This window comes from Hyphomicrobium methylovorum (assembly GCF_013626205.1).
Lineage (GTDB): Bacteria > Pseudomonadota > Alphaproteobacteria > Rhizobiales > Hyphomicrobiaceae > Hyphomicrobium_B > Hyphomicrobium_B methylovorum.
The window spans coordinates 1,252,027-1,365,823 of the sequence record NZ_QHJE01000001.1 but is presented as its reverse complement, the minus strand read 5'-3'; the positions used below and the strand labels follow the sequence as shown (position 1 = coordinate 1,365,823).

General features: G+C 57.9%; 110 protein-coding genes, 1 tRNA gene, 1 pseudogene and 1 riboswitch (2 of these 113 running past the window's edge). Of the genes and pseudogenes, 53 read left to right on the top strand and 59 right to left on the bottom strand.

The features are described 5' to 3' along the window. Positions 1–669, bottom strand: the 5' portion of a protein-coding gene (locus DLM45_RS06680; protein WP_181336395.1) for a sensor domain-containing protein. Its footprint begins 1,446 nt before the window's first position; the window shows 669 of its 2,115 coding nt (coding positions 1–669); it begins with the start codon at positions 667–669; the stop codon falls past the left edge of the window. 352 nt (positions 670–1,021) lie between these two features. Between DLM45_RS06680 and DLM45_RS06675 the strand changes: the two genes are divergently transcribed. Continuing rightward, positions 1,022–1,333, top strand: coding sequence for a PilZ domain-containing protein (locus tag DLM45_RS06675; protein WP_343062250.1), 312 nt, complete (start codon positions 1,022–1,024; stop codon positions 1,331–1,333). A 77-nt stretch (positions 1,334–1,410) separates the two neighbouring features. Here DLM45_RS06675 and DLM45_RS06670 read toward each other — a convergent pair whose 3' ends face one another. From DLM45_RS06670 to DLM45_RS06635, 8 genes are all read right to left on the bottom strand, one after another. Continuing rightward, entirely contained in the window at positions 1,411–1,968 is a 558-nt protein-coding gene (locus tag DLM45_RS06670) for a hypothetical protein (RefSeq protein ID WP_181336393.1), read from the bottom strand. Further along, positions 1,952–2,410, bottom strand: coding sequence for a flagellar basal body-associated protein FliL (locus DLM45_RS06665; protein WP_181338213.1), 459 nt, complete (start codon positions 2,408–2,410; stop codon positions 1,952–1,954). The genes DLM45_RS06670 and DLM45_RS06665 overlap by 17 nt, the downstream gene beginning before the upstream one ends. A 5-nt stretch (positions 2,411–2,415) precedes the next feature. Beyond that, on the bottom strand, positions 2,416–2,907 hold the full coding sequence (locus DLM45_RS06660; RefSeq protein WP_181336392.1) for a hypothetical protein: 492 nt from the start codon (positions 2,905–2,907) through the stop codon (positions 2,416–2,418). A gap of 1 nt (position 2,908) precedes the next feature. Beyond that, entirely contained in the window at positions 2,909–3,280 is a 372-nt protein-coding gene (locus tag DLM45_RS06655) for a rod-binding protein (RefSeq protein ID WP_246317193.1), read from the bottom strand. A 32-nt stretch (positions 3,281–3,312) separates the two neighbouring features. Further along, a complete protein-coding gene (locus DLM45_RS06650; protein WP_181336391.1) occupies positions 3,313–3,729 on the bottom strand; it encodes a hypothetical protein in 417 nt (138 codons plus the stop codon). Next, complete coding sequence (locus tag DLM45_RS06645) at positions 3,722–4,486, bottom strand: flagellar biosynthetic protein FliR (protein ID WP_181336390.1); 765 nt, start codon at positions 4,484–4,486, stop codon at positions 3,722–3,724. The genes DLM45_RS06650 and DLM45_RS06645 overlap by 8 nt, the downstream gene beginning before the upstream one ends. Next, a complete protein-coding gene (gene flhA, locus DLM45_RS06640) occupies positions 4,483–6,576 on the bottom strand; it encodes a flagellar biosynthesis protein FlhA (RefSeq protein WP_181336389.1) in 2,094 nt (697 codons plus the stop codon). Before flhA ends, DLM45_RS06645 begins: the two co-directional genes overlap by 4 nt. A 231-nt stretch (positions 6,577–6,807) precedes the next feature. After that, positions 6,808–8,133, bottom strand: a complete 1,326-nt coding sequence (locus DLM45_RS06635) for a UDP-glucose dehydrogenase family protein (protein WP_181336388.1) — start codon at positions 8,131–8,133, stop codon at positions 6,808–6,810. Between the two features lie 496 nt (positions 8,134–8,629). Here DLM45_RS06635 and DLM45_RS06630 point away from each other — a divergent pair, with 496 nt between their 5' ends. The 3 genes from DLM45_RS06630 (at position 8,630) to DLM45_RS06620 (ending at position 10,286) form a co-directional block, all read left to right on the top strand. After that, positions 8,630–8,857 carry a hypothetical protein gene (locus DLM45_RS06630; RefSeq protein WP_181336387.1) on the top strand — a complete coding sequence of 76 codons (228 nt, stop codon included), beginning with the start codon at positions 8,630–8,632 and terminating at the stop codon, positions 8,855–8,857. A 321-nt stretch (positions 8,858–9,178) separates the two neighbouring features. Further along, complete coding sequence (locus tag DLM45_RS06625; RefSeq protein ID WP_181336386.1) at positions 9,179–9,439, top strand: hypothetical protein; 261 nt, start codon at positions 9,179–9,181, stop codon at positions 9,437–9,439. A 319-nt stretch (positions 9,440–9,758) separates the two neighbouring features. Beyond that, positions 9,759–10,286, top strand: coding sequence for a Dps family protein (locus DLM45_RS06620; RefSeq protein WP_181336385.1), 528 nt, complete (start codon positions 9,759–9,761; stop codon positions 10,284–10,286). Between the two features lie 76 nt (positions 10,287–10,362). On the opposite strand, the gene DLM45_RS06615 is transcribed toward DLM45_RS06620, so the two are convergent. The 5 genes from DLM45_RS06615 to cobF all read right to left on the bottom strand — a co-directional run bounded on the left by DLM45_RS06615 (position 10,363) and on the right by cobF (position 14,169). Then, the gene (locus DLM45_RS06615; RefSeq protein WP_181336384.1) at positions 10,363–11,025 is read right to left on the bottom strand and encodes a flavin reductase family protein; all 663 of its coding nucleotides are present in this window, start codon (positions 11,023–11,025) and stop codon (positions 10,363–10,365) included. An 8-nt stretch (positions 11,026–11,033) separates the two neighbouring features. Next, positions 11,034–11,678, bottom strand: a complete 645-nt coding sequence (locus DLM45_RS06610) for an alpha/beta hydrolase (RefSeq protein ID WP_181336383.1) — start codon at positions 11,676–11,678, stop codon at positions 11,034–11,036. Then, positions 11,675–12,613, bottom strand: coding sequence for a ring-cleaving dioxygenase (locus DLM45_RS06605; protein WP_181336382.1), 939 nt, complete (start codon positions 12,611–12,613; stop codon positions 11,675–11,677). Before DLM45_RS06605 ends, DLM45_RS06610 begins: the two co-directional genes overlap by 4 nt. Positions 12,614–12,686: 73 nt before the next feature. Continuing rightward, positions 12,687–13,286, bottom strand: a complete 600-nt coding sequence (wrbA, locus tag DLM45_RS06600) for an NAD(P)H:quinone oxidoreductase (RefSeq protein ID WP_181336381.1) — start codon at positions 13,284–13,286, stop codon at positions 12,687–12,689. Positions 13,287–13,398: 112 nt separating this feature from the next. Beyond that, on the bottom strand, positions 13,399–14,169 hold the full coding sequence (cobF, locus tag DLM45_RS06595) for a precorrin-6A synthase (deacetylating) (protein WP_181336380.1): 771 nt from the start codon (positions 14,167–14,169) through the stop codon (positions 13,399–13,401). A 135-nt stretch (positions 14,170–14,304) separates the two neighbouring features. On the opposite strand from cobF, the gene DLM45_RS06590 reads away from it, so the two are divergent. The 4 genes from DLM45_RS06590 (at position 14,305) to DLM45_RS06575 (ending at position 17,630) form a co-directional block, all read left to right on the top strand. After that, positions 14,305–15,738: a DUF6513 domain-containing protein gene (locus DLM45_RS06590; RefSeq protein ID WP_181336379.1), complete on the top strand. Its 1,434-nt coding sequence runs from the start codon at positions 14,305–14,307 to the stop codon at positions 15,736–15,738. A 174-nt stretch (positions 15,739–15,912) separates the two neighbouring features. Further along, a complete protein-coding gene (locus DLM45_RS06585) occupies positions 15,913–16,212 on the top strand; it encodes a hypothetical protein (protein WP_181336378.1) in 300 nt (99 codons plus the stop codon). A 173-nt stretch (positions 16,213–16,385) separates the two neighbouring features. Continuing rightward, a complete protein-coding gene (locus tag DLM45_RS06580) occupies positions 16,386–16,703 on the top strand; it encodes a hypothetical protein (RefSeq protein WP_181336377.1) in 318 nt (105 codons plus the stop codon). Positions 16,704–16,781: 78 nt separating this feature from the next. Then, the gene (locus tag DLM45_RS06575; protein ID WP_181336376.1) at positions 16,782–17,630 is read left to right on the top strand and encodes a lytic murein transglycosylase; all 849 of its coding nucleotides are present in this window, start codon (positions 16,782–16,784) and stop codon (positions 17,628–17,630) included. 25 nt (positions 17,631–17,655) lie between these two features. Here the strand turns inward: DLM45_RS06575 and DLM45_RS06570 are convergent, their stop codons facing one another. From DLM45_RS06570 to DLM45_RS06555, 4 genes are read right to left on the bottom strand one after another with little or no spacing between them, the layout of a single operon-like run. Beyond that, the gene (locus DLM45_RS06570; protein WP_181336375.1) at positions 17,656–17,880 is read right to left on the bottom strand and encodes a hypothetical protein; all 225 of its coding nucleotides are present in this window, start codon (positions 17,878–17,880) and stop codon (positions 17,656–17,658) included. A gap of 52 nt (positions 17,881–17,932) precedes the next feature. Next, positions 17,933–18,148, bottom strand: coding sequence for a hypothetical protein (locus DLM45_RS06565; RefSeq protein WP_181336374.1), 216 nt, complete (start codon positions 18,146–18,148; stop codon positions 17,933–17,935). A gap of 27 nt (positions 18,149–18,175) precedes the next feature. Then, positions 18,176–18,640, bottom strand: a complete 465-nt coding sequence (locus tag DLM45_RS06560; protein WP_181336373.1) for a hypothetical protein — start codon at positions 18,638–18,640, stop codon at positions 18,176–18,178. Between the two features lie 35 nt (positions 18,641–18,675). Continuing rightward, entirely contained in the window at positions 18,676–18,921 is a 246-nt protein-coding gene (locus DLM45_RS06555; protein ID WP_181336372.1) for a hypothetical protein, read from the bottom strand. Between the two features lie 212 nt (positions 18,922–19,133). Between DLM45_RS06555 and DLM45_RS06550 the strand changes: the two genes are divergently transcribed. Beyond that, positions 19,134–20,987, top strand: coding sequence for an AI-2E family transporter (locus DLM45_RS06550; protein WP_181336371.1), 1,854 nt, complete (start codon positions 19,134–19,136; stop codon positions 20,985–20,987). Positions 20,988–21,147: 160 nt separating this feature from the next. Beyond that, a complete protein-coding gene (locus tag DLM45_RS06545; RefSeq protein ID WP_181336370.1) occupies positions 21,148–21,435 on the top strand; it encodes a hypothetical protein in 288 nt (95 codons plus the stop codon). Positions 21,436–21,507: 72 nt separating this feature from the next. Here DLM45_RS06545 and DLM45_RS06540 read toward each other — a convergent pair whose 3' ends face one another. From DLM45_RS06540 to DLM45_RS06525, 4 genes are all read right to left on the bottom strand, one after another. After that, positions 21,508–23,838, bottom strand: coding sequence for a TonB-dependent receptor (locus DLM45_RS06540; RefSeq protein WP_181336369.1), 2,331 nt, complete (start codon positions 23,836–23,838; stop codon positions 21,508–21,510). Positions 23,839–23,948: 110 nt separating this feature from the next. Then, positions 23,949–24,147: riboswitch (cobalamin riboswitch) on the bottom strand. A gap of 111 nt (positions 24,148–24,258) precedes the next feature. Continuing rightward, on the bottom strand, positions 24,259–24,654 hold the full coding sequence (locus tag DLM45_RS06535; RefSeq protein WP_181336368.1) for an ankyrin repeat domain-containing protein: 396 nt from the start codon (positions 24,652–24,654) through the stop codon (positions 24,259–24,261). A gap of 120 nt (positions 24,655–24,774) precedes the next feature. Beyond that, a complete protein-coding gene (locus DLM45_RS06530; protein ID WP_246317192.1) occupies positions 24,775–26,121 on the bottom strand; it encodes a sensor histidine kinase in 1,347 nt (448 codons plus the stop codon). A 32-nt stretch (positions 26,122–26,153) separates the two neighbouring features. Then, positions 26,154–26,807, bottom strand: coding sequence for a response regulator transcription factor (locus DLM45_RS06525; RefSeq protein WP_181338211.1), 654 nt, complete (start codon positions 26,805–26,807; stop codon positions 26,154–26,156). A gap of 144 nt (positions 26,808–26,951) precedes the next feature. Between DLM45_RS06525 and DLM45_RS06520 the strand changes: the two genes are divergently transcribed. The 8 genes from DLM45_RS06520 to DLM45_RS06485 all read left to right on the top strand — a co-directional run bounded on the left by DLM45_RS06520 (position 26,952) and on the right by DLM45_RS06485 (position 36,813). After that, positions 26,952–28,004: an efflux RND transporter periplasmic adaptor subunit gene (locus DLM45_RS06520; RefSeq protein WP_181336366.1), complete on the top strand. Its 1,053-nt coding sequence runs from the start codon at positions 26,952–26,954 to the stop codon at positions 28,002–28,004. Positions 28,005–28,006: 2 nt separating this feature from the next. After that, positions 28,007–31,126 (top strand): efflux RND transporter permease subunit, encoded by a 3,120-nt coding sequence (locus DLM45_RS06515; RefSeq protein ID WP_181336365.1) that lies wholly within the window; start codon positions 28,007–28,009, stop codon positions 31,124–31,126. Next, on the top strand, positions 31,102–31,461 hold the full coding sequence (locus DLM45_RS06510; protein ID WP_181336364.1) for a DUF3240 family protein: 360 nt from the start codon (positions 31,102–31,104) through the stop codon (positions 31,459–31,461). The genes DLM45_RS06515 and DLM45_RS06510 overlap by 25 nt, the downstream gene beginning before the upstream one ends. Before the next feature lie 482 nt (positions 31,462–31,943). After that, positions 31,944–34,082 carry a DUF6311 domain-containing protein gene (locus DLM45_RS06505; protein ID WP_181336363.1) on the top strand — a complete coding sequence of 713 codons (2,139 nt, stop codon included), beginning with the start codon at positions 31,944–31,946 and terminating at the stop codon, positions 34,080–34,082. A 110-nt stretch (positions 34,083–34,192) separates the two neighbouring features. Next, positions 34,193–35,149, top strand: coding sequence for a glycosyltransferase family 2 protein (locus tag DLM45_RS06500; RefSeq protein WP_181336362.1), 957 nt, complete (start codon positions 34,193–34,195; stop codon positions 35,147–35,149). Then, a complete protein-coding gene (locus DLM45_RS06495) occupies positions 35,149–35,874 on the top strand; it encodes a class I SAM-dependent methyltransferase (RefSeq protein ID WP_181336361.1) in 726 nt (241 codons plus the stop codon). The genes DLM45_RS06500 and DLM45_RS06495 overlap by 1 nt, the downstream gene beginning before the upstream one ends. Continuing rightward, a complete protein-coding gene (locus DLM45_RS06490) occupies positions 35,871–36,251 on the top strand; it encodes a GtrA family protein (RefSeq protein WP_181336360.1) in 381 nt (126 codons plus the stop codon). The genes DLM45_RS06495 and DLM45_RS06490 overlap by 4 nt, the downstream gene beginning before the upstream one ends. A 409-nt stretch (positions 36,252–36,660) precedes the next feature. Continuing rightward, on the top strand, positions 36,661–36,813 hold the full coding sequence (locus DLM45_RS06485) for a hypothetical protein (RefSeq protein ID WP_181336359.1): 153 nt from the start codon (positions 36,661–36,663) through the stop codon (positions 36,811–36,813). 201 nt (positions 36,814–37,014) lie between these two features. Here the strand turns inward: DLM45_RS06485 and DLM45_RS06480 are convergent, their stop codons facing one another. The 6 genes from DLM45_RS06480 to DLM45_RS06455 form a co-directional block, all read right to left on the bottom strand. After that, positions 37,015–37,956 (bottom strand): HlyD family secretion protein, encoded by a 942-nt coding sequence (locus DLM45_RS06480; protein WP_181336358.1) that lies wholly within the window; start codon positions 37,954–37,956, stop codon positions 37,015–37,017. Then, positions 37,953–38,189, bottom strand: a complete 237-nt coding sequence (locus DLM45_RS06475; protein WP_181336357.1) for a DUF3302 domain-containing protein — start codon at positions 38,187–38,189, stop codon at positions 37,953–37,955. Before DLM45_RS06475 ends, DLM45_RS06480 begins: the two co-directional genes overlap by 4 nt. Before the next feature lie 29 nt (positions 38,190–38,218). Further along, positions 38,219–39,337 (bottom strand): DUF1254 domain-containing protein, encoded by a 1,119-nt coding sequence (locus DLM45_RS06470; RefSeq protein ID WP_181336356.1) that lies wholly within the window; start codon positions 39,335–39,337, stop codon positions 38,219–38,221. 90 nt (positions 39,338–39,427) lie between these two features. After that, complete coding sequence (locus DLM45_RS06465) at positions 39,428–41,230, bottom strand: arylsulfatase (RefSeq protein WP_181336354.1); 1,803 nt, start codon at positions 41,228–41,230, stop codon at positions 39,428–39,430. Between the two features lie 66 nt (positions 41,231–41,296). Beyond that, complete coding sequence (locus tag DLM45_RS06460; protein ID WP_181336352.1) at positions 41,297–42,379, bottom strand: DUF3300 domain-containing protein; 1,083 nt, start codon at positions 42,377–42,379, stop codon at positions 41,297–41,299. Between the two features lie 19 nt (positions 42,380–42,398). Continuing rightward, a complete protein-coding gene (locus DLM45_RS06455; protein WP_246317563.1) occupies positions 42,399–43,316 on the bottom strand; it encodes a formylglycine-generating enzyme family protein in 918 nt (305 codons plus the stop codon). 579 nt (positions 43,317–43,895) lie between these two features. Between DLM45_RS06455 and DLM45_RS06450 the strand changes: the two genes are divergently transcribed. Further along, a complete protein-coding gene (locus tag DLM45_RS06450) occupies positions 43,896–44,828 on the top strand; it encodes a SphA family protein (RefSeq protein WP_181336350.1) in 933 nt (310 codons plus the stop codon). Between the two features lie 77 nt (positions 44,829–44,905). Here DLM45_RS06450 and DLM45_RS16610 read toward each other — a convergent pair whose 3' ends face one another. Further along, positions 44,906–45,289 (bottom strand): heavy metal-binding domain-containing protein, encoded by a 384-nt coding sequence (locus tag DLM45_RS16610; protein WP_181336349.1) that lies wholly within the window; start codon positions 45,287–45,289, stop codon positions 44,906–44,908. Between the two features lie 650 nt (positions 45,290–45,939). On the opposite strand from DLM45_RS16610, the gene DLM45_RS06440 reads away from it, so the two are divergent. The 7 genes from DLM45_RS06440 (at position 45,940) to DLM45_RS06410 (ending at position 55,361) form a co-directional block, all read left to right on the top strand. Beyond that, positions 45,940–47,262, top strand: coding sequence for a tyrosine-type recombinase/integrase (locus DLM45_RS06440; RefSeq protein ID WP_181336348.1), 1,323 nt, complete (start codon positions 45,940–45,942; stop codon positions 47,260–47,262). A 1,289-nt stretch (positions 47,263–48,551) separates the two neighbouring features. Next, positions 48,552–48,905 (top strand): hypothetical protein, encoded by a 354-nt coding sequence (locus DLM45_RS06435; protein WP_181336347.1) that lies wholly within the window; start codon positions 48,552–48,554, stop codon positions 48,903–48,905. A gap of 400 nt (positions 48,906–49,305) precedes the next feature. Then, entirely contained in the window at positions 49,306–51,741 is a 2,436-nt protein-coding gene (locus DLM45_RS06430) for a VapE domain-containing protein (protein WP_181336346.1), read from the top strand. A gap of 850 nt (positions 51,742–52,591) precedes the next feature. Continuing rightward, positions 52,592–52,942 carry a hypothetical protein gene (locus DLM45_RS06425; protein WP_181336345.1) on the top strand — a complete coding sequence of 117 codons (351 nt, stop codon included), beginning with the start codon at positions 52,592–52,594 and terminating at the stop codon, positions 52,940–52,942. Between the two features lie 335 nt (positions 52,943–53,277). Then, positions 53,278–53,817: a hypothetical protein gene (locus DLM45_RS06420; protein ID WP_181336344.1), complete on the top strand. Its 540-nt coding sequence runs from the start codon at positions 53,278–53,280 to the stop codon at positions 53,815–53,817. Between the two features lie 53 nt (positions 53,818–53,870). Then, a complete protein-coding gene (locus DLM45_RS06415) occupies positions 53,871–54,416 on the top strand; it encodes a hypothetical protein (RefSeq protein WP_181336343.1) in 546 nt (181 codons plus the stop codon). Positions 54,417–54,566: 150 nt separating this feature from the next. Next, complete coding sequence (locus DLM45_RS06410) at positions 54,567–55,361, top strand: hypothetical protein (protein WP_181336342.1); 795 nt, start codon at positions 54,567–54,569, stop codon at positions 55,359–55,361. Between the two features lie 489 nt (positions 55,362–55,850). On the opposite strand, the gene DLM45_RS06405 is transcribed toward DLM45_RS06410, so the two are convergent. Further along, on the bottom strand, positions 55,851–56,387 hold the full coding sequence (locus DLM45_RS06405) for a hypothetical protein (protein WP_181336341.1): 537 nt from the start codon (positions 56,385–56,387) through the stop codon (positions 55,851–55,853). A gap of 157 nt (positions 56,388–56,544) precedes the next feature. Between DLM45_RS06405 and DLM45_RS06400 the strand changes: the two genes are divergently transcribed. From DLM45_RS06400 to DLM45_RS06375, 6 genes are all read left to right on the top strand, one after another. Further along, positions 56,545–60,486, top strand: a complete 3,942-nt coding sequence (locus DLM45_RS06400) for a hypothetical protein (protein WP_181336340.1) — start codon at positions 56,545–56,547, stop codon at positions 60,484–60,486. Positions 60,487–60,560: 74 nt separating this feature from the next. After that, on the top strand, positions 60,561–60,707 hold the full coding sequence (locus tag DLM45_RS06395; RefSeq protein ID WP_181336339.1) for a hypothetical protein: 147 nt from the start codon (positions 60,561–60,563) through the stop codon (positions 60,705–60,707). Between the two features lie 422 nt (positions 60,708–61,129). Beyond that, on the top strand, positions 61,130–61,432 hold the full coding sequence (locus tag DLM45_RS16605; RefSeq protein WP_181336338.1) for an ATP-binding protein: 303 nt from the start codon (positions 61,130–61,132) through the stop codon (positions 61,430–61,432). 187 nt (positions 61,433–61,619) lie between these two features. After that, positions 61,620–61,799 carry a hypothetical protein gene (locus DLM45_RS06385; protein ID WP_181336337.1) on the top strand — a complete coding sequence of 60 codons (180 nt, stop codon included), beginning with the start codon at positions 61,620–61,622 and terminating at the stop codon, positions 61,797–61,799. Positions 61,800–62,203: 404 nt separating this feature from the next. After that, positions 62,204–63,037, top strand: a complete 834-nt coding sequence (locus DLM45_RS06380; RefSeq protein ID WP_181336336.1) for a cysteine hydrolase family protein — start codon at positions 62,204–62,206, stop codon at positions 63,035–63,037. Positions 63,038–63,134: 97 nt separating this feature from the next. Further along, positions 63,135–63,968, top strand: coding sequence for a DsbA family protein (locus DLM45_RS06375; RefSeq protein ID WP_181336335.1), 834 nt, complete (start codon positions 63,135–63,137; stop codon positions 63,966–63,968). Positions 63,969–64,029: 61 nt separating this feature from the next. Here the strand turns inward: DLM45_RS06375 and DLM45_RS06370 are convergent, their stop codons facing one another. The 7 genes and pseudogenes from DLM45_RS06370 to DLM45_RS06335 form a co-directional block, all read right to left on the bottom strand. Continuing rightward, positions 64,030–64,422, bottom strand: coding sequence for a pentapeptide repeat-containing protein (locus tag DLM45_RS06370; protein ID WP_181336334.1), 393 nt, complete (start codon positions 64,420–64,422; stop codon positions 64,030–64,032). A gap of 71 nt (positions 64,423–64,493) precedes the next feature. Next, positions 64,494–64,718, bottom strand: coding sequence for a hypothetical protein (locus DLM45_RS06365; RefSeq protein ID WP_181336333.1), 225 nt, complete (start codon positions 64,716–64,718; stop codon positions 64,494–64,496). Between the two features lie 84 nt (positions 64,719–64,802). Continuing rightward, positions 64,803–64,892: a pyrroloquinoline quinone precursor peptide PqqA gene (pqqA, locus tag DLM45_RS06360; RefSeq protein WP_181336332.1), complete on the bottom strand. Its 90-nt coding sequence runs from the start codon at positions 64,890–64,892 to the stop codon at positions 64,803–64,805. 787 nt (positions 64,893–65,679) lie between these two features. Next, positions 65,680–65,913 carry a hypothetical protein gene (locus DLM45_RS06350; protein ID WP_181336331.1) on the bottom strand — a complete coding sequence of 78 codons (234 nt, stop codon included), beginning with the start codon at positions 65,911–65,913 and terminating at the stop codon, positions 65,680–65,682. Between the two features lie 8 nt (positions 65,914–65,921). After that, positions 65,922–67,213: pseudogene (locus DLM45_RS06345) on the bottom strand (DUF892 family protein). 428 nt (positions 67,214–67,641) lie between these two features. Continuing rightward, on the bottom strand, positions 67,642–68,127 hold the full coding sequence (locus tag DLM45_RS16385; RefSeq protein WP_210269807.1) for a helix-turn-helix transcriptional regulator: 486 nt from the start codon (positions 68,125–68,127) through the stop codon (positions 67,642–67,644). 181 nt (positions 68,128–68,308) lie between these two features. Beyond that, positions 68,309–68,385: transfer RNA gene (locus DLM45_RS06335), tRNA-Met, on the bottom strand. A gap of 276 nt (positions 68,386–68,661) precedes the next feature. Between DLM45_RS06335 and pabB the strand changes: the two genes are divergently transcribed. Then, positions 68,662–70,566 carry an aminodeoxychorismate synthase component I gene (gene pabB, locus DLM45_RS06330; RefSeq protein ID WP_181336330.1) on the top strand — a complete coding sequence of 635 codons (1,905 nt, stop codon included), beginning with the start codon at positions 68,662–68,664 and terminating at the stop codon, positions 70,564–70,566. On the opposite strand, the gene DLM45_RS06325 is transcribed toward pabB, so the two are convergent. From DLM45_RS06325 to DLM45_RS06315, 3 genes are all read right to left on the bottom strand, one after another. After that, positions 70,537–70,779 (bottom strand): hypothetical protein, encoded by a 243-nt coding sequence (locus tag DLM45_RS06325; RefSeq protein ID WP_181336329.1) that lies wholly within the window; start codon positions 70,777–70,779, stop codon positions 70,537–70,539. The two genes, pabB and DLM45_RS06325, sit on opposite strands and share 30 nt — an antisense overlap. A 132-nt stretch (positions 70,780–70,911) precedes the next feature. Further along, positions 70,912–71,088: a hypothetical protein gene (locus tag DLM45_RS06320; protein WP_246317191.1), complete on the bottom strand. Its 177-nt coding sequence runs from the start codon at positions 71,086–71,088 to the stop codon at positions 70,912–70,914. Between the two features lie 160 nt (positions 71,089–71,248). After that, the gene (locus tag DLM45_RS06315) at positions 71,249–73,060 is read right to left on the bottom strand and encodes a hypothetical protein (protein WP_181336327.1); all 1,812 of its coding nucleotides are present in this window, start codon (positions 73,058–73,060) and stop codon (positions 71,249–71,251) included. A 509-nt stretch (positions 73,061–73,569) separates the two neighbouring features. Here DLM45_RS06315 and DLM45_RS06310 point away from each other — a divergent pair. After that, a complete protein-coding gene (locus tag DLM45_RS06310; protein WP_181336326.1) occupies positions 73,570–74,457 on the top strand; it encodes an alpha/beta hydrolase in 888 nt (295 codons plus the stop codon). Here DLM45_RS06310 and DLM45_RS06305 read toward each other — a convergent pair. After that, on the bottom strand, positions 74,426–75,127 hold the full coding sequence (locus DLM45_RS06305; RefSeq protein WP_181336325.1) for a DUF2147 domain-containing protein: 702 nt from the start codon (positions 75,125–75,127) through the stop codon (positions 74,426–74,428). The two genes, DLM45_RS06310 and DLM45_RS06305, sit on opposite strands and share 32 nt — an antisense overlap. Positions 75,128–75,389: 262 nt before the next feature. Here DLM45_RS06305 and DLM45_RS06300 point away from each other — a divergent pair, with 262 nt between their 5' ends. From DLM45_RS06300 to DLM45_RS06290, 3 genes are read left to right on the top strand one after another with little or no spacing between them, the layout of a single operon-like run. After that, positions 75,390–76,520, top strand: coding sequence for an ABC transporter permease (locus DLM45_RS06300; RefSeq protein ID WP_181336324.1), 1,131 nt, complete (start codon positions 75,390–75,392; stop codon positions 76,518–76,520). Beyond that, the gene (locus DLM45_RS06295; RefSeq protein WP_181336323.1) at positions 76,517–77,269 is read left to right on the top strand and encodes an ABC transporter ATP-binding protein; all 753 of its coding nucleotides are present in this window, start codon (positions 76,517–76,519) and stop codon (positions 77,267–77,269) included. The genes DLM45_RS06300 and DLM45_RS06295 overlap by 4 nt, the downstream gene beginning before the upstream one ends. Next, on the top strand, positions 77,262–78,371 hold the full coding sequence (locus DLM45_RS06290; protein WP_181336322.1) for an HlyD family secretion protein: 1,110 nt from the start codon (positions 77,262–77,264) through the stop codon (positions 78,369–78,371). Before DLM45_RS06295 ends, DLM45_RS06290 begins: the two co-directional genes overlap by 8 nt. A gap of 111 nt (positions 78,372–78,482) precedes the next feature. Here the strand turns inward: DLM45_RS06290 and DLM45_RS06285 are convergent, their stop codons facing one another. The 6 genes from DLM45_RS06285 to bcsS form a co-directional block, all read right to left on the bottom strand. Next, complete coding sequence (locus DLM45_RS06285; RefSeq protein ID WP_181336321.1) at positions 78,483–79,601, bottom strand: tellurite resistance TerB family protein; 1,119 nt, start codon at positions 79,599–79,601, stop codon at positions 78,483–78,485. 92 nt (positions 79,602–79,693) lie between these two features. Continuing rightward, positions 79,694–82,834 (bottom strand): efflux RND transporter permease subunit, encoded by a 3,141-nt coding sequence (locus DLM45_RS06280; protein WP_181336320.1) that lies wholly within the window; start codon positions 82,832–82,834, stop codon positions 79,694–79,696. Next, positions 82,834–84,048 carry an efflux RND transporter periplasmic adaptor subunit gene (locus tag DLM45_RS06275; protein ID WP_181336319.1) on the bottom strand — a complete coding sequence of 405 codons (1,215 nt, stop codon included), beginning with the start codon at positions 84,046–84,048 and terminating at the stop codon, positions 82,834–82,836. The genes DLM45_RS06280 and DLM45_RS06275 overlap by 1 nt, the downstream gene beginning before the upstream one ends. Then, positions 84,045–84,686 carry a TetR/AcrR family transcriptional regulator gene (locus tag DLM45_RS06270; protein WP_181336318.1) on the bottom strand — a complete coding sequence of 214 codons (642 nt, stop codon included), beginning with the start codon at positions 84,684–84,686 and terminating at the stop codon, positions 84,045–84,047. The genes DLM45_RS06275 and DLM45_RS06270 overlap by 4 nt, the downstream gene beginning before the upstream one ends. 434 nt (positions 84,687–85,120) lie before the next feature. Next, positions 85,121–85,420, bottom strand: a complete 300-nt coding sequence (locus tag DLM45_RS06265; protein ID WP_246317189.1) for a hypothetical protein — start codon at positions 85,418–85,420, stop codon at positions 85,121–85,123. 73 nt (positions 85,421–85,493) lie between these two features. Then, positions 85,494–86,276, bottom strand: coding sequence for a cellulose biosynthesis protein BcsS (bcsS, locus tag DLM45_RS06260; protein WP_425485230.1), 783 nt, complete (start codon positions 86,274–86,276; stop codon positions 85,494–85,496). Positions 86,277–86,770: 494 nt separating this feature from the next. Here bcsS and DLM45_RS06255 point away from each other — a divergent pair, with 494 nt between their 5' ends. Beyond that, the gene (locus DLM45_RS06255; RefSeq protein WP_246317185.1) at positions 86,771–87,079 is read left to right on the top strand and encodes a hypothetical protein; all 309 of its coding nucleotides are present in this window, start codon (positions 86,771–86,773) and stop codon (positions 87,077–87,079) included. A gap of 77 nt (positions 87,080–87,156) precedes the next feature. Here DLM45_RS06255 and DLM45_RS06250 read toward each other — a convergent pair whose 3' ends face one another. Next, entirely contained in the window at positions 87,157–87,696 is a 540-nt protein-coding gene (locus DLM45_RS06250) for an invasion associated locus B family protein (protein WP_181336315.1), read from the bottom strand. A 449-nt stretch (positions 87,697–88,145) separates the two neighbouring features. Here DLM45_RS06250 and coxB point away from each other — a divergent pair, with 449 nt between their 5' ends. From coxB to DLM45_RS06190, 12 genes are all read left to right on the top strand, one after another. After that, positions 88,146–89,126: a cytochrome c oxidase subunit II gene (coxB, locus tag DLM45_RS06245; RefSeq protein ID WP_181336314.1), complete on the top strand. Its 981-nt coding sequence runs from the start codon at positions 88,146–88,148 to the stop codon at positions 89,124–89,126. Positions 89,127–89,213: 87 nt separating this feature from the next. Continuing rightward, entirely contained in the window at positions 89,214–90,839 is a 1,626-nt protein-coding gene (gene ctaD, locus DLM45_RS06240; RefSeq protein WP_181336313.1) for a cytochrome c oxidase subunit I, read from the top strand. A gap of 87 nt (positions 90,840–90,926) precedes the next feature. Continuing rightward, positions 90,927–91,850, top strand: coding sequence for a heme o synthase (locus DLM45_RS06235; protein WP_181336312.1), 924 nt, complete (start codon positions 90,927–90,929; stop codon positions 91,848–91,850). Positions 91,851–91,864: 14 nt separating this feature from the next. Further along, entirely contained in the window at positions 91,865–92,023 is a 159-nt protein-coding gene (locus DLM45_RS06230; protein WP_181336311.1) for a protein CoxF, read from the top strand. 14 nt (positions 92,024–92,037) lie between these two features. After that, complete coding sequence (locus DLM45_RS06225; RefSeq protein WP_181336310.1) at positions 92,038–92,646, top strand: cytochrome c oxidase assembly protein; 609 nt, start codon at positions 92,038–92,040, stop codon at positions 92,644–92,646. A 147-nt stretch (positions 92,647–92,793) separates the two neighbouring features. Further along, on the top strand, positions 92,794–93,729 hold the full coding sequence (locus tag DLM45_RS06220) for a cytochrome c oxidase subunit 3 (RefSeq protein ID WP_181336309.1): 936 nt from the start codon (positions 92,794–92,796) through the stop codon (positions 93,727–93,729). A gap of 140 nt (positions 93,730–93,869) precedes the next feature. Further along, entirely contained in the window at positions 93,870–94,244 is a 375-nt protein-coding gene (locus tag DLM45_RS06215; RefSeq protein ID WP_343062248.1) for a DUF983 domain-containing protein, read from the top strand. Positions 94,245–94,246: 2 nt separating this feature from the next. Next, on the top strand, positions 94,247–95,032 hold the full coding sequence (locus DLM45_RS06210; RefSeq protein ID WP_181336308.1) for an SURF1 family protein: 786 nt from the start codon (positions 94,247–94,249) through the stop codon (positions 95,030–95,032). A 170-nt stretch (positions 95,033–95,202) separates the two neighbouring features. Beyond that, the gene (gene thrC, locus DLM45_RS06205) at positions 95,203–96,600 is read left to right on the top strand and encodes a threonine synthase (RefSeq protein ID WP_181336307.1); all 1,398 of its coding nucleotides are present in this window, start codon (positions 95,203–95,205) and stop codon (positions 96,598–96,600) included. Beyond that, the gene (locus tag DLM45_RS06200; protein WP_181336306.1) at positions 96,600–97,901 is read left to right on the top strand and encodes a M16 family metallopeptidase; all 1,302 of its coding nucleotides are present in this window, start codon (positions 96,600–96,602) and stop codon (positions 97,899–97,901) included. Before thrC ends, DLM45_RS06200 begins: the two co-directional genes overlap by 1 nt. 7 nt (positions 97,902–97,908) lie before the next feature. Beyond that, positions 97,909–98,517, top strand: coding sequence for a GNAT family N-acetyltransferase (locus tag DLM45_RS06195; protein WP_181338207.1), 609 nt, complete (start codon positions 97,909–97,911; stop codon positions 98,515–98,517). Further along, entirely contained in the window at positions 98,514–102,278 is a 3,765-nt protein-coding gene (locus tag DLM45_RS06190) for a sensor domain-containing phosphodiesterase (protein WP_181336305.1), read from the top strand. Before DLM45_RS06195 ends, DLM45_RS06190 begins: the two co-directional genes overlap by 4 nt. A 55-nt stretch (positions 102,279–102,333) precedes the next feature. Here the strand turns inward: DLM45_RS06190 and DLM45_RS06185 are convergent, their stop codons facing one another. Beyond that, positions 102,334–102,951, bottom strand: a complete 618-nt coding sequence (locus DLM45_RS06185) for a YqgE/AlgH family protein (RefSeq protein WP_181336304.1) — start codon at positions 102,949–102,951, stop codon at positions 102,334–102,336. Between the two features lie 174 nt (positions 102,952–103,125). Between DLM45_RS06185 and DLM45_RS06180 the strand changes: the two genes are divergently transcribed. Both DLM45_RS06180 and DLM45_RS06175 read left to right on the top strand, forming a co-directional pair. Then, the gene (locus DLM45_RS06180) at positions 103,126–103,971 is read left to right on the top strand and encodes a protein-disulfide reductase DsbD domain-containing protein (RefSeq protein WP_343062247.1); all 846 of its coding nucleotides are present in this window, start codon (positions 103,126–103,128) and stop codon (positions 103,969–103,971) included. Positions 103,972–103,981: 10 nt separating this feature from the next. Continuing rightward, positions 103,982–104,479, top strand: a complete 498-nt coding sequence (locus DLM45_RS06175; protein ID WP_181336303.1) for a peroxiredoxin — start codon at positions 103,982–103,984, stop codon at positions 104,477–104,479. Here the strand turns inward: DLM45_RS06175 and rnhA are convergent. From rnhA to ispH, 3 genes are read right to left on the bottom strand one after another with little or no spacing between them, the layout of a single operon-like run. Next, complete coding sequence (gene rnhA, locus DLM45_RS06170; RefSeq protein ID WP_181336302.1) at positions 104,471–104,956, bottom strand: ribonuclease HI; 486 nt, start codon at positions 104,954–104,956, stop codon at positions 104,471–104,473. The two genes, DLM45_RS06175 and rnhA, sit on opposite strands and share 9 nt — an antisense overlap. A gap of 8 nt (positions 104,957–104,964) precedes the next feature. After that, entirely contained in the window at positions 104,965–105,924 is a 960-nt protein-coding gene (locus tag DLM45_RS06165; RefSeq protein WP_181336301.1) for a homoserine kinase, read from the bottom strand. A 22-nt stretch (positions 105,925–105,946) separates the two neighbouring features. Further along, positions 105,947–106,894: a 4-hydroxy-3-methylbut-2-enyl diphosphate reductase gene (ispH, locus tag DLM45_RS06160; protein ID WP_210269910.1), complete on the bottom strand. Its 948-nt coding sequence runs from the start codon at positions 106,892–106,894 to the stop codon at positions 105,947–105,949. 318 nt (positions 106,895–107,212) lie between these two features. Here ispH and DLM45_RS06155 point away from each other — a divergent pair, with 318 nt between their 5' ends. Continuing rightward, positions 107,213–107,785, top strand: a complete 573-nt coding sequence (locus tag DLM45_RS06155; RefSeq protein WP_246317183.1) for a hypothetical protein — start codon at positions 107,213–107,215, stop codon at positions 107,783–107,785. Between the two features lie 122 nt (positions 107,786–107,907). Here DLM45_RS06155 and DLM45_RS06150 read toward each other — a convergent pair whose 3' ends face one another. The 7 genes from DLM45_RS06150 to smc form a co-directional block, all read right to left on the bottom strand. Beyond that, positions 107,908–108,399, bottom strand: coding sequence for a F0F1 ATP synthase subunit B family protein (locus DLM45_RS06150; RefSeq protein ID WP_181336299.1), 492 nt, complete (start codon positions 108,397–108,399; stop codon positions 107,908–107,910). Positions 108,400–108,408: 9 nt separating this feature from the next. Next, on the bottom strand, positions 108,409–108,963 hold the full coding sequence (locus DLM45_RS06145) for a F0F1 ATP synthase subunit B family protein (RefSeq protein WP_181336298.1): 555 nt from the start codon (positions 108,961–108,963) through the stop codon (positions 108,409–108,411). Positions 108,964–108,995: 32 nt separating this feature from the next. Further along, positions 108,996–109,220, bottom strand: coding sequence for a F0F1 ATP synthase subunit C (locus DLM45_RS06140; RefSeq protein ID WP_013216842.1), 225 nt, complete (start codon positions 109,218–109,220; stop codon positions 108,996–108,998). 60 nt (positions 109,221–109,280) lie between these two features. Continuing rightward, positions 109,281–109,997: a F0F1 ATP synthase subunit A gene (locus tag DLM45_RS06135; RefSeq protein ID WP_181338204.1), complete on the bottom strand. Its 717-nt coding sequence runs from the start codon at positions 109,995–109,997 to the stop codon at positions 109,281–109,283. A 60-nt stretch (positions 109,998–110,057) separates the two neighbouring features. Beyond that, positions 110,058–110,456 (bottom strand): AtpZ/AtpI family protein, encoded by a 399-nt coding sequence (locus DLM45_RS06130; protein ID WP_181336297.1) that lies wholly within the window; start codon positions 110,454–110,456, stop codon positions 110,058–110,060. A gap of 191 nt (positions 110,457–110,647) precedes the next feature. Continuing rightward, positions 110,648–110,956, bottom strand: a complete 309-nt coding sequence (locus DLM45_RS06125; RefSeq protein WP_181336296.1) for a hypothetical protein — start codon at positions 110,954–110,956, stop codon at positions 110,648–110,650. Between the two features lie 72 nt (positions 110,957–111,028). Beyond that, on the bottom strand, positions 111,029–113,797 hold the 3' portion of the coding sequence (gene smc, locus DLM45_RS06120; protein WP_181336295.1) for a chromosome segregation protein SMC. It continues 693 nt past the right edge of the window; the window shows 2,769 of its 3,462 coding nt (coding positions 694–3,462); its start codon lies beyond the right edge, outside the window — the gene reads right to left on this strand; it ends in the stop codon at positions 111,029–111,031.

Below are 113,797 nucleotides of genomic sequence, written 5' to 3'. Positions count from 1 at the left end.
GTTCCCGGGGCCATACTCTCCACGCTCTGCATTGAAGCGGTAAAGCTGTTCGAGTGTCGTATTGCCTTCAAATAACTCGTCAGGGTATTCGAGGAGCCGACGCTGCTTCTTGTTGCAAAGAATGATGCGGTTATTCTTGTCGAACGCCGTAAGCCCGCCGGGAAAGGTTTCGACCACGGCCTGGAGCAGTTCTGTCCGCTCTTGCAACTCGACATGCCGTCCGACAGCCGTCGTGATATCGATTTGGATGGATAGATAACCCTTGAGGGCGCCTTTCGGGCCGCGCATCGTCGAGATGATTGTGTCGACCCAATAGAACGAGCCATCTTTCGCCCGGTTCATCACCGGGGAACGCCAGACATCCCGCTCTGCCAACACCATGAAGGCGTCGGCCCAGAACTCGCTTGTATGTTGCGGCGACTTGAGGATCGCGTGCGTTTGTCCGATCAACTCGTCACGGTCGTACTTGCTCTGGCGTACGAATTCGTCGTTGACGTGCAGGATACGGCCGCTCGCGTCGGTGATGGAGACCATCCCGAGGTGCTCGACAGCGGCGGCAAAAGCAGCGGCACCCCATGAGGTGCTGAGATAGGGCGGCTTGGATGCCTTCTGCCGTGGCCGCTTGACTGGTTTGGAGCTCTTGGCGAGCCCTTCGACGTTATATGCCATGTGGTTATTTCCGAACGAATCCCGCTCGCTATACCGGCCTGCCTGCTAAGGCAGTCAAAGCAAGATCCGAACTATAGAATTCCAACCTGAACACGGAATGCCGATAGGCCCGGCTACAACGGATTGGCATCATGCCCCAAAGCCACACCGTGGCCGTTGGTCCGTCGATTTCGTCACTTTGGCTAAAATGTATTAATGTTGAATTAGCCAATTTGGACGCCCAAACGCTAAAGGGGAGAATCGGCGCCTTTTAAATTATGACCAAATTGAGTGACAGGCGTGCGTTTGCCGATGGAATCACGTTAGAAAAATATATTCGAATCGGCGCGCGGGAATAGCAGCGCGCTGCGGAATGGCGCGGGGGCGTGACTTGGGTATCGAAAAAGGGCCAGATCGGCGTCAGTTTGGGCGGCGAATGGTCTTCAAAGCGGCCGTCGTAGCCAATTCTGGCGGCGTACGAATTCCTGGGCACATTATAGATATTTCTGACGCAGGCGCGCGGATCAAAGTGGCCGACCCGACGGCGGTGGAAATCGAATTCTTTCTCGAAATTCCAGAAGACGACATTGTCGTGAAATGCCGGGTCATGCGAGTCGACGAAACGAGCGTCGGCGTCCAATATATCAGGCCGCCGCGCCGATTGTCCTGGATTAAGAAAAGATAAATTTATCGGAATCGCAGGCCGATATGGCGATATCCGAATAAATCCAGCGTCGCACATGAATTGAACCCAGCTGAGTGCTAAGTCCCCACAAATTCTCGCGCCGCTTCGATGGAAACAAACCGCCGTCGGCCGACGAGCGTGTCGATTTCGACCGAGCCATCGTCGTAGGAAAGATACTCGCGTCCTGAAAGTGTTCCGCCGACCATGGGCTGGCGCGGCAGAACGGGCGGTGCAGGCGGTTGCTCGAAAGCGGCCGACTGCTGCAGAACGCGTTGTGTGGGCGGCACCGTCCCAGAGAGAATACGCACCGAAAAGTGGCGCCGTTCGACAAGCGGCAGCAGCTTCATCGCAACAGCCGCGATGATGATGCTTTGCGCGACCGTCAGAGCCATCAATCGATGAATCCAGACGGCGGGCGTGTCTGAGAGAAGCGCAGAGTAGCCGGTCGCGAAAATGACGGCCGATATGACGCCGAGCCCCGCAAAAACCGAAAAGGCCGCAACGCTTCCGTTAGATGATGCCGCGGGCGGCGCGCTTTCGCGCGAAGCTTCCTCCGAACGAAACTTGCGTGCGGCCGCCGCTGCTGTCTGGCGCAGAACGGCGTCGAATGCGAAAGGATTATTGACCGCTTCCATGGTTTCTCATCATGTCTTGTTTGGAAAGATAGCTCCAGCTGTCGACCAGTACGTCCTTGACGACCTCGCGACCCAGCCGCTGATTAACCCCCGAAACGACGCGCGCCGAGAAATCTCGCAGCGCGAGTTTCTGACCCAGCTTTATGTCTTTCGGTGTCGTCTCGTAGATGTAGCGAAAGGCTTCGTCGGCAACGAATGCCTCAGGCTGAATTGAACTCGCTTTCACGAGAGTGGAGTCGGCCGTGAATTGCAGCCGCGTCACCACGTATCCCAGCACCTGTCCATCTTCGAGAACGGGCACGCTGACCATCGGCGTTTTCATCGCTTGCAGCTTCACCGGCTCTCCGCTTTTTTCGGCGTTGCCCGTGTGCGTCTTCAAGGCCATCGCCCCGTAAACGCCGCCGAGCGTCGAGAGACAGGCGACGAAACTGAGCAGAATCATCCGAATCACGGGCTATTCCGGTACGGATTGATGCTGCGCGTATATGTGCCGTCAGACTCTGCATTCTGAATGGCGTCCGAAAGCATCGCCGAGATTTCCTTGACGGCATCGAGATGCAGACGAATTTTTCTGAGATTGACCGCGAGCTTTTCGCGAAAGACGGTCAAACGAAGCTGCAGATCGCCGTTGATGTCGGCTGGCTGCAAACGGCGCAGGGCCTGATTAAGATCGAGAAGGCCTTGGCTCTTGCGATCGTTCGACGCTTTGAAATCGAACTTGAAAGATTTGTCCAACGCTTCAGTTTCTTCGTCGAGATAACCTTCGATGCGATGGATGATGGATGTAACGAGCGCGCGCGCGCCGTCCGGATCCGCGACGGCGCTACGGGGTACTGGCGTCGAACGCAGCCCGTTAACGGGCACGCCACCGCGCAGCGGCACACCACGCGCGAGAACTCCCGGATCGGCTTTGCTGCTTTGGAATGCGGCGGCGCTCATTCTATTTGTCCTTGGATGGATTGTTTTCGGCCTGGATGACCATTTTCCCGAGTCCGATCGTGCCGCTCTTCGCCAGCGTCGTCGCCAGGCTATCGGCGAGCATCGATCGCCACACCGTTCCGGACGTACCTTCGCCAAAAAGCGATTCGGAATCCTTCGGCAGACACTCTTCGAGCATCTGGCGCAGGTACATGGCCTCAAATTTCTCGCCAGCGTCTTTGGCGCGGGCGTCTCCGGCGTGTTCGGTCCGGGAAAGATCAGCCGCGCGGATGTTTTTAACCGCCTGCTCGGTTGCAACCGATGCACGCGGACCCATCGATACCTGGGCTTTCCAGGCGGACAGATTGGGCAAAGGTTGCAGTGTTCCAGGCATAGGAGGTGTTCGCTCGCGCTAGACGTCTCCTATCAGCTTGACCCCGCAGACTTACCCCGGCCTTGCGCGGCGTTGCCCTGCTGAAATTCGAGTAGCGATTCGAGGTCGGCCTGCTCCGATTTGCGGTCTTCTTCGGCTCGGGCATCGCGAAAAAGCTGGTCGGCGCTTCGGCCCCGAGCTGCGGCCTCGGCATATCGCTTTAACGCGACCTCATGCTCAAGGCTGACTCGCTTCAATTGGCGCTCGATCCGCACCACCCGGCTGGAAAGGAGCGCGGTGAACAGCGCGTTGACGGGAGAGGGATTTTCCAGGCTTCGGAAAAGATCGTCGCGTGCTTCGCGCAACCCATTCATCTCTCGAGTCAGAGCTCCGACGCGCGCGCGCTCCACCGTTTCGAGGTCATGAAAGACATCGGCAAGACGTTTGAGCTTCTTCGCTGTTCTAGCCATTTCGCGCCAAATTATTAATCGCCTGCTGCACGAGCGAGGAGAAAATTTCCAGCATCGACTTGTCGATCTGAAGAAGAATGACGAGACCGCCGAACACAACGAACGGCGTCGATACGAAGAACGACGGAATTTGCGGGATCATCTTATTCAAGAACCCGAACGCGAGGTTCACCATCAGAGAATAGATGACGAGAGCTGCGCTAAGCTGGAGTGTCAGCCGGAACGCTGAGCCGAATGTCGTAACAATCATCGTCAGATCGGGCGGCAGCGCGAAACCCGATCCCACCTGCAAAACCTGAAACGAACTTTGCAGCATCGCGATGATGTTGAGATGCTGATCGGTGATGAAAAACAGCGTTACAGCAGGCAGCGTGATGAATGCAGAAAAGGGCGTCGAGGGATCGTTTCCTTCGACAGCGTGCGAGAATGCCGAGCCGTAACCTGCGAGGTTCGCCATCGCGATTGCCGCGAATTCGAGCGCCATATAGAAGATGCGAACCATGAAGCCGAGAAACGCTCCAGCAAGCGTTTCCGACACGATGACGCCCAGAAGCCCGCTGGCGGGACCGCCGGTGATCGGGAACACCTGATCGTAAACGAGCGGCGTGAGCGCAAGACCGACGGCGATCGCCACGAACAAGCGAACCTGCATTGGGATGCGTTCGCTTGAGATTCCGGGCAGAACCATGAAGCAAGCACCGACGCGGCAGAAGACGATCAGCGGCACCAGAATGGTCTGCTGAGTCAGTTCGCTCATGAAACCGAGCCGAGCGATTGAATCTGAACGCCGCGGCTGATTTCGAGATGCGAAAGAACGGACAGCGTTCCGTAAAGTCGTTCGGTAACCGTGTGGACGTAGGGCCGAGTATCCGCCGCAGTTACGAGAACGAATTGATGCCCGGCATCCATCAACGGCTGAATGACACGGCTGAGATCACCGCTGAACTGCTCGATCAGTCTCGGGTCGATATCGAATTCGATGACATCACCCTTAGCGTCACGCCGCAGCGCTTGATGGAACTCTGTTTCCCAGCGGTTGCCGAGGCGGACCACCTTGAGATAATTGCCCTCGCTGAGATCGCCGCAAATCTGCGCTGCAAGACGCATGCGAACATGCTCGGTGATCTGCTCGGCCTTACGGGTGAACGGAGCAATCTCGGCCACGGCTTCGAGAATGAGATGCAAGTTGCGGATCGAGATGCGCTCCCCGAGCAGCATTTTGAGGACGCTCTGAAGCCCCGAATGAGAAATCTGCGCCGGGCAAATTTCGTCCAGCAGCTTGCGATACTCAGGGTCGAGCCGGTCAAGCAGCGAACGCAAGTCGCGATAAGATAGAAGCTGGGCGAGACTGTTGCGAATGACTTCCGCTATGTGCGTGAGCAGAACCGACGTATTCTCGACGGGTACGAAGCCATCGCGCTTCAATGCGTTCGTGAAGATGTCCGGCACCCAGATGGCCTTCATGCCAAACGCCGGCTCACGCGTCTCGTCGCCTGGCGTGTCTGGCTTCGGACCGTCGCCAACAACGACCAGAACGTCGCCAAGGCGAAGTTCCGCGCTCGCGACGACAGTTCCATGAACCTTGATCTGGTAGCTCTTCGGCGGAACGGAGAGGTCTTCCGTCAGCTTCATTTCCGGAACGACGAAGCCGTACTGCTTCGCAAACTTACGCCGCATCTTCGCAACCCGCTGCGGAAGATCGCCGGACTGACGCATGAGCACGGAGGAAATCTGCTTGCCAAAGCAAATTTCGATTTCCGTTGTGCGAAGCTGATCGCGGATGGATTGCTTTGACTGTTCTTCGGGCGACTGAACCTGGCTCGCGGATTTCGCGTCGGCGTCCGCTTCGGCCAGCGCAGCCCGCTGCCGTGTAATCCCAACTCCGACGAATCCAAGAAGTCCGCCAATCGCTGCGAACGGCAGAAACGGGAGGCCGGGCGCGAGCGCGAGAATGCCCATAACGCCGCCTGAGAGAACAAGCGCGCGGGGATAATTGCCAAACTGGCTAACGATCACGCCTTCCGTGGAGCCGCGCGTACCGCCCTTCGAAACGAGAAGACCAGCGGCCAGCGCCACGATCAGCGCTGGCATCTGCGTCACGAGGCCGTCACCGATCGAGAGCTTCACGAAGGTATCGGTAGCTCGGTCGAACGGCAGATCGTGGCGCGTCACGCCAATGATGATGCCGCCGAATATGTTCACGGCTGTAATGATCAGGCCCGCAATGGCGTCGCCGCGTACGAACTTGGACGCGCCGTCCATCGCGCCGAAGAACTGGCTTTCTTCTTCCAGTTCCTTGCGCCGCCGGATCGCTTCCTTTTCGTCGATCGCGCCAGACGAAAGGTCGGCGTCGACTGCCATCTGCTTGCCGGGCAGCGAGTCGAGCGTGAAGCGTGCGCCGACTTCAGCGATACGCGTCGCGCCCTTGGTGATGACGACGAAGTTGACCGTGATGAGAATGATGAAGACGATAACGCCGATGACGAAATCGCCACCCATAACGAACTGCGCAAAGCCTTCGATGACGTGACCAGCGGCTGACGGCCCCTCAGCGCCGTGCGAGAGAATGAGACGCGTCGTAGCAACATTGAGGGCGAGGCGCAGCAGCGTCGCGATCAGGAGGATCGTTGGAAACGCGGAAAATTCCAGAGGCCGCCGGATCCAAAGTGCAACCATCAGGATCAGAATCGACAGCGCAATCGAAAGCGCCAACCCGGCGTCGATCAGGAAGGACGGCAGCGGCAGGAAAAGGATCGCCAGAATTGCGACGACGCCGATCGCGAGACCCGCATCCCGCTGCCCGAAGACGATGTTGAGACCGCTATCGGCTGTTTTCGTGGCTGCCATAAAAAGTCGATTCCCCCGCGCGCGATCGCGAGAGCCTGCAGTCTGAACCTTGCGCGAGGTCGTCGTGAGGGATGAAAAAGCAGCCAGGAGAAGCGTTTGCTAGCGAGGCTGGCCTAGGCAACTCAAAGGAAACGCGCCGACTAGCATAGGCAAGCAAACCGAAGCGCGGCATCTACGCTTCGGTGCATGGGCAAGTTGCGATCGAAACCCGAGTGCGGCTCGCTGATAGCTCTAGGTGCGGTCGGAAACTCGCCTGCCGCGCCCAATGCCGGAATAGGCGAAACCAGCGCGCTCGACCGATGAAACGTCGAGAGCGTTCCGAAGATCGACGATCGTGGAGCCGGACATGCGCGCTTTGAGACCATCGAGATTGACGGCGCGGAACTCGTTCCACTCGGTGATGATGACCAGCACGTCCGCGCCTTCGGCAGCTTCCAGCGCGTCCGCACACCATACAACTCCAGGCAGCAGCGGCTCGGCCTGGTGACGGCCTTGCGGATCCGCCACGCGAATTTGCGCGCCACGCTCCTGAAGCATCGGAATGATGACAAGGCTTGGCGCATCGCGCATGTCGTCGGTGTTCGGTTTGAACGTGACGCCGAGCACGGCAACTGTTTTGTTTCTCACTGAGCCGCCCGCCGCGGCTTCGACACGCAGCGCCATCGCGAGCTTTCGCTCATGATTGACGCGATCGACTTGCTCGATGATCGAAACCGGAGCCTTGGCTTCGCGCGCTGTCCGGATCAGAGCCGATACGTCTTTCGGGAAGCAAGAACCGCCGTAGCCGGGGCCGGGATGCAGAAACTTGTCTCCGATGCGGCGATCTTTGCCGATGGCCGAGGCAACCTCCTGCACGTCCGCGCCAACGGCTTCGCAAATATCGGCAATTTCGTTGATGAAGCTGATCTTGAGAGCGAGAAAGGCGTTCGCCGCATACTTCGCAAGCTCTGCCGATTCACGATCGACAAACATGACAGGCGACCCGCGCAATGCCAGCGGCTTGTAAAGGCGTTCCATCACCTCGCGTCCGCGCGCATCGTCAGTGCCGACGAGAACGCGATCGGGATGCATGAAATCCTGGATCGCCGAACCTTCGCGCAAAAATTCCGGATTCGAGCAAACAGCGACTTCCGCATCTGGCCGCACAGCCTTCAGCCGGCGCTCGATCTCGCGGCTGGTGCCAACGGGAACCGTAGATTTCGTCGTGACGACAGTGAAGCCCTGGAGAAACGGCGCAGCTTCTTCGACCGCATTGAAGACGTATGAAAGATCGGCGTAACCGTCGCCGCGCCGCATCGGTGTGCCGACGGCAAGAAACACGACGTCGGCATTTGCGACGGCGGGCCCGAGGTCGTCGGTGAACACCAAACGTCCGGATTTCGTATTGCGCTCCATCAACGCTTCGAGGCCGGGCTCATAAATCGGCGATCGGCCCGCCTTCAGGTCTTCCAGACGCTTCTGATCCTTGTCGACGCACACCACTTCCCAACCGAAGTCGGAAAAGCACGCCGCCGAAACGAGGCCCACATAGCCCGCTCCGATCATGCAAATTTTCATTCAATCCCCCGAAGCGCCTTTTTCACATACGCGCGGGTGGTCTAGCACGCTCGCCAAGTTCTACAACCACTAGAGGTAGTACCGCGCCGGAAAGGCTCGATTTTCGGCACCTCAAGACGGACTGGTCCCCACGGCAAATTTCAAGGCCGGGCTCAGTTCAACTCAATGTGCAAAGGAAAGCAGATCTTCTCATTTGACCCAAGCTGCAGAGCGGCCTTTACTGATCGGCGTCGGCAAATCGTCGACCGCGGTGATTTCAAAAGCGACTTGCGCCGCGTCATCAAACGCTAAGCCCCACGGCCGTTCGTGGGCTCCGCACAAAGGAGAACGCTCATGAAAAATGCGACGATGGACCAGTTATTGATCTTGGCCAAGATGCCGTGCGGGATGCGCGCCTCTTGTTGCTGCAGCTGCTGAGCTGCCGGTCCGCGGCTTAGGCCGCACATCAAAATCGTTTTTTCTGAAAGGATGCCGGCCTCCGCCGGCAAGAGACCTCATGTCTAAATCATACGTTATCGAAGTCGGCGACGATCAGGCCGGAGTCATCATCCGTGAGGACGGTGAGAGCCACTACAGCTTCCACAGCGCACTCGATGTCTATAACGCTCTGGAGGGCCGCAAATTTGCGAACGCGCTCCTCGCCGAGCGAGCAGCAATCGCGCATTCCGTCAGCCGCAAGCGCCGCCGCGTATTTGCAAACGAACGCGGAGGTGTCGCGCTATGAGCCTGGATTACAGCTACTTTAAAAGCCTGAGGCGTCAGCCAGAGCGATTGAAGCCGCAAGGAAAGAGCGTCTCCGATTCCGACCATAAGACGCAGAAGTCCAGATCACGGGTCGAGTTCCCGTACCACGACGGGATTCCCGTTTTGGCGGCGGTCGGTCCCGCGGCTGAATTCTAATGCGCGTCACTTAGGCTACTTAACCGCACTGCATGTTCGCTTCCCAAGCGATAACCTTAGACCGGCACACGTGTGCCGGTCTTTTTTTGCGGCATCGCGAGCCGCGAACGCGCTATTCGACAGACGTTGAATGGGGGAGGGGAACATGGGCGATCATCTATGGCCGGCGCTATATCCGGGCCTGATAATTGGCGCAGTCATTGGGCTGATGCTGCGTGGGACGGGGAATGTGATAACCGCAATCCTGGGCGGACTTGCGGGCGCGTGGCTTTCGACATGGGTCGTGGCCACTGCGGGTCTGGATGACGGCTTGCCGTCGTTGATCGCCTTGGTGCTGCTTTCGGCGCTGGGCGCGTTCGGTGTCGCGGGAGCTTACCGCTATGTATCGGGTTCAGGGCGCAGCTAAGAGGACGTTGAAAGCAGCTGTCTTGAACAACCAATCGCCTGACATCATGCCCCTCCATTGCAGTAGTCCGGTTTTGTGACAATCGTATTTTGGTATTAACGCTGGGGCCTTCTTGCTCCGTAGACAACCGGCAATGAGAGGCGTTTATTGGCTGCTCGCCGGTCGCCGTACGGGCGGGACGCGCTGTTCCGCATGGTCTGAAACACGCGCCATATACGGTTCCTGGGGGAACGGCTCCCCTCTCCAAAACGTTCGCCCTGGAGAAACCTCTTGCTTCATCCCAAGGCGCTTCTTCGCTTAGCAAGGAAAGCCAAATCCCATGTCAACGGATACTGCCAAATCTCGCCGCAAGGCTCCCCTCAAGACGCCCTCACATTTCTCCGACAACGCCATCAAGGATTTATCAGGCGCGCTGACAGCGCTGCTCGCCGATACCTTTGCGCTCTACGTCAAGACGAAAAATTTCCATTGGCACGTCTCGGGTCCGCATTTCCGCGACTATCATCTTATGCTGGATGACCAGGGCACCCAGATCTTCGCCATGACCGACCCGATCGCAGAGCGCGTTCGTAAGATCGGCGGCACGACGCTTCGGTCGATCGGGCAGATCAGCAAAGAGCAGCGGATTCTTGATAACGATGCTGAATTCGTTTCGCCCGGCGATATGCTGTCGGAACTGCGTGACGACAATCTGCAGTTGGTCGCCTCAATGCGCGAAGCACACGATCTCTGCGACGAGCATGAGGATGTCGCGACGGCGAGCCTTCTGGAAAACTGGATCGACGAAACGGAACGCCGCGTCTGGTTCTTGTTTGAAGCAACGCGCAGCTCTCCGGCTGGCGCGTAACCGGCCGAACTAAGAAAGCTAATGCCAGCGGACAGGCGCCGTGCCTGAGGCGCGGATCATCTGTCCACTGGCACAGCTAACGCTTTTGCTCCGGCAGCGTGCTTGCGTTTGCGCGCGTTGCAAACGGCGCTGGACGCTCCACCTGAAACGCTGAGCTTGCATTGGGCGCGCAGTACCATCCACCACCGTGCATACGGCCAACCAGGCCAAGCCGAAGCGTATCGACGTAGAACTTCTCCGCATCCAAAATAAATGCGTCGTCCACGTGGGCGGCAACGATTTCGCCAAGCACGACGAGTTGGTTTTTGGCGACTTCAAGCGGTGTATGCAGGCGGCATTCGAAAGCAACGGGGCTCACGGCGATCCGTCGAGGCCGCACCTTGGTGGACGCCACTGTTTCAAGTCCCGCCAAAGCAAGTTCATCAATGTCCGGCGGCGCGTCGATCGACGTCAAATTCATCGCTTCGATCGCTGCAGACGGCACGAGATTGACGACAAATTCACCAGTGTCGAGAATGTTGCGCGCGCTATCTTTCATGCTTCCGTCGCTATCGGCCTGCAGTCCGAGAGCTAAAAGCGGGGGCGCCTTACTCATCGCATTGAAGAAGCTGAACGGCGCAGTGTTACCCACGCCGTTCTTGGAAAGCGTTGTTACCCAGGCGATCGGCCGTGGCACAATTGTAGAGGTCAAAATCTTGTAACGATCGTCGGGTGCGAGCTGCTCGAAGTCGAGTTCCATGCAGAGACCTACAGTGTTTGTTCAGCTCCGATGCCGAACAGAATTTTTTGGACGTGATTGATTTCGTCCTGCGCGATGGTGTGCCCCATGCCCGGATAGATCCGCTTGGTAACCGCACCGCCGAGAGACGCCATAATGGACGCCGACTCTTCGACACGCGCCAGCGGAATATGCGCATCGATATCGCTGCACCCTAGGAATACAGGCGTATTCTCTAGCGATCCAGGATACGTGCGTGGCGTTCCGTCCGGCCCGATCAACCCGCCGCTTAACCCGACGACACCGCCATAGCGTTGCGCATTGCGTGCCGCGTATTCAAGGGCAAGACATGCCCCTTGCGAGAAGCCGAGCAACACAATGCGGTCAGACGGTATGCCATCGCGAATGACCCCAGCTACGGCGCTCGAAATCGTATTGAGTGCTTGGCCAAGGTCAGGCTCGTTATCTTCAAGCGGCGCGAGGAACGAGTAGGGATACCAGCTCCCATGCGGCGCTTGAGGCGCGAGATATGCAACGTCTGTCGTGCCGAAAGCATCGGCAAGACCCAACATGCCGCCGGCACTCGCGCCGCGACCATGGATCATGATGACGGCCGCGCGGGCGGCACCAATAGGTGCGCCCGCGCGGCTCAGTTGCGACGGTTCTCGCGTCATGCTGCAACTCCAGTGAGAGGCTGGAGACGAGCTTCGATCTCGTCACGCCTCTTCTCGAGGAATGCTGGCAGTTTCAGCTCAGTCCCAAGCTCGGACTGAGCCTCATCGATTGCGAAGCCTGGTGCATCCGTCGCGATCTCGAAGATGATGCCGCCAGGCTCCCGGAAGTACATTGACCGGAAGTAGTTGCGGTCAATCTGTTCCGTCACCTGGATATGAAGCTCATCGACGAGCTTGCGCCGCATGTCAGCCTGCGCTTGATCGTCTGCCGCACGGAATGCGACGTGGTGAACGGAACCACGTCCCATGTGAGCGGGCAGAAAGCCTTTCGCTTCACGGATTTCGACGACGCTTCCGGCAACCGATCCGTCAGCGATAAACCGGGAAACCGGTCCTTCGCTTTCAGCCTCGCGAAAGCCGAGGGCTTTCGTGAGTACGGCTGCAGTCGGCGCTTTCTCATCGAGCAGCAGGCGAATGCCATGGAAGCCGCGAACGGCATGCTCCACGGGCACGTCGCCCCCTGCCCAAGCGGTTTCGGCTTCGGCACCGGGCACCCCGACAAACGCAAGGCTCAGGCCATCCGGATCAGTGAATGCCAAAACAGACTGACCAAAGCGCTTTTCGATCGCTTCATGCGGTACGCCCTTCTCGACAAGCCGATGCGCCCAGTATCCGATGGCGCTTTCAGGAACGCGCAGCATCGTCTGCTGTGCCTGCCCAACGCCGTTCCGTCCGCTGGGCGCATGGCCCCACGGAAAGAACGTCAAGACAGTTCCCGGAGACCCGGTCTCATCGGCAAAATAGAGGTGATAGGTACCCGGATCGTCGAAGTTCACCGTCTTCTTGACAAGCCGCATTCCAAGGACGCGCGTATAGAAATCGTGATTGCGAGCCGCGTCACCCGCAATTGCGGTGATGTGATGGATGCCGGACATGACAATTCCTTTCTCCCGTTTCCGGGCGTCTCAGTGAACGTGGCCGCCGGCGAAGGCGGCATTCAAGCAGCGGTTATGCTGCGAGTTTCGCTGCGATCTGAGCCACGTGCTTGCCTTGGAAGCGCGCACCTGCGAGCTCATTCGCGGATGGCTGCCGCGACCCGTCTCCGTCGGCGATGGTTGAAGCGCCGTAGGGCGAACCCCCGGTGACTTCCTTGACACCCATCTGCCCTTGAAACGAGTAAGGCAGACCGACGATGACCATGCCGTGATGCAGAAGAACGGTATGGGTGGAGAGGATCGTGCTTTCCTGTCCGCCGTGCTGCGTGGCCGTCGATGTGAACACGCTTCCGACTTTGCCGATCAGCTTGCCGCTGAACCAAAGCCCACCGGTCTGATCGAGAAAGTTCTTCATCTGCGCTGGCATGTTTCCAAAGCGCGTCGGAACGCCGATGATGATCGCGTCGTAGTTCGGAAGCTCATCGACCGTTGCAATCGGCGCCGCCTGATCGAGCTTGAAATGGCTCGCTCTCGCTGCCTCTTCGGGTACCAACTCCGGCACCCTCTTGATCTGCACATCAGCGCCAGCCTCGCGGGCACCTTCAGCCACGCTTTGAGCCATCTGCTCGATGTGCCCGTAGCTGGAATAGTAAAGAACGAGAACTTTGCTCATAGCTGCCTCCGTAAGCCGTCTGTGGCCCGTAAGATGGTTTGTAGACAGCTAAGTCGCAATGCCAGATAGATACGCAGTCTGGTTCCAATTTAGATACAAATAGAATGATACGTCAGCGCTCACTCTTCTGAACGCGCTTGAGGACGTACGTATCCATGATCCAGCCTTTCCGAGCGCGCGCTTGTTCGCGCACACGCGCGATCTCTTCGGCTTGGTCGGAAAGCTTGCCCGCTATCAGAATTTCGTCGGACGTGCCGAGGTAAGCGCCCCAGTGAATTTCAAGATCGTCTCCGCCAATGGCTTGAAGCCCGGAGCCGTCATCAAGCATCACGACGGCGGTGTCGGCGCCCTCCGGAAATCCGTCCTTGATCCGTCTGCCGGTGGTAATCTGGATCGGTCCGCCGATCGTATTCAGCGCGATTTTGTGCTGCGCCGCCAGCGCCTGCACGCTCGTAATGCCGGGGATCACCTCATACGCGAAGGCGACGCGGCCTGAGCGCAGAACGTCTTCAATGACGCGGATAGTACTATCGTAGAGCGACGGATCGCCCCAAACCAGAAACGCGCCAACCTGCCCGTCTGCAAGCTCTTCGGCGATCATGCGGCCGACGATTGTCGCTTTGTCGTCATGCCAGGCACGCACCCCGGCGGCATAGTCCGCCGCCTTCGCATCGCGCACGGGGCTGGCGGCCTCGACGAAGCGGTACGTACGTCCCTCAATGAAGCGCTCGCAGATGGATTTCCGGAAATTGGCCAGATCGCTTTTGACCTCACCCTTGTCCAGGAAAAAGAAAACATCGACGGTATTCAGGGCCTTTACGGCCTGTATCGTCAGATGGTCGGGGTGCCCGGCGCCGATACCGATCAGCAGCACTTTCTTCATGCGTTAATCGTCTCCAAGTCGCACCCACAGAAGCGGCGCAAATCGGCTACGTTGTCGGTCGTCCAGCCCGCCGTGGCAATGCGTTACGTTCAAACCCGGCGGTAGGGTTACACTTGTGTGGAAGGAAGTCGGCCAATGGCCAAGCGCGTCGTACTGGTAACGGGATCGTTGGCTGAGCCGCGCGTCAAGCGGATCGCCGATGAATTGAACAGTCCCGATATTGAGCCGGTCGTCGCGAGCGTCGGCGTCAAAGTCGCTGCGTTGATGACGACGGAAATCGTCGAACGCCGCCTGAAGCTGCCGGAAGGCGCAGATCGTGTCGTGATGCCCGGACGGTTCCGTGGCGACCTCGATCGGCTCTCCGATTTCTTCGGCACCCGTTTCGAGCGAGGCCCCGATGAAATCGCCGATCTGCCGGAATACTTCGGTCATTCGAAAGCGCAGGTCGACCTCAGCCAGCATGACGTGACGATCTTCGCTGAGATCATCGACGCAACGCTTATGACGCCCGAGCAAATCGTAGAGCGCTCGCGCAAGATGCGCGCCGACGGCGCAGACGTCATCGATCTCGGATGTTTGCCGGATAGCCCGTTTCCGCATCTTGAAGATACCATTCGCGCGCTTCAGGCCGACGGCGTGAAGGTCAGCGTCGATTCCTTCAACTCGGAGGAACTGTCGCGCGCAACTCGCGCCGGAGCCGACTATCTGCTCAGTCTCTCTGAGAAAAACATTTCGATTGCCGACGAAGGCCCAGCGGTGCCGATCCTCGTCTCTGCGGGCGCCGCCGATATGGCGTCGCTCGATCGCGCCATCGACATCATGATCGCGAAGGGAAAGCCCTACTACGCTGATCCTATTCTAGATCCGATCCACTATGGATTCGCTGCCTCGATCGCGCGCTATTACGATCTGCGGCAGCGCCGTCCGGACGTGCCAATCCTGATGGGCATTGGCAACGTAACCGAACTGACGGACGCCGATACGACGGGCATCAATGCTCTTCTGATGGGGCTGTGTTCCGAACTTCACATCACAGCCGTGCTTGCCGTGCAGGTCAGCCCTCACTGTCGGACGGCGATCAAGGAATTCGACCGCGCCCGCCGCGAATACTTCGCCGCCAAAAAGGCGAATGCGCTTCCGCAGGGATTTGGTATGGGCCTGATGGCGCTTCGCGATCGTCGGGGTTTCTCCTCGACGCCCGACGAGATCAAGAACCTCGCCGCGCAAATCCGCGATCCGAATTATCGCATCGAAGTCGCGGAAGACGGCGTGCACATCTACAATCGCAACGGGCATCATGTGTCCGATGATCCCTTCGAACTGTTCCCGCATCTCGATACGCGCGCCGACCTAGGGCATGCGTTCTATCTTGGCGTTGAAACGGCGCGCGCTGAGATCGCCTACCGTCTCGGCAAACGCTACACGCAGGACGAACCTTTGCCCTTCGGTGTCGTAGCCGAAACGAAGGGCTCCGCTGACGATGCACACCTGCTGAACTTCAAAGAGTCGGGTTCGACCCTTAAAAACAAGAAAGCGCCGAAGACCGGCGGCAACGACGAAACGGACTGAATTCCCTGTTCGCCGCCTTTAGGCGCGAACTGGAACGCCCGTTGTCACGCTTTTAAGCAATTCTTTACGCCAGCACGCAAAAGCGCGCCGTTCTGTCTCGCGTTGAAAACGTTCAGCAACCATTCAGCGCTAGAGATGTTTTTTGGGTGGCACCGACTTTATGGGAGTATTGCCATGAAAATGCTGATGTGCGCTCTGGCGGTTTCCGCTGTCGCCGGTCTCGCGCCGCAATCGGCCGCCGCCGCCGACCTTGGCTATTACTATGGCGATGAGGAGCGGTTCGTCGAACGGCGCGCCCCAGTTGTCGTCGAGCGTCGCTACGAGGCCTACGATTACGATTATTACGACGAGCCGGTAGAGACGTACTATCGCCGCTCTTACCGTTCGTATCCGTATTACGCGGCCGCATATCCTTACCGTTGGTACGGCGGCAGGCATCACCACCATCATCATCGTCATTACCGCGGCTGGTAAGCTGAACGCCCAGTTCGCGCGAGCAATCGAAATTCATTAAACCTTTGGGCGCCCCATGCGGCGCCCAAAGCATTTTTTAAGCCTCTTTTCTCTCTCTTAAGGCATCGAACATCGATCACGTTAAGCTTCCGCTGCGAGTTTTTAAGTATGGTAAGGCGCCTAGGGAGAGTACGATGATCCGTGTGCATCACATTGCGGCAGGCGCCGCTGCTGCTTTGACGGCGTTCGCGCTATCGACGCCCGCCGACGCAACGCATCGTCGGTGCGGTTATGACCGCTATGGCTACCACGCGCCGGATTTTCGCGGCTGCTATGATCGCTGGGCTTACCGCCGCGATTTCTACCCCGCGCCATACCCAGTCCGGCGGAGACCTGCCGCCGTATATGAAAGAGTTCGCGTTTACGAACGCGTCGTGGTTCCGAGCGTTCGCTGTTTCTACGACACCGGCTACGATATGCGGGTGCGTCGTATCTGCGTCGATAACTATTGAATCGGGTCGAATGACGCAGCGCATGCCGCGCGCCGTGCCCTTATACTCCGCTAAAGTTCTCAAAAACGGCAGGATGCGATGCGATACGATCTCGGCGCGCGACGTGGCGCGAAACGGAAGTTTGCAGCTTTCGCTCTGGCTCTTTCGGTGTTTGCGCTGCCGACGGCAGGCGTAGCCGCGCAGTGCGGCAATGGTCCTGCAGGCTTTAACGCTTGGCTTGAGCAATTCAAATCTCGCGCCGCTGCGCAGGGCATTAAGCCCGGCGTCATCGCGTCATCGCTCGCTGGTGTTACGTATGATCCCAGGATTATCCGCCTCGACCGGGGGCAGCATTCGTTCAAGCTGAGCTTCGAGCAGTTTTACGCGCGGCGCGTCAGCAACGCCATGATCGCGCGCGGACGCGCTCTGATGCAAAAGCATCGCGCAACGATCAACCGGATTGAGCAGCGATATGGCGTGCCGGGCGCAGTTGTGATCGCGATCTGGGGCCTTGAGACCCACTACGGCGCCGACACGAGCGGGCGCTACTCGATCATCCGTTCGCTTGCAACGCTCGCATACGATTGCCGCCGGTCGGAATTCTTCACGGGCCAGCTTATGGATGCGCTGCGCATCGTTGCGCGTGGAGATCTATCACCGAGCGAGCTTCGCGGTGGCTGGGCTGGCGAGATCGGCCAGACGCAATTCCTGCCCACGCCTTACATGCGCTACGCCGTAGACTTCGACGGAAACGGCCATCGCGATCTCATTCACAGCGTGCCGGACATGTTGGCCTCAACGGCTAACTATCTTGCGGCGCACGGTTGGAAGAGAGGCGGCTCATGGGAGCCCGGTTCGGCGAACTACGCAGCCATAGCCGCTTGGAACAAGGCCACCGTCTATCAACGCACAATATCGGTGATGGCTTCTAAGATCGACGGCCGCTAATAGTTTGTACTGGTCGCGCGAGCCGCTAGCGCCTGCGTTTGATGACCTTGCCGGGGTGCGTGTCGTTCGCGGGAATGCGTCGTGTGCTTTCCTTCAGAGCGTCTTCCACCGAGACCGGCTGACCCTGGCTCTTTAGGAAATCGCGCAATGCTTGATTGAGCAATTTATCGAGGCGTCGGCCGCTGGTCTCTGATAATTCGTGAAGCGCCGAAAGAAGTTTCCGATCGATTGCAATGCGCTTTCGCTCCATCGTGCCGCCTGGCGTCCGCGTAAAGCGGGTTTAAAACCCATTGATTCTCGTCTTAACGCGATGGGTTCTTGGTCCCCGCTTGCTTGGCCTGTTTTGCAAGGCGATCGACAAGATCTTTGTCGATCTTCGGTGGCTGCCGGTTGACGGGGCGAACCGCCGGATCGTCCGTAACGTTCGAGGCAAGCGCATCACTGCCGGGAAAAGTCTCTTTTAGAGACTCGTTGAGTTCCGAGTCTTGTTCCGGCCTCGTCTTCTTTCTGCCGCTCATGATTTCCTCCTGCTGGAAAGCGTACGCTCACGCCGATGCAGTCTTGTCAGAATTGTCCTTCGGTGAGGTAAGCACGAGATATCCAACCGCGAGACCCGCAACCAAAACGATGGGCAGCAGCGGCCGCAGCGATCGCAAGAGCGGCAGAACAATCGGCAAGACCGTGAGCGCCGTCGGCAAATCGAACGGTAGTGCGTTCGTCACCGGAAAAACGTTCTTCTCAAGCGTCTTCTCGACGACGGCTATATCCCGGTTCGCGCGCTTTTCGGCCGCGAGAATCGAGAAATGGATGATCAAAGCGGCGATTGCCAGCAAGCCCGCAAGACTGAAACTGGCGACGATGGTATCGTATCGCTCGCTCAAAAATACCCAAAGCCCTGCCAGGGCGAAGCCGCCTGCACCAAGAATGCAGGCAGCAAACGCCAACCGGCCGAGATAGGAATCGACCGTACTATCTAAAGACCGCTTCGCAGTTCCAAGAATTGAGATCACGCGCTTATCCGCCCTTCAAAGCGACCTAGATGACTTCACGACTTCCAGAGGGCGCCGACGACCAGCCCGACCAAGCCCGCCATGACGAGGGTGGTGTAGGGCTGATTTTTCAACGATTTATCGAGGGCCGTATTGAAGTTGCCGCCAACAGCGCCAACATGGCGCCGCGCTTCACGTGCCGCATCGTGAACGGTATCAGCCGTACTATCGATCGCGGCTTTGGCTTGGCCGGTCAGATCTTTGACGGTGTTATGGGTATCTTGCTGCGACGTTGTCGCCATGGGTCTCTCCGCGGTTCTGAATGAACACTGACTCCCAAACGCCGACGTCTGAATTTTAGTTTCGGCGTTCGCGGGGCCCCAACAAAAAATTACTGACCGGCAGCTGAGGAGTTCCGGCGCCGGCGTCCAAGCGTCGCTATTTACAGCTGCCGCACTGGAACAAGTTTCCCATCGTGCGTGTTCGATGCTCGGGGCAAAACCGGGTGTGAACGATGCCGTTAATCTCAAATTCCCTGCGTACCTTGTCGGCAGCGCTCATAACAGCGGCGCTCGTGATCACGCTGCTCGTGGTCGGACGCGACATCCTGATGCCTTTGGCTCTGTCGGTCATAGCGTGCTTCATCCTCGTGCCGATGGTGCGCTGGCTTACTCAAGTCAAATTTCCTGAGTGGCTTGCGGTAACGACCGTCGTCGGCCTTGTGAGCGCAGTTCTTCTAGGAGCGTCAATTGCGCTAAGTTCGCAATTGCTATCCCTTGCCGCCGAGCTTCCGGCCTATCGCACCAACGTAGTCGAGAAAGTCCGCAGCGTTTCGGCAAGCTCCGCGCCGAGCGGTATCGTCTCCCGCGCGATCGATGCGGTGTCGACCTATCGAACGATGATTTCGCGGGAACTCCATATTGGCGAGGATCCAGCCGCAGCTCCGGGAGCACAGACGTCCCCTCCAGCGACGGATGAGGCAGCGAAGCGCACCATTATCGTCACCTCGGACGAAAGTTCTGGGTGGCGCGGCCTAAGCATACTTGCTGAGCCACTCGCACAGACAGCACTGACATTTTTGTTCACGCTGTTTCTGCTGCTCCAATATCGAGATTTGCGCGATCGCGTCGTTCGCGTCCTCGGCACCGAGAACATGAGCGAGACGACCGCCGCTATGTCGGACGCTGGCGAACGTCTGTCAGACTTGTTCATTGGTCAGCTCATCCTCAATGCGGGATTTGGTTTTGTCGTTGGATGCGCGCTTCTCCTTATCGGCGTGCCGAATGCGGCGCTCTGGGGCGTCGTCGCGTTCGTCATGCGCTTCGTTCCTTTCATCGGCATCTTCATAGCCGCGATCCCGCCAATTCTTCTCGCTGCAGCCGTCGATCCTGGTTGGACGAAGGCGATCATGACTCTTGTGCTCTTTCTCGTCGGTGAGCCGATCATGGGCCAAGTCCTTGAGCCGCTGGTGCTTGGGAAGCGCGCAGGGCTATCTCCGTTCGCCATGGTGCTATCGGCAAGTTTCTGGACGTCGGTGTGGGGTCCTATCGGTCTCGTTTTGGCCGCCCCATTGACCTTGCTGATCGTCGTACTTGGCAAGTACGTCCCGGAGCTTTCCTTTGTATCCGTGTTGCTCGGAAATGAGCCGCCTCTATCGAAGCCGTATGATTTCTATCATCGGCTTCTTTCCGGTGACGCAATGGCCGCGTCGAAACAGATTGAGGAGGAAGAGGAAGGGCGCCCCGTTGCCCACGCCATTGATGAGATCATCTTTCCGGCACTTCTCCTCGCAGAGAACGACCGTCGGCGAGGCCGCTTGGACACGGAAGATCTCGATGAATTGGAAGCGACCATTGACAAGATCGTAAAGGCGAGATGCCCCGAACGCGCCGAAATCGAGTCCCCGCAAGTCATCATCGTTCCGGCGCGAGGATCAGTTGACATACTAGCCACGCGGTTTGCGGAATGCGTGGCGAACGAGGAATTGCCGGACAGCACGCTCGGCTTGACGCACGCATCTGGGCTGACGGCGCTTTCGGAGGTCGACGCATCTTACCACCCAGAAGTTGTCGCGATAAATACCGTTGGGGGAATCAGCGAACGAACCATCGCGATTCTCACAAAACGCGCCCGCGCGATTTTTCCGAATGCGCGCATCGTCGTGCTCGATTTCACCAAGTCGCTTGGCAGTAGCTACTCGTCGGCTCGGCAGCACAACTCGGAGCCTGTGTTTAATTTGATGGCGGATTTTCTGCGCTCGGTGCGAACAAACGCGCTGAAAGCAAATGCTGTTGAAGCGCGCGCCGATTCATCGGCAGAAGTGACCGCTTCTAATATCGTCCAGGCGCCTGCTCGTGCGCATTCATAGAAGTCTATTGCCTGTGTTGCGCGCGAGCGAAGCGTGCAGGTTGCATTCAATAAATCGTGCGGCCGCCGCGCGGCGAAGGAACGTCATCCCGACTTTCTTGGGAACCGTAAGCTCCCCGCAGCCGTACCCTTCACAGCAGAAACTTTGTTAGGAGAGGAAAATGTACAAACTTCAAAGGGCAATATTGGCTGGCGGCGGCGCGCTCGCGATTGCGTTGGGCGGCTCGTACGCCTTCGCGGCAGACAACGCCGGAACCACACCACCTGCATCGACATCAACTGACGTCAATACAGAACCGAACAGCAACGGCAAAACGTCGGATCGGACGCCGGGCAACCCCGCACCCGACCGTACGCCGAACGCTGGTACGGCTGGTGCAACAGGAACCGATGCAGGCCAGACGCATGAAGGAACGTCGGACCGCACACCGGAGCATAAAACGAAGTAGCAGTGCACTTTTCTACAAATTCCCGCGCGCATCGCGCGCGGGAATAACTGTGTGGCGGAGTAGAAGCCGAGGTTAAAACTTAACGGTTACAGCGCCCGAGAATGTGCGAGGCTGCCCCAGATATCCCTGCAATCCGCCAAGGCCGCCGGAAGCGGGATCGTCATACTTCAGATATTCCGCGTAGACCTTATCGAACACGTTCTGCACGCGGAAATCGATCGTCGTCATGTCGGTTGGCTTCCACTGCAACCCGGCATTGACGATCGTATAGGCCGGGCGCTCCACCGTGTTATCGAAGTTCTCATAAGACGATCCGATGTACTGCACGCCGCCGCTTGCCTTCCAGCCCTGCGCAAAGGCCCATGACAGCCAGATGTTCGCAGTCTGCTCTGGAATAAGGATCGGCGTTTTGCCGCTGTAGTCTGTGACGGCAAATGTCGAAAAATCGATGTACTGAAAATCGTCATACTGCGCTTTCAGCCATGCGGCGTTTGCATCGATGCGCCATCCGTATCCAAGCTCGAGCCCGCCCGATGCTTCGACACCGTAGGATGACTGCTGTCCAATTTGCTGGAATTGGTACGAAGCGTCGAGAACGATGAGGTCGTTCTTCTCGATGCGATAACCGGCGAGAGTCCACTCGCCACGCCCGTTCCAGAACGATTGCTTCATGCCGACTTCGACTTGGTTGCCCGTCGTCAAACCGAATTTCGCGAAATTCTTTGCAAGATCGAGCAGCGGCACGTTGATCGGATCTGTACCAACCGTGTACTGGCCAAAAAATGCGAAGTTCCGTATCGGCTCATACACGGCGCCAACGCGCCAACCAAGAGCTCCGAACGTCTTTTCGAAGCTCTGGCCAAGGCTTACATCCTCGCGCTCGATCGTCGGTGCATCGAAGCGCACGCCCCCGACGATTGTAAGATTGTCGAGAAGATGAATGCGGTTCTCGGCGAACACGCCGTACTCAGTCAGCTCGGATTTGTATTTCGGGTCCAACCGATCAGGATTCGGGAAAAATCCGCGGTCGAAGTTGTAAGGATTGAGCGAGTTCGCCTCGGACGGAATGTAGTTCGAGTATCCAAAGCGCGTCCGCGTAATATCGAAGCCGACGACGGACTCGTTCGCAAATCCTAGGATCCGGCTGCGAACCGTCGCGTCGTTGCGCGTGCCGATCTGATCTTGCTGTTGAACGATATGAATATAGCCGCTCCGGTCGACGTCGCCGGTGACCGGATTGAGGAAGTAATCCTCCGCGTTGCGCCACTCGCGATTGCTGGACGAAATGTAAGAGATGTTACGGAACGACAACGCGGAGCTTGGCGTGTATTCCGTCTTCAACTGTGTGAAGTTGTCTTTGAACCGAATTCGGCTGTCGTAGACGTTATAATTCTTCTCGCGCAGACTTTTGTCGATTTCGCCGTCACGGAAGGGCGTTCCAAAATAACGCATCGGCTTTTGATCGCCGTAGTCGGTCGACAGCGTGAACACGAGATCTGGCGCAGCCTGAAGCCTCAATGCGCCGGAAATTCCAAAATTCTCCGAGTGCCCAAGATCCACCCAGCCTTCCGAAGCGTCTCCCGTGACATCGAAGCGATAGGAGAGCGCTTCATTCAACGGACCAGCGCTATCGAACGAAAGGCGTCGCCCCAGGTTCGAGTCGACGTAAACCTGCGCTTCGTTTTCGTAATGCGTCGTGATCGGCTTCTTGGGAACGACGTTGATCACGCCGCCAATCGCGCCTTGGCCATAGAGAACCGAAGCCGGACCGTGCAAAACCTCGATACGGTCGACGGACCACATGTTGAACGGGAAGGTGACGTTGCCGCGGCCTGGCGATATGCGCGTCCCATCGTAAAGCCGCACGACTGAGCCATTGCCTTGATAGCCGCGGCTGGCGAACGCTTGGCCGTAAACCGGATTGGCAACGCTGCTGAAGCCCGGCGCATTATGCGTAACGGCGTCCGTCACGGTATCTTGGCCGCGGTCGCGCGCGACTTCGCCGGAAATGACACTGACGCTGGCAGGTGTTTCGAGCGGCGTGAGATTGAGGCGGCTACCCGCTGTGGTCGGCACGCTGAGATTGAGGCCAGGCTTGGTCGGCGTATTGACGCCGGTTTGGGCAGGATCAACCACAGGCTCCGCTGGCTGCGTGTTGGTTGACGCCTGGGCCGGAGCCTTTTGCTTGACCGTTGAAGGCTTTTTGGCCTTCGCCATCTTCTTCGGAGACTGTGTGCCGAGCACGGTGACAGGCGGCAGATCACTCGAATTTGGCGCCGCTTGCTGCGCGTTGACGAGGCACGGCGCAAAGACCGAAGCGAGGACGGAAAGGCTTGCACCCGCCGAGAGGCGACGCAGATGCGTCTGGCCATTGGACCGGAGTCCGGAGATTGAATTGAGCATAGGACCTGCGTGACGACGAATGTGGCACGTCACAGCAAGCGAAGGCGTCTCGAGCGCATAGCAAGCTCAAGCCGTCAACGATCAGAACACCCCGTCTGATCCGTGCTCGCGTGTGACCACGACCGTCGGCAGGTCTCCTGGCTCGCGGGTCTTAGCGTCTTGACCTGCCTTCCCGGAACGCAGCTCCAGTGGCGCGAGTGGTCAAGAGCTTGCCGCTTACAGTTGCGGGGGCAGCCGCGGAATTTGGCACAAGGCCATCACCGCATTCCCTATTGATTCCTTGCGGAAACCGACAAGATAGGGTGTCGCCGGATGACACGGCGAGTCAATGCGCGTGCGGTCGAATGGCCGGGGCATGTGCTCAAAGCGTCACAAGCGAGGAAGCTGCGCACGGGATTATCAGTGCGCAGCTGTTTGCACTTAGCCGAGTGACTCGAGGTATTCGTAGACAGCGCGAGCAGGCTCGCCACCCATCTTTGCATGCGTCAGCAACGGAATGCCGTGCGCGCCGGGGGCCTTCGCGGCTTGCGGGTAAGCTTCCAGCGCCGTCTTGACAATATCCAGCCTGCCGAGCATGGCGGCTGCAAAGATATCAAGGCGCGCGCCGTGTTCGATCAGAAGCAGCGCCATGTCTCGGCCGCCGGTGTGAGCGGCTGCACCAAGCCCGGATTCGAAATCTCCGCCGCCCCAATCCCAGCTCGCGTTGACGAGCTTGGGCTCGATCGCAAGCAGCTCTCGCACGCGATCGATATCGCTATGCGCCTTCCGGACGAATTCGCTCACAAGCTCGGGCGCCAATGCGGCAGGCCTCTCCATAGTCCATTCCCTTCAATGATCAGGCGTGCAATTTGAGAGATGTTAGCGACTGCGTCGTTACAACTCTACAGTCTCCGCAGCGCCGTTTGGCCACGGCCGATTGCTACGAGCGGATGCATACTATTTTTTGACAAGGAAAGCGCCGCGATCAGGAACGGGCAATTGGATCGTGACTTTGAGGCCGCCCAGGTCTGATCGGCCAAGCTCAACATCGCCGCCGTACAGCTGAGCGAGATCGCGCACAATCGCCAATCCAAGACCCGAGCCCTGATTGTCGCTTTCCCATTGCGTTCCGATATTGAAAACGATCTTCCACGCTTCAGGCGGCAGGCCTGGGCCATCATCCTCGACGACAAATTTTAGCTGGCGCGAATAATCGCCATCAATCCCGAGGCGAACGACGCTTCGAGCGTGCCTCAAAGCGTTGTCGACGATGTTCGCCAGCAACTCGTTCAAGTCTTCGCGTTCGGCCGCAACCATGACGCGATCCGGAATGTCGTTGCGGATGACGACGCCGCGATCGACATAAAGGCGAGAGAGCGCGGCCGTGACCGCCGTTGCGACGTCGGACAAGGACGACAGGGTACCAGGTCGTGCGCGTGTCGCAGCAATGCGCGCTCGCGCGATCTGATAATCGATATGGCTTTGCATGCGTCGGCATTGGTCGCGGATAACGGAAGCGGTTTCGGTTTCGCCGCGCCGATTGAGCTGCTCCGCCTCATCGACCAGGATTGCCAGAGGCGTCTTCAGACCGTGTGCAATATTTCCCGCTTGCGCGCGCGCCCGTCCGATCTGCTCGCTGGATGACTGCAGCAGACCATTGAGGTCGTCGATCAGCGGCTGAACCTCTTCCGGAAACTTGCCCTTCATCGACGCCGCCGAGCCCGAGCGCACCGCCGCCAGCCCTTCGCGAAGTTGAGAGAACGGGGTCATGGCGTAAAACAACAGCAGCACCGCAGCTGAAATCATGGAAGCGGCAAACCCACCAAGCGACCACAGCAATACATTGTTGAACTGCTGCAGTTCTTGCCGAAGGTGCGCTTCGTCGGTGCCGATAATGAAGTGGACGGGAGACGCGGGTGTGTCCAGCATCCGTGCGCGCTCGGCGATGTGCAGTTTCCCGGTCGGTCCATCGATCATCAGCGTATGCGTTTCGCCGTCAGCGCGCGGTAGCTCCGAAATCGAAAGCGTATCACCTTTAAGCGATCCGGAACGTGCAATGACGCCGCGATTATCCTGGACTTGCCAATAGAAGCCCGAATGCGGTGGTTGATAGCGCGGATCGCTGAGCGGCCGTACGAGCTTGAGTGTGCCGTCAGGTCCGGTTTCCAGCAGCACCTCAAGCTCGTCCAGATGTTCGAGCAGCTCATCGTTGAGCTGCCGTCCAAGGAAGTCTTGAAAGACGAGCGAAAGCGCGATGCCTGCTGAGGCGACACCAAGCACTGCCCAGATCGTGGCTACGAGCATGAGTCGGGAGCGAAGGCTGCGCATTGGAGGGTTCAATCCATACGGTAGCCAAGGCCGCGGACGGTCGTAATGACATCGCGCCCCAGCTTACGCCGCAGCCTGCTGATATAGACCTCGATGGTGTTCGACTCGGTGCTCTGGTCGAGCGAGTAAAGCCGATCGACGAGCTCCTGTTGTGAGATGACGCGTCCCACGCGATGCATGAAGTACGACAGCATCCGCATTTCGAGTGCCGTCAGCTCAATCACACGGCCATCCGCCGTTGCTTTCCCGGCGACAGTATCGAGGGTGATGTCGCGGTTCTGGAGAACAGGATTTCCGCTCCCGGACTTCCGGCGGATCAATGCGCGCAGGCGCGCTACGACCTCTGGCGTGTGGAACGGCTTCGAGAGGTAGTCATCGGCACCGGAGTTAAGGCCTTCGACCTTTTCCGTCCACGTGCCGTGCGCGGTGAGAATGAGCACCGGCAAGTCGCAGCCGCCGCTACGCCAGCGCCGCAGAACGTCTAGGCCCGCGAGAGTAGGGAGGCCGAGGTCGAGCACAGCGGCGTCGAAAGCGCCATCGACGCCCAACGCCCACCCATCCTCTCCATCCTTGGCGTGTTCGACGACGAAGCCTGCATCGCGCAAACCGGCCGATAAGCGCGCCGCGAGTCCATCGTCGTCTTCGACCAGCAGAATACGAATAGGAACGCTCCCGCAGCGCTTTATGGGCCCGAGCTCACGCCAATTTCCGTGCACATGCAGGCTCTTGGAGTGGCGATTTGGCCCAATTCAGGTTGATTTCAGGTAACCGTGTAAAACGCGGCTGGCAACGAGGATGTCGGTCGCATGGTTTCCGGTAGGCTGATCGCGTGGATAGCTGCATTCGCAGGCCCTGGATGCTGGGGGGCGCTTGCGGCCGAAGTAACGATTTCGCAGAGCCAGCTTGAGCATCTGGAAATTCGGCTCGAAGAGGTGCGCGCCGCGAGCGACGAGGCCGTCGCTCTTCTGCCCGGCACGGTCATTCCGCCGACGAACAGTCGCATCGCCGTTCCGTCTCCATTTGCCGGGACTGTGATCTCCGTCGATGTTCTGCCGGGCGAAACGGTGAAAAAAGGCCGCGAGCTGATGACCATCGCCAGCCGCGAGTTTGTTGAATCGCTGTCACAGCTTCGGCAGGCAGAAGCCAATCTTGCCGCGGCGGCCGCTGTCGCCAGCCGCTACCGGACGCTAGCCGACAAGAACATCGCCGCTCCGACACGCGCGACGGAAACGGAAGCGCAGCGCGATGGACTTAAAGCCGTCGTCGAGCAGCATCGGCGGCTCGTGTCACTCGGCAATATTCGAATGAACGAAGACGGTACGTACACGCTCGTGGCGCAGCAGGACGGCCGCGTGGTGGAAGCGAGCGTAACGGCGGGCTCTCACGTCGAAGCGATGGCCGCCGCTGCCGTTATTGATACAACCGACGAACTCTGGGTGGAGGCGCAGTTGCCGGCCGCGTTGTTGGGTAAGGTGCGGGCCGGAGATAGCATCCATTTGAATGACGATGTCATTGGTAAGGTGCTTTCTGTAGTTCACAGCATCGATCCAAAGACGCGCTCTGCGCGCCTTATCGGTCAGATTCCGGCCTCCAGCGGATTTGCCGTCGGGCAGATGGTGACGCTCAGCGTTCACCGCGCTGCGCCAAGCGCGAGTTTCGATGTTCCCTCCCAGGCCGTTGTCTACCTGGCGGGAAAGCCGAAAGTATTTCTGCGCACGAATAATGGTTTTACAGCCGTGCCCGTTACGTTGCGCGGCAAGACACTGCACGGCGCAACCATTGAGGGCGAGATCGTCGCCGGTCAGAAGGTAGCGGTCTCCGGCCTCGCCCAGCTTGAGAATATGATGGGCGCGGAATAGCGATGCTGAGCAAGCTCGTTGAGGTGTCGCTCGTACAACGCGCATTCGTGTTGTTGTGCACGCTGCTACTTGCTGCGCTGGGCACGCACGCGTTCCTGAATATCCCAGTCGATGCCTTTCCTGACATTTCACCCGTTCAGGTGAAGATCATCATGAAGGCGCCGGGAATGACGCCGGAAGAGGTTGAAACCCGCGTCTTGACCCCGATCGAGCTCGAAGTGCTCGGCATTCCGCGGCAAACGAATCTCCGTTCGGCGGCGAAGTATGCAATTGCCGATATCACGATCGATTTCGAAGATGGCACCGACATCTATTGGGCCCGCCAGCAGGTCGCCGAGCGACTGTCGAACGCGGCTGGCGAGCTGCCGCCGACGATATCGGGCGGTCTCGCGCCGATATCGACGCCGCTTTCCGACGTGTTCATGTTCACAATCGAAGGCGGAGATCTGACGCTTACGCAGCGCCGCGATCTGCTCGACTGGACCATTCGTCCCGCACTCCGCACGATACCCGGCATCGCTGACGTTAACGCGCTGGGCGGCTATGTGCGCACTTTTGAAGTGGTGCCCGACAGTGCGGCGATGGCCAGCACCGGTGTCAGCATCGCTGAGATCAAACAAGCGATCGAACATACCAACCGCAACGACGGCGCCGGCCGGCTTAACGACGGCGAGAAGGCTCTCGTCGTGCGTGCGGAAGGGGCAATCCAAAATCCCTCGGATCTCGGCGAAATCGTCTTGCGGTCGGAAGGCGGGAAGATCTTACGATTGCGAGACGTCGCAACGGTCGCCATCGGCAGTCTGACACGCTACGGCGCCGTTACGAAAGACGGCGCGGGCGAGGCGGTACAAGGATTGGTTTTATCCCTGCGCGGTGCCGACGCGAGCGCCATCGTCAAGGATGTGCGCAAGCGCCTTGATGAGTTAAAGCCCTCGCTGCCCGATGGCGTCGAACTCAAAGCGTTCTATGATCGATCGGACCTCATCAGCCGCGCTGTCGGCACGGTCACCAAGGCACTCCTCGAAGCGACAGTCCTCGTTGTTGTTCTGCTGTTGCTCTTTCTCGGCAACTTGCGCGCCGCAATCGTCGTGGCGCTCACGCTTCCTCTCGCAGCACTTGCTACGTTCGCAATGATGCGCCTGTTCGGCCTGTCCGCAAATTTGATGAGTCTCGGAGGCCTCGCCATCGCCATCGGCCTCATCGTCGATGCTGCAGTGGTGGTGGTCGAAAACACCGTAGAACGGTTGGACCACAATGTAGACAACACGCGCATTCCGGTTCTGCATCACGTCTATCAGGCCGCCGCCGAGGTCGTGATGCCCGTTGCCTCCGGCATCCTCATCATCTGCCTCGTCTTTCTTCCGCTGCTGTCACTGCAAGGTCTTGAGGGCAAGCTGTTTGCCCCAGTCGCGATAACCATCGTCCTGGCGCTGTCGGCATCGCTGTTACTGTCGTTGACGGTCATCCCAGTTCTCTCATCGCTGATGCTACGCGGAAGCGCGCACAAGACGCCGCTGCTTATGCGCATTTTGGAAGGCGGCTATCGGCCGTTGCTTCGCTTCTGTTTGGCGCATCCAACGCCGGTTTACGCATTCGCCCTTCTCGGCGCGGTGGCGATGGTTCTGGCCTATAATGCGGTCGGCAAGACATTCATGCCCTCGATGGACGAGGGCTCCGTCATTATGCAGACATCCAAGCTGCCCTCAGTGAACCTTGCTGAAAGCGCATTGACGGACGGGCGCATTCAGCGCGCGATCATGCAGCAGGTGCCGGAGGTTCAAAACATCGTTGCGCGCGTCGGCTCCGACGAACTCGGCCTCGACCCAATGAGTCCTAACGAGACCGATGCGTTCATGGTGCTGAAGCCGAAGGATGAGTGGGGCGTTCCCGACAAGCAATGGCTGCTGCAAAAATTGCGCACGGCGATGGAAAGCGTGCCGGGTGTCGAATACGCCTTCACCCAGCCGATCGAGATGCGCATCTCTGAAATGCTGACGGGCGCACGCGGCGATCTTGCCGTGAAGATATTCGGGCCCGACCTCAAGGTCCTTGCTGATCTCGCAGGACGCATCCAAGGCGTTCTCACCAACGTTCCGGGCGCCTCCGAGGTGATGACCGCATCCAACGATTCGGTCGATTATCTGCAGATCCAAATGGATCGCATGCGGGCAGGACGCACCGGACTATCCGTCACGCGCCTCCAGGACGAATTACGCGCGCTACTTGAAGGCACACCGGCAGGCATCGTCGCCGAACCCCAGCGGCGCACCAGCATCGTCGTGCGCGGGCCGGAAGCGCTCCGTCAGGCGCCGGAACTCTTCATGCAGAGTCAGCTCACCGCTGGCGACGGCGGTTTGGTGCGTATCGGCGACGTGGCCGAGATGAAGCGCGCTGCCGGACCGGTGAAAGTCGACCGTGAAAATGCGTCCCGTTACGCGATTGTGCAGGCATATGTCTCCGGCCGCGATCTCGTGGGTTACGTGGAGGATGCGCAGAAGCAGGTTGCTGAAAAAGTGCCGCTGCCCGCTGGCTACAGAGTGATTTGGGGTGGCAACTTCGAGAACCAACGTCGTGCCGCAGCCCGCCTCGCCATCGTCGTTCCGATCGCACTCGGCCTGATCTTCCTCGTCCTGTTTGCGACGCTACGCTCGCTGCGCCAGGCGGGCCTCATCTTGGCCAACGTCCCCTTCGCGATGATCGGCGGAATGCTGTCGCTTTGGTTCGCGGGCGAATATCTCTCTGTCCCGGCATCCGTTGGATTTATCGCATTGCTTGGCATTGCGGTGCTGAACGGCCTCGTCCTCGTCACCCACTTCAATCAGCTTCTTGCAGCCGGAATGCCAATTTCAACCGTTGTCGTTGAAGGCGCGCTACGGCGGCTGCGGCCGGTTCTGATGACCGCCAGCATCGCGGCATTCGGGCTTGTGCCGCTGCTCTATGCCAGCGGGCCCGGTTCAGAAATTCAGCGACCGCTCGCCATCGTCGTCATCGGCGGACTGGTGTCGTCGACCGTGCTGACACTGGTGCTGCTTCCAATCCTGTTCCGCCGTTTCGGTGTCGCGCGCGGAGTTGCCGAAAGCGAGTCGCGGAGACTGACGTGGACCAATCCCCTTGCAAACTGACGCTCGTCTATCCGCCAGCCGCGGAAGACGTCATCGTCGATTTGATGCTGAATGCGGAGCCGCCGCTCACTGGCTTCACCACGTGGCGAGCCGATGGTCATGGTCACGACTTCGACACGGCAAGCATCCGTGAACGCGTGCGCGGCCGCATAGCGCGGGGTGTGCTTATCGTGATCCTCAGCCGCACGCGTTTGCCCGTGCTTCTGCAGCAGATCGCAACGCGCGCAACGATTGAAAACCTTGTCTATTGGGTTGAACCCGTCGAAGCTTTCGGCCGCCTAACCGCGGTTATCGATCCCCCTGCCGGTGAACCGCCACAGCAATCGACAGAATGATCTGCGAACGAGCGCTTCGAAATCGCGAAGCCAGTTTCTTGCAGGGCCTCTGCTAGCGGCTTTGCTGCACTTCCTGCTCGGCATTCCACTGAACAACTTCGCATTGCGTCACGATAAACGCGACAGCTACCGCCAAGACGAGCGCGGTCAGGTGGGGAAGATAGCGGCGCATAGATCTATTCCTGGGTTATTTTCGAGCGAAGCAAGTCACGTGACGCGGATGGAAAGCGCCGAGGCCCACAAGTTTGTGGGCGCGGCGCGGGTTATGTTTTGAGACTTCGCACACCTGAGACGCCGTGAGTACTATTTCGCCGCTTCTTGTCTAATCCAGAACTTATTTGCTTGGCTTCGTCTACCGGTAGTACGCGCTTCCCAAGTCTGCGCGCCCTACTGAGTGTGGAACCCTGTCCCGTTCACCGAGCGAGGGACCATGAAAATACTCGACGCCCTCAGTAGCCTTAACTACATCAGCAGGCGACATGATGGGAAAGATGTTCCTGATGAAGGTAGTATCGTCGCGAGCAATGCAGATTGCTCCGCCAATTTTGCTTGGCATCGCGGTCAGTTTGCTCCTATTGCCGATTCAGATCTTGAACCCGACCAACATAAGCTGGCTCGGCGACGGTGACTGGGCAGCAAATTATTTGGGGTGGGAGTTCTTCCGCCAGAGCGCCTGGGGCTGGCCGCTGGGATCGAACCCAAGATATGGGCTGGAAATTTCGAACTCGGTTGTTTATTCCGATTCAAACCCGTTATTGGCTTTAGTATTTAAGCCGATTTCAAGTCTGTCATCTCAACCATTCCAATATTTTGGGTTATGGATTTATGCCTGCGTAATATTGCAGGCATGGTTTGCCTGGCTATTGACAGGATTAGCAACGCGTTCAGTATTTTTGCGATTGCTTGCGACGAGCTTCTTTGTATTTGCGCCGCCATTCTGGTTCAGATTCGGCCACGTCAATCTAATATGCCATTTTTTGATTTTGGCGGCGCTATATCTTGCGCTGACGAAGAATAAGAACAAGCCGATCCTTTGGGCAATCCTTTTAGGGGCTGCGGTCAGCGTCCATTTTTATGTCGCGAGTATGTTATTCGTCATCTGGGGTGCCGACCTCTGGGCACGACTAAGCAGCGAGGCGAGGGCACGACCCGATCGAGCTAGCATTCTACGCGAGATTGCTTCGACGCTAGTTTTAGTGGGTCTCGTCGGATGGACGGTTGGCTACTTCACGGTCGGAGGTGACGTCGGCTCCGGAGGTTTCGGCTATTACAGAATGAATCTTCTTTCGCCGGTTGATCCAAACAATTGGTCTTACGTGCTGAAAGACATCAAGGGCGGACCAGGAGACTACGAGGGATTTAATTATTTTGGTCTCGGCGTAATTATTCTCGCGCTGTTTGCGATTCCATTTATAATTCGAGAGTGGGAATTTATCTCCGGAGAAATTTACAAGCGACGGTATTTGTTCGTTGTTATGTTTCTTCTTACGTGCTTCGCGGTGTCCCATAATATCGCCATCGGGGGATTTGAATATCATCTCTGGCTTCCACATAGGGTGGTGAAGGCGCTATCTATACTGAGAAGCTCCGGAAGGTTCTTCTGGCCGGTATATTATTTGCTTCTTTTTGGCTTGATCGTATTCACGCTGAAAGCGAATTCGGCGCGCCAGGCAGCTATTCTTCTTTCTCTCGCGCTGGCGGTGCAGATTATAGATACGCACGGTGGGCGAAGCAAAATTACAGGCGTGCTTGCTGCTGAAGTCGGCCCGCAACTGAAAACATCTCTGGCTGATAGTTTCTGGAACAAGGCGGGTGAGCGCTACGCCAAAGTGCGGCGGCTGCCCGCAAGTAACATGTCTTCGAGCTGGAGGGACATCAGTTACTTTGCCAGCGTCCACAATATGAGTACCGATGCGGTGTATCTGGCGAGATGGAACGAGGCCAGAATGAGCGCGCTCCGAGCGCGCGGTCCCGATGCTGTTCGTACCGGTACTTATGATTCGGATACGCTGTACGTTCTCGACGATTCTCTAATTGCTTTGGCTCAAGGGTCCGTTCGTGCGCAGACTGACATGCTGGCCCGCATAGACGGCCTTAACATCGTAGCGCCCGGATGGAATCTCTGTGGCGAGTGTAACAAGTCGTATCCATCGCCAGATGCACACATAAGGTTAGCCGTCGGCGAAAAGGTATCCTTCGCTGCTCAGCCCCCCGCTGGCCAGAAGAAGTTGGGTCAGAGTTATCTCGCCAAGGGATGGTCGCATCAAGAACCGAGTCTGATCTGGTCAAATGGCACGGAGGCGAGAATTGTGATTCCTGTCACATCTCCAGACATCAAGCATATAGAGCTGGAACTCGGGGCGTTCGTCACAGCCAATCATCCGTCTCAGAAGGTTTCAGTCTCTCTCAACGGCGAGCCAACTCTGGAAACAACGCTGCTCAAGACCGATCCAACGATCATCAAAATACCGATTTCGGATGCAGTTTCGCAGTCTCTCACGTTGAAGCCTGTGCTCGAACTCAATCTCGCACTGCCGGACGCGATTGCGCCAAACGAGATCGGCGTCAGCAAGGACCCGCGACGTCTGGCAGTAAATTTGCGAAGTCTCGTGTTAAAATAGTTCGAGTTGGATCCCGAACTACGGCCGCCTTGACGGTCTCTTGAGTGAAGCGCATCTCTGGATGCGCATCGCGCGAAGACAGGCTCATTTGCCTACGAAGGCTCTCCGAAATGATCGAATCTAAAAAGAAGATCTCTCTTGTTGTGCCTGTCTTTAACGAAGAGCATGCGCTAGACGCGTTCTTTACGCGTACGGATCACGTGTTTCGCACGTCAGATATTTTGCAGAAGTTTGATGTCGAGTACGTGTTCGTAAACGATGGCAGTACGGATCGAACGCTCGAATTATTGAGCGGGCTCGTTGCCTCCCGGCCGAATGTCGTGGTTCTCGATTTTTCGCGAAACTTCGGTAAGGAAGCCGCCCTCACCGCCGGGCTTGACTCTGCGACGGGAGACGCAATCATCCCCATCGACGCCGACTTGCAGGATCCTCCAGAGCTAATCCCACAAATGGTAGAGCTCTGGTTGAGTGGCAATGAAGTTGTGCTGGCGAGACGGAGTGATCGAAAGTCAGATCATCCGCTAAAGCGAAACACAGCACGGCTTTTCTATCGATTGCACAATTCGATTTCCGACATAGCGATACCCCCAGACGTTGGAGACTATCGACTTATGGACCGCATGGTGGTCGATGCTTTGAAGCGTCTGCCGGAAAACAAGCGATTCATGAAGGGGCTTTTCGCGTGGGTCGGCTTCAAGACCACCTTCATTGATTACACGCGAGAAGCACGATGCGGCGGCGACAGTAAATTCGCAGGTTGGGCGCTTTGGCGACTCGCCGTCGAGGGCTTTACAAGTTTCAGCACGGTGCCGCTGGTCGTCTGGTCCTATGTCGGCACTTTTATTTCAACGATATCGTTCGCGTTCGGTCTAACCATCGTGCTGCAGAAGATGTTTTGGGATATCAGCATCCCGGGCTATGCCGCGCTTGCTAGCGCGATTTTCTTTCTTGGCGGTGTTCAGTTGATTGGCATCGGAATTATCGGAGAATACCTCGGGCGCGTGTACTTCGAAGCTAAAGGGCGACCGGTCTATCTTGTGCGGAAGACATTGCGGAGCCCGGTCTAATGGAGCAGTTCGCCTATCGCGAGATGGCTGAAGCCGAAAATGCGCATTGGTGGTTTGTCGGCCGTCGCAAGATCATAGAGAGCGTCCTTGCGGGGTTAGAGTTGCCCAAAAGCGCTTCCATTCTTGAAGTCGGGGCAGGGACTGGCGGCAACCTTTCGTTATTGCAGCGCTTTGGGCATGTCCAAGCAATGGAGCTTGACGCGTATGCCCGAGACTTCGCGAACAAGCGAAGTGGCGTTCTTGTCGTTGAGGGCCGCCTGCCGGACAACTTGCCCTTCGAAGAGAAGCAGTTTGATCTCATATGCCTGTTCGACGTGCTTGAGCATGTCAAACCGGACGTCGAATCTTTGAAAGCGATCTCGCGCCTGCTGAAGCCAGACGGTCGAATCGTGATCACCGTGCCGGCGTATCAATGGATGTGGAGCGAGCATGACGTGACGCTTCATCACTTTCGGCGATATTCGGTGGCAACCTTGCAGCAGACTTTAAGTGCCGCGGCGCTTCAGTCCGAGCGGTTAACGCACTTCAACGCGTTGCTATTTCCTCTCGCGCTGATCGTGAGAGCCGCAAATTCAATTTTCAAAAGTAGCCGCTCGCCAGGAACGAAGATGCCGAGCCCACTCGTGAATGCGCTGCTCCTAAAAGTATTCTCCAGCGAGCGACATATTCTGCGCTTCGGTGGCTTGCCCTTTGGGCTTTCGCTTCTGGCCATCGCGAAGCTATGAGCGATCTCGCGAGGTTGGCGAGGTTTGCAGTTTCAGGCAGCGCATCAACGGCAACCCATATCGCGATTGCGTGGAGCTGCATCCAACATCTCGGGATCAGTCCGCCTCTCGCCAACGGCATAGCATTCAGTTGTGCGACGCTCGTTTCCTGCGTTCTAAACACGCGCTGGACCTTCGCGACGCAATGGTCGCGGAAAAAGGTGTTTCGCTTTCTTGTCGTGACGTTTTGCATGGCGCTCGTGAGCATGGCGCTCGCATACGTCGTGGAACTGGTAGGTCTGTCTTACGTGGTCGGCATCGCCGCCATCGTGATTTTTGTCCCGCCGATGACATACATCCTTCACGCCTCGTGGACGTACCGCGACGACATCGCCTGATCGCATTGTGTTGCTTGCGAATGCTCAACGCGTCGGTGCGACCTCGTATCCATCCCCTGCGTCAATCGGACGAGGTTGGAAAACACATCGGAACACCCATGCAGACTTACCGGCCGCTTCGATCAGATCCGAACGGCGTGAATTCTTCGCCTGGTGCAATGGCATTTGAAGCGCGCCATAAGGCCTGTAGAATTGCCGCGGTATTAACGGATCGTTAGTGCGCGCAAATGCGCTAGGCCATATTACGTATAGGTCCCCGTTAAACTGCCTTTAATTGCCAATTAAAGCGCTGCATAAAAAAGATATGTGGACGTTTTGTTGCACCTTGCAGCGTAAAATGCCCCATTTTAAAAGTCAAAAATCGTTCCTACATAAAAGACATCCATCCTGGACTATATGGGAGATGAAGATGTCTGAGTTCACATTGCTAATCCTCGTAGGGGCTTCGTGTGTGATGCTTTTCGGCTATCTCGCCAACGTCTTTGCATTTCTATCTGCAGACCGTTTTCCGATTCTGAGATTGCTTGATGGCAAGCCAGTGGTCGCTAAGATGATCTCGTAAGAAGAACTGCAGGGTTGAGGCCCTTCCAACTTCGTTCCACCACGGACGGAGCGTCCGACTGAGGGATGCTCCGTCATTGTAACAAGTGCTGCTAATGCCCATATAGAGATTAGGACCGCCTGATTGGCCCAATGTTGGCTTGGATAGAGGATGCACCAAGCATCCACGCGCCGTCGTCGCGAGCAGCCGTCTTTCTCGAGATCAATAAGGATTGATGTAATTGGTGATAGCGATCATGCGCAGCATGACGCGACGGATCACATGGGTCGCTTGTACGTGATCGGTGAAGATCGCGGCATCCCCGGTGGCGCCGGCCGGGAGTTTTGAAGCCAGCGATTGATCGTCGAGCAAGATTCGAACGACGAAAGGCGTAGACACAATCTCTTTCGGCGTGACCGCCAGACCCGAGATCTGGGTCTGTCCGGTCGATAGCGCCTGCAACACGGTTTCTACTTTGCCAGTGAAGACGTGGCCGGGGAGAAACTTGAATGTCACCTCCACAGTCTGCCCGGGTGCAATGTAGCGGGCGTAGATCTGCGGTATCTCAGTGACAAGAATGGTATCCGACGTATCGACGAAAGCCATTGCGGGCGAGAGCGGAAGCGATGTGACGCGCGCGCCCTTGCGCAGCGCCAGGTTCGTCACATAGCCGTCGGCGGGCGCACGCACGGTAGTCTTTTCGAGGTTCCATTTCGCGCCCTCAATCTGCGCCTTCAGCTGGTCGACCTCCGCCTGCCTTTGCTCGACATCGAACCGTCTGCCTGCAGCTTTTTCGGCGAGTTCTGTCATCTGCCCCAACCGCAGTGTTGAAAGCGCGAGTTGCGCCTCAAGGACCTTCACCTGCGCTTCAAACGGCACGGGATCAATTTTGAACAGCACGTCGCCTTGCTTCAGGGGAACGTTCGGCTTCACCGGGACGTCGAACACCTCGCCCGCTACGTCCGGTGTTATCGCAACGGAATGTCGGCCGACGACCAGCGGCCCAGACGGAGCGCCCCAGCCCATCGGGATGAATAATCCCACGAGCAATGCCAGCAGGACGAGGACAGGCGAGATTTTCCAAAAGAGGTTGAAGGGGACGACCTTAAGCCAGACGAGCACAAAGAGCAGGAGTAGGTATCCGTTAAACAGGAAAGCAATCATCGGCTGCTCCCCTGCTTAGGAACATCGACGTAGGCCCAGATCAGAGCAACAGGCCAAAGCACGAAGCCGCAGATCAACGTCACCCAGCCCGCAACCTCAACGGCTCGCGCCCAGGGATGGTTACGCGCTTTCGCGATGTAGCCCGGCGCCATCGCCATCGCGATGAATACCGCGACGGCGGAGGCGATAAGAAAGAGGAGGACGAACCAGGCAAAATAATCAATGAACGACACAGGCTCACTCCCGGGCTCAAGGCTTTGCGCTAGTTTTTTCCATCTCCGCTACTTGCGCCGGTCGCAGCGCCATCACCGCTCTCAGCAAGCCGTGGCTCGGGGAACGTCCACGAACCATCGAGAACTGCAGTCTGAGGCTGGTAGAGGCGCACTGTATAGTTCCAGCCGGGCGTGATCGGCAGGCAGTTCGCGATTCTGCCGTCGCAGCCGCCAAACTGGATATCGACCGAACCGTCAGCAGACTTTTGCGCCGTGACGTTGTTGAGCGAGTAGGCGTTGTACTCGTTTTTTTGCAGGTAACCCTCACCGTTGTAGACCGTGACCGACCAGAAGCCATCGACCGGCACATCTTTGACGTCGAGCTTATAGACCGCCGTGCCATCGTTCTTCGCGGGGGCGAAGCTCAGATACGTTGCATCCTTATCGGGATTTCCACCCCATCCAGCGGCCGTCGCGATGAGATGGCGGACGGGATCGACTTCGTCCTTGGTCCCAAAGGCATTCTTGAAACCACCCGTATATTGGGCGAGTACGAGAAGCGCATCATGAATCTTCTTTTGCGAGACCGGATCCCAGTTGGGCACTTCGAAGACACCGGCGGCTTTCTGATCAACCTTGATCGAGTCCTGTAGGGCGTGCACCTGCTTCACGTCGTCTTCGTTGTTGGGATCGACCAACGTTCGAATTCCTACGGTCATGTACCGTGTGCCAACATTCTCTCGGGTCAGTGTGTGCTCCCCTGGGCCGTAATAGACGGCGGGAACGTAGTGATCCTCATTGATGATCTGCAGCGACATGAAGCGTTTGCCCGCGTCCGGCATCGCAATCGTCACAGGTCCTGCGTCGAGGTCGAATACGCCGAAGGAATAGAGCGTGTCGCGGTTCATGCGGATGACCGTCTGTTGGTCGACCGGCGTAGGCTCGCGATTGTGCTTCAACGTGCCGAAGTCCCCGTCTTTGATGGCATTGGCCATGTACACGTCGGACTCCGCGCGGGCGAACTTGTCGAGCGTAACAGGCACCACGTCGGACGATGCGCCGCCGGATTTACTGTCCTCCGCAGAGGCCAGGCGTACCTCGCCCGTAATAACCGGCGCCACGCAGATGGCGATTGCAACAATCGCTCCATTCAGCAAGCTATTCCCCATGACTCAGTCTCCTCTCGATATTGTTCATCTGTTTGCGTCGCGATAGTATGTGTACAAATCGCCGTGCTCATCACGAGAGCGCCTATGCGGTTACGGCCCGCCTTGCAGTCGCTCGTCGATCATTCTGTTCAGGCCGCCGCGAATGCGATCAAGGTCGAGTGACTTCTTGAAAGCTTCCTTCCGTTTGATCTGATCCATCTCGTCACTCAGCAAGTTTGCAGGATTGAAACTTGGCGGAAAGGATCGAGGAGGAAAATCTTTGAACGAGGCCGCGAACTCAAAGACATCATCCATCGTCCCGTAAATCGATCCGACTTCGTTCAAATTCCAATCCCAATACGTGTTGGATGTTATGTCGGCGCGCTCAAACGGGTCCTGAAAGAGATTGAAAATTTTCTGCAGGCGCAGAGTCGTGAACGGTTCCGCCCAGACTTCCATCGTTCCAGGCGAACGCTGCTCCGAATACACGAATTTCATATCGCCCTTGCGATAGGCGACCAGCAAACCGTCGTCATTCGAATAGAAGAACCGGTCTCGCGCGCTCTTCGTGCCGTTATTATTCGCCGCCGACCCTTCGACGTTCTGCAGGAATGCCGATTGATCGTGCCCATCGAGGTGAACTTTGTAGTTTATGCCGTTGGCGGTGTATCCGGCCTTCAGTTTGCTAACGACGTCCGGCTCCCCCGCTATGGCGCAGAGCGTCGGTATCCAATCGTTGTGGCTCATCAGCTCGTTGGTGACTGTTCCAGGCCTGATGTGTCCCGGCCAACGGACAAGGCACGGAACGCGAAAGGCGCCTTCCCAGTTGGTGTTTTTCTCCGAGCGAAACCAGGTCATGGCGCCATCTGGCCATGTGTTCATGTGAGGGCCGTTGTCACTCGAATAAACGACGATGGTGTTGTCGGCGATGCCCAGGTCATCGAGTGTCTTGAGGATGGTGCCAATCGTATCGTCGTGCTCCATCATGCCGTCGATGTATTCACTGTCTCCGTGGGTATAGCGGCTACGATGACCAGCACGGACGTGCGTACGCAAATGCATACGCGTGGAATTGAACCAGCAGAAGAATGGCTTGCCCGCCGAGTTCTGCCGCTTGATGAAGTCGATGGCGGCGCTTGATGTCTCGTCGTCGATCGTCTCCATCCGCTTCTTTGTGAGAGCGCCGGTGTCCTCGATCGTTTGCTTGCCGATCTTTCCAAATCGCGGATCGATGGTGGGGTCGTCGACGTTCGTCGCTTTGCATTTCAGAACGCCACGAGGACCAAATTTGGCGCGATATGCAGGATCTTTCGGATAGTCCGGCAGCTCTGGTTCTTCCTCGGCATTGAGGTGATAGAGGTTGCCGAAAAACTCGTCGAAACCGTTGACGGTCGGAAGAGATTCATTGCGATCGCCGACATGGTTTTTACCGAACTGGCCCGTCGCGTATCCGAGATTCTTGAGCAATCCTCCAATTGAAGGATCGAGCTGGCTCATCCCCATCGGCGCTCCGGGAAAGCCGACCTTGCTCAGGCCGCTGCGCATGATGTGTTGGCCGGTGAGAAATGCGGATCGTCCTGCCGTACAGGATTGCTCGCCATAGTAGTGTTGAAACTTCAGTCCCTCTTTCGCGATGCGATCGATATTCGGCGTTTCATATCCCATCAGCCCGTTGGAGTAGGCGCTGAGGTTGGCAATGCCGATATCATCGCCCCACAGAATAAGAATGTTAGGTTTGCCATTGGCGGAACTTGAAACCGCCGATTGCGGAGACGTTTGTTTGGTATCGTCCGCATTCGAGCGAGAAGAGCTCATCGCGGCGAGCGTCAACAACGATGCGCCGCTCAGGAGAATATTGCGACGGTCAAGTGCAAGCGTCTCTTGGTTCGAGTTGGAGTCGGAGGAAACAGGCATGGTTCGTCATCCTTTGCTTATCTCCCCTCCCTTCGTTTCTACTTCCAGTCGCCCGTGATGATGGATCTACCGGCGTCTGCCTCCTCCCCGCCGGACGCCGCCACGATGGGGTGCGGCAGACTTGAAATGGCGCGCGGGCCTGGCTACGTGGCCGCCGCCTCGCCTTTCAAAATTTCTGGCCGCGCCACCACCGCGTCGATGTGCGGGTCGAACGTTGCCTTTCTTTGCGGGTGAGAAATTTCTTCCGCTTTGCCGAAGCTGGGCACCTTGATCGACTTTCGCTTTGGCGCCCGGACGACCGCCGTCATGCAGGCGTTTTTCAATTTGAGCGCGGTTGAAATTCTTGTCCCCGCGCTTGAAATCGCCGCGATGTTTTGGATCGTGCTTCCAAACGTTGTTGCTGATGTTGCGACGGTTGACGTCGATCCGGTTCCAACGGTTCGTGTCGATGTCGATGCGGCGGTTATGCCAGTCCCAGTGGTTCCAGCCCCAAATACCGCTGGCGATGGCAATGCCAGTTGCGCCCCAGAAAAATCCGTCGGTGAATACAGCGCCCGGATAGCCCCAGTAGTAGGGCGGGTAGTCCGGATACCACCACGACCCGTAGACGACCGAAGGCTCATAAATCGGCACGTACACGGTGTCCGGGTTGGCCGGCCGAATAATGTACGCCCCATCCTGACGCGTCACTGTCTGTTGTGAATTGGTTCTGAGATGACCGCTCGAGTCCGCTTTCGATCGCAGGAATTGGACCTGATCCATCACCTGGTCTTGTTGAGCGAGGAAGGCATTGCCGAGATTCTGCGTCCAATCGAGTTGGTCGCTCATCATTTTCAGAACATCGGGAAATTGCACGATAGCTTTGATGCTGGGATCCCATGTCTTGGATTTCAGTGCGTCGACGAGCGCTTCTCCTTGCAAACTCGCGTTCTCCGGCACGGATCGCCAGCGCTCCGCCTCGACCACATCAAGCGGGTACGTTGCGGCCATAAGAACGTTGGATAAGAGGTCGTCAGGGTAAAGCGCAATTGGCGCCAGCATCTGGTCGAGCTGCTGCTTTGTGAATTTCTGGTCGTCCGCTCGCGATGGCGCAGCGCCAATCATGACGAAGATGAGAAGCACAAAAAGAGACCTGACGAATACTTTCATTATCCCTCGCAAATAGCTTTCAGTTCGCGTGTCGTACGACACAGCGAAATCCGACATGGCATGTTGACGTATCGATGGGTTCGGCGTGGCGCGCGGCCGGCCTGTAACGCCGGCAATAGTTCGGTGCACAGAGATGAGAGCCGCCCTTGAGGACCTTCCGCGGAATGCGGACATCCGGCTGAGACGGATCCAAGCTTTGATCCTCGCGGGGGCCGCGAGGGTTCTTCGGAATACAACAAGTTTTCTGAGCGTCAGCGGGATGCTTCGGTGCATACCAATCGCTGGTCCATTCCCAGACATTGCCGATCATGTCGCAAATGCCGTAACCGTTTGGCGGAAATGCTTTGACCGGAGACGTGCGTTCGTAGCCGTCGAGCTTCAGGTTCTCGCCCGGGAAATTGCCCTGCCAGGTATTGGCCATATGTTGACCGCTGGGGTTTAGCTCGTCGCCCCAAGCGAATTCAGCTCCGTCGATACCGCCGCGTGCGGCGAACTCCCATTCCGCTTCCGTCGGCAGTTCTTTTCCAGCCCACCGCGCGTAAGCTTCCACATCGCAATAGGCGACATGGACGACAGGATGTTGATCGAGCCCCTTGATCGAGCTGCCGCGCCCGTAAGGTTGGCGCCAATTGGCCCCGAAACGAAACTCCCACCATTGTCCCCAATTGCGCAGGTCGATTTTACCCGGCGGCGAATTGAAGACGAGCGAGCCCGCCTTGAGCATATGCGGCAAGGCGCCGGGATAATCGCTCGCGTTCGGCGCCTTTTCTGCGAACGAAACGTAGTTGGTCTCTTCGACGAAGCGAGCGAACTCAGCGTTCGTTACCGGCGTCTGATCGATCCAGAATGAATCGACGCTGACGCGGTGCGCAGGCGCCTCCTCGGGATAGTGATGATTAGATCCCATACGGAACGTTCCGCCAGGAACGAACACCATGCCGTCGCGGCCTTCGACTCTGGTGGCATTGCCAGGGTCCAGCAGTCTGCAATCTTGGGAAGAAGCGTTTTGGTTCATCGCATCATCCGCCGCTGGAAAATAGCTGCGGAAACAGAGACTGCGATGGGAATGAAAAATGACCGGCAGCGGTTGGCCCGCGCCGGATCTCAGATAGAGAACTCATTTCTTGTATTCGCATGGCCGAACACGCGCTGGCATGCGTAGCACCCACCCGTCCGGCAGCGAAAGGACGCTCGCACATACTTTTAGTCAATCGAATTCGTTGTTGCAGCGTAATGCGGATAGGGATCTGGTAAATGAATTCATATGCTCAAAGATCGAAACGCCGCTGAATTAAAAATAGAATTTCTCGCAAGTTGCTTTGCAGCTCGGAAGCCGTTGTGGTGTCTCGACGCCGAACAGAAAATGCAATTTCCCGAGAAAAGGGGGAGGCGAGACAGGCGCCGGTCGGCTCGCTCATTTTGATCGATCGTGACGTCGGCGCCACAGATTGAGCCGCCGTTTGCCAGTACACTGAGCGAGAGTGCGTTTGCGTCTTTTCAGGAGGGGAGCCTTGAAATGCGCATACTCATCGCCGTCATGCTATTCGCGCTGGTGGGGGTATCCGGCGTATCGCCTGCGGTGTCGGATGAGGCAGGGTTTTCGACTTATGGATTAGGCAGCTCGGCATTCGATGCCGGAGTTACGCCGCCAGCGGGCACTTACATAACTTTTGGCAGCGGGTTTTATTCCGGAAAGATCGGCGGCGCCGTCACCTTAGGTGACGTCACTCTCAATGCGGGCGCCCGCGTGGATTTCTTTCAAGCCTTTATCAATGGCCTTTATGTTCCCGATCAGAAAGTCCTCGGGGGCAACTTCGGACTTTCGGTGACCATCCCGACCGGCCACATACGCATGAACGCGGAGGTGAGCGCTCCCCCCTTGCCAGCAGTCGAGCGGGAGACGTCTGGCTGGGGACTGGGCGATATCACCACAAAAGCACAACTCGGATGGCAGGTCGGAAATTTTGCGCACACGGCTTACGTTCAGGTCGTCGCGCCGAGCGGAAGATACGCAGTCGGGTTTCAACCAGATATCGGCCTAAATCGCCCAGGGATTGATACGGGATGGTCCTTCACTTGGACTGAGAAGGCGTCGAAATTTCAGGTCAACGGCAAACTTGGAGTTACGTTCAATTTCGAGAACACGTTGACGAATTATCAGAGCGGCACAGACTTTCACTTTGAGTGGGCGGTTGGACAGGAGGTTTGCCCCGGCTTGGTCGTTGGAGTCGGCGGGTATGACTTCCGCCAACTGACGGCCGATTCTGGTTCCGGCGCGATCCTTGGGCCCTTCAAAGGAACCGTCGACGCAATTGGTCCCGCATTCAGTTACACCACTCTGATTGACAAGACGCCGGTCATTCTCAGCGGCCACTTCTACCAGGAGTTCAACGCCAAGAAGCGGTGGGAAGGCAATTCGAGCATGCTTTCTGCAACCGTAAGATTCTGAGTTCTTCAACGGCTGCAAGCACCGTGCATCGATATTTCAACGTGATAGCGCAGCCTCTCCCAACTGTGCCAACCGCATCAATCTATGTATTTCACAGCTAACCCCGTGCCGGTGATGCTTCCATAACTCCAAAACGAGAGAGGTTCTTCCTGGTATTTGACGTTGATGACGGCATTCGCGCCGAGCTCAAGAGCTTGGCGCTTCATGACTCTCGCGACGTCAAACTTGCCGACGTACGCGTATTGCGGATGCCCTCTTTTCCTATAGACGGACAATTCCTTGATGGCCTTGTATTTGCGGGTAGGCTGCCCTTCTATAGCCTCAACGCTATCTTCCGGTTTCTTCAAAAAGTCCGGTGTTGAATTTGCCGAGCACCCGCCAAAAGCGAGCATCAAAATCAGCGCGGTCGTTTTGTAGCTATAGCCCATCAATGCCCCCGCATTTTCAAATGGCGTTAGCACGGTTCTTGCCGCTTATTTCATTCGGAGCAGCCGCTTTCCCCAGCACATTGGTCGAGGATTGCCTTCTAGGCGGGTAAACTTTTAAGCGCACTCAGCGCGCAGGCTTAGTAGGGACCCTTCGTAGAGAAGCGATGGAGTCGGCAGTCGCATTGCACGTCGCACGGCGGCCTCAGGCGCAATCGATAACCCAAATGGGTCGGATGCGATTTCGGTGGCGGTTGCCTGGTCTTTCGACCTGCCGCGAGAAATCACGCCTGCGACGTGAAGCAAATGACGCCAGTCATTCGCCACGCGAAGATTTTCCGCCTTGTCGCCAAGCGGATGCAACTCGCTAAAAATAACTTACTTTATTGGCTTTGAGTTTGGTTGCGGGGGCTAGATTTGAACCAACGACCTTCAGGTTATGAGAATAAAGAGCTTGAGCTGAAGCGGTTGTTCAATCTGAAGTGGGTCGCACATCGAAGTGATGAGTTTTGCATGCAATACATTGTAGTATCGTGCATGACTTAGTCGTGAGGTGAAGTACATATACCTCACGACTTAGTAAGTTAGCTCAGATTATTCGCCACAGATTTGCCACGGGAGCTAGCTTAAAGCGTGGTTCTGTGGCATAATATGCCTGAAGGTCATTCGATTTCGGGGGCAGGCGCATGGGGCGGAAAGCTGAGAACATCGTGCCATTTAACGATCAGGCGGTGCGGAAGCGTATCAAGGACGCAGCCGGCCAATCGAGGAAGGAATGGCGTATCGAAGGGCAGAACGGGTTGGTGCTCGTGACCCAGCCGACAGGCACCGCTACCTGGTACCTGTTCTATACGAACACTCAGCACCAGGTCCGTAAGTTCAGGCTTGGGGAGCACATTCCTGACGTGTTCGGCCTGAAGGAAGCGCGCGAGAAGGCCACTGCGCACCGGGCTCAGATTGACCAAGGGGCCGATCCTGTAGGGCTGGCCATCGAAATCAACAAGTCGATGACGTTCCAAGAGCTAGCCGAGAAGTTTATCGATGAAAGCTCTACGCTTTCGGCCACAACGCGCACCGTCTACCGGTACTGCCTCAAGAAGGACGCTTATCCGGTCATCGGCAAACTGCCAGCCATCGCGGTGACCAAGGACCATGTGGTTTCCATCTGCCAGACAATCGAGAAGACCGGAGCGCACACTCAGTCCGAGCGTACAAAGACCACCATAGGCGGCGTCTACCGCTGGGCTATTCGCGAACGCCTGGCAACGATCAATCCGTGCGCTGGTATTGGCCGTCGTTCGCAGAAGGTGGCGCGCAACCGGACGCCATCTGAAGCCGAATTGAAGGCACTTTGGGCCGGTGTTGAAGACAAAGAGACCAAGCTTTCGGACGCGATACGCTCAATCATCAAGCTAGCGATCATTACCGGCCAGAGGCGCACGGAAGTTGCCGGTGCGCGGGTCGCTGAACTGCATCTGGACGGCAAGGAGCCGGTGTGGATCATTCCTGGCGACGTTAATAGGCGCGGCAAGATCATAGAAGGTAGGACTAAGAACGGCAGAGAGCAGCGTGTGCCGCTTTCCGCGCAGGCCGTCGCGCTGTTTCGTGAAGCTTGGCGCCATCAGTCTCGCGACCCGAACAGCGAGTATGTGTTTCCGGCTCAGACTAACACGCTTCCTAATGGCAAAACCCCGAGGCTGCCCCACGTTCACGGAGAAAGCGTCACGATGGCGATGCGCAGGCTTCGTGAAGAGGTCGGTGTGGACGATGTTTCGATCCACGACTTCCGGCGCGCGGCGTCCAATTGGATGAAAAATGAAGGTGTCTCACGCGAGGTACGCGACCTCGTGCTAAACCACATCGACCCGTCTGTAACGGAAGCTCACTATAGCCAAGACGCAAGGATGGAGCGCCAAGTACGTGCTGCCCTAACGGCGTGGGCTCATCATGTTTGGACTATTACGGGCCAGTCAAACGCGGTGTCGAACGTCGCGCGGCTGAGGGCTTGAGCCATCGCCTCGCGCGCACGGGGCCGTCCGTGGGTCCACTTCACCGGTTCTAAGCGCGGTTGATTACCGCAGAACATGACTTTGGGACCGCCCATATCCCCGACAAAGCGGGTAATCCCGATTTTTCTAACCTGATATAGCGATTTAATTCCATATCAACTCGTTATTCGTTTGTCCGATATTTCGGAGCGAGCGACAAATCACCATTATTATGATATTATAAAATCTGATTTCGGTCTGATGTTCCGGTCAAATCCCAACTATCTATGCTTTTAACTAGCCCTTTGTTCGGGGCTAGCGGCAATAGGCGCGCGCAATGGGCTATTGGTGGAAGAATTGCGGTAGGGTCATCTCGGCAAGCGATCCTATCCTAAGCCAGCTCAGTACCACATGGACGAAAAACCTGCGACGATGGACGCGGGAAGCACGAAGAGCGGAATTGCGAGACGAGGCGCGCATTCAATTTGCACAAGCCCGGCTGGAGCTTGATTACCTAACTCTACGGCTGTCCGAAACTCCTACAGGGCGAATGGTGCGTAGGCGGAGAAAAACAGCCGAGATGAACGCGCGCTATGTTCGCCGCGCGGGGCAACAGAAGTACATTGGGAAGAAAATTACAAATGCCCGTAAAGCAAAGCGGGCCGCAGCGGCGCGTGCTCGGCGCGCGCTCCAAAAACTAAAAACTCATGAAGTCGGGAAGGCAACCGACCACCAATTTACTCAACAAACATAAGTCGTTGGTAGCCGATGGCATTAGCTGGTCGTTGGTTACGCAGGCGAATTGCATTCAGCTATAGGGGGGGAGGCAGACAGTAAACACTCGCAATAAATCCGCTGTGAGGTTCTTGCACGCGGCGCCTCCCACCTACGGCACTCCGCCCTGCGTACCCGCATCGCTGTCACATCTAGCAGATCGCCACCTCCCCCAGCGGCTGAGCGCTTTGCTGACTTCGGTGCGGGCTTTTATTTGCCCATTACACTCCGATAACGACGAACTTTCACCAACAACTAGAAGGGACGACCTTTGATGACGACAAACATAAGTACTGCGAAGCGCCGACACCTCAACACAATGCAGATCAGCAACTATCTCGGAATTTCCACGCAGACCCTTCAACAGTGGCCTCGATACGCTGGCTGGCCGAACGACGCTCGGCATCGCAGCGGTAGAGACGTGATGTGGGATGTTGAGAAGGTTGCGGAATTCTTGAGAGCCAGGCCGCTCGGAAAACGCGGTTCGCGACCGGTTTGGCTTGCCATAGTCGGCCACCCCGAAGCGTAACCACCCCATGATCACAGTCACAATCATTCAAGCCGGTAACGGGCGCTTCCTTACCGCGCTGAACGAACGGCCTTTGATAACCACGCCGACGATCAGCCCGCTCTACGGTTCATGCCGTGCCTTGGTGGCGCTCGGTTACGCAGACGGGCCTGTCCAGTTTATCCACGCAGGAAGTGCGACCATCGCCGCACGCATTGGCAGCATCCACGGCGGCGCGAAACTCCGGGTCGAAGAGACGGACCGCAACGGCCTGCGCATTGTCGCGTACAGGCCGTTCCCTGGGCTAACAGGTAGGCTGGCACCTGGAGACAGCGGAACGCCAGAATTTGACGACCCGGCCCAGCTTCTAGCGTGTGTTTGAGTGCCAGCCGAAGTGCGTGTTCAGTCCGGTAAAGCGTTAGCCACCGTGTAGAGCGTCTACAGCGTCACCTAAACCTCCAACCAGAGCGAGAGAACATGGCCACCGCAGAGGGTGCGCGCGTGCGAGACCCGCCGTCTTGGCGCGACGCCGAACGGCCAGGGCGAGTGAGTTATCTGCCGCCGCGCTCCATGCACAAATTGTACAAATCCGAAATGAAGCGGCGCGAGGCTATGGCACGCGAGGCGGAAGACTGGCGGCGTTTGAGTATCGAGATCGCCAGACGAGAAAGAAGCGACGACGCCGTCGAATATTGGGCATCGGTGTTCGCAGCATTGCTTAGTTCAGAATTTGGACCTGTCCCGATGGACGGACGGGTCGGACAAAACAACAGGGCATTAAAATGGAAGTAGGACAGACGGATACCGTCCAAGATACGAAGAAAGCTAAATGCGGAACGGAAACGACGTGGTGCGATTGGGGCGCTGCACGTGAATTTCTGGGCCTGCTGGACGAAGGCGCAACGGCGTTCGCGTTTCAGACATTCTCCGACGACAAATCTCTTATCCGGCATGAAACGACTTACCCAGGGCTGGCCCCGGGTGAAGCTCATCGGAAGGGCGACAGGTCGAAGAAGGTCAAAAAAGACCCTCACGCAAAGATCATCAATAGCGCACTCACGGATAGTCTCTGCGAGCGCCTTGAGCGGGAAAATCTTAAGGGCGTGTACGTCGGCGTAACAGTCAATGAGACGGACGGAAAAGGCAGAAGGCTTGAGAACATCAAGCGAGTACGCGCGGTAATTGCTGATTTCGATCACGGCTTGCCCGAAGAGTTCCCGTTGCGGCCAAGCGCGCTCGTCAATAGTTCGGAGGGGAAATATCAGGCTTACTGGTTTGTAGGCGACGAAATGGAACCGGTGCTGGCATCCGGCATCGCGATCACGTTGGCGAAGGAATACGGCGCAGACGGCAACTGCACTGACTTGTCACGCGTCCTGCGGTTGCCCGGCACTTTCCACATGAAGAGCGGCAAACCTCGCATAGTCACAGTCGCATACGAGCTAGATGAGGGAAATGCCGTCAAGTGCTATCGCGCTGCTGCAATTGCCAAGGCGTTTCCGCCCACCGAAGTTATAAAGCGTAAGGATGCGGCTTCGGCTATCTGGAAGAACAGTACCGCCAAGCCCGACGATGTCCAAGCCGCGCTCTGCGCAATTGCGCACGCCCCTTCCGGCGAAGACCCGCGTGAAACTAACGTAGAAAACCGTGCGGCTTGGTTCAAGTTCGGTTGCGCCATCAAACGCGAGTTTGGCGATGCCGGACTTGATATGTGGCTTGAGTGGTCGCAGCTTGCGGGTCGTGGCGTCTACGACGAGGACGACGCACTACGCGTCTGGACTAGCATAAGCGACCGGACCTATTCGGGCCAGCCCTGCACAGTCGGTAGCATTTTCCATTGGGCTAAGGAGGCGGGGTGGTCGCGAGCGAATGAGCAACTGCGTCAATCGCTGGTCGCTGTTGAAGCTCTTGCGGTTCGTGGTGATGACGGAAAAGACGACGCATCGGAACGGCCAACCGACGCCAGCCTGCCAGCACTGTTTGCGTGGCCCGTGACGAATAAGCAGAACAAGGAAGGGAAGGAAGTCGGAACGCCTGTCGCACGTGCCCCGCAGAACGCCCGCTACTATTTGCAGTGTGCTGGTATCGACGTCGTATTCAACGAGTTCGACATGCTGACCTACGTTCGGCGGAATGGAAGGCTGTCGGTTCTATCTGAAGCCGTCATTGGCGACATCTATATCGATCTGAACAATGCCGGTTGCTTTTCGAGTAAGGAACTCGTCGCTGAAGTTGTTCGCAAGGAGGGGCGGCAGAACCCTGTCCACCCTGTGCGCCGTTACTTGGGCAATCTTACTTGGGATGGCACGCCGCGTCTCGAAAGATTGCTTCCGGACTATGCTGGCGCTGCCGACACGCCGTTGAACAGAGCAATGGGCAAAGCGTGGGCGATAGCAGCTGTTCGTCGGGTTAGACAGCCGGGTGTGAAATTCGATGCAATGCTCGTTCTACAAGGCCCCCAAGGCGCGGGTAAGTCTTCCTTCTTCCGCACACTTGCAAGTCCGGAATGGTTTTCCGACAGCGTCGACGTCGGTGTGAACGCGAAGGAATTTATTGAGAACAGCTCCGGCGCGTGGATTATAGAGCACCCGGAGCTTTCGGGATATTCCAGAAGAGAACAGAACGACATCAAGCGTTACTTCGCGGCTCAGGCCGATAAGGCACGCGTTGCCTTCGCGAGAATTGCCGAAGCGGTGCCTAGGCAGTGCGTATTCGGTAGCACGACAAATGATGAAACCTTTCTCGACGATCCAACAGGCAACCGCCGCTTTTGGATCGCAAAAGTCGATACGGTGCGACTGGCCAGGTTAGCTTCCGACCGAGACCAGATATGGGCGGAAGCCGCGTGGTTGGAGAAACGTGGCGAAAGTCACAACATTCCGCAAAGCCTTTGGGGCGACGTAGCCGAAGCGAACAAGCACTTCGAAGTAGTTGACCCGGTGGCGGAACGTACATCGGAGATACTTGCGGAGCTTGGGGATAACGCCACAGTATCGAACGCCGACCTCTTCATGGCGCTCGGCATTCGTGATGTTGCCAAGCGAGGCGGCAAGGTCGGGCGTTCCGTCAACAAAGGCGCGCGCGATGCTGGTTGGCTCCCATATAGAACCAACACTCATCGCTGCTTGCAATCAAATGGCGCTGACGACCATGCAACTGCGTACGCCTGGAGTGAGACGGCCAGCAGGCTTGTGGGCGCGAAGCCGAAGCGAGTTTAGACCAGCGTGACGGATATGACGGTTCCGTACCGTCACGTCTAACGGGGGAAAACCGGCGGTGGAATGTAGCAGTGTGGGCACCACGTGCCGGTTCTTCTGGTACTCTCTTAAAAAGATATATGAACTGTCACTACTATAAGAAAACACCGTCACAACCCAACAAATACAGGAGTTTTTGACGGTGACGGTTCCAAAAATTTGAACCGTCACGTGACGGTACCGGAACCGTCACCGTCACGATTTCCGACGGCGCGGCGCTTAGCCTGTGCTCTTGCCCGCCATCGCCGTACCCGTGACGCAAGCATTCGAACCGTCACGTAGAAGCGCGAACCGACGTGCTTTCCGGTGCGGGCCTCGCTCTTCTGGTTCCGCGTCGACGGCCATGAGCGGGCGGGGCCAACCATCCACTGAGGCGCCAGCCATGCGGGAACAGTGGGAACCATGTAGGCTACCAAAAACGTCAATGAAATCAATTTGGTACCTATGGTTCTCACTGTTCTTACTATAAATAAGAATAAGAGAGAGGAAGAAGGACAGCTGCGTTTCTCGCGCAATGGCTTCGTCCGCCCGATTTCTCTGGAAATACCGAGTACAGCGAGCACCACAGGTACCACGTTGAAAATTAATGATTTTTCCGTCCCCACATGGTGCGCGGTACCCGGATCAAATGCGGGAACATGGCTGCGCAGCCCCGTCCATGGCTAGTCCGCCCGCCTCCCTGAGCGCGTAACGCGTCCCCTTCCCTCCCCCTTCCCCTTCCCCTTCCCCTTCCAACATCACCCGCACCCGCCGACCTCGCAGCCCCCGCCGCGAGCACGATGGCGTGCGCGTGCCCACCAACGGAAACCGAATGAAGAAGACCAAAAGGACGGTCGCTGAAACGACAGTGGCCTTCGCCTCCGCATTCCCGAGACATCCCAAGCAGGACGAACTACTAGCGTCGGCTATCGAACTCCGCGCCGCCGAACTGGCCCAAGCACCTGGCCAGACCAAGCCCGGGAGCGAAGCCAAAGCCAAAGCGGAGTTCAAGGAAGCGCTTCAGGCGACGATCTACCCGCCAAGCGAGCGACGCTTCTACTGCATCTGGTCGCGCCATCCTGAAGCGATGCGCCTGGCGGCGTGCATCAATGAAGTGTGGCTGTCACGGCCTGGCCATTACGGCGCCGTCCCGCCACAGCACTGGCACGCCAAGAAGACCTAACCCAACAGTTTGAGAAAGTACTCGTATGAAGAAGTCCAACTCAGTCCCCAAGTACCCCACGGTTGCCGCGTACAAGCCTGGTCCCGCGATCCTCAAAGAACGTCCCGACCTCTGCCGCTCATGGCTAATTCCAACGTGCGCGTTCTGCGGCGAGCTACATGTCCACGGTGCTGGCGAGGGAAGGCGCGAAGAGCATTGCCCCCGTGGCCCTGATTGGTACGTCGCGGAATTTGAACGTCCCTATGGCTACACACTGAAGCTGGCAGGCGAATGCAATGACCCGTCCATATTCGACAAGGCGGCGGCCAGGAAGCAAGCGAAGCTCAAAGCGTACTATGACGACCTTGAAGAACGCGCCTTGCTCCGACGTAAAGGCATCGTCGCTCCGACAACGACACGGCCGCTACAGAGTGCGTCTCACTAAATCCGCCGACAAGAAAACCGGCTGCCAGTGCTTCGTGCTCAAACACCGTGGCAAGGCGCTGACACTCAGACAATGGGCACTGCACGGGCAAGCTGGCCTGACACCGACACAGATTTGGCGGTTCATTCTCATGGGGTTCCCAATCGACGAGGCGCTTTGGCGGGCGGGAAGCGGTCGCGCGGGCCGTCGCGTTTGTCGGCACCAAGCAAGCGCGGTCAATTCGCAGGAAAGAACGCTTATTGAGAAAGAGAAGACGAATTACTGCACGTCGAATAACGGGCAATATGAATTGCCGCTGCCGATAATTGTAACTCAAATCACGCTCTATTGCACTATTCACGCCCAAAAGGCGTTATTGGAATCGCGTGTGGCCAATAAATCACTAGCTTCATGTGATTTGCGAATTTGGAATAAACCTCTCTATCTTTCCCATTCGCAAATCACCCCCTAATTGAATTGCAATTGCGCAATGACGCGTAATTGGAATTGGATGGGGAATTAGAAATGTACGATGAGAATAATTATGAGGATACGGCACAACAGGACTCGTTAATGTATAGTTCAATATCCGCAATAAAAGCCTATAAGTTCGCCCCCTACTTGTGGTTGGAAATCGCAGACATCGCCAGCGGCCTCTCAGGAAACAAAAGCCTCGAACCACGCTTGCGCCGATTGCTTGCTCGCATAGCCGAAGACGTAGAAGACGCTGGAACTTTGCTTAGCGGTGACACTCCGGAAGAGTGGGACGAGCAGTGTCGATTAGAGGCGTTGGGGGACGAGGTAAGGGCTGCAAAAGCAGCGCTGAGGGATGCATTAGGTGCCGCGAAAATAGCGAAGAAAAAGCCAAAAACCGTTACGAATGCAAACCATATATCGGCGCAGTCGCATTCGGTAAAATCAAAGGCGCCGCTTAAAAAGAAAGAAAGGCAAACCGCAACTCCATCAATTAAGAAGAAGCCAAAACAGACGACAGCGGCAATTGCAAAGGTAAAGAAGTCGACCCGCCGCAAACCCGCCCAAAACAAACGGGCAAAGAAACAGCGGCGCTAGGATTGAATATGGCTGGCCCGGTCATCAATTGGCGATGCATTAACCAAAGTAGAGGCACAGTTGACGTGCCCCAGAAAAGGCGAGGGACGCAAAACCACTTGCGATGGTTGCGTCCCTCTAGATTGAACCTACCTCGATAGGAACAACCCGATGTCACACGACACCCGAATTGCGTCAAAATCACAAACGAAACCTTCCGATAACATCCATCGGCATCCCCGATACAAACACACTACCGCGTCGGTCCTGGCCATCGTCGCTGGCACCACCTTGGCCGTCGCCTCAGCCACCATCAACGCACTCTACGGCTGGTCACGGTCGGACATCCTGGCCTCCCAAGCCACGTGGGCTGCCGTATCAGTCGCGGCGTCCGTAATCCTAGCCCTAGCTCCTAGTGCACTCCTGAAGGCAATCCGAGCCGGCTCACTGGCTGGCGGCCTAATCGCGCTTCTGGCCATTGCCCTCTGCGGCTCGTACTCATTTAGCGCCGCAATCGGGGCGTCGGCTGGCCAGAGGCTTTCAGCACAGGCCACGCAGACGGACACAGAGGGAACGCGCGTAAGGCTTCAGACCGCCTACAAAACCGCCCAGGACGCGCTCCAGGCCCTTCCGGCGTCCACCGCTACCGTTGCCGAGCTAGACGTGAAGATCGCCGCCCTGCGCCAAACGCCGGGCGCGAACAATTGCGAAAAGATCGACGGCCCAATTTCCAAAAGGGTTTGTCCTGAAGCGGCGGGCCTGCAAGTCGACCGTGCCAAGGAAAGCCATCGCGAAGAACTTCAAGCCGTGATGGCCGACGCATCCCGCGATCTAGCGACACTCGGACCTGCCAAACCGGCCAACACGGATGCATCGAATAAGCGGATACCTAGCTGTCGCTGGCGTCCACCTCTCGACGGATGCCCTCAACCGGTGGCTCGCGCTGTTGGCCGTGGCTCTGGTTGAGTTTGGGGGCGGACTGGCCTTCGCGCAGTCGAGTGTCTTACGGGAGCCCTTCCCTACGGCCCTCGCTGAACACACCGAAGCCAACGTGCCCACTCCTACCAAATTGCAGGCAGTGGACACCGCGCCAGACGCGGAAATCGAGGTCCGGCCGCCGCTCAAGCTAGTGTCCAATACCACGCCCCAGAAGCTCACTGTCGCCAATACGTTCAGTGGGCGCCTTCTTGAGCTGGTCAAAGACAGAGGCGGTGAGCTGTATTCTGGCCATCGTGCATTAGGCAGGGCGCTTGGCTGCTCAGCAGGACACGTCGGCAACGTGCTTCGCGACCTGACCAACGCCGGGGCGGTTACAGTCCAAGCGACGAAGATGGGCACCGTGATTAGGCTGGCCGCCTGATTGTCTTATCTATGGTGCGGGTCGTCGCGTGTGGCGCCCCGCATTGACTTTAGTCTGACGCAACGCCGCGATAGGCCGGTCACAGTTAAGACGCTTCAAGGCAGGTATTTTTGTGCGGTTCGCGATGACTTAGAAACAAGTGTTTCCACATCGAATTCGCTATCTTCGAGAGAACTTGAAAGTGGGTGTTGTGTGCGGAGAAACTGCGCGTAGTAGTGTAATGCTTTGATTGCTAGCCCGAGGTTGGGAAATTTCATCACCCGGTTTTTATCAAGGTGAGCGAGAAACTTATCCCGGTAACTCAGAAACTCATCGACGTATCTTTTCCAGGCAGTCCTATCGATGTCGACGACTTTGTAAAGGCCATTCTCAAATTCTTTGTGCAGATCGGGATTGATCACCCTTGACCAATGCTGGCTCTCGCGCTCAGCGAATAATTTGCAGAACTCAATGATACCCATGTCCAGAAAGTTGTTGTCGATGCGCCTCTGAATATCGAGGAAGTTTCCGTCCACTGTTCTACGCATCATGGCCTTTGCACCACGGAAGTATCCGAAGTTGAGAGCAGCACACTGAATGACGATAATGATGCGCCGAAATTTTTCGAGTTCAGTCAGGGGTGGTTCTTCCATGTCCTGCGCGCTCTGTTTCGTGCCGCGACCGTCGCGTTACCGACTGACTAACTAACCCGAAACTTACTGACACCACCCAAGGCTCGCAAGCACGCCGCTTGCGAGTCTTTTTCACGTTCAAAATCTGACGGGCATCGCCCCGAGAAAGACGTACCAAATGATCAAAATCTTCGATCAAGCCAAATCACTGGCTAACGTCGACACGAACGCCTTCGAAATCGCAAACGTCGCAGGCAAAAACCTAGCGGCGCAGTCGACGCCAACAACGCCCGAACTCTACACGCCAAACTTCAAAGCCGACGCATTCAACGCGCAACTCGACAACGCTTACCGTTCGCACATCGAAGCCAACCTGCCGAAGCCCGAAGTGGATCAACCAGAGCTTCGCGAAACCCTGAAGGCCGCCTTCCAGTCTGGCAACATGATTGGCTCGGCGCTCTCAAGCCAAGTATTCGCCGAACATTTCCACCCGACACCGAATAGCCCTGAGCTTACCGACGATCAAATCTTAGAGCAGATTGGCAAAGCCAATTTGATGCCGCATCTTCAGAATTTCGTCGGCGTCACAAATCAAGCCCAACTGAACGCGCGCATTGACGACATTGAACGCGAACAGAAGAACCAGACTATTCTTGAAGCGTCGGGACTGACGGGAACGGTGGCGTTGTTGCTGGCGGGTACGGTCGATATTCCGACCCTGATACCTGTCGGGAAAGCTCTTCAGCTTGGCAAGGTTGGCGCATCACTTCTCGAAACAGCCGGGAAGTCCGCTGTAGCTGGCGCGGTCGATGCTAGCGTGTCGGAAGCCGGGCTTCAGGCGACGCAGCAACTCCGTACATCGGAAGACGGTGCAATCAATATCGCGTCCGGCGCAATCATCGGCGCTGCAATTGGTGGTTCGATCCACGTTGTTCTCGGAGACCGCGCGCCGCACGTCGAAGAAAATCTCGATAAGTACCGTGAAGACGCCGCGCACAATTTCCCGGAAGCACGAGCGGCGGTCGATAGATTGGACGCTGAAGTCGCGGCGGCGAACGGAGTGGACGCTAGTGTCCAATCCGCGAAGCCCGCGCCGTCCAGTGCCGGTGCCGCAGCCGTCAACTTCGAAGAGCTTAAAGCCGAAGCCAAGGCGCGTGGCGAATTGGCTGACGCAAAGGTTTCCGCTGGCCTCTTTGATAAAGTCCCGTCCATCACAACGATGCCCACGGAATGGCTCGGAAAGTTCCTTGGCGGGAAGACGCTTCTTGGGCAGCAAAGGCAAGCGTTTAGGACTTCGCCTCTCGACAACGTGCGCCAGTTTGGACGCATGTTTTATTCGTCGCCGGAAATCTCGGAAGCGAACGTGCAAGGACTTGCGAACGGTCGGCGCATGACTGTCGAAGATCATCTAGACGCGGACCGCGCAGCTCTCGGACGCTTCAAAGCTGACGGTGAAAACATCTACGCCGCGAATAAGACGCGCTTCAAGAGTGCGAAGGACTTGGCGCAAACGGCTTATCGCGCCGTGTTAACCGAAGGCATCGACAAAGCCTTTGGTGACCCTGCGGTAGAAGCCGTCGCACGCTCCTTCCGTAAGTACGCCGACTATCAGCGCGAACTCCATGTCAAGAATGGCAAGCTGCCCGAAGACTTGGAAACTATCGGAGCGGATGGCTACGTGCGCCGGATCTACAATCAAACAGCGCTGCGCAACGATAAGGGCCGTGCCATGTCGTTGCTCGAAACATGGGCCACGCGCAAAGTTACGGCCGACGTCGAAGAAGAGCTTGCTCATACGCAGTACACCGAACGCCTTAAAGCGCACGAGGCCAGCATCGCGAGCTACGAAAAACGAATGGAGTTTTGGCACAACCATCCGGAACGTCTGAAGGACTGGGAAAACCGTCGAGACATTGCGAACGCACAAGACCGCGCCGACTATCAAACGGCAATGGCCAACTGGCGCGACCGTATCTCTGAACACGGCATGGCGCGGGACAATGCTGTTGCTCAGGACTTGGCGCTGTTCAAAGACGCGTATCGAGCTTGGGAAGGGAAGGTCCGCGAGTTTCTATCCGATCCTGCCAACGACGGTAAAAGCCATCCGTACATGTTGGAGAAACCGAAGCGCAGCGACTTCAAGACATTCGAAGAGGGCTTTGACAAAGGCACGCCGAAGCCGAAGAAGCCTGTCGTCGGTGATTACGAAGGCAACATTAAATCGTTCGACAAAGAGTTTGGCCCGCGTCCGCGTAAAGGTCCGGAACCTCTCATCACTGAGAACAACGCGAAGCCCGCCGTGCCGAAAAACAAATACGGTATGCCGATGCTTCGCGAGCATATCCCGGCATACTCAAAGGCGTTAGCTCAGGACGTTTACGACACCATCGCTGGCGTCAGGTCCGCAATCCCTAACTCGTCAACCAGCCGCGTACGCGTCAAGAGCGGATACCTGCAAGGACGCGTCATCGACATTGCAGACGACGCGCTGGCCGAGAACTTTTTTCTTCGAACCGATCTTCTTGAACACGCCGAACTGATGCACAACACGTCAGGGAAGCAGGCCGCGTTCGGCAGCGTCTTCAAGACCGTCGATAGCTACGGAAATGAGGTTGGCGACTACACCGGAAATTCCATTCTGGTGGACATCGCGAAGGAAGCACAGGCGAAGATTGACGCGGCGTCTGGCGATGACCTGACGAAACTTACACTCGACCGCGATAAGTATCTTCAGGGGGTGCGCAACGAAGTCGAACACTTCCTTGGAACTTACGACCCTGGCAAAGGCTTCGGTTTGCTCGGTCCTAAAGCGGCGCACACGTTGGCATCGCTCGCTTATGACGTTCGGCTTGGCGGCGTTACAGTTTCGTCTCTGACGGACGCCCCGAAGATTGCAATCTCTCAGGGCCTTGGCGACACGTTCAAGTATGGCGTGCTGCCTATGTTCACCGACTTCCGCAATGCCGTCAGAAAGGGCGGTGCCATGCGCGACCAAGGTATGCGTTTTGGAACCGTTGCGGAAGCCGTCCACGCCACGCGTCTTCGCGATGCGTTCGAACTGAACAACCCGCATCAGGTCGGCGACAAATGGATTGAGTTTGTCGACAAGAGTACCCAGTGGGCCACCCGCCTATCGGGTATCAGCTACTGGACAGATTGGATGAAGCAGATCACGCACAACGTGGTTAGCTCGCGCATCCTGAAGTACTCAACCGTTGGACACGAGCGTCTGTCGCAGAAAAACCAAGCGTGGCTCGCAAACCTTGGCATCGAAGCTCACGACTTGGCGAAGATCGGTGACGAGTACGCGAGACAGGACTTGAAGCACGTCGCGGGTGTTCTGTATGCCGATCTTGATAAGTGGAAAGATCAAGACCTAGCGGCGCGGTTTGAAACGGCCATGCGTCGAGAGAACCGTAACACTATCGTCACGCCCGGCTTAGGTGATCGTCCGCAGTTTACGTACGATGCGACTGGCAAGCTCATGTACCAGTTTCAGAGTTTTATGCTGATTGACCAAACCCGCTTCCTCGCACGTCAGGTCCAGCTAGCAAATGTCGGAACGGATGCAGCGGAGAAGATGCGCCAGCGCGTAGCCTTGGGTGCCGGTCTGTCCAGTATCGTTATGGCGTCTGTATTTGTGGACAGTCTGAAGCGTGCTCTTCGTGACAACGACGCCGATTGGGAAGCGTTCGTGAAGCGGTGGGAGGATAATGCGGGCGGTAGCATGTACGACGCACTGGACCGCTCAGGTATCATGGGTTCGTTATTCACTGCGTCCAACACTGTCGGCAAGCTGTCCAATGGGCAGTATTCCATTCGAGGCGGAACGCAGTGGTTGGCGGGAGATGCGGAACGCTCCGAAGCGAGAAAGGTGCGTGACATTGGGTTAGGTGGCACGTTGCTTGGTCCAGCAGCGGGCATGGCTGAAGACGCTACGAAGGTCGTGCAGTCAGCGGCGCGTTATGCTGGCGGCGGCACGATCACACGTTCTGATCTTCGGCGTTTCCAAAACCTGACGCCCTATCACGCCGTGCCGGGGATACAGAACGCGCTCAATGCAGTCCGAGAGTTGTCTGCTACGGGGATGGGTCTGCCGCCTGAAGAGACGCGTCACTAAAACTGCGTTTGAAATTTGGCTTTGAGGCGGGACGTGAAGAAGCGTCCCGCCTCTTTCTATTTGGAGAACCAACAATGGAATTGATTGACGTGCTGAAGAAGCTTGCTGAGTACCAGGGAAGTAGCCTCGCGTTTCAAATCGAGAAGCACAACATGGAGGTTCAGGCCATCGCTCGTGCGAAAGGGAAAAGTCCACCGGCAGGAAATGACGAAGAGAGTTAGTCAAAGCTCAGCGGAAGAGGGCTGTAGATAAGGCGCGGGAGAAGAGGCGGGCTGCTAGGGCGCTTTGCATTTGAAGACTGGCCGTGTGCGCGTAGGCGGACCACAGAAGGGCGTGTCAGTGTCGGAGCGTAAGGTGCTTACCGCTGGCGAGAGCATGCGCGGAAGGCGACAGACAAGCGATACGTCCAGGCAACGCAGGATGCGCTTCGTGTGGTGCGTGGTTTGGGCGTGGACTGATCGATAGATTTTCTAGTGAGTACCTAACAAATACCGGGCGGGCCGGTGAATGGCGGCGGGTGTTGATAAGGTGCCGGAGAAGAGGCAGACGATATGCGCTACTCGAAATGGGACTTGCGTGCCACCGCTGGTTCGCAATAGCTGAATGACCAGTCGATTTGCACAACGAAACGGGGCGATCACATATGTCAGGCGCAGAACGACTAGAGGTCGAATTACAGCCGGACACCATAGAGCGACTAACGAAGGCTAGGCCCATAGCCGCTCTTGCAGAATTTATTTGGAACGCTTTGGATGCCGACGCCGACAATGTTCAAGTTCGCCTCGAACGAGATGCTTTGGATGGGCTCTCGAAAATTGTCCTAACTGACCAGGGCACCGGCCTCTCAAGGACGGACGCGCTTCAACAGTTCAGCCTCCGTAATAACTTTGTCATGGCCCGCAGTGGGCCTTTAACAGTGTTTTGCAGCGCTTGTAGCGTCTCCTAGATCCCTTCAAACAATCGAGAACAAACATAACCACCGCAGAAGGTGCGCGCGTGCGCGATCCTCCTTGCGGATGGCAGGACGCGGAACGATCAAGCAGAGTGAGTTATCTGCCCCACCAGTCCATGAAGCGCGTCTACCGGTCGTCCGAACAGACCCGGCGTCGGTTCATGGCTGAAGACGAAGCAGCATGCGTGGAACGACTCTTGAAGAAGAGATCGCAAAGCACAATGCCGACACTGAGCGCCGCATTCCCAGCGGATACCCGCACCCCAACATCATGGAAGAAGAGAGAACGGCACGACAAAAGGCTGCAAAGCATCGCGCATTGGATAAAGCAAAGCCAAGCGCGCTGCGTTACGTGCTTTGAAACCTGTGCCCACTGCCGAAGAGATTGCGGCCAAGGAAATGGCACGCAAGGAGAGAAATAAAGCTCGCCAGCGAAAGTATCATGTGGACGCTCGCGATGCGTTACGAACGCTGCGTAAAGAAACAGGACGTCTTTACGGTGGAGGCCCACGAGAGGGCATACCAGTATCGGAACGGCGCGTGCTTACGGCCGACGAGCAGAGAGCGCGAAAAGCAACGACAGACAAACGATACGTCCAGGCCACGCAGGAAGCGCTGCGTGCAATGCGTAATAGACTCCTCAGCGTGCAGAATAGGCAGGTGGCGCGATAACGCTAGGATAGAGAAAAAAAATATTATTATTGATGGATATACGCCGTATTGTCTCATAGCCGAAACTTATGGTCTTGGGAGGAAGTAAGAAAAATGACGACATTGGAAAGCTCCAAAAAAGATGTGAACTCGACCCGTCGGCAGTTTGTAGGCGCAGTCGCGGGCGCCGCGACTGTCGCAGCAACGGCCGGCGCAGGCACAAGCGCCGCTGGAGCAGCGACTGACGATCAGCGAAAGCTGGGAGGTATTCACGCCATCCCGCCGCTTGCGCCCCAGTGGCAGTCTCTCGATCTGGCAAAGATCGTAAAGTATCCTGCAGCATTCCTGTCCATCAGCCAAAACAAAAGTCTCTACCTCCCGACCGGCGCGCAAGCAGGCGAAAAGCAGTGGGAACGCGGCAGCTTGGCTGCAACAGTGAATGTCGTAAAAGCGGCGCGTAAGGCTGAAAACTTCAAGAGCTTCTCTTGGATCGGCTACGAGGTCTTCCGCGAAAACTACCCGAAGAGCGAATTTGACCAGGCTCAGTATGAGAGCTGGGCAAAGGGCAAGGAGAATTGGACGGCAGAACAGCGAAAGCAGGACAATGATCTTGTCGACGAATTGGAGGCACTCGTAGAGCCCGGTGACCTTCGGTTTAACGAACTCGCCCTGCAGACCGCGTTCACCGGTACTCACTTGCCGCTGGAGTTGGCACGCAAAAACATCAAGACGATTATCCTGTGCGGGATCCATCTTGATTGGTGCATCGAAGGCAACGCGCGAGCAGCACGCGATAACGGATATCTTCCGATCGTGATCGGAGACGCAACTGCTGCTCAGAAGCCGGAGCAGGAAGCTGACGCGATGGATCGCATCAACAACTTCTTCGCACCCGTGATATCCTCGGAGACGTTCATCAACCTCTTGAACGAGCCGGCGAAGACCTGATCGAGCCGTGCTCTGGGTACCAAAAACGATATAATGAGCGGATAGCGAAAATATCCGCTCATCTCTATCCTGTGCGTTGTTCTAACGGGCTGAGAGCATGAAAACTTTCAAAATGATTTCAGCGGTTGGTATCTTTGTGAGTGCGCTGCTGATGCTGCCGTCTAGCGGTGTTGGACCGTCTAGCAAATGGATGCCATCAGCTTGGGCAGACTCAGGTCATGTCCATAGCACGCCGAGCGATGATATTTTCTCGGGCTCCCAACAGGACGCAATAGAGAAGATCGTCAGGAACTACCTGCTCAAGCACCCTGAATTGATGATGGAAATGCAGGATGCTCTGCAGATCAAGCTACGCCAAGCACAGACAGAGAAATTTAGGGCGTTTCTAACAGAGAACCACGAGACGATTTTCCGGAACTCGGAAGACCCTGTTGCTGGCGATCCGAACGGTGACATCACAATCGTAGAATTTTTCGATTACAATTGCAGCTACTGCAAAAAGGGCATGTCTGACGTTCAAAAGCTCATAGAAACGGACAAGCGCGTTCGCGTGGTTTTCAAGGAACTTCCCGTTCTCTCAAAGGGATCAGAGGAAGCATCCAAAGTCGCGTTAGCCGCACGACGTCAGGGGAAATATTGGGACTTCCACCAAGCGATGTTCGCCCATAAAGGGATTGCAAACGAGGCTTCAGCGCTTGCAATTGCTGAACGGATTGGGCTCGATATGCAGCGTCTGAAGCAAGACATGGCTAGCGACATGATCGCCGATGAGATAAGGGTCTCAAAACTACTTTCAGATAAGCTCAACGTTGTCGGCACCCCACATTTTCTAGTTGGCGACAAGTCGCTAGCCGGAGCGTCTAATGATCTCCACGGGCAACTCGAAACACTAGTTGCAGACCTCCGAAAAAGCGGCTGCACGCGGTGTTGAGATTGAGAACTGCCACAACGATCAGAGCCACAAGCGCGAGTACTTTTTACATCTCGCGGGTTTAAGGCTCCAGCCCGGTCGCGCTCTCTGCACCCTTGAGCTTCGACACGTCCGCATTTGTAAGGTCGGCGTTGGTGAAGTCGGCGTCCGTCACGTCCGCGCCACTGAGATCGGCCCCTGCAAGCTTCGCCCAGTTCAAGCGCGTTTTGACCAGACGCGCGCCGCGTAGCTTCGTGTACTCAAGCAAAGCGGTCCTAAGATTGGCGTCCGTCAAGTCTGCGCCATGGAGCACTGCCCCTGAAAGATCGACGCGCGGCGGAACCATGTTCGCATTTGTCGGATCAAAACCGAGATCGGCCCCGATCAATTTCGCCCCATTTAAGCGTGCATCTCTAAGTTCACCGATGATGCGAGCGTGAGAGAGATCAGCGCCCGTGAGATCAGCTTTAATCATGATGACAGCTGTTAATACCGCGCGATTGAGGTTAGCGCGCGCGAGGTTTGCATGGGTGAGCTTTGCACCGGTTAAGTTCGCGGCGAATAGATCAGCCCTTTGAAGTCAACACCCGACAGGTCCACGCCAGCGAGGTCTTTCCCGGTAAGGTCAGGTGCCTCTCCAGGTGCCGCTGCTGCAATCTGGGCGATGACCTGCGTTCGGTCCAAATCAGCCGCGACGACGATAACAGGCATCGCAGTTGCTAGGAACGACAGCAACAAATATCGAAACCGGCGTAAGCTGAGAACCTTCATGTAGCCGTTTCCATCGAACGCGGCACTATAAAACCGTGGCGACGACACGCGCCGTCACGGTTTCTCGAACACGATCTAATCAGCTCAGATCAAGTCAATTTCGGCTGGCAAGTACGACGTTGCTTCGAGCCCAACTTCCTGCTCGCGAACTTCTGGTTTGCTCCAAGCTTTCATTGTGTCCTCCATGAACTGTATGAAATGCTTCACTACCAAAAGATACATATGACGTGTATCTATAACGTTCAATTCCCAATAGCGTGATGGGCATCTCAATTTGCGGCGGGAGTTGGGGGGAGCATTCGGTGAGCGTTATGGGCATGCTGGCAAGTTCTGCAATGACCTGTCGCTAGCGCCGCTCGGGCATTCGTTTGTGCGCGATGGTGAGGGTGGAATGTTTGGCGTTTCGCTCAAGAGGCGCACCCGCTGAAGTTTATCGCGCGCTTCGGCGGTGAGATGATTGCTGCGCAGGATAGAACGAAGTGGCCGGGGAAGGTGAAGCGGGGGATAACGTGACCTTAGTTTAAGTGCTGCCGCTTGGTTGCTTGGCTTGTTAATAGATTTCTTTTCTTCCGCAATCTTCTTGATAAAAGTCTCGGATCATTCCTTGAAGTACGCGACGCGAAAGGGTGGCGCTCGCCTTTGGGCTTAGGTCCCTAATTGCGCAAGCCTCATAGTGTCATCTGCCAAAATCGCGGGGACGCTATCAGGTTTGGTGTTTCGCGAACGACGCTGGTTTTAAGCGAAACACTCTGATGGATTTTCGAGAGCAAAAACCGCTGGACCACCAAAGTTGCTGTTTCCAAATGTAGCTTCGCTTTCGCACAAACTCGTTCGTTAACTCCGCTGCGTAGCGGATTGATCGGTCACTACTGCGCCGCAGCCTGCGAAAGCACGCCATGCTTCTTGGCAAACTCCGCGAACGACGCGATGATCGAAGAAATGAGTCACGCGATCACCTCTTCTAGAACTTCTCGCGGTGCACTCGCTTTCCAACGATTTGCGTTGGCTCTGTCAGCACCTTATCCACCAATTCTGCGAAAGCCGTGACCGTGCCATTCTCGTCTCCAACACCGAATATAGCCGCGCAGCGATCGAAGCGGCTCGCCGTGTCAGCTTCGTTGCGTGCCTCGTTCCATGCGACCAATTTGGCCTTCGCACGGCTAATGTAATCGCCTGGCGTTTCGTCGGCTTGCATTATGGCCCTCAGTTCGCTATGCCCCACCCTCTATTATAAACTGCCTCGCCAGATGCAGTTGAAGGTAGGATTGGCGGCCTGGCCAACTGGTTAAGAAGCTGATCTGCGTTCTCTTCCTCCGAAAGGGAGCGCTGCAACAGGTGAGCGACAGCCGTTTCCTTCAACTGCTGGGCAAGATCGCGCGCCGTTTTATATCCTGCGATCTCATAGTGCTCTACTTTTTGGCCCATGCCAATAAGCGCCAAATCCATGCCTGAGGGCTTTTTTTGATATTCAGTCATGATTTCATCGCCTTCGTCTAACAACCCGATCATACCCTTACAGGTTTTCGCCCGTGCAGGAGCCTTCAACAGCTTGCAACATTCTCCCAGACGTTCGACTTGGACTTCCGTCTCTTGCAAATGTTGATTGAAGAGCATCGTTAATTGTTCCGACTGCGCAGCCTTTGCCATCTTCGGCAGCGCCTTTACGAGCTGCTTCTCAGCATGCAAGAGATCGCGAACCTGTTCGATTAGGAGCGTTCGCACTGTATCGGGATTATCTGCATCTGACGCTTCGGTCTTCATTTCCGTCGATATCTTCGATCCCTCGGAATAACCATTCATCACCGGGCTTTCGAGGAATTCCCAGTCCCCGCCTTCATTCCAAGGTCCGCGAGCGTCGATCTCGCCGCGTTCTCCGTCGCCAGTTGACGTGTTGAGGTATTGATTGACCAACCTCGCTGTTGGGGCAACCTGCCCCACAGAAAACCGGGGTTTCTCTAAGCTGTCGAGAGCAGCCGCGAACGCCTTCATATGGGTTATTTCGCGGCTCATTAAAAATTGGAGCGCATCTTTAGTGCCTACGTCGTCACAGAAATTGATCAAACGCTCGTAAACGATTTTCGCCCGCGCTTCGGCAGCAATGTTGCTGCGAAAATCGACGTCCAACTCTCCCGTGATCTTCAGATAATCGGCAGTCCAGGCATTGCCCATTGAGTTATAAAGATTTACGCCGCCGCCACCAGCGATCGCAATCAAGGGATCAGCTTCCGCTGCGTCCCGGCCAAACTTCATCGGCGCGAGGTGCAGACGCGCTAGAGTGCCGACGACTTCAAGATGGCTCAGTTCTTCGGTCCCGATGTCCATCAAAAGGTCTTGCGAGCAGGGTCTTCGCAGTTTATTCCCTGTACGGAATATTGCATGGCAGCCGCGAGCTCGCCATTGGCGCCCCCGAACTGTTCAAGTAGCATGTTTCCAAATTTTGGATCCGGTTCTTCGACGCGGACCGTGTACATGAGCTTTTTGACGTGGTGATACATGAGAAATACCCTGGTCTGGCGCTAATCGCTGTCATGCCAACATGCGGCGACCGGCGAGGTTCCTCGGTTTCGCAGGGAGGGGCGGACCAAGATTTTCGGCTGATGGCAGTCCCAAACCGAGCCACTGTCGCGTTCCAACTCAACTCGACAAACTCATACCGGAACAGGTGTAGTACCTACCGGCGAGACTGGTTGCTCGCAGAGATGTCCATACATCTTATTGATTGATGGATCGAATTTTTTCCTGAGCGCAGCGCCGTGTGCTTGGCCATCGGTATAGAATGAAAGGAACCAGCCGGCGTTTTGGGGGCTACCCACGCATCGACACGTGCGCGAAAGGGGGTGCCCTTTTCCCTATTGGCTGGCGCTCGCCATCTCGCGTCGTCTCGGGGCCTGAGGATGGCGAGCGGTGCGAGGCGAGGCGCGAGCTACTGGCGAGGGCGGCGCCGTTGTTCGTTCAGCGCTTCGATCCACGCCTTCACATCGCGTGCGAGCCAGCCCTTCGCCCGTTCTCCGATGCGCAAGTGCTTGGGGAAGCGGCCATCGCTGATCATGCGCTTGATGGTCGAATGCGAAAGGCCGGTGAGGCGCACGACGTCATCTACTCGCAGCATCGTGTCGTCGGCGGGCTCGGGTAAAGGCGCAACGTGCTCGGTCGCGCTGTCGGCCACAGCCTCGCCGCTACTGGCAGGCAGATCACCGAACACTTCAACCCAGCGTTCCACAAGACAACCGAACTCGCGCCGCGTCAGCTTCTTGCCGTCGAAGTTCTTACCGCTCTTCCACATGGCGATCAGATCGTAAGCGTCCGCATCACCGAAGTATGCCGCGCTCGGTGCGTTGTCGTGCTCTTCGCGCTGGGCCTTCCATTGGTCTGCAAGCGACTTCGCTTTTCCAATTGTAGCCCGCGCCATGTACACGCCTCCCATAAGAGCGAGAGCCAAGTGTCGGTGATTTGCTGAAGTTCACGAAGAGGGCTTCGGACAGGCTTTGAGCTGATCTTTTGCCACGGATTCGCCACGGCGCAGATTTTCCGCCTTGTCGCCAAGCGGATGCAACTCGCTAAAAATAACTTACTTTATTGGCTTTTGAGTTTGGTTGCGGGGGCTGGATTTGAACCAACGACCTTCAGGTTATGAGCCTGACGAGCTACCGGGCTGCTCCACCCCGCGTCACCTGGACCGACGCTGAAGCGTTCGGCCCGTCCGGATAAGCAAGGCCGCTCGTCTCCGAGCGGCCCAAGTCGCGGCTATAGCATAATTCGAGCGCGTGGGAACCCCTCGTGACAGTTTTTCTGTACGGTTGTCACGGAACTGCGGAGAGATCGCGCGGTCATCTGCAAACGTGACGCAGCCGTCGCCGCGTTAGGCCATAAGCACGACGCTCTGCGGGCTGCTTCCGACGACCGTTTAAGTGGCAATCGCGCGGCAGTCGGGCTAGAAGCAGGCATGCCAACCTCATCGAATGATTTCAGTGGCCGCGCGTCACTAGGCGCAAGCCCCAGTACCCCGAACCGCTCCAGAAGCGCGACACCCGCGCTGGCCGAGGGATTCGTTCTGCTCGACAACAGCACGAGCCTCGAAGCGGTGTCCGAATTGTTCGAGCATCCGGTCGAGATCGTTCGCGCGGATACGCCGGCCGAAGTCGATGCCGCGGTGGCTTCGCTGACAGCCGGTCTCGCGCGCGGTCTCCACGCCGCGGGTTTCTTCTCATATGAACTGGGCTACCTGCTGGAGCCGCGCCTCGCGTCGCTTTTGCCGGCGAACCGCAAAGTGCCGCTTCTCTGGTTCGGCTTGTATTCGTCACCGCGCGGACTGCGCGGCTCGGAAGTCCAGGCATGGCTGAACGACGAGGCGATCGGCACGCCGACACTCGGCGAACTGGCCCATAGCTGGGACAGCGGCTCATACTTGAAGCGCTTCGCCGAAGTTCAAAACAACATCAGAAGCGGCGACATCTATCAGCTGAACCTGACGTTCAAGGCGAAGTTCAAGCTCGCGGGCTCGCCGCTGGCGCTCTATCGCGATCTCCGCCTGAAGCAGCGCGTTCTTTACGCCGGACTGGTCGACACGGGCGACGTTACGATTCTTTCGGCTTCGCCCGAGCTCTTCATCAAGCAGAGCGGCACCGAGATTGAAACGCGCCCGATGAAAGGCACCGCGCCGAGAGCCGGTACGCAAGAGGCGGACGCAGAAGTTCGCCGTGCGCTTTCGAAGGACATCAAGAACCGCGCCGAAAATCTGATGATTGTCGATTTGATGCGCAACGATCTCGGGCGCATCGCCGAACTCGGATCGGTTTCCGTCACCGATCTGTTCACGGTCGAAACCTTCAAGACGCTGCATCAGATGACGTCCGGAGTGCGTGCCGATCTCAAATCCGGCATCGGCCTCGCCGATATCCTGAAAGCGATTTTCCCGCCGGGCTCCGTTACGGGCGCGCCAAAAATTCGCGCCATGGAATTGATCCGCGAACTCGAAACCGAAGCGCGCGGAATCTACTGCGGCGCGATCGGCCGCTTTTCGCCGGACGGCCGCGGCCTCTTCAACGTTGCGATCCGCACCGCGGTGATCGACCGCAAGGGCGCCGGAGAGATGGGAATCGGCTCAGGTATTGTTGCCGATTCCGACGGCGTCAAAGAGTACGCCGAGTGCTTGTTGAAGATGAAGTTTCTGACCGACCCGGTGCGCCGCTTCGATTTGATCGAGACGATGCTTCATGAGCCCGGAGCAGGGATCTGGCTGCGCGGCTACCATCTCGCGCGTCTTGCGGCATCGGCAACGTATTTCGGTTTCGTGTTCGATGCCGAGCGAGTGAACGATGCGATCGATCGTGCTGTCGCTGAAAATCCGAACGAGCGGCTCCGTGTTCGCTTGCTGCTCGATGAGGACGGCGGGCTAACGGTAACGGCGACGCCACAACCGGCAACGCCGCCGGACAGCGTAATGCGCTACGTTATCTCGGATAGCCGAGTGAACAGCACCGATCTGTTTTTGTATCACAAGTCCACGCGCCGCGATCTCTACGATCGGGAATGGAAGCACTTCTCGGAAACGCTCGGCGCCGACGAGGTGATCTATCTCAATGAGAATGGCGAGCTGACCGAAGGCAGTCGCACAACGATCTTCCTGGAGCGCGACGGCAAGCTGCTGACGCCACGTCTTGCGGCGGGTGTGTTGCCCGGCACGTTGCGCGCGGCGCTTTTGGATGACGGCAAGGCAGTCGAAGCCAAGCTGACCGTGCAGGACCTGAATGGCCCGGGGAATATCTATCTGGGGAATTCGGTGCGCGGCCTCATGCGCGCTGAGCCGCTGGTGCCGCGCTTAGCGGTTGACGACCGGAACGAGGTCTAAACCGGGGCCCTGCCGCTGCGAATGCACTGGCGCAAATTCCAACGTAGGGTCTAACGAAACCGGCCCCAGTGTCTTCACTGCGGTCTGTGTCGTTTCCCGCGCGGTAAGCGCCAGCGCCGCCAGCCCCGCAAGCGTAAGCGCAACGGCAGCCATGATGGCCTTCGATGAATGGCGCGCGCGCCGGGCAAATGTCTGAGGCATTTCGCTGGTCATTGTCTGATCGATAGAGAGCCCTATGATGCCGCTCCATTCCGCCGGTTGCCGCGCGACACGAGCGCACATCGTCGAACATGATCTCGCCGAATTCCAACACCGACGGTGGGCAACACCCCGAACACGTCGCGCTTACATTCCGCGAACCATGCAGCCCAGCATCAGGATGAGGTACGAGGCAAGCAGCGCCCAGGCTTCATTGCCCGTCAGACCTGGAATATTCGCGCCGAACCATTGAGACATCAAAACGACGACGGTCAAGATAACCGAGATCATGAACGTTACGATGCCCGGTGCTTTCAAACCCATATCCCGAACTCCCTCCTCACTACGAAGTCGAATAGCCATGTTCGCCCCCCACGTTGGCTCAGCGGATCGTCCGCTGATGGCGAATCCTTATAGCAGGCAGGCTGCGCCGAGGGACAAGCACTGCTGCTTTGTATGTGGAAAGTTCGCCGCTGACTGAGGCTCAACTGCCTACGGCGGGTTCGCCAGATCGCCGCTTCGGCCGGAACAGGCGTGCAAACCACAGCAGGATGATGAGCGCGAAAAATCCAAGCACCGCCAAAGCCTTCGGATGTTTGTCCCAAAGCAAAAGCGGTTCGACGCGGCCATCCCAGACAAGCTGTGCATCGTTGAAGAATGGTCGGGGAGAAAACCCCTTCGCCGGGGTCAGCATCATGTCAGCAGCGGCCGTCTGATCCTGGCTGGCGATAATTCTCTCCCGAACCGACTGGGAGGCCAGCACCTGCATTTTCGCCGGGCTTTCAGCCACTGCCTTCAGCACGCGATCGCGAGGCTGCGGCTTCAAGCCGTCGAGATAACCCGCGAGAGATCGCAGCTCGTCCTCGGAAAGCGTTCGCAAAAGCGAATTGAGGTCGTTGGTGTCCAGCCGGAAAAGAGCGTCCCGCGCCGTAGGAGGTAAACTCGCGATCTTAATGATGGTCGCCCGATCGTTAAGCGCGAGAATGCGATCGAGAGAGGATTTCGTCAGATCCTTGGCCGACATGCGTCGATGCAACTCATATCCGAGAACTTTGCTCAGCCGGTCACCCGCGAGCGACGTCCAGTCGAGCGCAGCCGAGATCGATTTCGTGTCGCGCGCGATCTCTAGCCCGTCCGCAGGCATGAGATGAACCGCGCGATTGAGAGATCCGTCATGAAGGCGCTGGACGATGGCGCCTTCGCCCTCCGACGCGACAAGTATGGAAACGACCTCGTCGAGGCGCGTCAGGGCCTGCGGGTCCAGTCCGTCGAGGAAGGTTCGAAATTCGCCGTTCTCGTCTGCGATTTTGAGAACCAGAGCATGTGCGCGCCGGAACGTCTGCCAGACATTGACCACCTGATCGGCAGCGGCCGAGGCAATCTCCTTCACGTGCTCCTGCATCTGGCTGCCCAGCATCGTCGCCAGTTCGTCTTGCACCTTCTCCTTCGTCGCGGGTGCCTTCATTTCGGTGGCGATGATCGGCAAGACGCCATTGCGGAAATCCCAGAGGTCTTTGGCGATCAGAACCAGCCCAACGCCTCCGGCAACCACGGAAACAAGACGGGAAAGGATGCTGCCGAGGATCCGCTGACCAACGCGCTGGGCCAGGTTGGCGAGCTGACGGCGCACGATCAGGATCGTTGCTCCAGCGAGGCCGCTGCTAGACTTCTCCAGCATAGAGCCAGCGGAGATATCGCCCGAACCAGTGTTCGGATTGAGCTTAACATCCTTGCTGGCGTCACCGGCGAGCGCCCCAGCAACCGCTCCGCCATAGCGCGGCCCCACGAACGCCTGCAGGCATTGCAGCAATGAGCTGGTTGCGTCCGTGCTTGCGAATTCGATGCTCTTGCCGACTTCCTTGGCAACGCCCGTCGCCAAATCTTCGATTGCCGATTTCACGGCATCGGAGTGATAGACGCGCTCGGCAACCATCGTCGCGAGTTGTTGCGACTTTTCCGTATCCGCGAGCGACTTGAGCCGTTCTGTCCAGCTTGTCTCGTTCGTCACTTCTGCAACGGCGATGTCGACCCGGGTATCGATGACCTGATCGAGATTTCGTATGCGCCACTGTTCAGCGACCAATGCTCGGTAGTCGATGGACTTGGTGCCGTTCGTGATCGCGTCGGCAACGATTGTCGTTACGGCCGCCTTGAGGCCTGCATCGTCGCGCGCCTGGCACGCTTCGTAGTCACCACGGCTGATGGGCGCCGCCAGCACCGCCGCGATGGGCAGTTGGCTCGAGAGGAGAGCAGCGAGACTGAGGACAGTGATCGGAAAGCGCAGCGCAAAGGTCACGTCGACGGGATCCGCATGGATAGCATTCGGCGCATCCGAATTTTCACGCTGATTATAACGTGACGATTACGGACGAACAGTGGCTGGCATTGTCAGTCCACCGCTACGCCTTGCGGGGTGCGCTCTTGCGGGCGCGGCGCGTTGTTACATTCAATTGTCGCAACGAATTCTTCCGTAAGGAGTAGGTCTTAGACCTATCGCCTTCGGATGAAGGCGCATGTGCCGCACGGGAAAACCCAGCTCTTGCCGCATTGCAACATCATGTAAAAAGTTCGCGCCGTATCGACGCTGTTGGCATCAGGATATCGTTTACCAATCCGCCTTATGCCGGTTTCGAAAGGTATGGCGTTTTCAGCAGGTTCGTAATAACTTTCGAAAACTATTTCTTAGGTAGGGATTGTTCTGAGAGGTTCTGAAGCTTACGGCGCCGCGACAAAGTTGCGTTGGCATCCTTAGCCACTGCGTCGTAAAGAACGTTCGAATTTCATTAGAGCAAGTGCACGTAGGTAATGAAAATCAAAGAACAATTTCAGTGCCCTCGTGGCAGCGTATTTATCCGTGGGGGATCAACTGGCGTTTTGCTGGTGCACTCGCTCGGTGGCTCGCCATTAGAGATGAAGTCTGTGGCTCACGCCCTCTCCCGCAAGGGATTGACGGTGTATTGCCCCGTAGTGCCCGGTCTGACTTTCGGCACGGACGTTTCCGGTCTTTCCACTTGGCAGGATTGGTATGCGTCGGTTTCGAAGGCTTTCGATGACCTGAAAGGCATGTGCGATAACGTCATCATCGGCGGCGCATCTGCAGGTTCGATTTTGGCGCTGCGCCTCGCCGCTTATCGCCAAGATCAGATTTCCGGACTTATGCTCTACGCACCGACGCTCTCGGTAAACGGCTGGGCAATTCCTAAGATCATTCGCCTCTTCCACCTCGTCACCGACAAGTGGACAGCGCGACTCTTCAAATTCCGCACACCTGCGCCGTATGGCATCAAGGATGAGCGCATCCGCAACTTCGCTCTCGAAGCGATGCGTGGCAGCGACAACCTTCCCGCCGACATCACGATGCGCGGTGGCGGTACGGTCTATGAGTTCTTCTCACTCGTGAGAAATGTCCGGCCGATGCTCCGGCTGGTGAAGCTCCACACGCTGATCTTCCATCCGCGCCACGACGATCAGAGCGACATCAAGAATACGATGGCACTCCAGCGCAAGCTCGGCGGCATGGTGGAAGTCTCAGTGCTCGACGACAGCTATCACCTCGTGATGCTGGACCGTCAGCGCGGCTATGTCGTTGATCGCACGGTTGAATTCGTCGATCGCATCCTTGCCGCCCAGGCTCAGAATGCGGGTCGCAAAGATGTTGCTTCTAGTTCGAAGCAACTGGGGGCGGCTGAGTAGCCGCCTTCTGAGCGTCCTTCTTCACTTTGCTTTTTTGCCCGGCTGCCGAAGCGGATTCGCTCGCGCCGGGCTTTTTCTTGGCCGCTGCCTGGTTGTGAGCCTTGGGCGCTGCCGCGCTCTTGCCCGCGCCATCGGGAAGACCCGCGGCCTGTTCATCGCACGAAGGCAGATCGTCCGGAGCGCGAGTCCACATGAAAGACTTGCCGAGGAAACGCATGCCCTTATAGCCCGTTACCTTCAGCTTATCCGGAGCAACGAGTTCCATCGCGACGCTGTAAGACTTGCCTTCCTTGGGGTCATAGACCCAACCGTCGTCAAAGCCGCCTTCAGCGAGCTGCTTAAGATCGCCGATAACGGGCAGTCCGCAGATCGTCCGCTTGCGCATGGACGGCTCAGGATTGTGCTGGTCGGTCAAAGGCGCGCCCTTCGCGTTGCGCGTCTCTTTAAGCCAATAGATCTTCCCGCAAAGCGTGGTCGGCGTGCAGACCTCGATTTTAACCGCGCCCTTGCCGGTATCGTCGTACCAGACACCCACTTCGCGAGGGTCTGCCAAGCCGGGGGTGGCGGATATAGCTAGGCCCGCGGCAATGGCCGCTGAGCGAAGCAGAGAGCGCGAAACGCCTTTATCGATCGAACGCATGACAAATAACCGCAGATCAGAAATTGACATGACGCACCCCTAGATCCCGAAAACGGCCAAACATTGGAGCCAATTATTAAACATGTCGCTAAGACGCGATCAGGATCATCACCAGATTACTTTGCCGCAGCAGATTTAAGGCAGACCGCGTTATTCTGCGTCCTCCACGGGAGGTAGTAGAAGTTCTAGTTTAGAGCTATACGAACTCACGTTCCCGGCGCCGTCACCTATGCAGCATTGCTGGGAAGGTTGACCCCGCCCAACCCGCACAACAACGAGATTCGGCAGACCAATGGTTTTCACTCTCGCTCTCCGCAATTTGCTGCATGACCGAGTGCGTCTTGCCGTTACGCTGATTGGTATTCTTTTTTCGATCGTGCTCGTTGCAGTTCAGCTTGGCCTGTACCTGGGTTCGAGCCGAATGATAACGGCGAACATCGCCCACTCCAACGCCGACCTTATCGTTACAACTTATGGCGCAAAGAGCTTCGAGGACGGCGGTGTTCTGCTCACGGATCGTGAGCGTCATCAGGCGTTGGCGACACCGGGCGTTCGTTCCGTAGTGCCGCTGGTGGTTGCATTCGCGGAGTGGCGTAAGCCCTCGGGAGGCTCGTCGCGCGTCGTGCTCGTTGGTGCCGATGCTGACGATCAGGGTTTGGTGCCGTGGTCTCTGTCTGAAGGCACTCTTGAAGACATCAAATCACCCGATGCGATTGCGGTCGACCGGAGCTACCTCGGCGAACTCGGCGTGCATGGCATCGGAGACACCGCGCAAGCCGCCGAAGGTCGCGTCAAGATCCGCGCCCTGACGGAAGGCATCCGCTCATTCACGCAATCGCCTTACGCCTATACGACATTGAACCGCGCTCGCCAGTTGCTCGGCGCGCCGGAAGACCGGTCGACGTTCCTGCTCGTGAAGCTCGCGCCCGGCGCCAACATCCAGAGCGTCAAAACCGATCTCTCGCATCGCCTCGATTCAGCGGATGTTTTGACGAAGGACGAATTTGAGAGCCGCAGCTTGACGCAATGGCTGTTCAGAACGGGTGCCGGCTTGGCGCTGATTGGCGGCGCCATCCTGGGCAGCCTCGTCGGAACCGTCATCGTCGCTCAGACGCTCTATTCGAGCACGAAGGACCATATTCACGAGTTCGCGACTTTGCGCGCTCTCGGGTCCTCGAAAGCCTATATTCATAAGGTGATCCTGGCCCAGGCCGGGCTCAGCGCCTTGATTGGTTACGTTTTAGGAATGTCAATCGCGCTAGTCATACTCTACGCGAGTAAGAATTCGTCGTTGCCGCTCGTGATGACGCCAGGGCTCGCGTTCTGGTTGTTCGCATTGACGCTGTTCATGTGTGCCATCTCTGCGCTTTCGGCCATCGTGAAAGTCACAAAAATAGATCCGGCTACGGTATTTTCCAGATGACAATCACTCCCGCGCTACGCGCCGAAAACATCGTCAAAGAGCTCGGCTCCGGGGCTGGCTTGGTGGTCGCCGTCAAAGGCGTATCGCTTGATTTGGTCCCCGGCGAGTTGACCCTGCTGATGGGTCCGTCGGGCTCCGGCAAAACCACGCTTCTGTCGATCCTTGGCTGCATCCTGAAGCCGACATCGGGGTCGATCAAAATCGCCGGTGAATCGATCGAAGGCCTGTCCGCTGAGGCGCTCGCCAAGGTTCGCCGCGATCACATCGGGTTCATCTTCCAGTCTTACAATCTGTTTCCGACGCTCAACGCTCTCGAGAACGTGCGCATCGCTCTCGACGTCCGTGGCGTCAAAGGCTTCGCCGCAACAAGCCGTTCTGAAGAAGTTTTGCGCGAAGTCGGTCTCGGACATCGTCTCACGAACTACCCGCGTAATCTGTCCGGCGGTGAACAGCAGCGTGTCGCGGTTGCGCGCGCTATCGCGAGTTCACCCTCGATCGTGCTCGCGGACGAACCGACGGCTGCTCTCGACAGTGAGAACGGCCACGCGGTCATGGCGCTCCTGGCGCGCATCGCCAAGGAGCAAGGCCGAAGCGTATTGGCCGTCACGCACGACCCACGAACGCTGGGTTATGCGGATCGCGTCGTGCGCATCGAAGACGGCAAGATCGTCGGCGAGGAACGCCGACCCGAGGGCATCGATTCCCCGGAAATTACGGATTTGACCAAGAGGCGAAAGCTGCATGCTTAAGAAAATTGATCCCGCGATCTCGACCGTACTGCTGGGAACAGCGATCGCGGTCGCCATCGGCTTCGGATTCCAGCTGATCGAAAACCGCGGCTCGCTGAGCGATTTGGCGGGCTCAGCGCACGCCGATACGCCCGCTCCGGTTGCCCAATGGGCAGCCTCCGCCACGGGCCGCGTCGAACCGAAAAACGGTGAAGTCCGCATCGCTGGCGAAGTCGGCGGCAAGATCGTCGAAGTGCTCGCGAAGACGAACGATCAGGTCAAGAAGGGCGACTTGCTTTTGCGCCTCGATGACCAGGATTACTACGCCAAGCTTCATGCCGCGGCCGCTGAAGAAAGCGTGCGCGAACGTGAGCGCAGCGAAGAGCAGGTCACGGGCCTCGCACAGGATCGTCGCAACGCTGAAGACGCGGTAGCCAAAGCCCATCGCGAAGTCTTTGCGGCTTGGGAAGCGTTCGACGCTGCGTATCGCGCTGAGAAGAACGCGAACGGTACCAGCGAGGCGGTGGAAACTGCGCGCGATAACGTCACGAAAAAGGAAGACGCGCTGAAAGCGGCGCATGACAAGCTAGCCGCGATCAACGCCAAGCCCGACATGCCGCTGCAGCAGCGGCTGGAAGCCTCTCTTGCGCTTGCACGCGCCGATCTGACGTCGGCAGAGCTGGCTCTTGAGCGCACGCGCATCCGCGCACCGGCTGATGGAACGGTGTTGAACACGCTTGCTCGTGTTGGTGAAACGGCCGCGCCGTCGCCAGAGAGCGCAGCAGTCGTGTTTGGCGATATGTCATCGCTTCGTCTCCGCGCTGAAGTCGAAGAGCGCGATGCGGGCAAGGTTCACGTGGGCCAGCGCGTCGTCGTCAAGGCTGATGCCTTCCCGGATCAGACGTTCGACGGAACTGTCACGTCGATTTCGCAGTCGCTTGGCGCGCCGCGCATTGCAACCCGTGGCCCGCGTCGCCCGAACGACGTCGAGGTCGTTGAGGTGATGGTATCTCTTGATGGCCACCCGCCGCTCTTTACCGGCATGCGTGTCGACACGTTCTTCAAGCTCGACAGCAATCAGAAGTCGTCTGACGCCTCTGCGGCGACATCGAAGACGAACTGATCGGAATTCCGGATACGGATATGAGAAAGGCGCCCGTTGTGGGCGCCTTTTTTGTTTCTTCGTAACGCGACCCCGCACTCAACGAGGAAATCGCCGTAAGACCCCAGAGGTCTAAGCCGCGGCCTGCGCCGTTGCATCGACGTGCGCGGCAAGCTTCGGATCGATGTTGAGCGCACGCGCGAGTTCCGCCAGGAAGTTCTGTTCGGCGGGCGACTTATCCGCGACGGCAATCCGCGCAGCCGTGTAAAGCTGAATAGCTTCTTGGGGGGAGGCGACCGACGCGGCCAACTCTTGAACGGAACGCGGGTTGTTGAGTTCCTGCGCGAGAAAAGCTTCGGCCTCACCGCCAATTCCGGATTCGCCGAAGCTCGCGACGAGCTTGTCATGTTCGGCGGCATCGATGCGTCCGTCCGCAGCGGCGGCAGCAATCATCGCTTGGATGTAGTGAACAGCCGCATCGTTGGTGACGGCAGCAGCTTCAAACCCGGAGCCGGCTGGCGGCGCAACCGTTGCCGTGGCGCCGGTGATGAGCGGCTTGCCTGCCTGGTAATTCTGCATTGCCTTGTAAGCGAGCCCACCGATCATCGCGAGTGCGCCAAGTCGTGCAGCGCTCGAAGCAAGCGATCGCCCAGTCTGCGTGCCGAGTATCAGTCCGCCAAGACCGCCAGCCGCAGCGCCAGCACCAAACGGGCTATTGCGCACGGCATTCTTCAATTGCTCTAGAACCTGCGCTGCCTGCGGGTCAGAGGCAATCCTTCCGAGAGCGTCGCTCGCGCCAGTTGCTTGACCGGCGTGCGCAGCGCCCTCTCCGACACCTTGCACCGCCTGCGAGAAGATCTTGCCGAGAATGTCGGTGATGCTGCCGCCGTCGGTAACGGAACCGCCTGCCTGCCCAAGCTTGTCTTTAATCTGCGCCAGGATATCGCCGAGTTCCGGCGTCCCGCCATCTTGAGCAGAGCCGGTGGAACTGGAGGCAGGGCGTCCGGCAGTCTCGCCTGAGGACGGCTGGCCGAACTGACGGGCAAGATCGCCGAGGATGTCACCAAGACCTTTGCTGTTTCCGTTTCCGCCTTCAGTACCGCCAGCCGGTGAGCCGCTGGACGGCTGGGAAAGACTTCGACCGATCTCGCTCAGAATATCGCCGAGACCGCCGCCTCCGCCTCCCTGGTTCTGCTGGGCTGGAGCAGCCCCGCGCACGATACTTTCGAGAATTGATTTCGCGTCGAACATGGCGTTCATCCTTGGGTTAAGTGCCCGCGCACGAACGTAGTGACGAGCAGCGCCTCGTACAATTCTCCAATCGGCAAATGGGTTCGAAATTATTACGAGGTGACCGGAGGTGCGGGCTTTCCGGCAGCCGGTTCGGCTTCGCGTGCCTTATGGACAGCAGGGTTCTCTTCGCCCGGCTCATCGCGCGGCCCGATAAAGCGGCCGAAGATCCGCTCCATCAACCATCCGAAATCGTCCATTACGGTAAAGAACGAGGGGACGAACACGAGCGACAGCAGCGTCGAGACCAGAAGGCCGCCGATCACCGCAATGGCCATCGGCGCACGGAATTCGCCGCCGTCACCAAATGCAAGGGCGCTGGGAAGCATGCCGGCCGCCATCGCGAGCGTTGTCATGATGATCGGACGAGCGCGCTTGCGACCGGCATCAATGATGGCCTCGCGCCGGTCGACGCCAGCCGCAATTTCTTCAATCGCAAAGTCGACGAGCATGATCGCGTTCTTCGTCACGATACCCATCAGCATCAGCAACCCGATGTAAACGGGCATGCTGATCGAATTGTCGGTGAGCAACAGGCTGACCACCACGCCGCCGAACGAAAGCGGCAGCGACAGCAAAATGGTGATCGGTTGAAACACGCTGCCGAACAACAGGATCAGCAATCCAAGAACGATCAGAATGCCGGTTCCCATGGCCGTCATGAAGCCATTGGCCACTTCGTCCTGCACTTCCGCGTCACCCGAGGGCTGCAGCGTCACGGTCGCGGGCAGCTTTTGATCTTCGATCACCTTGAGAAACTTTTCGCGCGCAACGCTCATCGGAACGCCCCGATCGAGATCGACGCCGACAACGGCGCGCCGCAGCCGGTCGAAACGTTCGATCGACGCAGGCCCGCTTCCAAGGCTGACGGTCGCGACAGCGGTCAGCGGAATGGCTTTGCCCGAAGCATTGGTGACGCGGAGTTGTTCGATGCGCTTGAGCTGCGTGCGCATGCGTTCTTCAAGCTGCACGCGGATTGGAATCTGCCGGTCGCCGAGCGTGTATTTAGCCAGATTGAATTCCGCATCTCCGATCGTCGCGACGCGAATGGTTTCGGCAATCTGATCGGGCGCTACACCAAGGCGCGCAGCTTCGTCGAGACGCGGGATGATCTGAATTTCAGGCCGCTCGGTGGAGCCGGAGGCCGCGACGTTGCGGAAACCCGGAATCTCGCGCAAGCCAACTTCGACTTTGCCGATCGCCGCGTTCAAGTCATCGCCGTTGCGTGACAGCATCGAGAATGAGAGTTCGCGCTCACCCCGGTCGTTGATGTACCAGGCGCGACTATCGGGAACGTCGCCCAGCTTCGCCGCAATGATCGTGCTGAGCTGCTTCTGCGTAATCTTCCGCTCATTCTTCGGCGTCAGCTGTACGAATACTGACGCGCGCCGCACATCCAATTGTCCCGTGGGACTGGTTCCGCCGAGCACGAAGACCTGATGCACCTCGGGGATTGAACGCAGAATGCGCGCCATCTCATCGGTTTTGATACGCGTATCATCGAGCTTCGTGCCTGGTGGAAATTCAACAGCCACGACAATGCGCGCCGTGTCTTCATCCGGAAGGAAGCCGGTGGGAAGCAGCGACGTCGCGTAGATGGCAGTGGAAAACAGTGCGACGCCGGAGACGAGCGTCAGGTAGCGCCAATTCAATGTCGCTTCGAGAAACCGCGTATAGAAGCGCATCAGCCAGCCATCGACATGCGGCTTCTCTGGAATAGGACGCATGAGATAAGCGGCCATCATCGGCGTAATGAGCCGCGCGACCAGAAGCGATATCAACACGGCAACGGCAACGGTCATGCCGAACTGCCGGAAGTACTGTCCTGCAATGCCGCCCATGAACGAAACCGGCGCAAAGATCGCGACGATCGTCAGCGTAATCGCGATCACAGCCAGACCGATTTCGTCCGCCGCTTCAAGGGCCGCGCGATATGGCGACTTACCCTGGTGCATGTGGCGCACGATGTTCTCGATCTCGACGATCGCATCGTCCACGAGTATGCCTGTGGCGAGGGTTATTCCAAGCAGGCTGACGAGGTTCAGGGAAAATCCCATCGCGCTCATTGCCCAAAACGTCGGTATCGCCGCGAGTGGCAAGGCGATCGCCGAAATCAGCGTTGCGCGCCAGTTTCGCAAGAAAACGAACACGACAATCACGGCGAGCACGGCGCCTTCGATCAGCGCTTCCATCGCGGCAACATAGTTGCCGCGCGTATAGGCCACCGCATCGTCGATGAGAGTGATGTTTACGTTCGGGTACGCCGCTTGGAGTTCTTTAAGCGAAGCGTCAACGGCATCAGCAACCGAGAGCTCGCTCGTTCCTTTGGTTCGAAACACGGAGAACGAAACGACAGGCTGGCTATCGAGACGACTGAACGAGCGCTGCTCGCTGGCGTCGTCGATGACTTGTCCGAGATCCTTGAGGCGAACTTCGCGCCCGCCCGGAAGCATGATCTTCGCATCAGCAAGCACCTGCACACGCCGCGCACCGGCCAGAATGCGGATCGCCTGTTCCTGTCCGCCAACCTCGCCTCGGCCGGAGCCAAGATCGACGTTTGTTGAACGGACTTGCCGGTTCACCTCGGCCGCGGTGATACCGTAAGCCAGCAGCTTATCGGGATTGAGATTGACGCGAATTTCGCGATCGACACCGCCATAGCGCTCGACGCGGCCCACGCCCTTCGTCGCCTGCATCCGGCGCTTGATGACGTCGTCCACGTGCCACGACAACTCTTCCAGCGTCATTCCGGGCGACGTCGCCGCGTACGTCAGGATCGGCTGTCCTTCGACGTCAATCCTCTCGATGATGGGTTCATCGATCGTCCGCGGAAGATTTGCGCGCACTTTTGCAATCGCATCTTTGACGTCATTCAAAGCGCGATCGGTGTTGGTCTCCAGGCGAAATTCAATGATCGTCGATGACGTGCCGTCGGTCAGCGTCGACGTGATGTGCTTCACGCCCGTGATATTGGCGACCGAGTCTTCGACGATCTTTGTGACTTGCGTTTCGAGTTCGGCAGGAGCCGCGCCGGATTGCGTGACAATGACGGAAACGAGCGGAATATCGATGTTCGGAAACCGGGTCACCGGCATCTGCATGAAGCTCAACGTGCCAAGCAGCATCAGCACGGCGAACAGAACGATCGCCGGAACAGGACGCCGGATGGACCATGCAGAAACGTTGATCCGCATTAGCGAGCCTCGCTTAGCGCCGGCTCAGGAACGATCGGACGCACCATATCGCCGTCGCGTAGGAACGTGCCCGCGCGCGTCACGACAAGGTCGCCCTCCGAAAGGCCTTGGGTGATTTCGACCAGATCGCCGGTTATCAACCCGGCTGTTACGAAACGCTTCTGAACCTTCTTGTCTTTGACCACCTGAACCGAAACCGTACCGTGCTCGAAATTGACGGCAGACGTCGGAACCGCGATGCCGCGGCTGCGCGCCGTTTCAATCTGGCCATGAGCATACGATCCGATGCGAATCTGAGGGTTCGCGCCAAGGAAAATCCTCACGCGGCCGAGACGCGTCGTCTTATCGATTTCTGGCGAAACGAGCCGCACGCGCCCTTCAAAATCGCCGATCTGCGGAACGGTGACGATCGCCTTCTGGCCGACCTTCACGTTCTTCATTTCCGTCTCAACGATTTCCGCATCGAGTTCGATCTCGCCGTTCTCGATGACGCGGAACATCGGCTCACCGACAGCAGACGCCATCGCACCGATGCGGGCCGTTCGGCGGCTGATGATGCCATCCTTAGGCGCGGTGACGTCGGTGTTATTCCGCCGCCACAACATTTCCCGGCCCTGAGCTTCGACCTGGGCTTTCTCAGCTTTGGCAGCGGTAAGTCCGTCGCGAGCAGCGATCACTTGGGAGGCGGTCGTACGCGCGGCGCTTTCGCGCTGGTCGTATGTCGATCCCGAAAGATAGCCCGATTTCTTCAGGGGCTCCGCGCGTTCGAGTTGTGCGGCCGCTTCCTTTGCTTGCGCTTCAGCCTGTGCGATCTGGCTTTCGGCCTGGGCGATGGCAGCGGTTGCGCGCGCGAGATTGGCGGTGTTCTGCGCGAGCTGTGCATTCAGCTGTTCCGCAACGAGCCGGGCGAGCACTTGGCCTTTCTTGACCTTGTCGCCTTCATCAGCGAGCAATTCGAGAACGCGCAAACCCTCAACCTCGGGCGAAACGAGGATCTCTTCGCGCGGTATCAGCGAACCTGAGACGATTGCCGTTTGAACGAACTCCTCCATCTTCGCTTTTGAAACGGTGATGGCAGGTTCCACGACGGGTTTCGCAGCTTCAAGCCGTGCAGCCTGCACCTCTGCATTCCGTTTGTTCTCGATGAACATGTACAAGCCGCCCGTTCCGGCGGCGATCAAGAACAAGAGCACGAAAAATTTCGTCCAAGTCATACGCGCGCCTCGTGCGTTTTGGCGGATTGGCTGCGCGGGGCGCGCTCTACCGGATTCAGAAGACTGCCGATCATCTGGATCATCACCGGCAAAATGGCGCGCATATCGACATTGGGCTCGATGGCTCGGCGCCAAAACAATCCGTCGCCAAGGACGCTCAAGACTTTCGCCAACCTCGGAATATCGATGGTTGGCGCAATTCTTTTCTCATCCTTCATGCGTTGAAACAGCGCTTCGAAACTTTCGCTGCAATACTTGTCGACCTTCATGAAGATGTCGGCGATGCGTGGGTTGCGTGTCGCTTCAACACCCATCTCCATCGCAAAGCGTTGCCGCTCCGGAGATTCATCGATGAAGTAGTGTTCGCCGATTGCGGAAAGCGCTTCCAGCAAGTCAGGCGCATTTGCAAGCACGGCGAAGCGCTCAGCGAATTCCGCCCGGTCGCGTTCGCACAGCCCCTCGATCAACGCTTCTTTGCTATTGAAGTAGACATAAAGCGATCCAGGGCTAATCCCTGCCTCCCGGCAAATGGACTGCATCGTCGTCGCGTGAAATCCGCCTCTGGAAAAGCAGGTCAGCGCTGCGTCGAGAATTTTTTCTCGTCTCGCACGCTGCGTATCGGGCCTCAGTCTCGGCATCACCCAGCCTCGTCTCGGGTTCCCAAAAAGAATCGACGTTCTGTTTGTCGAAGGATTGTGAACTCGTCAAGGCGAATAGATGTTCGTTTTGGAGAATCCGCTGTTCCTCAGGGAACAAGGGTAAATATCGTATGAGAGTGCCTAAGACGGTGCCGAGGAGAAGGAGCGATGGGACCCGCAGCCCAATACTCCTTCACCTCCGCCAGCACGCAACTGGGCGGGCTTTTGAGCGACAGGCGCACCGTAGCCAACCGCGTCGAGTCAATGCGAATGACTAGTGTGCAATATCGCCGGGGAGATGATTGGGTCGCGCATGCGAACTTGCAAGACAATCACTGTAACTCGCCGTGCTTTCAAAGCGAATTGACCGTGAGGTGTGCCAGAAAAGCACATACAACATGCGTCCGCTGTGAGCGAACGAGAACGCCCTGCAATCAGGGCAGGCAAGGCGTTCCAACGAACGTGCAAACAGTTCCCGAGCCGCCGCTCATGCAGTTTTCCTCGGTATTCTGCGCGCGGGCCCAATTGGAATAATCGGGGCCGAGGCCGGGCATCGTTCTGACTTTCTGGCGCCAGTGAGCCCGTGTCTTGACCTTGGCCAGCCACTCGTATCGCGACTGCTCTCCGCGCGCGGTCACTTGGAAGTCAGCGCATGCGCCCGCGTTTGCAGCATGGGAAACGAACATCGGCGCCAGAAACGCCAAGGCGAAAAAAAGAGCCGGGGCCGGTGCCATTCTCATGCACATCCTCGTCCAGTTTCGTGCGCGTCGGAACGCGCGGCTGTGTCAAAGAACTGGCACGGTGCAGCTAGAATTGGAAGAGCACGTTCAGTGTTCCGTAGGGCGAGCTATCGTCTTGTTGCCAATCGCTTACACGCGTCGCGACACCGCCTGCCAACGAGACCTCCCCGCCTGCCCATTCATAACGGATGAATGCACCAGCCCGGCCATTCCAAATGCCCTCTCCTGTCTCGATGTTTTTGTCGTATCGAAGCTCAGGACCGATGGAGAGATAGGGAAGCAGCCGATAGCCTGCTCTCCAACGCGCGGACGTCTCATCCCGCGCAGTTGAATAGCTGGCGTCGACTGCGGTGTAGGCGTGCTCACCGAGATTGAGCCAGAGTTCGACAGCCCCTATCGCACCGAACTTGGTGCCGTCGCTGGCATGAAGCGTTTCGCTGTTCTTATGGCTCTGGGTCGACATCGCCGCGCCGACGAACGTCTTCGCAATCAAGTCCCCGAGACGAAAGTGATAGCCAACCAGCGCATGGGCATACGAATGGGCCACGCTGTAACGTTTTGCGATCCGGCCATCCTCGCTGCAAGCATCGCCAACGGTCGCATCTCCGCAAGGCGCGCGCGGCGTCATGGCGGTGTAGTCGTAGTGTCCGTATCCGCCCGAGAGCCGCAGACGAATGCCGTTCGAGTGGGCATCCGGGCTCCACGGGGCAACCGTCATGCCGGAATAAAACATCCACTGATCGCGGGCCGCGTCCACGCCCGCCCAAGTCTCACGCCAGCCAAGGGCACTTTCAGTTGTTTCCGGCTGAGGGAGAGAGCTCTGAGCGAAGGACAATCCAGAAAAAAGCACGCTGGCGCCGCTCGCGACGACGGCGCGAACAACCAAACCCCAATGGTTGGTTCCCCGGAACGCACTCACAACAGCTACTCAACCGACTAATTCCTCTCCTGTGATAAGCTCAGTTGAACAATCGTCAAGAACGATTAACCACCTGCTATAATTGAGTATTTGTGAGATTTACACGCTCTGCGAGAGGTTGTGCGCCAACAGCGTGTAAGCCAACGACGGCAAGCCATTGAGTATTTCGACACAATCCGCACGGAGCTGTGAGGTGCGACGGTTGCACCTTCGTGCTATCTCAAAGCACATTCATCCGAGGTTCAAATGTAATGAGGTTTGAACCCAGGTGCCTGGCACAGTTCGAGGGCGTTGTGTGTAGCGGGAAGGGTTGCGAGATGGCGTATAATGCCGAAACTTCGCATAGTAATACTTCACTGTACTATTCTTACTTTCAGATTCTGTTCGATACCGTTGATACCACTGCGTATTTCTGGCAACCGCTAATGCGTGCTGTCGGTACAAGTCAGATGGAAATTGCAGGACTGCAGGCGCGTCAGGCTCAGGCGCTTATGCGCTGGACTCACGAAATCATGCGCCCGGCGCCATCGCCGATGCACCACTTCAACGCGTGCGCCGAGCTTTGGACGATGATGATCGGAAACTGCGCAGAGGTTGCGCCGCGTGTGGCGGCAGCCGGTGGCTCGGTGGCTGCACCGGTGGTCAAATTGCCGGTGAAGCGCTCGCGCGATCGTCTCGTGCTGTTGGAGCGAGACGAGCAGACGGGCGAAACATACGAGCGCAAGGTCGCCTGACAATCTGAACGTATGAAGCGCAATCTGAACGCCCGAAACTCAGGAATCGGCTGAGCCGCGCTGCGTGTGCGGCCAACTCACTTGAGGTCGCCAAGTGCCTCTGCGAAGCCCTTAAGCGAAATCGGAATCCCGATGCCCGCTTCCTCAGTCTGGAAGATGATGAAAATCGCCGTTTTTCCGGTCTTGAGCTGCTCAATCAGCGGATCTTCGACAACGACCTGAGCATAGCAAGCGAAGCTATGGCAGCGCAGAAACGGCGCATGCCCAACGTCCTTGTCATCGATCTTTAGGCCGAGGCCCGGCGGCAGAAGCACGCCGAGCGGAGCGAATACGCGCAGAACGCGCGTGCCATTCGAGAAGCGCTGGAAGTAGACCGTCAGCCCGATATTGTTTTTGTCCTCGGCCGTGACGCTTTGCACGAGCGCGCAAACGCCGTTCTTCGCGCCAGCCGGCGGATCCTTGCAGACGACCTGCCAATCCCCATGCTGCGCTTTGACCGTCCCTTCCGGCGCATCGACGGCGTTGGCAGGCATCGCGAACGCCATCATGCTCGCAACTGCGAACACCAGCACAAGCCCTGCCAAGAATAGTCGGGTCGCCCACGACTCGGCGCCCATCGCAGGGAAGCCTGTGTCTGTCAGGAGGTGGTCGTTTCGGCGTCGAATGAGCGAATGCAAACGGATGTCCTTGCGTTCCAGATACCGCGTTAGCGACGAGAATTGCCACCAACGATCCGCCGCTTCGTCATCCAGGATTTCGGCCGAATTCTGTTCTGCGCGACACGGGGCAGTCCCGAGAGGAATGCGATTCGCTCAAAGTACCCAACCTCTTTTAGCGTATAAATGACGCACAAACTTGACTTGAGTTCATTGGAGCGGTTGTGCTCTGTGTCGTGCTGCCTTAGCAGGTGAGATTGAAGCCGGCGTGGCTTCGTCGTACGCGGGCGCTCCTGGTCGGGAAAACCGGGCAAAAAAACGGGGACGACGCGCAGCCGAGCGCGCAATTTGTGAATGGGAGACGGTCGCGGCGTGTTCAGCGCTGGGCGACGCGAACTGGGAGCGAACGAATGTTTAAGAGGTTGCTTGGCGCCGTTCTGGGATTGACGGCTGCCTGCTCGGCCATGGCTTTTGTCGGTCTTGCACCGGCGCTCGCAGGCTTTGGTCATCCAACCGACGGCGAGCTTGGTCTGCAAGGCGCGGCCACTCCCCTCATGGAAGAACTGACCCACGTCCACGACACCGTAAATTACATCATCATTTCGATCGCGGTCTTCGTCATCATTCTGATGGGATACGTGATGTTCCGCTTCAGCGCGAAGAACAATCCGACCCCGTCGCGCACCACGCATCACACCGGCCTCGAAGTCGCCTGGACGATCGTTCCGATCCTGATCCTGGTCGGCATCTCGATCCCTTCATTCCACCTCCTGTTCAATCAGTACGCCTTTCCGAAGCCGGACCTGACCGTGAAGGTCACGGGCAACTCCTGGTTCTGGGATACGGAATACCTCGACCAGAACATCTCGATCACGTCCAACATCATCAACGATGAAGACCTCATCCGCGCCAAGGTTGGTGACGAAGCATACGATCAGAAATATGGCGCACTTGAGGGCGCACGGTTGCACGCCGCTCTGTATACGGACTCTCTGCCGCTCTGGGCTGAGACCCACAAGCGCCGTCGTCTTTCCGTCGATCAGGAAATCGCCGTTCCGGTCAACAAGAACGTCCACGTTCTCGTAACCTCGAGCGACGTCATCCACTCTTGGACCGTGCCGTCGTTCGGCGTGAAGATGCAGGCCGTCCCTGGCCGTACGTCGGCCGTATGGTTCCGTGCAACGAGAATTGGCACCTATACGGGTCAGTGCTCGGTTCTTTGCGGCAAGCTGCATTCTGCGATGCCGATCGTCGTTCGTGTCGTAGATCAGACCGTGTACGACGCCTGGCTGGCCGCGATGCAGGGCAAGGACAAGAAGAAGGCTCAGAAGATTCTTGACGACGACGTCGCGAGCCGCGGCGATCAATCCAACGTCGCCTCTGCGCAGTAATTAGTCGTGACGAGCGGCGACAAGCTGCTCGCCTCGCTTCATCGACCAATAAGAACTGAGAAGCTTTCGGGACAAGGGCATTAGGAAATGGGAAGCACTGCACACACGGCCGACGGTGGTCACGACCACGCGCCGACATTCTTTAGGCGATGGTTCCTTTCGACGAACCACAAAGACATCGGCACGATGTACTTGCTGTTCTCAATCTTTGCGGGCTGCATCGGCGCCGGTCTGTCCATCGCGATGCGCTTGGAACTTCAGGAGCCTGGGCTTCAGTTCTTCTCAAACGAAGGCGTCTTTAACGCGTTCGTTTCCGCGCACGGCATGATCATGGTCTTCTTTGTCGTCATGCCTGCCATGATCGGCGGCTTCGGCAACTGGTTTGTGCCGATCATGATCGGTGCGCCTGACATGGCGTTCCCGCGCATGAACAACATCTCCTTCTGGCTGTTGGTTTCTGCCTTCGCTCTGATGCTTATGTCGCTGTTCGTTCCCGGCACGGCAGACGCTGATGGTGCAGGTGCTGGCTGGATCTTGGTCGCGCCGCTTGCAGGCAAGATTGGTCATCCCGGACCCGCAGTCGACTTTGCAATTCTGTCGGTCCATTTGGCCGGTGCTGCGTCGATCCTTGGTGCGATCAACTTCATCACCACGATCTTCAACATGCGCGCACCCGGCATGACGCTGCACAAGATGCCGCTGTTCGTCTGGGCCGAACTCGTCACCGCCTTCATGCTTTTGCTGTCGCTTCCGGTTCTCGCTGGCGCGATCACCATGCTGCTGACGGATCGTAATTTCGGAACGACCTTCTATGATCCCGCAGGCGGCGGCGACCCGCTGCTCTACGCCCATCTTTTCTGGTTCTTCGGCCATCCCGAAGTTTACATTCTCGTTCTGCCGGGCTTCGGCATCGTCAGCCACATCGTTTCGACGTTCTCGCGGAAGCCGGTGTTCGGTTACCTCGGCATGGCCTACGCCATGGTTGCGATCGGCCTCGTCGGCTTCATCGTCTGGGCTCACCACATGTACACGGCAGGTCTGAGCGTCGATACGCAGGCTTACTTCATGTTCGCGACAATGGTGATCGCCGTACCAACGGGCGTGAAGGTATTCTCCTGGATCGCCACCATGTGGGGCGGCTCGCTTGAATACCGCGTTCCGATGTTGTGGGCGCTGGGCTTCATCGTGCTCTTCACCGTCGGCGGCGTGACGGGCGTTATGTGCGCCAACGCAGGCGTCGACCGCGCACTGCACAACACGTACTACGTCGTTGCACACTTCCACTACGTGCTCTCGCTCGGCGCTGTCTTCTCGATCTTCGCAGGCTGGTACTACTGGTTCCCGAAGATGAGCGGCTACATGTACAATGAGACGCTGGGCAAGCTGCACTTCTGGTTGACGTTCATCGGCGCCAACGTCCTGTTCTTCCCGCAGCACTTCCTTGGCCTGTCGGGCATGCCGCGCCACTACGCTGACTACCCGGAAGGGTTTGCGTACTGGAACCGCATCTCGTCGTACGGCTCCTACATCACGGCTGCAGGCTTGCTCGTGTTCCTGTTTGCGATGTTCTACGCCTACTTCATCCGTAAGGAGAAGGCTGCGGACAATCCGTGGGGTCCTGGCGCAACGACGCTGGAATGGACGCTGCCGTCGCCGCCAGCTTTCCATAGCTTCGAGAAGCTTCCGCGCATCGCGGCCGCTGATCATCACTGATCCGCGAAGTAACCCACAGGGTCGGCGGGCCTCGTCCGCCGACCCTGATCGAAATTCGACATCAACCAATTAGGCGATGTGCGGGCAATGAGCGTCCAAAGCGAAATCGGTCAATTTGACCTCACGGCCGAGCCAAGCGTCGGCGACTTCGTCCAGTTGATGAAGCCGCGCGTGATGGCGCTCGTTGTCTTTACGGCGCTCGCTGCAATGCTGGCCGCGCCAGGATCGATCAATCCGATCATTGGCGTCATCGCCATGGTCTCGATTGCAATCGGTGCGGGCGCCTCGGGCGCCCTCAATATGTGGTATGACGCCGACATCGATGCCCGCATGGCGCGTACGGCAGCACGTCCTTTGCCGCGTGGAAAAGTCAGCGGTGACGAAGCTCTCAGCTTCGGAACCGTTCTTTCGTTGGGCTCCGTCGTAACGCTCGGCGTGATCGTCAACTGGGTTGCCGGCGCGCTCCTGGCACTCACGATCGCTTACTATCTTTTCGTCTACACGATGTGGCTGAAGCGTAAGACGCCGCAGAACATCGTCATCGGCGGTGCAGCGGGTGCGTTCCCGCCAATGATCGGCTGGGCTGCTGTCACGGGTGACGTCAGCATCAACAGCATCCTGCTGTTTCTCATCATCTTCATGTGGACGCCGCCGCACTTCTGGGCGCTGTCGCTCTATCGTTGCCGTGACTACGAGCGCGTCGGTGTGCCGATGCTGCCGGTCGTTGCAGGGCTGCCGGAAACGCGCCGCCAGATTCTGATCTATTCCGTGTTGCTCGTGCCGCTCGCGATTGCTCCCTATTTCACCGGCCTCGGCGGAATTGCGTATCTCGTTAGCTCGGTTGTTCTCGGCGCCGTCTTCCTGGCGCTGGCAGTGAACGTCTATTTCACGACCGAAGGCCGCGAAGCCGATACGGCGGCGCGCCGACTCTTCTGGTTCTCGATTCTCTATCTCTACGTGCTGTTTGCTGTGCTTCTCGTTGAAGCCACTGTGCACCGCATTCTGGCATAAGGTGCTTTGTTCGAATGGATGCGCCTGAAAAGACCAACCAGGATCTCGCGGCCCAGCGGTCTCGCCGCCGCCGGTCGATTGCGATCGGCTTGATGCTGGGATTCATGGTGCTCGCATTCTACATCGCCACCTTTGTGCGCTTCACCAACGGCGTTCCGCCGAAAGTCCTTTGAGGAACGAAAGCCGAATGGACTCGAGCAGCGAAAATCTTCCGAAGAAGCCATCGTCTGGCAACCGTCGCACAGTCGTCGGCTGCCTGCTGGCGCTTGGGGTGATGGGCGGCATCACTGCCGTCTCGCCAGAGCTCTATTCCATGTTCTGCCAGGTGACGGGTTACGGCGGCACGACGCAGCGCGCCGCGCAGAACGCAAGCAAGGTTCTCGACCGTACGATCACCGTGCGCTTTGACGGCAATGTCTCGAAAAAACTGGCTTGGAAGTTCGAGCCGGACGTCAAGACGATGGAAGTCAAGATCGGCGAAACGAACCTCGCTTTCTTCCGCGCAACCAATCTCACGGACAAGCCGCTAAGCGGTCAGGCTGCGTTCAACGTCGCGCCGGAATCGATGGGTCCTTATTTCCAGAAGATCGAATGCTTCTGCTTTACCGAGCAAACGCTTGCGCCGCATCAGACGGTGGAGATGCCGATAACTTTCTTCATCGATCCTAAAATGGTCGAGGATTCCGACACCAAGCAGTTCTCCACGGTGACGCTGTCGTACGTGTTCTATCCGCTCGAACACGCCGCAGAGGCACCTCAGGCAGCAACGTCTGCCCCGAAGACGGGGGGCGGCTGAACGGGCGGAGATTGAGACTTCACATCTACAAGACGAGAAGAAACATAAACGGCAACGATTGCCGGATTGTACTTCGACCGGGACGGGCTGAACGCCAATACCGGAGAGGGGCCGATCCGGAAGCGATGGGGACGACGGAGAGCAATAATGGCTGACACGCACGCGAAACATCACGACTACCACTTGGTAGACCCTAGCCCCTGGCCTCTTGCGGCTGCATTCTTCGCCCTTACGATGGCGGTCGGTGGCATCGCGTGGATGCGGACGCATATCGATGGCGAAGGTGTTTTCGGCATCACGGGTCCCTGGCTGTTCGCCGTTAGCTTGGCACTTCTCATCGCCGTCGCGTGGCGTTGGTGGGCCGATATCATCACTGAAGCCAACAAGGGCGACCACACACCGGTCGTTCAACTTCACCTGCGCTACGGCATGATCATGTTCATCGCCTCTGAGGTGATGTTCTTCGTGGCTTGGTTCTGGGCATATTTCGACAGCGCGCTGTTTCCGGCGGGCGTTCATGAGCTCATGAACAATGCGAGCCAGATGATTGGTCTGACGTCGCGCAACGAAGTTTACGGCGGCCACTGGCCCCCGGCTCCGGTCGAAACGGCTGCTGCTGTTCCGGGCTTCTTCAAGGCCACATTCAATCCGTGGGGTCTGCCGCTCGTCAATACGCTCATCCTGTTGACGTCGGGCTGCACCGTGACGTGGGCTCACCACGCACTGCTCAAGAACGATCGCCGCGGCCTCACCGTTGGCCTGCTGTTGACCGTTCTTCTCGGCGTGCTGTTCACGATCTGCCAGATCATTGAATACAGCCACGCGCAGTTCAGCTTCGCTGGCCACACCTACGGCGCGACGTTCTTCATGGCGACTGGCTTCCACGGCTTCCATGTGTTCATCGGCACGGTCTTCCTTGCCGTTTGCCTCTTCCGCGCATTCCGCGGTGCGTTTACGCCGAAGCAACACTTCGGTTTCGAAGCCGCTGCTTGGTACTGGCATTTCGTTGACGTGGTCTGGCTGTTCCTGTTCGCCTGCATCTACGTTTGGGGTGCTGGCCCGCAGGTTCCGGGCGCGCATTGAGGCTGAGCGATTGCGATTATTCGCGATCCAGATGATGAATTACAAAGAGGCGGCGCAGAGCCGCCTCTTTCCTATTGGAAACCCGAAGGCAATCCAGGATCGTCTGGATTACCCTAGGCACTGCCGGATCGAGTTAAGCCGTGTCGAATTCGATACCTGAAGTTTCCCCGCTGATTGCGGGCTTGAAATGCCGCTGCCCGCGATGCGGCAATGGCAAGCTGTTCTCAAATTCATTGGGCCTTGCAGAGAAATGCAGCGAATGCGGCCTCGATTATAACTTCATAGACACTGGTGACGGGCCCGCCGTCTTCGGAATCTTCATCATGGGATTCCTGTGTCTCGGCGGAGCGCTTCTGGCCGAGTTTAAATTGCGCGTGCCTTGGTGGATGCACGTCATTCTCTGGGGTATCTTCGCCCCGATCGTCACTCTGCTTCTGCTTCGATTTCTCAAGGCGACGTTGATCGCGCTTCAGTTCCGGAACAAGGCCGAAGAAGGCCGAATCGCAAAGGAATAGCCATGTTCGCGCGCTGGCGCGCCGCAGGTCTCATTCTTCCTGCCATACTGACGATTGTCACGCTGCCCGTGCTGATTGGCCTTGGAAACTGGCAATGGCACCGCTTGGCGTGGAAGGAAGACCTCATCGCGAAGGTCAAAGAACGCAGCGTCGCGGAGCCCGTCTCATATCCAGAGGCGCTCTCGCGGTATGTGAAAACCGGAGACGTCGAATACCTCCACGTCCGCATTTCTGGAACATTCGACAACAGCCAGGAACACCATCTCTATGCGCCGAAGACGTCGTCGCAAGGCTGGCATGTTTATACGCTGCTGCGACCTGCCGGTGGTCTGCCTCCTGTCTTCGTCAACCGGGGCTGGGTCTCAGACGATCTGAAGGATCCAGCCAAGCGAGCCGAAGGTCAGATCGAAGGACCGGTTACGGTGACGGGCCTCGTGCGTCTTCCCGAACACCGCGGCTGGTTCGCAATCGATCCCGACTACGCCGCGAACCGCTGGTACTGGCGCGATCTCGAGGCCATGCGGTGGGGCGCTAAGGGTCCGCCGTCGCCGCTTCAGTTCAGCGCCGAGAAGGTGCAGGCTTATGCTCCCTTCTCGATCGACGCCGATGCCACTCCCGAAAATCCAGGCGGCTGGCCGAAGGGCGGAACGACAGAGGTCAATATCTCCAATCCTCATCTGCAATACGTGGTGACCTGGTTTGCATTTGCGGTGATCCTGGCGGCTATTTTCACCGTCTTCGCGCGCCAGCGACTTCAGGCTTTGGACAGCCGGAAACCCGAGGTTTGACGCGAAAAAGTCGGGTCGATCGGCGCACCGGCTCGGGACGCCTCGTCTGATCCTGGGACAATACACAATAAGCCAGGGACGAGACGTAGCAGCTCTGTCGAAACAGCGCCCCAAGCGCCGAAAAATGCTCTAAGTTCGCCCCATCAACCGTCGATCGTGAGAGTGTGAATTTGAAGTACATTTCGACCCGGGGCACCGCGCCGACACTTGGTTTCGAAGACGTTCTGCTGGCAGGTCTTGCGCGCGACGGCGGCCTGTACCTTCCGGATGTGTGGCCAACTCTGAAGGCCGAAACCATCGCGTCATTCCCGAACAAATCGTTCGTCGAGATCGCGGTCGACGTCATCCATCCGTTCACCGGCGATGAAATCTCCCGCGCCGAATTGCACCGCATGGCAACCGAGGCGTACGCAACCTTCGACACGCCGGAAGTAACGCCGCTCGTCGAGCTGAAGCCCGGCTTGAGCATCCTCGAACTCTTTCACGGTCCGACGCTGGCCTTCAAAGACGTCGCCATGCAATTGCTGGCCCGCCTGATGGATCACGTGCTGGAAAAGCGCAACGCTCGCGCGACGATCGTCGGCGCCACATCCGGCGATACCGGCGGCGCGGCGATCGAAGCGTTCCGTTCGTCGAAGCGCGTCGATGTTGTCATTCTTTTTCCGGAAGGCCGCGTCTCGGACGTGCAGCGCCGGATGATGACGACGCCAAAGGAAGCAAACGTTCACGCCGTCGCCATTCACGGAACCTTCGACGACTGTCAGGCTCTCGTGAAAGCGATGTTCAACGATCACGATTTCCGCGATTCCGTAGAGCTTTCGGGCGTAAATTCTATCAACTGGGCACGCATCGTCGCGCAGGTGACGTACTATTTCTGGGCCGCATCGCGACTTGGAAATACGAAAGGTCTCTCGTTCGCAGTGCCGACCGGAAACTTCGGCGACATCTTCGCGGGCTACGCCGCCAAACGGCTTGGGCTTGAGATCGACAAGCTGATCATCGCATCCAACGCCAATGACATTCTCCCGCGTGCGCTTGAAACCGGCGTCTACGCGATGAAGGACGTTGTCGCGACGATGTCGCCGTCGATGGACATCCAGATTTCATCGAATTTTGAGCGCTATCTCTTCGAAGCGTCCGGTCGCGATTCCGCGTTCGTACGCGATGCGATGACGTCGCTCGCCTCGCGTCGCGAGTTCGATCTCGGCCCGGCCTGGTCGAAACTCAAATCCGATTTCGCCGCCGTGTCCGCCACTGAAGGCGACGTGGCCGACGCAATCAGAAACGCAAAAGCGACCTACGGATACGGTCTCGACCCGCACACGGCATGCGCTTACGTCGCTGCCGAACGTGAAACGGCGGGCAGCAACACCGTCGTGCTTTCGACCGCGCACCCGGCAAAATTTCCGGATGCCATCGAAAGCATAACCGGCGAGCGACCCGGCCTTCCCGCGCATCTTGAGCATTTGCTGCAGGATACCGAGCGCTTCGAAACGCTGCCCAACGATCTGGCTGTTTTGCAGGACTTTGTCCGCAGCCGATGCCGCGCCAGCACGGGGGTACAGTGATGAGCACCGAGCTGACAATGCTGCCAAACGGCCTTCGCGTCGTAACGCACGCAATGCCGAACCTGGCGACGGTCTCGCTCGGCATATGGATTGACGTCGGCTCGCGCCACGAACGCGACGACGAACACGGTTTGGCGCACTTCCTTGAGCATATGGCGTTCAAGGGCACGAAGAAGCGCTCCGCTCGAGCCATCGCGGAAGAGATCGAAAGCCTTGGCGGCGACCTCAATGCCGCCACCGGTCTCGATACGACGGCCTATTACGCCCGCATCCTCGCGGGCGACGAGGGCGTCGCGCTCGAAATGCTTGCGGATATCCTGCTCAATTCGAAGTTCGCGCCTGAAGACCTCAATCGCGAACGCGTCGTTATCCAGCAGGAAATCGCGTCCACCGACGATAATCCTGACGACGTGGTCTTTGACTTGATGCAGGGCGTCGCGTTTCCGGACCAAGCCCTCGGACGGCCCATTCTCGGTACAAAGGCCAGCGTCGCGCGCTTTGGCGCGAGCGAATTGCGGTCTTACCTCCGCACACACTATCTTCCTGACTCAATGGTGGTTTCGGCGTCCGGCGCTGTCCGCCATGCGGATATCGTTCGCCACGCTGAGGCCCTATTCGGAGGGCTCACTCCGGGACGACGCGGAGACGAATCGCAGGCGCATTACCGGGGCGGCTCCGCGGCGCTGGGGAAAACATTCGAGCAAAGCCACGTTCTGATCGGATTGCCGTCGCCATCGTATCTGGATCCGGCGTTCTATGCCGCGCAGGTCTTCTCTGGCCTCTTTGGCGGCGGGATGTCGTCACGGCTCTTTCAGGAAATTCGCGAAGATCGCGGACTTTGCTATTCGATTTATTCGACGGTCTGGGGGGTAAGAGACACCGGCATGCTGGCTGTACACGCCGCAACGGGGGCCGATATGGTCGAAGAGCTGTCCGCCGTGGTCGCTCAGGAGCTTGGTGCGCTTGCCAAGTCCGGGCCAACGGACGCCGAGCTGCTGCGCTCTAAAGCTCAGATCAAGGCGGGATTGCTCATGGCGCTCGAAAGTTCGGCTGTCTACACCGAGCAGATGGCCCGCCAGCTTCTGGCGCATGGCCGCCTCGTGGAAGTGTCCGAGCTCGTCAACGCCGTTGAGAACGTCGGCCCGGATGACGTCAAGGCATTTGCCGGCCGGCTGATGGGTGAAACCGCTTCGGTTGCCGTCCTTGGTTCAGGCAAAAAATCGGCCGGACAAGCTGCGCGCGTGGCTGCGATGTTCAATCCGATGTCGGCGCAGTTGGCCGATGCACAGGTTTCGAGGTGACGGCGACGTGGCATTCCTGCGCACAACACGTCCGGAAGAAGATCTCGAGGTGGTTCGCGGCCGCGATGTAACGCTGCGACAGCCGCAAGCGTTAGACTATGCGCAATGGGCCGAGCTGCGCGCCCTGAGCCGTTCGCATCTTGTGCCATGGGAACCGACCTGGGGTCCTGATGACTTGTCTCGCAGCATGTTTCGTCGGCGGCTTCGCGTTTACGCGAAGGACATTCGCGAAGACAGCTCCTATCCGTATTTCATTTTCAACGGCGCCACGCTCATTGGCGGTTTGACACTTTCAAACGTCCGGCGCGGCTCCGCTCAAACCGCATCACTCGGCTATTGGATGGGCGCACCTTATGCCGGTCGCGGCCACATGCAGGACGCCGTAACTGCCTTCCTGCGCGTCGCATTCGGCCAGCTCGGATTGCATCGCGTCGAAGCCGCTACGATGCTGAAGAACGCAGCATCGATCCGCGTTCTCGAATCCTGCGGGTTCGAGAACGAGGGGTTGGCGCGCGACTACCTGAAGATTAACGGCCGCTGGGAAGACCATCTGCTTTATGCCCACGTCGCCGGTAGGCCAGCCGCACAAGCGCGCCGAGATGGCGGGGGCGGATGATGCGTTCCGGGGGGACATTCGGGGGAGACTGGAAGGCCTGGGGAGCAGCCTTCATTGTCACCCTCATCGCGATGCTCGCAAGCGCGGCCAGTGCGTCGGCGCTGACGCCAATATCCGTGCAGTCCGATCAGGACAAGCTCGAGATTACCAATCTTGGCGAAGCCTACGAAGGCCGCGGCGATAGTCTCCAGGTCGAAACGGCAGCCGCGCAGGACGGCGTCTCGGGCCGCATGACGGTCCGCGCGTCGGTGCCCGGCACCAGCCCGAACTGGATGGTGTTCGCGCTGACGAACAAGTCTGACAAATCTTTAGAGCGTTTGCTGACGGCAGATCGTTACAGCGTTGTCGGCTCCGGAACCGTCTGGCCGGATCTCGATGCGCGGCGCATCGAAAGCGTGACGCCCTCTGTTGGTTTCGTTCCCGAACGCATCAAGAGCGATCGGGCGGATATCTTCCGCATTACGCTCGAGCCTGGCCAGACGATCACCTACGTGGCCGAACTCGCGGGCGAGCATTTCTCGCGGCTCTATCTCTGGCAGCCGATCGATTACGAAATCAAATCGCGCGACCGTCAGCTCTTTAACGGCATCATGCTGGGATTGATGGGCCTTCTCGCGATCTTCCTGACGGTTATCTTCGCGGCCAACCACAAGCTCATCTTCCCCGCTGCCGCCAGCGTCGCGTGGTCGGTGCTGATCTATCTGTGTGTGGACTTCGGCTTCTTCCACAAGCTCTTCAATCTCAGACCGGAAGACAACGCTGTTTATCGCGCGGCGCTCGAGGCCGCGATGGCGGGCACCTTCGTCATCTTCATGGCGACGTTCCTACGCCTGGGCCAATGGCACGGCATCGTTCGCATGATGATCGGCGTTTGGATCGTCGCGCAGCTGACGCTCATTGCCGTCGCCGTTATCGATCCGCGCCTTGCGGCAACTTTCGCCCGCTTGTCATTTCTTGGCATCGGTGGCGTCGGCAGCCTGTTCATTCTGTTCCTCGCATTCCGCGGACAGAACCGAGCCTTCTCACTAACGCCGACATGGATACTCCTATTGGTCTGGATATTCGCAACTGCGATGACGCTCGCAGGCCGGATGTCGGGAGACATGGTCGTATCGAGCCTCATCGCTGGACTCGTGCTTGTTGTCCTGGTGATGGGTTTCACCGTGACGCAGTTTGCATTCCACTCCAGCGACGCGGGCTACGCCGGCGCACCGACCGAACTTCAGGGCCGATCGCTTGCTCTGGCAGCTTCGGGTTCGGCGATCTGGGAATGGAACATTCGCCGCGACGAGATCAAGGTCGGCTCTGAAGTCGAAATGGCATTGTCGCTGATGCCGGGCGAGCTATCGACCAAGGTCGACGACTTCCTGAAGCATGTGCATCCAACGGATAAAGAACGCTTCCGCGTGATGCTGATGTCGGCGCAGGAACGCTCAGGCGTCAGGATCAAGACCGATTTTCGTTTGCGCCACTCGGATAATAGCTGGCGCTGGTTCGAACTCGAAGCCGCCAGCGTGCCGAACTCGGACGGACGCACACTGCGCTGCGTCGGTCTCCTGCGCGACGTATCGGATACGAAGCGTGCTCACGAGCGCCTGCTGCATGACGCTGTGAACTGTAGCCTGACGGGGCTTCCGAACCGCGAACTGTTCAAGGATCGCCTGCGCGTTGCGCTCACCCGCGCGAGAACCGAAGGCGGCATCAAACCGGCCGTCATTTTCATCGACCTCGACAAGTTCAAAAGCGTCAACTCGTCGTTCGGCCTTGTGCGTGGCGACAGCCTGTTGCTGACCGTTGCCCGGCGCTTGCAGCGCCAGACTGGTCCGCACGATACCGTCGCGCGTGTCGGCGGAGACCAATTCGCAATGCTGTTCGTCGGAGAACGCGAGGCGCGCAATCTCCATGCGGTTGCTGAACGCATTCGCCGGTCTTTGCGCGCGCCGATCCCGTTGGCCAATCAAGAAGTGACGTTGACGGGCTCAATCGGCGCCGCGCTTTGGGATGGTTCTGAAGCGACCGATATCGATCTGCTGCGCGATGCCGAGTTGGCGATGTATCGCGCGAAGCAGGTCGGCACGGATCGCATCGAAATTTTTGAACCCTCCATGCGTATTGGTCGTGGAGAGCCGTCCGACATCGAACTGTCAAAGGCGATAGAGAAGGGGCAGCTCAAGGTCCTTTATCAGCCCATCGTTTATCTGCCGACGAAAGAACTCGCGGGCTTCGAAGCGCTCGTGCGCTGGGTGCATCCGAAGCTCGGACTGGTCAATCCCGCGTCGCTCCTGGACGCGGCGAAAGACCCAGAGTCGATGGTGAAGATCAATTGCCACGTGCTCCTACGCGCCGCGAAAGACGCCGCTCGCTGGCTGACGGAATTGCCCCGCATCGAGCGACCGCTGTTCGTAACGGTCAACATCTCATGCCCACAGATTTTCCGTCCGGAATCGGTGCAGGAAATCCGCCATATCCTCGGTCGCAATACCGTTCCCGCTGGCACGCTAAGGCTTGAAATTGCCGAGAGCCTCGTGATGGAAAATCCCGAGCAGTCGGCCGAAGTTTTGAAAGTCCTTCGCGGTTCCGGCGCACAATTGTCGCTTGATGAATTCGGCACCGGCTATTCCTCGCTCGCCTATCTCAACCGCTTCCCCTTCGACACGATCAAGATCTGTCCTGAACTCATCCGTCGCAGCGGCACGGCAGAGGGTGCCGCGGTCATGCGATCGATGGTGGCGCTCTCGCATGAGCTGTCGAAAACCACGGTGGCCGAAGGCGTCCAACGCGCCGACGAGGCGACGTTCCTTCGCTCCATCGGCTGCGAATACGCGCAAGGCTACTATTTCGGCGAGCCGATCCCCGAGCGCGAGGTTCTGCAGCTTCTGAAGATGGTGAAGCGTTCGGAACGAAAGATGCAGCCGCGCGGCTTCTTCCGTCCGCGATTCAAGTCGGCTGCAAAGAAGGGCGCTGCAAAGGAGCAACGTCCGGCAGCGGTCACCACTCAAGGGAAGCCAGCAAACGGTGGAGCGGAGCAGAAGGTCGTCACCGCGCCGCCAGCCTCACGGGCAAAGCCAGCAGCTCTTCCCGCAGGTTCTGTCGTGCGCCAACGGCATAAGGCGGAACCAAAGAAGCCGCCGATGAACGGAGCACTTCCGCCGCCGACGGATATTTCAAAAGATCTCTCGAAGCCGGTCGAAGCGCTGTTGCGCGAAGGCGTAACGTCGGGCCGCCCGGCTGCACGCACCGGCGCGCCGCCACCACCGCCTCCGCCACGCCAACATACGAACGGCGCCGCAGGGAAACCATCGCCAGCGCCGCAAAGGCCGATGGAGGCCGGACGCGGACCAAACGCCGTGCCGCCGCCGCGCCCGAACGGTGTCGCGACGCCGCTGTCGGATGCGCTCGCCCGCGCGACCTCCGGCGGTCCTGATCCCGTCAGCGTCCGCACAGCATCTGCGCCGAACACGCAGCGGCGCAACGAGACGTCGCCGTTCCCTGTGAGCGTTCCACCGCCCGGAGCAGTCAGCGCGCCACCGCCGATCCCAAGCGCTGCCCCGCCGACGTCAGTGTCTGCACCGCAGCCAATGCGGCCGCCAGCACCGGCTCCTGCGCCAACTCAGAGTGCAGCACCGCCGCCGCCCCAGCCCGACTATTCGACGCTGCCGCCTTCAATCGCGAAAAGCTTGGCGAGATTGGCTGGAAACATCGCGCCCGCAACAGACGCCACCGAAAAGCCGGTGATCGAGCCAAAGACCGCGTCGAAATAAACGCGTCGGCAAATCCAGCGATTGTGGGATTTAAGATCTCCGCGGCGAACGGGGGCTAAGCGTGCCCCGCGTCGCTAACGAGATGCGAAAGATCGATGCCGATCTTCGCCAGCGCGCGCGAATACTTGTTGTCGAGATCTTCGTCGAAAATCAGATCCGGGTCTGCTGGACAATGGAGCCAGCCGTTGGATTGGATTTCCGTTTCGAGCTGCCCGGGAGACCAGCCCGCATATCCGAGCGCAAGCAGAGCCCGTGCCGGTCCGTTCCCCTGCGCGATCGCTTTGAGGATGTCGATCGTCGCCGTTAAGCAAACGTCTTTCTCGATCGTCAGCGTCGAGTCCTCGGAGAAATAATCGGCACTGTGCAGAACAAATCCGCGGCCGGTTTCCACGGGTCCGCCAACCTGGATTGAAAGCTCGAGCGCTTCGCTCGTAATTTCATCGTCCCGGTTCCGCGCCGAGATTCCGAGCCGTTCCAAGAGATCAGGCGCCGAGATGTGCTCTGCCCGCTGGTTTATGATAAGCCCCATGGCGCCCTCAGCCGAGTGCGCGCACATGTAGATTACAGACCGCTGAAACCTGCGATCTGACATGGCGGGCATCGCTATGAGAAGCTGCCCTTCAAGCTTGATGGCGGAGCGGGCGGAACGGCTCCGCGTTCGAGTTGCCTTCATAGAGGTAGCCTAGTCTGTTGTGGTCGCGCCGTGAAGGTGTTGCAATGGCGAAAACGCCGTCCGATGTAATAGGTTGCCCTAACCCGGCGGAGCCGCCGCAGTCTTGCATGCTTAGCCAAAGTCGGCACCCAAATTGCCGAAGATGGAATGCAGAATCCTAGGAGAACTTAACGCGTGAAAGCCCTGGTTTGTCTTTTCCTCGTTTGCGGTTCGACGGCAGCGCTATGCGAAACCGCCACTCCATTGGCGACCGATTGGGTCGAGGGCTTCAACAACAAGGCCCGGCTTTTGGCAGGGCACGCGACACCCGCTGGCGAACAGAAGGGCACGTTTGCCGGGATCGAAATTGCGATGCCGGAAGGCTGGAAGACGTATTGGCGCGTTCCGGGCGACGCAGGCGGCGTGCCTCCAGAGTTCGACTGGAGCGGTTCGGAAAACCTGGCGTCGGCAGAGGTGCTTTACCCAGCTCCGCATCGCTCGACGGACAAGGCAGGCGATTCCGTCGGCTACAAGAACCGCGTGCTGTTTCCCGTCCGGTTGACGGCAAAAGATGAAACAAAGCCGATCGTCGTTAAAAGCCGGATCGACTACGGAGTCTGCAAGGACATCTGCATTCCAGCGGAAGCAAAACTGGAATTGGAAATTCCCAATGCCCTCGGAAATTCCCCCGACCTTGACGAAGCTCTGGCCAAGGTTCCCGTAGGCAAGCCGCGGGCAGGCGTCGATCCCGCGCTCGAAACGTGGCGCCTGGATAAGGCGAGCGGTAAACCGAAACTCGTGCTGACAGTCGCAAGCGCATCCACGAAAGATGTAGACGTATTTGTCGCCGCTCCCGGCGGTGCTTATCTTCCGCTGCCGCAGCGCACGGATGCAAAAGATGCAAACGGCGCGAACGTCGAATTCAACGTCGATCTCTCGGATGGCGTTGACCTGGATGCGCTGAACGGCAACCCCCTGACAGTTACAATGGTCGATAGCAAAGGCCAGTCAGAAACGACGATCAAACTCGATACGAAATGAGGAACGCTCGATGACTATTAAAGTTGGTGACCGCATTCCCGACGTGGACTTCACTGTTATGGGGGCCGACGGCCCTACGAAAAAATCGTCTAAAGACGTCTTTTCCGGGCGTAAGATCGCTCTTTTCGCGGTACCCGGCGCCTACACGCCGACCTGCACGAAAACTCACATGCCGGGGTTCGTGAACCGAATTGAAGAGTTCAAAGCTCGGGGCATCGATGGCGTTGTCTGCACGGCTGTGAACGACATCTTCGTGCTGACGAACTGGGCCAAAGACACGGACGCGACCGGCAAAATCGAAATGCTCGCGGATGGCTCAGGCGTATTCGCTAAGGCCGTTGGTCTTGACCTCGATCTTTCTGAGTTTGGACTTGGTCTTCGCTCGAAGCGTTACGCCATGCTGGTCGACGATGGCGTCGTGAAAGTCTTGAACGTCGAGGACTCTCCCCCGATCGCGGAAAAATCGAGCGCGGAAAATCTCTGCTCCAGGCTTGGCGAGTCAATCTAAGTCGGCGTTCGATCCGGAAGACGAACGCCCCGACTTGAACGGCGCCATAGCGAGGCGCGCCAGTTCATCCGCGCGCTCGTTTTCCGGATGGCCCGCATGGCCTTTGATCCAGTGCCATTCGACATCGTGTTTGCTGCGTATCGCGTCGAGAGCCTGCCAGAGCTCGGCATTCTTGACCGGCTTCTTGTCCGCTGTCCGCCAGCCATTTTTCTTCCAGCCGTGGATCCAGCCGGTGATGCCGTTGCGCACATAAACGCTATCGGTGAAGAGGTCGACGTGGCTGCGCCGCTTCAAGGCTTCGAGCGCCGAAATCGCACCAAGCAGTTCCATGCGATTGTTGGTCGTCAGTTTTTCGCCGCCGTTGATCTCTTTGCGGTGCTTACCTGAGATCAGCACAGCGCCCCAACCGCCCGGCCCGGGATTTCCCGAACACGCGCCATCGCTATAGATCTGAACTCTCGAAATGGTGTCGCTCATCGCGGCGGTTATGAACCGTATTCGCCGATTGCTGCAACCGATTGATGAAAGCGAAGGCGGCGCACATAATCCATCGGATCCTTGCGGGCGACGAGCGCGTCTTGCGGCGTATTCAGCCAATCGTAGCTGCGCGTCAGCAAAAAGCGCATCGCCGCGCCGCGAGCGAGAACCGGAAATGACGTCCGCTCAGCGTCGGTGAGTGGACGGACCTCGCGATATCCCTTGAGAAGCGCCCTGCCTTTGGTGGCATTGTAATCGCCGTTCGGCTCGAAGCACCACGCATTGAGCGAAATGGCAACGTCGTAGGCAAGCGAGTCGTTGCACGCGAAATAAAAATCGATGAGGCCGGACAGTCGATTGCCGATGAAAAACACGTTGTCGGGGAAGAGATCAGCATGGATCACGCCGTCCGGCAGCCCTTGCGGCCACGACGTCTCCAGGAACGCGAGCTCGTCCGCGATGAGATCATGCAATCCCGGCGAGATGTCCTCGCACTTGTCCTTGAACTTATCGAACAGCGGCCGCCATCCCGAAATGCCCAAGGCGTTCGCGCGCTGAAGCGAAAAGCCCTCGCCGGCGGTGTGCATGCGCGCCTGCGCTCTGCCGAGTTCGAGGCAGTGCTCGACGTGCGGCCGCCTGGGCCACATGCCCTCCAGAAACGTGACGAGCGCCGCATGCTTCCCCGCCAGCTCGTTCAGCACGTTCCCCTCGCGATCGCGAACAGGCAACGGACACGTAACACCCTGCGCTGAAAGGTGCTCCATCAACCCGAGGAAAAACGGAAGGTCAGCTGGATCGACGCGCTTTTCATAAAGCGTGAGGATGAACGCTGACGTCGTGGTGTGCACGAGATAGTTCGTATTCTCGACGCCCTCTGCAATGCCCTTGCACGACAAGAGGTTTCCCAAGTCATAGCGTGCAATGAAGCGTGCCAGCTCGTCGTCGCTGATCTCTGTATAGACTGCCATGCCGCTCCGGGCCGATTTGGGGTTATCGCTGCTCGGCAGGGGTACGCGTTACCCTGACGTCACGCGGTATGTTGAAGACGACGCGCTCTTCCAGCGTCGTCACAACTTCGATCTCGACCTCGTAGCGCGCGCGGAAGGCTTCGACGACCTCTTCGACGATCAACTCAGGTGCCGAAGCCCCGGCCGTTATTCCAACCGACGTCACGCCCTCAAGCTTCTCCCACGGAATATCGCTCGCCCGCTCTACGAGAACGGAGAAGCGGCATCCGAACCGTTCGGCCACTTCAACGAGACGAAGCGAATTCGAACTCTTGGGCCCGCCGACAACAATCAGCCCGTCGATCTTCTCAGCGATCGCCTTGACTGCATTCTGCCGGTTGGTGGTGGCGTAGCAGATGTCTTCCTTGACCGGGCCACCGATACCAGGAAACCGCTCCTTCAACACGCCGACGATCTCGGCCGTATCATCGAGCGAGAGCGTTGTCTGCGTAATGAAGGCAAGTTTCGAAGCATCACGCGGTTCGAATGCGCGCGCGTCGTCGGCCGTTTCGATGAGAGTGATGGCGCCCGGCGGAAGCTGCCCAAGTGTGCCGACGACTTCGGGGTGTCCTGCGTGCCCGACGAGCACAATCTCGCGCCCCTGCTCGAAGTGGCGAGCCGCCTCGATGTGGACTTTCGAAACCAGTGGACAGGTTGCGTCCACGACGAACATGTTCCGGTTTTTCGCGGCTTCCGGGATGGTCTTGGCGACGCCGTGTGCCGAAAAGATCACGGGCTGGGAGGTATCGGGTATCTCATCCAGCTCCTTCACAAAAACGGCGCCTTTGGCTTTCAGGGATTCAACAACATAGCGGTTGTGTACGATTTCGTGTCGAACGTAGACGGGAGCGCCAAATTTGGTCAAAGCCTGTTCTACGATTTGAATCGCGCGATCAACGCCGGCGCAAAAGCCCCGGGGCGCAGCAAGCATAATTTTGAGCGGTGGTTTCGGCACAATCACTTCAATTGGTTAAGGCCCGATATGGAAGAGCAGACGTCTTTATACTCAACCGTCGAGTCGGAAAATGCGGTTGGATGCAACTTGCGCCGGATGCTACGGTCCTTTTCTGACAATACAAGGGGCATGGGGATAGAACTTCGGGGGAGCGTATTGCTCAAGTCGGAACATCGGCATCCATGCGGGGGAAGCGGGGATGCAGGTGCGGCACGCGTTGAGTGGCGCACAGCCGCTCGGGCAGCCGCGATCGCTTCGGTCGGCGCGGCAAGCCTGTTTATGGGCGGCTGCGGCATGTCATCTTTGACGTCTGGCCTAAGCGGCGGAATGATCGGCGGCTCGTCCGAGGGGACGCAGGTGTCGAAAGTGTCTGAGGATCAGCTGCTTGATGCGGCAATATCTTCCGAGCCGAATGCCACCAGCAGCACAACACCCAGTGACGTGGATGGCGGCTGCCCGCGCCTGCGAATTGCGCCGCACGACAGTTACATCACGTTCTATCAAGCTGGCCACGTGGGCGATGCCATGGCCGTCACGCAGCGCGGTGAAATCACCAAGACAGCGCGTGAGTGCCAGGTCGAACCCGGCCGCGTCGTCGTGAAATACGGCTTCTCCGGACGTGTCCTTCTTGGACCTAAGGGACAGGCCGGCGCACTGTCGCTGCCCGTCGCCGTCGTCGTCAATGATTCGAAGCGCGCACGCATCGCGACGGAGCGGGTGAAGGTTGACGTCAACATGGGCATGGATAAGCCGATCAGCTACTTCTCGGCCGTCCACACCGTTACGTTCCCGATTCCCGAAGGATCGCGGCCTGGCGAATTCGAGTTGATCGTTGGCTTTGACAGCCGCGCGGACGGGGCTGGCTGACGAACGCAGCCGCCTCCGGTCTCAGATCACAGAGATCGTCACGACACGCGCAGCATCTCGCACAAACAAAAAAGCCAAGCTTTTCAGCTTGGCTTTTGTAGTTTCAGGTCGAGGCTCGAAGCTCAGTTGAGCTTGCCGCGAAGGTCGCCGATCGATTGCGAGATCAGAGAATCGCTGACGTTGCCGGTTGCCCGCGTCTTCAGGATCTTCTGTGCTGCTTCGATAGCCGTATCGACAGCCGTCGCGCGTACTTCGCTCAAAGCCTGAGCTTGTGCCCGTGCGATCTTCTCTTCAGCGATCTTGGAACGCCGGTCGAGGCTTTCCAGAAGGGCCTTACGCGAGTCAGCGGCCAACGTCTCCGCTTCACGCTTTGCCTGATCGATGATCGACTGGGCTTCTGTCTCGGCTTCGCGTGCTTTGCGCTGATAGTCCGCCAGAAGGGCTTGCGCCTCTTCCCGCAACTTCCGAGCTTCGTCGAGTTCGCGACGGATCGCTTCAGCGCGGTCGTCCAGCATCTTACCGATAGCCGACGGCACCCCGAAATAGATCACGATACCGACAAATGTCAGAAACGCGACGAGCACCCAAAATAGCGGATTGTTCGGATCAAACATGATGTGTCCTCACTCGCCGGGTGCCGGCTGCAGCGCCTTCTTTACTTCATCCGGCGAGACGTCCTGCCCGATGAGCTTCGAAACGACAGCGCGGGCAGTGTCAGAGGCGATTTCGCCGATAGCGGAGACCGCCTTCGACTTCGTCTCTGCAATCCGCGATTCCGCTTGCTGCAGCTTGGCTGCGATCTGCTGATCGACGCGCTGACGTTCGCTGTCAGTTTCCGCCGAAAGCTTGTCGCGCGTTTCCTTCGCGATGCCGGATGCGTTTGCACGCGCGTCCGCCAGGGCCTTTTCATAGTTCGCGAGAGCCTGGTCCGTCTCGTCTTTGAGACGGGCTGCGGCCTCGAGATCGCGCTTGATCCGGCTGCGGCGTTCTTCGATGACGTCACCGACACGCGGCAACGCGACTTTGCTCATGATAAATAGCAAGGCGACGAAGATTACAGACAGCCAGAAGAGCTGAGCCGCGAAGTGGCTCGGATCGAGCTGCGGCAGACCTCCCTTAGCGGCTTCACCGGCCGCCTCGGAGGCAGCCGCGAGCAGAATTGTCGTGCCGGCGAGCATCCTATCCTCCGGTTATCGCAGCGCCTCAGTTCTCAACCGTAAAGGATGATGAGAGCGATCAGCAGGCCGAAGAGGCCGGTTGCTTCAGCGAGAGCGAAGCCGATGAGGAGGTTGGTGAACTGGCCAGGAGCTGCCGACGGATTGCGCATAGCGCCCGACAGGTAGTTGCCGAAGATGTTGCCGATGCCAACACCGGCGCCGATCAGCGCGCTACAGGCAAGGCCTGCGCCGATCATCTTCGCTGCTTGAAGATCCATTTCTAAGTCTCCCTTTGCTTCATAAGCTGTTGGAATTGTCGCTCCGGTCGAAGAACCGGATTAGTGGTGCATGTTGATTGCGTCGTTCAGGTAGATGCAGGTGAGAACCGTGAAGATCAGCGCCTGCAGGAACGCGACAAGAACTTCGAGGCCGGTGAAGGCAACCATGAAGCCAGCCGGCGCGATTTTACCCCACCAGGGAAGCATCACGGCAAAGCCGGCAAAAACTTCGAGCATCGTGTGTCCGGCCATCATGTTGGCGAACAGACGAACCGAGTGGCTGATGGGACGGATGAGATAAGAGATGAGCTCGATCGGCACGATGACGACGAGCAGCCAGAGAGGCACGCCCGCCGGAACGAAGAGCCGCAGATAACCCGCGCCGTGCTTGTAGAAGCCGATACCCGTCGCAATCAGCCAGACCATCGCGGCAAGCGCGAACGTGACGATGATGTGCGCCGTGACTGCGAACGATCCCGGGATGAGACTCAGGAAGTTCAGAACGAGAATGAAAATGAAGATTGAGAAGACCCAGGGGAAATACTTCATCCCCTCTTCGCCGAGCGATTCTTTGACGATGCCGGCTACATATTCGTAAACGAGTTCGGCGAGCGATTGAATGCGCGTGGGGATCAAGGCTCGCCCATTCATGGCGAAAATCATGAACCCGGAGATCAACAGCAGCGAAATGACCATCAACAGCGATGAGTTCGAGAACGAAAGGTCGTATCCGAACAGATCGAAATGGAAGAGGCGCTGAATCTCGAACTGATCCATCGGCCCGTGGTGGTGGGCGGCACCTTCTGCGATTTCAGCGGCCAAGCTCTACCCCCTAATTTATTCGTCGTCGTCTTTGACTGAAGGCGCCGCCTTTTGCTGCGCCTCGTTTTTTGCCTGTGCCTGCTGAGCAGCACGGACAACATTGAGAAGACCTGCAGCGAAGCCCAGGATGACCAATACGACCATCAGCCAAGGCGCCGTGCCAAATTGCTTATCCAGCGCCCAGCCTAAGCCGCCGCCGACGATCACACCCACGACCAATTCGGAGGCAAATTTGAATGCCGCGCCGAAATCTGCCTGACTGCTTTCGCGTTTCGGGCGTTCACCCATCTGCGGACGAGATTTGACCGCGTCGAGTTTCCGGCCGATATCCTCCGACCTTCGGCGAATAGCCTCACGGTCCTCTGGGCTGATCTGTCCCTGCTCCGGACGCTGAGCCTTGCCATCCTCTGACATGGTTCATCCATCCAGAAATGCGGAAAACGGCCGCTGAGGGGTATCAACGGCGCGGACCATAGTTAGGGGGTATTATGGTGTCAAGAAATTGGGCGTGTGCGCCCGGTCTCGATAGGTACGGCGAAACGGCGCAGCCGCCGCTCCTTCATCAGGATAACGGCGGCTGCGTCTAAGCTCACGCGAATTCAAAATTAAGGAGCCGGAGCTTGATTTTGCGGGGCTGAGGTGTCCGGATTGGCAGGCGCTGGAGCTTCAGGCGCCGTATTCGTAGCGGGCGCCATCGTACCGGAAGGCTGGGTATGAGCCGTCGGCGGCGCTGTGCCGTCCATTTGCGGCGGCGTGGCTGAGAAGAAGCCGAACAGGAATCCGGCAAAGATCAATGCCAGGAGCGTCGTCGAAAAGATAAGAATCCGCAGATTCATCTTTTTCGAGTTGCCTTGGCGCACATCAGTGGTGCCCACAACCTCGCCCTCAGTCGGCGAATACTTTTGATTGGCCACGATGACCTCCATTCCACTTAAGGTTTGAAATGGAACGTCTCAGGCCTGATCAGGTTCCCCTGGTAGGGTGGCTCAGCCAGCTTCCCTGAAGCTTTGCGCTGTCTGCAGATCTACGGAAACGAGCTGCGAAACACCCTTCTCCACCATGGTCACGCCGAACAGCCGGTTCATACGCGCCATGGTCATCGGATGATGGGTAATTACGAGGAAGCGTGTCGACGTCTCGCTCGCCATTTGCTCCATCAGTTTGCAGAAGCGGTCGACATTGGCATCGTCCAGCGGCGCATCAACCTCGTCGAGAACGCAAATCGGCGACGGGTTCGTAAGGAACACTGCGAAAATCAAAGAGAGTGCCGTCAACGTTTGCTCGCCGCCCGAGAGCAACGAGAGTGTCGCCGGTTTCTTTCCTGGCGGCTTGGCGATGATCTCAAGTCCGCCCTCGAGCGGATCTTCAGGGCTTTCGATCATTTCGAGGCGCGCTTCACCGCCACCAAAGAGATGCGTAAACAGCCGTTCGAAGTGGCCGTTCACTGTCATGAAGGCCTCATCGAGCCGCGTCTTGCCTTCGCGGTTGAGCTGCTGAATCGCAACGCGCAGCTTGGCAATGCCTTGCTCAAGATCGTCGCGCTCGGCAACGAGGCCACCGAGCTGATTGCCGACTTCAATGAGATCTTCGTCGGCCTGAAGGTTCACGCCACCCAGCCGCTCGCGATCGGCTTTCAGCTTCGCAAGTTGCCTCTCGACGTCGGCGAGTAGCGGAATATCCGCGCCTTCCTTCAACCCGGCAATCGCTAGGCATGCTTCCGGCGCGACTTCGAAGGCTTCGCGAATGTGCCGTGCAGCTTCCCCGCGCCGCTGACGGGCATTCTCAAGCCGCGTCTCGATACGCGCATTCGCTTCCCGCGCACTCGATACTTCAGCCTGGAAAGCTCGCAGAGCGTCGGTTGCCGCTTTGATCGCCGTCTCGGCTTCGGCCAATGCATCGGCCGCACCGCGCCGTTCGTCTTCAGCCTTTGACAAGGCAGAAAGCAACGCCTCGCGCTGGGCCGCAATGCGAGCTGGCAACTCTGCATTGGCTTCAATCTCGCCTCGCGCCTCGGTAAGGCGGGTATCCAGAGAGGACACCTGCTGTTCGGCGCTCTGCTGGCGCGTCTGCCAACGCGCGATGTCGGCCGTGACGTGACGAATGCGTTCCGCGCGAATTTGTCGATCGCGTTCGATGCTGCCGAAGCGCACGCGAGCTTCAGAAACCTCGCGCCGCGCTGTCTCCGCGTCGGCTTGCGCCGTTTTCAGAAGCGGCTCGAGATCTTCGCCTTCACTCATCGTTACGATGTGCGCTTCGATCTCGACGTGCCGTGCTTGTGCTTGCGTAAGTTCTTCATCAGCGCGAGACCGCTGCGCCGAAACCGCAGCCAAACGTGTTTCGCTTTCACGCTGAAGTTTTTCGAGCGACGTTAACTGCTGGCGAACCTGCGCCAGCTCGTTCTGCTTCTCGCGCCACAACTGGCGAAGGCGACGTTCTTCCGTTTGCGCGTTTTGCGCTGCTTCCTGCGCGGCGCGTTCGGCGTCGATCGTGTCTTTCGCCTGATTGAGAACGGCCTGCGCCTGGCGATCGAGTTCGAGCAAGCGGTTCTTGTGCGCCAAGCGCTGTGCAGCGGGCGTCACGCCACCGGCCGCAGCGACGAAACCATCCCATCGCCAGAGATCGCCCTCGCGCGAAACAAGACGCTGACCCGGCTTCAAATGCGGCTGCAGACGCTGTCCTTCAGAACGCTTCACAACGCCGATCTGGCGCAACCGTCGCGTCAGCTCCTGCGGAGCTTCGACATGCGAAACGAGAGGTTCTGCATCGGCCGGTAGAGCGTGCTCTTCCGCTGGCAGGTCAAGGTGGCGCCAGTGAACGCTCGCCTCAGCAGCGATTGGTGCTTCGAGATCATCGCCCAGTGCTGCGCCGAGCGCAGTCTCGTAACCGGGCGAAACGCGGATCTGATCGACAGCTGGCGGATAGGTGCCATCGTCGGCACGTGCCAGCAATTTCGCAATCGTCTCGCGCTCGGTCGAAAACGCGTTCGCCGCCAGACGCACGCGCTGCGCTTCATCGTGCCGAGCGCGCGCATCCGTCTGCGTTGTCCGAACGGCTTCTTCCGCCGCGAGCGTATCGGCTTCGATCTTGCCGATCTCTTGCCCGAGCGCGTGCCCGTGTTCCGAGATGCTGGCAAGTTGTTCCGCATCCGGAGCCTTTGCAGTGATGTCCGCGATTTGCGTGTCGAACGCGGCAACCTGTTTCGTGATCGTCGCGACGCGCTGTTTGCGTTCGGCCAGCGCTTCTTCAAGGCTCCTTAGCCGAGCCCGTGCCTCCGCAGCGCGATGCGTGATGTCGGCAAACTGCGCATCTGTTTCGACCCGGCGAGCTTCCGCCTTCTCGAGATTTGTGCGCTCGTTGGCTTCATCTTCAACGGCCTTGAGGTCGGCCTCCTTGATGGCTTTAAGATCGGCATCAAGGTGAACAAGAGTTTCCTTGGCTTCGCGAATAAAGCCGGATTCGCGATGCAAATCGGCGTCGAGCTGCTTTACGCGCCCTTCGAGTTCGCGCGCCCTCTCGGCCGCTCGCGTGGCTTCCCTGTCGAGGTTTTCCTGTTCGACTTTCAGTCGCGCGAGTGCGGCGCCCTTCACGGCTTCGGCTTCGCGCAGCGGCGGCAACGCTTCGGAAAGGCGCAATTCTTCGTTGAAGGATTTGATTTCCGCTTCCGTCGCTGCCCCAAGGCGAGTCATGGCGTCGGTAAGCTGCGCCTCGTCGTGTTCGACGCTCTTTTGCGCGTCCTGCCATGCGAGATGCATGGA

What these genes read in the sequence shown, in the direction of transcription:
- DLM45_RS06675 (WP_343062250.1), top strand. Translation starts at nt 1,022, where the DNA reads ATGGCGCGGGGGCGTGACTTGGGTATCGAAAAAGGGCCAGATCGGCGT.
- DLM45_RS06670 (WP_181336393.1), bottom strand. Translation starts at nt 1,968, where the DNA reads ATGGAAGCGGTCAATAATCCTTTCGCATTCGACGCCGTTCTGCGCCAG.
- DLM45_RS06665 (WP_181338213.1), bottom strand. Translation starts at nt 2,410, where the DNA reads ATGATTCTGCTCAGTTTCGTCGCCTGTCTCTCGACGCTCGGCGGCGTT.
- DLM45_RS06660 (WP_181336392.1), bottom strand. Translation starts at nt 2,907, where the DNA reads ATGAGCGCCGCCGCATTCCAAAGCAGCAAAGCCGATCCGGGAGTTCTC.
- DLM45_RS06655 (WP_246317193.1), bottom strand. Translation starts at nt 3,280, where the DNA reads ATGCCTGGAACACTGCAACCTTTGCCCAATCTGTCCGCCTGGAAAGCC.
- DLM45_RS06650 (WP_181336391.1), bottom strand. Translation starts at nt 3,729, where the DNA reads ATGGCTAGAACAGCGAAGAAGCTCAAACGTCTTGCCGATGTCTTTCAT.
- DLM45_RS06645 (WP_181336390.1), bottom strand. Translation starts at nt 4,486, where the DNA reads ATGAGCGAACTGACTCAGCAGACCATTCTGGTGCCGCTGATCGTCTTC.
- flhA (WP_181336389.1), bottom strand. Translation starts at nt 6,576, where the DNA reads ATGGCAGCCACGAAAACAGCCGATAGCGGTCTCAACATCGTCTTCGGG.
- DLM45_RS06635 (WP_181336388.1), bottom strand. Translation starts at nt 8,133, where the DNA reads ATGAAAATTTGCATGATCGGAGCGGGCTATGTGGGCCTCGTTTCGGCG.
- DLM45_RS06630 (WP_181336387.1), top strand. Translation starts at nt 8,630, where the DNA reads ATGTCTAAATCATACGTTATCGAAGTCGGCGACGATCAGGCCGGAGTC.
- DLM45_RS06625 (WP_181336386.1), top strand. Translation starts at nt 9,179, where the DNA reads ATGGGCGATCATCTATGGCCGGCGCTATATCCGGGCCTGATAATTGGC.
- DLM45_RS06620 (WP_181336385.1), top strand. Translation starts at nt 9,759, where the DNA reads ATGTCAACGGATACTGCCAAATCTCGCCGCAAGGCTCCCCTCAAGACG.
- DLM45_RS06615 (WP_181336384.1), bottom strand. Translation starts at nt 11,025, where the DNA reads ATGGAACTCGACTTCGAGCAGCTCGCACCCGACGATCGTTACAAGATT.
- DLM45_RS06610 (WP_181336383.1), bottom strand. Translation starts at nt 11,678, where the DNA reads ATGACGCGAGAACCGTCGCAACTGAGCCGCGCGGGCGCACCTATTGGT.
- DLM45_RS06605 (WP_181336382.1), bottom strand. Translation starts at nt 12,613, where the DNA reads ATGTCCGGCATCCATCACATCACCGCAATTGCGGGTGACGCGGCTCGC.
- wrbA (WP_181336381.1), bottom strand. Translation starts at nt 13,286, where the DNA reads ATGAGCAAAGTTCTCGTTCTTTACTATTCCAGCTACGGGCACATCGAG.
- cobF (WP_181336380.1), bottom strand. Translation starts at nt 14,169, where the DNA reads ATGAAGAAAGTGCTGCTGATCGGTATCGGCGCCGGGCACCCCGACCAT.
- DLM45_RS06590 (WP_181336379.1), top strand. Translation starts at nt 14,305, where the DNA reads ATGGCCAAGCGCGTCGTACTGGTAACGGGATCGTTGGCTGAGCCGCGC.
- DLM45_RS06585 (WP_181336378.1), top strand. Translation starts at nt 15,913, where the DNA reads ATGAAAATGCTGATGTGCGCTCTGGCGGTTTCCGCTGTCGCCGGTCTC.
- DLM45_RS06580 (WP_181336377.1), top strand. Translation starts at nt 16,386, where the DNA reads ATGATCCGTGTGCATCACATTGCGGCAGGCGCCGCTGCTGCTTTGACG.
- DLM45_RS06575 (WP_181336376.1), top strand. Translation starts at nt 16,782, where the DNA reads ATGCGATACGATCTCGGCGCGCGACGTGGCGCGAAACGGAAGTTTGCA.
- DLM45_RS06570 (WP_181336375.1), bottom strand. Translation starts at nt 17,880, where the DNA reads ATGGAGCGAAAGCGCATTGCAATCGATCGGAAACTTCTTTCGGCGCTT.
- DLM45_RS06565 (WP_181336374.1), bottom strand. Translation starts at nt 18,148, where the DNA reads ATGAGCGGCAGAAAGAAGACGAGGCCGGAACAAGACTCGGAACTCAAC.
- DLM45_RS06555 (WP_181336372.1), bottom strand. Translation starts at nt 18,921, where the DNA reads ATGGCGACAACGTCGCAGCAAGATACCCATAACACCGTCAAAGATCTG.
- DLM45_RS06550 (WP_181336371.1), top strand. Translation starts at nt 19,134, where the DNA reads ATGCCGTTAATCTCAAATTCCCTGCGTACCTTGTCGGCAGCGCTCATA.
- DLM45_RS06545 (WP_181336370.1), top strand. Translation starts at nt 21,148, where the DNA reads ATGTACAAACTTCAAAGGGCAATATTGGCTGGCGGCGGCGCGCTCGCG.
- DLM45_RS06540 (WP_181336369.1), bottom strand. Translation starts at nt 23,838, where the DNA reads ATGCTCAATTCAATCTCCGGACTCCGGTCCAATGGCCAGACGCATCTG.
- DLM45_RS06535 (WP_181336368.1), bottom strand. Translation starts at nt 24,654, where the DNA reads ATGGAGAGGCCTGCCGCATTGGCGCCCGAGCTTGTGAGCGAATTCGTC.
- DLM45_RS06530 (WP_246317192.1), bottom strand. Translation starts at nt 26,121, where the DNA reads ATGCTCGTAGCCACGATCTGGGCAGTGCTTGGTGTCGCCTCAGCAGGC.
- DLM45_RS06520 (WP_181336366.1), top strand. Translation starts at nt 26,952, where the DNA reads ATGGTTTCCGGTAGGCTGATCGCGTGGATAGCTGCATTCGCAGGCCCT.
- DLM45_RS06515 (WP_181336365.1), top strand. Translation starts at nt 28,007, where the DNA reads ATGCTGAGCAAGCTCGTTGAGGTGTCGCTCGTACAACGCGCATTCGTG.
- DLM45_RS06505 (WP_181336363.1), top strand. Translation starts at nt 31,944, where the DNA reads ATGGGAAAGATGTTCCTGATGAAGGTAGTATCGTCGCGAGCAATGCAG.
- DLM45_RS06500 (WP_181336362.1), top strand. Translation starts at nt 34,193, where the DNA reads ATGATCGAATCTAAAAAGAAGATCTCTCTTGTTGTGCCTGTCTTTAAC.
- DLM45_RS06495 (WP_181336361.1), top strand. Translation starts at nt 35,149, where the DNA reads ATGGAGCAGTTCGCCTATCGCGAGATGGCTGAAGCCGAAAATGCGCAT.
- DLM45_RS06490 (WP_181336360.1), top strand. Translation starts at nt 35,871, where the DNA reads ATGAGCGATCTCGCGAGGTTGGCGAGGTTTGCAGTTTCAGGCAGCGCA.
- DLM45_RS06485 (WP_181336359.1), top strand. Translation starts at nt 36,661, where the DNA reads ATGTCTGAGTTCACATTGCTAATCCTCGTAGGGGCTTCGTGTGTGATG.
- DLM45_RS06480 (WP_181336358.1), bottom strand. Translation starts at nt 37,956, where the DNA reads ATGATTGCTTTCCTGTTTAACGGATACCTACTCCTGCTCTTTGTGCTC.
- DLM45_RS06470 (WP_181336356.1), bottom strand. Translation starts at nt 39,337, where the DNA reads ATGGGGAATAGCTTGCTGAATGGAGCGATTGTTGCAATCGCCATCTGC.
- DLM45_RS06465 (WP_181336354.1), bottom strand. Translation starts at nt 41,230, where the DNA reads ATGCCTGTTTCCTCCGACTCCAACTCGAACCAAGAGACGCTTGCACTT.
- DLM45_RS06460 (WP_181336352.1), bottom strand. Translation starts at nt 42,379, where the DNA reads ATGAAAGTATTCGTCAGGTCTCTTTTTGTGCTTCTCATCTTCGTCATG.
- DLM45_RS06455 (WP_246317563.1), bottom strand. Translation starts at nt 43,316, where the DNA reads ATGGTGTTCGTTCCTGGCGGAACGTTCCGTATGGGATCTAATCATCAC.
- DLM45_RS06450 (WP_181336350.1), top strand. Translation starts at nt 43,896, where the DNA reads ATGCGCATACTCATCGCCGTCATGCTATTCGCGCTGGTGGGGGTATCC.
- DLM45_RS06440 (WP_181336348.1), top strand. Translation starts at nt 45,940, where the DNA reads ATGGGGCGGAAAGCTGAGAACATCGTGCCATTTAACGATCAGGCGGTG.
- DLM45_RS06435 (WP_181336347.1), top strand. Translation starts at nt 48,552, where the DNA reads ATGATCACAGTCACAATCATTCAAGCCGGTAACGGGCGCTTCCTTACC.
- DLM45_RS06430 (WP_181336346.1), top strand. Translation starts at nt 49,306, where the DNA reads ATGGAAGTAGGACAGACGGATACCGTCCAAGATACGAAGAAAGCTAAA.
- DLM45_RS06425 (WP_181336345.1), top strand. Translation starts at nt 52,592, where the DNA reads ATGAAGAAGACCAAAAGGACGGTCGCTGAAACGACAGTGGCCTTCGCC.
- DLM45_RS06420 (WP_181336344.1), top strand. Translation starts at nt 53,278, where the DNA reads ATGACGACCTTGAAGAACGCGCCTTGCTCCGACGTAAAGGCATCGTCG.
- DLM45_RS06415 (WP_181336343.1), top strand. Translation starts at nt 53,871, where the DNA reads ATGTACGATGAGAATAATTATGAGGATACGGCACAACAGGACTCGTTA.
- DLM45_RS06410 (WP_181336342.1), top strand. Translation starts at nt 54,567, where the DNA reads ATGTCACACGACACCCGAATTGCGTCAAAATCACAAACGAAACCTTCC.
- DLM45_RS06405 (WP_181336341.1), bottom strand. Translation starts at nt 56,387, where the DNA reads ATGGAAGAACCACCCCTGACTGAACTCGAAAAATTTCGGCGCATCATT.
- DLM45_RS06400 (WP_181336340.1), top strand. Translation starts at nt 56,545, where the DNA reads ATGATCAAAATCTTCGATCAAGCCAAATCACTGGCTAACGTCGACACG.
- DLM45_RS06395 (WP_181336339.1), top strand. Translation starts at nt 60,561, where the DNA reads ATGGAATTGATTGACGTGCTGAAGAAGCTTGCTGAGTACCAGGGAAGT.
- DLM45_RS16605 (WP_181336338.1), top strand. Translation starts at nt 61,130, where the DNA reads ATGTCAGGCGCAGAACGACTAGAGGTCGAATTACAGCCGGACACCATA.
- DLM45_RS06385 (WP_181336337.1), top strand. Translation starts at nt 61,620, where the DNA reads ATGCGTGGAACGACTCTTGAAGAAGAGATCGCAAAGCACAATGCCGAC.
- DLM45_RS06380 (WP_181336336.1), top strand. Translation starts at nt 62,204, where the DNA reads ATGACGACATTGGAAAGCTCCAAAAAAGATGTGAACTCGACCCGTCGG.
- DLM45_RS06375 (WP_181336335.1), top strand. Translation starts at nt 63,135, where the DNA reads ATGAAAACTTTCAAAATGATTTCAGCGGTTGGTATCTTTGTGAGTGCG.
- DLM45_RS06370 (WP_181336334.1), bottom strand. Translation starts at nt 64,422, where the DNA reads ATGATTAAAGCTGATCTCACGGGCGCTGATCTCTCTCACGCTCGCATC.
- DLM45_RS06365 (WP_181336333.1), bottom strand. Translation starts at nt 64,718, where the DNA reads ATGAAGGTTCTCAGCTTACGCCGGTTTCGATATTTGTTGCTGTCGTTC.
- pqqA (WP_181336332.1), bottom strand. Translation starts at nt 64,892, where the DNA reads ATGAAAGCTTGGAGCAAACCAGAAGTTCGCGAGCAGGAAGTTGGGCTC.
- DLM45_RS06350 (WP_181336331.1), bottom strand. Translation starts at nt 65,913, where the DNA reads ATGCAAGCCGACGAAACGCCAGGCGATTACATTAGCCGTGCGAAGGCC.
- DLM45_RS16385 (WP_210269807.1), bottom strand. Translation starts at nt 68,127, where the DNA reads ATGGCGCGGGCTACAATTGGAAAAGCGAAGTCGCTTGCAGACCAATGG.
- pabB (WP_181336330.1), top strand. Translation starts at nt 68,662, where the DNA reads ATGCCAACCTCATCGAATGATTTCAGTGGCCGCGCGTCACTAGGCGCA.
- DLM45_RS06325 (WP_181336329.1), bottom strand. Translation starts at nt 70,779, where the DNA reads ATGACCAGCGAAATGCCTCAGACATTTGCCCGGCGCGCGCGCCATTCA.
- DLM45_RS06320 (WP_246317191.1), bottom strand. Translation starts at nt 71,088, where the DNA reads ATGGGTTTGAAAGCACCGGGCATCGTAACGTTCATGATCTCGGTTATC.
- DLM45_RS06310 (WP_181336326.1), top strand. Translation starts at nt 73,570, where the DNA reads ATGAAAATCAAAGAACAATTTCAGTGCCCTCGTGGCAGCGTATTTATC.
- DLM45_RS06305 (WP_181336325.1), bottom strand. Translation starts at nt 75,127, where the DNA reads ATGTCAATTTCTGATCTGCGGTTATTTGTCATGCGTTCGATCGATAAA.
- DLM45_RS06300 (WP_181336324.1), top strand. Translation starts at nt 75,390, where the DNA reads ATGGTTTTCACTCTCGCTCTCCGCAATTTGCTGCATGACCGAGTGCGT.
- DLM45_RS06295 (WP_181336323.1), top strand. Translation starts at nt 76,517, where the DNA reads ATGACAATCACTCCCGCGCTACGCGCCGAAAACATCGTCAAAGAGCTC.
- DLM45_RS06290 (WP_181336322.1), top strand. Translation starts at nt 77,262, where the DNA reads ATGCTTAAGAAAATTGATCCCGCGATCTCGACCGTACTGCTGGGAACA.
- DLM45_RS06285 (WP_181336321.1), bottom strand. Translation starts at nt 79,601, where the DNA reads ATGTTCGACGCGAAATCAATTCTCGAAAGTATCGTGCGCGGGGCTGCT.
- DLM45_RS06280 (WP_181336320.1), bottom strand. Translation starts at nt 82,834, where the DNA reads ATGCGGATCAACGTTTCTGCATGGTCCATCCGGCGTCCTGTTCCGGCG.
- DLM45_RS06275 (WP_181336319.1), bottom strand. Translation starts at nt 84,048, where the DNA reads ATGACTTGGACGAAATTTTTCGTGCTCTTGTTCTTGATCGCCGCCGGA.
- DLM45_RS06270 (WP_181336318.1), bottom strand. Translation starts at nt 84,686, where the DNA reads ATGCCGAGACTGAGGCCCGATACGCAGCGTGCGAGACGAGAAAAAATT.
- DLM45_RS06265 (WP_246317189.1), bottom strand. Translation starts at nt 85,420, where the DNA reads ATGGCACCGGCCCCGGCTCTTTTTTTCGCCTTGGCGTTTCTGGCGCCG.
- DLM45_RS06255 (WP_246317185.1), top strand. Translation starts at nt 86,771, where the DNA reads ATGCGTGCTGTCGGTACAAGTCAGATGGAAATTGCAGGACTGCAGGCG.
- DLM45_RS06250 (WP_181336315.1), bottom strand. Translation starts at nt 87,696, where the DNA reads ATGGGCGCCGAGTCGTGGGCGACCCGACTATTCTTGGCAGGGCTTGTG.
- coxB (WP_181336314.1), top strand. Translation starts at nt 88,146, where the DNA reads ATGTTTAAGAGGTTGCTTGGCGCCGTTCTGGGATTGACGGCTGCCTGC.
- ctaD (WP_181336313.1), top strand. Translation starts at nt 89,214, where the DNA reads ATGGGAAGCACTGCACACACGGCCGACGGTGGTCACGACCACGCGCCG.
- DLM45_RS06235 (WP_181336312.1), top strand. Translation starts at nt 90,927, where the DNA reads ATGAGCGTCCAAAGCGAAATCGGTCAATTTGACCTCACGGCCGAGCCA.
- DLM45_RS06230 (WP_181336311.1), top strand. Translation starts at nt 91,865, where the DNA reads ATGGATGCGCCTGAAAAGACCAACCAGGATCTCGCGGCCCAGCGGTCT.
- DLM45_RS06225 (WP_181336310.1), top strand. Translation starts at nt 92,038, where the DNA reads ATGGACTCGAGCAGCGAAAATCTTCCGAAGAAGCCATCGTCTGGCAAC.
- DLM45_RS06220 (WP_181336309.1), top strand. Translation starts at nt 92,794, where the DNA reads ATGGCTGACACGCACGCGAAACATCACGACTACCACTTGGTAGACCCT.
- DLM45_RS06210 (WP_181336308.1), top strand. Translation starts at nt 94,247, where the DNA reads ATGTTCGCGCGCTGGCGCGCCGCAGGTCTCATTCTTCCTGCCATACTG.
- DLM45_RS06200 (WP_181336306.1), top strand. Translation starts at nt 96,600, where the DNA reads ATGAGCACCGAGCTGACAATGCTGCCAAACGGCCTTCGCGTCGTAACG.
- DLM45_RS06190 (WP_181336305.1), top strand. Translation starts at nt 98,514, where the DNA reads ATGATGCGTTCCGGGGGGACATTCGGGGGAGACTGGAAGGCCTGGGGA.
- DLM45_RS06185 (WP_181336304.1), bottom strand. Translation starts at nt 102,951, where the DNA reads ATGAAGGCAACTCGAACGCGGAGCCGTTCCGCCCGCTCCGCCATCAAG.
- DLM45_RS06175 (WP_181336303.1), top strand. Translation starts at nt 103,982, where the DNA reads ATGACTATTAAAGTTGGTGACCGCATTCCCGACGTGGACTTCACTGTT.
- rnhA (WP_181336302.1), bottom strand. Translation starts at nt 104,956, where the DNA reads ATGAGCGACACCATTTCGAGAGTTCAGATCTATAGCGATGGCGCGTGT.
- DLM45_RS06165 (WP_181336301.1), bottom strand. Translation starts at nt 105,924, where the DNA reads ATGGCAGTCTATACAGAGATCAGCGACGACGAGCTGGCACGCTTCATT.
- ispH (WP_210269910.1), bottom strand. Translation starts at nt 106,894, where the DNA reads ATGCTTGCTGCGCCCCGGGGCTTTTGCGCCGGCGTTGATCGCGCGATT.
- DLM45_RS06155 (WP_246317183.1), top strand. Translation starts at nt 107,213, where the DNA reads ATGTCATCTTTGACGTCTGGCCTAAGCGGCGGAATGATCGGCGGCTCG.
- DLM45_RS06150 (WP_181336299.1), bottom strand. Translation starts at nt 108,399, where the DNA reads ATGTTTGATCCGAACAATCCGCTATTTTGGGTGCTCGTCGCGTTTCTG.
- DLM45_RS06145 (WP_181336298.1), bottom strand. Translation starts at nt 108,963, where the DNA reads ATGCTCGCCGGCACGACAATTCTGCTCGCGGCTGCCTCCGAGGCGGCC.
- DLM45_RS06140 (WP_013216842.1), bottom strand. Translation starts at nt 109,220, where the DNA reads ATGGATCTTCAAGCAGCGAAGATGATCGGCGCAGGCCTTGCCTGTAGC.
- DLM45_RS06135 (WP_181338204.1), bottom strand. Translation starts at nt 109,997, where the DNA reads ATGGATCAGTTCGAGATTCAGCGCCTCTTCCATTTCGATCTGTTCGGA.
- DLM45_RS06130 (WP_181336297.1), bottom strand. Translation starts at nt 110,456, where the DNA reads ATGTCAGAGGATGGCAAGGCTCAGCGTCCGGAGCAGGGACAGATCAGC.